This window comes from Xanthomonas sp. NCPPB 2632, from assembly GCF_041228075.2.
In the GTDB taxonomy this organism is placed as follows: Bacteria; Pseudomonadota; Gammaproteobacteria; order Xanthomonadales; family Rhodanobacteraceae; genus Luteibacter.
In genome coordinates this window covers 4265001-4377041 of the sequence record NZ_CM192979.1, presented here as the reverse complement: position 1 = coordinate 4377041, position 112041 = coordinate 4265001, and the positions used below count along the sequence as shown (strand labels likewise).

Sequence of the window (112041 nt, the reverse complement as noted above, 5' to 3'; positions counted from 1 at the left end):
TTCGAGGTCGTGCTGGCGCTGCTGCAGGTCGCCGTCGGTGGCGCGCACGGCCTTCGCCGCGGCCGACACCTGCTCGGCCTGTTTCGCCAGCGCGGCATTGGCGCTGTCACGGGCATTGGCGGTATCGCGCTGTTCCTTCGTCAGGTTGTCGATGTCCTTGCGGACACCTTCCAGCTTCTGCCGGGTTTCCTCCTGCTGCGTCCGTGCCTTCACCTCCTGTGCCGCCAGGGCGGGCGGCGTGGGCGAGAGGGAGGCAACGGCGAGGGCGAGGATGAAGGCGAGGCGGGGACGTGGGCGCATCCGGCGATTATTACCCATCCCGGGGCCGGGTCGCCTGTCCGTGCCGGGAACGCCCCGGACGGCTTCCGTCCCGTCCCGCCGCCGTCGCCGGTCGTCGGCCGTACCGTCGGCCCCCACGGGTCGCGAAAGGCTGGTATGGCCGCGCAGGCGTTGACGGGCGCCATTCGCGCCCAGTGGTCTGCGGGGCGCGCCCGTAAGAATTTCGTTGCATTCGTGTTTGGACGTCCGAACGCTTTGACGCGCCGCGGCAAATGTGACTAAAGTGGGTCGCTCGTCCTCTGCGCATGCGTGAAGAGTCGGCCGTTCCAGGCCGTGGGGCCACGCATGCGCCACCCCAGCACTACCAGGCCACCAGGAGGCGGATGGTGAAGCAAGGCATTCCGCGCCTCTATGACGAGGCGTTCGAACACGACAGCTGCGGCTTCGGTCTCGTCGCGCAGATCGACGGTCATGCCAGCGCCACGCTGGTCGATACGGCGTTCGACGCACTCGCACGACTTTCCCACCGTGGTGGCGTCAATGCCGACGGCATCAGCGGTGACGGCTGCGGCGTGCTCATCCGGCGTCCGGTGGAGTGGCTGCGCGCGCTGGCCGGCGAAGCCGGCATCACGCTGGCCACGCACTTCGCCGCGGGCGTGGTGTTCCTCGATCCGCAGGGCGACGATGCCGCGGCGCGGGTGCTCGAGGCCGAACTGGCCGCCGTGAAACTTTCCGTCGCCGGCTGGCGCGACGTCGCCGTCGACACCGCGGCCTGCGGTCCGCTGGCCGCGTCGTCCATGCCGCGCGTGCGGCAGATCTTCGTCGATGCCCCGGGCGACATGCCGGTCGCGGCGTTCGAGGCCGCGCTGTTCCGCGCACGCCGTCGCACGGAACTGCGCCTTGCCGACGACAGGCAGTTCTACGTGGTCTCGCTGTCCGGTGAGGTCGTCGGTTACAAGGCCATGGCCGCGCCCGGCCGCCTGCGCCAGGTCTATCCGGACCTCGCCCATCCGGCCCTGGTGGCGGACGCGGTGGTCTTCCACCAGCGCTTCTCGACCAACACCTCGCCGCAGTGGCGCCTGGCCCAGCCCTTCCGCCTGCTGGCGCACAACGGCGAGATCAACACCATCCGCGCCAACCGTCGCTGGATGCAGGCACGCACGGCCGTCATGCGCTCCGAGCATGTGGATCTGTCGGACATCGGCCCGCTGGTGCGCCAGAGCGGTTCGGATTCGGAAAGCCTCGACAACGCCCTCGAAGTGCTGCTGATGGGTGGCATGGACCTGCTCACCGCCATGCGCGTGCTGGTGCCGCCGGCCTACGCCGCGCGCGAGGACATCGACGAAGACCTGGCCGCCTTCTATGAGTATTACGCGCTGCACAGCGAGCCCTGGGACGGCCCGGCCGGCCTGGTCATCTGCGACGGCCGCTATGCCGCCTGCACGCTGGACCGCAACGGCCTGCGTCCGGCGCGCTGGGCGCTCTCGGACGACAATCACCTGATCGTGGCCTCCGAAGCCGGCCTGTGGGATGTCCCGTCCGCACGCATCGTGGCCAAGGGCCGCCTGGCGCCGGGCGAGATGATCGCGGTCGATTTCCGCGAGCATCGCCTGCTCCGCGATGCCGACATCGACGCGATCAACCGCCAGCGCGCACCGTTCCGCGACTGGCTGCGCGAAGGCGTCACCTATCTCGAATCCGACCTGATCGATCCAAGCCTGGCCGCCGAGCCCTTGCCTGCCGACGAACTGCGCCGTTACCAGAAGCTCTACGGCCTGTCGCGCGAGGAGTGCGAGTCGGTGCTGAAGGTGCTGGCGGAAACCGAGGCCGAGGCCACCGGTTCGATGGGTGACGACACGCCCATGGCCGTGCTGTCGCGGCAGATCCGCCCGCTGTTCGATCGCTTCCGCCAGGGCTTTGCCCAGGTGACCAACCCGCCGATCGATCCGCTGCGCGAGCGGCTGGTGATGTCGCTGGTCACGCAGATCGGCCAGGAGCGCAACATCTTCGACCTCGGGCCGGAGAACGCCCGGCAGATCCTGCTCAATTCGCCGATCCTGTCGCAGCGCAAGCTGCGCCAGATCCTGGCCAATCCCGAGTACGCGGACACGCCGCGTTTCGACCTCATGTACGGCGCCGACGAAACCCTCGAGCAGGCGCTGGCCCGCCTCTGCGACGAGGCGGAAGCCGCCGTGCGCAAGGGCGTGCGCATCGTGTTCCTGAGCGACCGCTACCCACGTCGCGACCTCCTGCCCATCCACGCGCTGCTGGCCACCGGCGCCGTGCATGCGCGGCTGGTCGACAAGGGCCTGCGCTGCCAGTGCAACATCATGGTCGAGACCGCCACGCCGCGCGATCCCCACCACTTCGCCTGCCTGATCGGTTTCGGTGCCACGGCCATCTATCCGTGGCTGGCCTACCAGAGCCTGTTCGACATGGGCCGCAGCGGGCACATCCGCAACGGCGAGGGCGCACCGCGCGAGATCGGCCGCAACTACCGTCGCGGTATCCGCAAGGGCCTGTTGAAGATCCTCTCGAAGATGGGCATCTCCACCGTGGCGGGCTATCGCGGTGCGCAGCTGTTCGAGATCGTCGGCCTGTCGCCGGAAGTGGTGGCAGCCTGTTTCCCGGGTACGCCATCGCGTATCGGTGGCTCCACCTTCGACGACCTGGAACGCGAGCAACGCCTGCTGGCCGCGGAAGCCTGGGACGAGGCGCACGCGCTGCGTGCCGGCGGCCTGTTCAAGTACGTGCACGGTGGCGAATTCCACATGTACAACCCCGATGTGATCGCCACGCTGCAGGTGGCGGTGCGCACGGGCAACTACGCCGACTACGAAGCGTACGCGCACCATGTGGATACGCGGCCGCCCTCGGCACTGCGCGACCTGCTGGTGCCACGCGTGGGTACGCCGATCCCGCTGGACGAGGTCGAGCCCGAGGAGGACATCCTCCGCCGCTTCGATTCCGCGGGCATGTCGCTGGGTGCCCTGTCGCCGGAAGCGCACGAGGCCCTCGCCATCGCCATGAACCGGCTCGGTGCGCGCAGCAACTCGGGCGAAGGCGGTGAGGATCCCTCGCGCTATGGCACCGAGCGCGCGTCGAAGATCAAGCAGGTGGCTTCGGGTCGTTTCGGCGTCACCCCCAGCTACCTGGTCAACGCCGAGGTGTTGCAGATCAAGATCGCCCAGGGCGCCAAGCCGGGCGAGGGCGGCCAGCTGCCCGGACACAAGGTCGACGCCACCATCGCGCGACTGCGTTACGCCAAGCCGGGCATCGGCCTGATCTCGCCGCCGCCGCACCACGACATCTATTCCATCGAAGACCTGGCGCAGCTGATCCACGACCTCAAGGAAGTGAATCCCAAAGCGTTGATCTCGGTCAAGCTCGTCTCGCACGCCGGCGTGGGCACAGTGGCCGCGGGCGTGGTGAAAGCCGGCGCCGACCTGATCACCGTGTCCGGCCACGATGGCGGCACCGGCGCCAGCCCGCTCACCTCGATCAAGTACGCGGGCACGCCGTGGGAACTGGGCCTGGCGGAAACCCAGCAGACGCTGCGCCTGAACGACCTGCGCGGTCGTGTGCGCCTGCAGACCGACGGTGGCCTGAAAACCGGCCTCGACGTCATCAAGGCGGCCTTGCTCGGGGCGGAAAGTTTCGGCTTCGGCACCGGGCCCATGGTGGCGCTGGGTTGCAAGTACCTGCGCATCTGTCACCTTAACAACTGCGCCACGGGCGTGGCCACGCAGCATCCCGTGTTGCGGCAGAAGCACTTCATCGGCCTGCCCGAGATGGTGATGAACTACTTCCGGTTCATCGCGCAGGATGTTCGCCAGCACCTCGCGCAACTGGGCGTGCGTTCGCTGGCCGAACTGATCGGCCAGAGCGGCCGCCTGGAACAGCGCGAGGGTGTCACCATCGTGCAGGAGCGCCTGGACCTGGCCCCGCTCATCAGCGAGGACGGCCTGGGTACGAAGGTGGACTTCGCCTGCACCTTCGCGCGCAACCCCATGCGCGATCCGGCCACCCTCGCCAGCCGCATCGCCGCGGACACCCGCGAAGCGGTCACCGATGGCCTGGGCGGCAGCTTCACCTATCCCATCGTCAACACCGACCGCGCCATCGGCGCACGTCTTTCCGGCGACGTGGCCCGTCGCTGGGGCGACATGGGCATGAGCGGCAAGCCGGTCAACCTGCACCTGTTCGGCTCCGCCGGGCAGAGCCTGGGTGCCTGGAATGCTTCCGGCGTGCATATCGACCTCACCGGCGAGGCCAACGACGGCGTCGGCAAGGGCATGGCGGGCGGTCGTCTGGTCATCCGTCCGCCGGGGGATTCACCCTTCGCCAGCCAGGATGCCTCGATCATCGGCAACACCTGCCTCTACGGCGCGACCGGCGGTGAGCTTTACGCCGCGGGCCAGGCCGGTGAACGCTTCGCCGTGCGCAACTCCGGCGCGCTGGCCGTCGTCGAGGGTGCGGGCGACCACTGCTGTGAATACATGACCGGCGGCGTGGTGGCGGTGCTGGGTCGCACCGGGCTGAACTTCGGTGCGGGCATGACGGGCGGCTTCGCCTATGTGCTCGACATCGAGCGCAACTTCGTGGATTGCTACAACCACGAACTCGTCGACATCGTGCGTATCTCGCACGAGGGCATGGAACACTACATGCAGCACCTGCGCCAGCTCATCGCCCGGCATGCCGAGCTCACCGACTCCGCCTGGGGCCGTCAGGTGCTGGGCGATTTCCGTGGCCTGCTGCAGCGTTTCTGGCTGGTCAAACCCAAGGCCGCCAGCCTCGACGCGCTGGCGGAAGAACTGCGGAGTGCCGCATGAGCAGCAAGGATTTCCGTTTCCTCGAGATCCCCCGGCAGACACCGCGCACGGTGCCGGTCGCCGTGCGTGTGCTGGGGTATGGCGAAATCTCCGGCGATTTTGCCCCGCCGGAAGCCGCCGCCCAGTCCGAGCGCTGCATCGACTGCGGCAACCCGTACTGCGAGCATGCCTGCCCGGTGCACAACTACATCCCGAACTGGCTGAAGCTGGTCCAGGACGGACGGCTGTTCGAAGCGGCCACGCTGATGCACGAGACCAACCCCTTGCCGGAAATCTGCGGTCGCGTATGCCCGCAGGATCGTCTCTGCGAGGGTGCGTGCACGCTGGAACAGGGCGATTTCGGTGCCGTCACCATCGGCAGCGTCGAACGCTGGGCCACGGATGAAGCCATTCGCCAGGGCTGGCGCCCCGACCTGTCACGGGTGAAGGACACCGGTGCACGGGTGGCTATCGTCGGTGCCGGTCCGGCCGGGCTGTCCTGCGCGGATCGCCTGCGTCGCGCAGGCATCGCCGCCGACGTGTTCGACCGTCAGCACGAGATCGGCGGCCTGCTGACGTTCGGCATCCCGCCGTTCAAGCTCGACAAGGCGATCGTGCGCACGCGGCGCATGGTGCTCGAGGGCATGGGCGTCACCTTCCACCTCGGCGTGGAGATCGGTCGCGACATCGCGTTCGACGATCTGCTCGCCGATTACGATGCCGTGTTCGTCGGCACGGGTGCATACACCTACGTCGACGGCCAGCTCGAAGGCCGCGACCTGGCTGGCGTGCACGATGCCTTGCCCTTCCTCATCGGCAACACCGAGCGGCTGCTGCGCGACGAGGAGCCGTCCGCCGAGTACGACCTCGCCGGCAAGCACGTCGTGGTGCTCGGTGGCGGCGATACCGGCATGGACTGCAACCGCACGGCCATCCGCCTCGGCGCCGCCTCGGTCACCTGCGTGTACCGTCGCGACGAGCCGAGCATGCCCGGCTCGCGCCGCGAAGTCGGCTATTCCCGCGAGGAGGGCGTGCGCTTCCTGTTCCAGCGCCAGCCCATGGCCCTGCTGGGTGAGGACGGCCGCATCACCGCCGTTCGCGTCGTCGAGACCCAACTGGTGGCGGGCCTCGACGGTCGCCCGCGTCCGCAAAACATCGAAGGCAGCGAAACCGACCTGCCGGCCGACGTCGTCATCCAGGCCTTCGGTTTCCAGCCGAGCCCGCCCGACTGGTGCGACGCCTTCGGCATCGAGCGCGATCGCAGCGGACGCATCGCGGTCGGTGGCGAAGGTCGCCTGCCGTTGCAGACCAGCCATCCGCAGGTGTTCGCCGGTGGCGACAACGTGCGCGGCGCCGATCTCGTCGTCCGCGCGGTCTACGACGGCCGCGAAGCCGCCGCCTCCATCGTGCGCATGCTCGCCACCGCAAAACACACGGCCCCCCTCCGCCAGGCCGTGTAGGAGCGCACGATGTGCGCGATGGGGGGTGCGTCGTCGCCGCTTCGTCGGCTTTTCGCGCACATCGTGCGCTCCTACATGGTCATCGTGACCTACGGGGCGCACAATGTGCGCATGTCGTTTCGCGCCCCGACGCTGCCATGTGCCTGATCGCTTTTGCCTGGCGCGCCCATCCGCGGTGGCGGCTGGTGCTGGTCGCCAACCGCGACGAGTTCCATGCTCGGCCGACGGCGCCGCTGGCCGCGTGGGACGAGGCGCCGCAGATCCTCGCCGGGCGTGACCTCGAGGCGGGCGGCACGTGGGCCGGTGTCGCCCCGGATGGTCGGGTCGGCGTGATCACCAACGTGCGCGACTTGACCGCCGACCACAGTGGCCTGTCGCGTGGCCTGCTGGTGGCCGACTACCTCGGCTCCACGCTGCCTGCGCGAACGCACGCCATCGAACTGATGGCCAGTGCGCGGAATTATCGACCGTTCAACCTGCTGACCTTCGACCACGACGACGCGTATTACCTGGGCAACCACCCCGCCGCACGCGCGCAGCCGGTGGAAGCGGGGGTACACGGCCTGAGTAACGCCGACTTCAACGCGCCTTGGCCGAAGACGCGTGCGCTGGTCGAGCGCCTCGGCGCCTGGCTCACGCATGACGGCAGCGGCGATCCGGAGGGGCTTTTCGCGATGTTGGCCGATCGCGGCGTCTGGCCCGACGACGTGCTGCCGGACACGGGTATCGGTATCGAGCGCGAGCGTTTCCTCTCCAGCGCGTTCATCGTCGGGGAACACTACGGCACGCGGGCCAGCACCGTGATCCTCGTCGACAACGAAGGCCGCACGATGATCGTCGAGCGTCGCTTCGGTCCCCACGGCGTATTCGAGGGCGAGACCCGCGTCGACGCCGACTCGTCGCGCTGATCCGCCCTTTCCCCGGCGGAAAGGCTCTTTTGCCCGGCCGGCAATTGATCCCCGCCAGCCGTGCCCCGACGATAAGGTGATCCTTTTCCTGTCCGGAGCCACCCCATGCACATCGATCTCAGCCAGCGCCATGCCATCGTCACCGGCTCCACCGCCGGCATCGGCCTGGCCATCGCCACCGGCCTGGCCGTCGCGGGCGCCGCCGTGGTCGTCACGGGACGCACCCAGGCGCGTGTGGACGACGCCATCGCTGCCGTGAAGAAAGCCGCGCCGAACGCCACCGTCACCGGTGTGGCCGCCGACCTGGGTACGGCCGAAGGGGCGGCGACGCTGACCCGTGCCGTGCCGGACACCGACATCCTGGTGAACAACCTCGGCATCTTCGAGCCGAAGGATTTCTTCGCCATCGACGATGCGGAGTGGACGCGCTTCTTCGAAGTGAACGTGAACTCGGGCGTTCGCCTGTCGCGCCATTACGCCAAGGGCATGGCTGAGCGCGGCTGGGGTCGCGTGCAGTTCATCTCGAGCGAATCGGGCGTGCAGGTGCCGGCGGAGATGGTCCACTACGGCGTGACGAAGACCGCCCAGCTGGGTGTGTCGCGCGGTCTGGCCGAGGTGCTGGCCGGTACCGGTGTCACCGTCAATGCGATCCTTCCCGGGCCGACCCTGTCGGAAGGCGTCAGCGAGTTCTTCGGCAAGATCGCGAAGGAGCAGGGCGTCGCGCTGGAAGCGGTCGAGAAGGACTTCATCCAGACCCATCGTCCCACGTCGCTGATCAAGCGCCTGCTCAGCGTGGAAGAAGTCGCCAACGCCTCGGTCTACCTCGCCTCCGAACAGGCCTCCGGCACCACCGGCGCCGCGATCCGTGTCGATGGCGGCGTCACGCGCTCGATCGTCTGACCCGCGCTCACAGCTGGCACAGCACCCGCGCAAAGGTGCCGTCGTTGCGCTGGTAGTCGGTGCGCGCCCCGTGGAACCGCTCGGTGGTCAACACCACCGAGCCGATCCGGTCCATCCGGAACGACTTCCATCCCTGGGACGCGCCCGACGCACTGTCGCCGCTCACCTGATAGGCGCTGAGCAGGCGATCGCCGGCGTGGTCGTCCCCATACACGTGCGGTTGCACCAGCCGGCGCGTGCCACCGTACTCGATGGCGAGCAAGCGTCGCTCGCGGATGGCCTGGCAGATGAGCGTCGGGTGCGGGATGGTCACGGGCTTTCCGCGCGATCAGGACGCCGCGTCGACATAAAACCAGCGCCCGTCTTCGCGTACGAAACGGCTCGTCTCCTGCATGCGCTCCGCACTGCCGCCGCCCATGCGCAGGCGCGCCACGAACGCGACGACAGCTGTGTCCGCCGACGGATTGTCATGGCGTTTCACTGACAGCCCCAGCCAGGTGGGTCGAGGCGACTGCGTGGACAGTCCGAGATGGGATGGCCGTGTGGATGCGTGCCACGTATCCAGCAGATACGCCTCCAGGCCGAGGACATAGGCGCTGTAGCGAGAGCGCATCAGCGCTTCGGCGGTCGGAGCGACCTCGCCGGCGTGCCAGCGGCCGCAGCAGGCGGCGTAGGAGGATCCGCTGCCGCAGGGACAGGGGCCGGACGCGCCGGCAGTGCCCGAGGAGTCCGTGGCAGCCATGGCGTCAGTCGACCTTGCCCGAGACGATCAGCGGGCCGAGGTCGTAGCCCATCGACACCGCGCGTGCCTTGAGTTCCTCGAACGTCTTCCGGTCCAGCGAGGGCTCGCGCGACAGTATCCAGAGATACTTGCGGCCCGGCTGGCCGATCATCGCCCAGCGGTAGTCGTCGTCCAGCGCAACCACCCAGTAATCGGCCCAGACCAGCGGCACCCACGACAACCATGCGGGGGCGAAACGCACCTGCAACTTGCCCAGCGCGAACGGTTCGGGTCGTCGTGCCACGCCATCGCTGGCGATGGTCTTGCCCTCGGCGGTTACGCAGGCGTTGTGCACGGCTACGGTGCCGTCGGGCTGGGGCGTGTAATGCGCGGTGACATCCTTCTCGCATTTGCGCTGGAACCACATGGGCAGGCGTGCGATCTCGTGCCAGGTGCCGGCGTACCGATCCAGGTCGAGGTGGGAAACGGCCGTGACCGGAGTGCTGGCGAGGGCGCCGGTGGTGGCCATGGAGAGGAGGAGGGCCGTGAGGGCGATGCGCATGGTGTGGATCCGCGGGAACGATCTCCTACCATGCGCACCGGGGCTTGAACCCCGTTTGAACTTGCGGGCCACACGGCACGTATGGCCGCTCACCGCGCCAGCCGGACCACCCTTACGCAGAGGGCGATGGCGTCGGCAGCGAGCCGCACCGTGCGTGGCCCGATGGCGCTGTCCCCCGGGACACACGCCACGCCGTCCACCTCGGCATGGCCCCGTGCCAGGTGCAGCAGGGTCACGTCCTGAACTTCGAGCGTCGCCGGGCCCCGTTCCACATCGACATGGCCCTGTGCATGACCCCGCCGGACCATCAGGTTGAAGTCGCGGGTGGCGCCACCGGCCAGCGCCACCTCGACACGCGACTCGCCCGCGAAGGCGAACGGTACGCAAGGCGTGGTCAACGCGTGCGCGCGCGCGTCGTCAAGGGTCATGGTGAAGCCGTCGCCGTCCAGCAGCACGATGGTGCGGTCGATGCCGGGAAACACCGAGAACGGCGAGGCCGTATCGACCTCCGCGATGCTGGCGCGCCAGAGGAAGTCGTCCATCGTCGCGCCGGCGGGTTCGACGCGGATCTCGCGCGTGACGCCCAGCCCGTTCTTCCACGGCACGGCACGCAACCCGGCAAAACCGATCACGCTCACGCGACGCGCTCGATATCGCGCGCGAACGGGGGCAGGGCCCGCAGCATGCCGGTGCCGTAGCGCTTGGTGACCACGCGGCGATCCAGCAGCACGATGCGGCCGGTGTCGGTTTCCGTGCGGATCAGCCTGCCGCAGTACTGAGTGAGGATGCGCGTGGCATCCGGCACGCTCACCTCGATGAACGGGTTGCGTCCGCGCGATTCCAGCCATTCCGCATAGGTGGCGCCGACCGGGTCGGTAGGCACCGCGAACGGCAGCTGCGTCACCACCACCGTCTCGCACAGCTTGCCGGGCAGGTCCAGGCCTTCGCCGAACGAGGCCAGGCCGAACAGCGTGCTGCCCTTGCCGGCCTCGATGTCTTCGCGATGCTCGGTGATCAGCTGTTGCTTGGACAGCGAACCCTGCGCGCGCACCTTGCGGACGAACTCGATCGGCAGCGTCTGCAGCACGCGGTCGAGCTTGGCCCGCGAGGTGAACAGCACGAGGTTGCCCGCGTCCCAGTCGAGGTTTTGCGCCAGCCAGGCGGAGATCTCGCGGGCGTGTCCTTCGCGATCGTCGGGCAGTGTCTTCATGCTGGGCACGCTCAGGATGGCCTGGCGTTCGAGGTCGAACGGCGAGGGCAGACTGAGCGTCACGGCGTCGTTGGGGAGGCCGACCGCATCGGCAAAACCGCGGAAATTACCGCCGGCGCTGAGCGTCGCGGACGTCATCACCACGGCGGATGCGTTGTCCCACAGCACATTGCGCAGCAGGCCGCCGGCCGATACGGCGGAGGCATGGCAGACCAACTGCTGCTCCGGCGTCATGCTGACCCAGCGCGCCAGTGGCGGACCGGTTTCGCTGTCGTCGGTGGACCAGGCGTACCAGGTCTTCACCTGGCGCTCGAGTCGCTCCAGGGCCACGCCCAGTTCGCGCGACAGGGCTTCCTGGGTTGGGCCGCCCGCTTCCATCTCGACCACCGTACGGCGCACCGTGCGCAACCAGCGCTGGATGTCGCGGGTGATGAGGTGCAGGTGCCCGGCGTGCATCTTCCAGTTTTCCGGAAGCTGGCCCAGCGATGCGCGGAACACCGGCTCGGTCTCGTTCGACGACGGTGTCCACGTCATGCGGATCTCGCGCTCGATCTCCTCCAGGGCGTTCGACATGGCGAGCATCTTCTCGTCGCCGGCCTCCAGCGTGAGGTTGCCGATGCTTTCCTTGTCGGTGAGCGAATAGGCCCCGTGGATCTGGTTCTGCAGGCGGCCGATGCGGCGCACGGCGGTGGCCAGGTGGACATCCGCCGCACCGCGGTCGATGGCCTTGGCGGGCACGTGGTGCGCCTCGTCGAAGATATAGAGGGTGTCTTCCGGCTTGGGCAGGATCACGCCGCCGAAGGTGTCCTCGTCGCGCGGCATGGTGAGGTCGGCGAGGACAAGGTCCTGGTTGGCCACGACGATGTCGGCCTCGCCGATGGCGCGGCGAGCGACGAAGAACGGGCAGACGGCGAAGGCGCCGCACTTGCGCCCCGTGCACCCGCCGGCGCTGGTGGTGATCATGCCGCGCACCAGATCGGACAGAGGCTCGGGGCTGGTGTCGATGTCGCCACTCCACTCGCGCGATTCGAACGCTGCGGCCAGTTTCTCGACCGCCTTGGTGTCGCGCTCCGCCGGGGGGCGTGACCACAGGGCCAGATCGGCGTCGAAATCGAAGCCGGTCTGCGCGGCCGGCTCGGCGCCGGCCATGCGCAGGTTGCGCGGGCACAGGTAACGACCACGGCCCTTGGCCAGGGCGATCTTCGCTTCCACGCCGCACAGGCTGAGGTATTGCGGGATGTCCCGTTGCACCAGCTGTTCCTGCAACGCCACGGTGGCGGTGGCGATCACCAGCTTCTTCTTCTGGGCGCGCGCCACTTCGAGGCCGGCGATGAGATAGGCCATGGACTTGCCGGTGCCCGTGGGCGCTTCGATCACGGCGGCGCCAGCGGGTTCGGCCAGTGCCTTGGCCACCTCGGCGATCATCTTCAGCTGGGCCGAGCGCCCCCGGAAACCCGCAAGGCCGTCCTTCAGCCGCGTGTAGGCGGCGCGGATCGCGGCTTTGGTGTCGTCGGTGAGCATCGATGGGTACAAGGAGAGGTGAGGCAACCGGACAAGGTTACCTCATCGACGTCTCACCCCATGACGCTCAGGCGTGACGGACGATACCGGCAGGCGGTGTGGGCAGGCCGGCCACCAGGCCGGCGACGACGAAGGTGTGTTCTTCCCAGGTGCCGTCCGCCTGCTGCACGTGGATTTCCACCGGCAGGCCCAGGCTGTCGGACATGGCGGGGGCGAGGTCTTCCGCGGCGGCGATGGCCAGCGCCTGGCTGGCGTAGCGCGCCAGCGGCGCGGAAGCTCGGCGGACGACCCAGGGACCCTGCGGGGCCGTGCAATAGGGAATGAAGAGCTGTGCGGAGCTGGAAGCCATGGGACCCTCACTGACGGTTGGGTGGACCAGACGATGGGCCGGTGTGACGGCCACGTATCCAACCTACGCCGGCAGGGCTAAAAATGCCGTTAACCTCGGCGGAAGCAGTGCGCCGCGTGGCTATCGATCAGGCCGGTGGCTTCCATCCAGGCGAACACGATCGTGGGGCCGACGAAAGTGAAGCCGCGCTGCTTCAGCGCCCTTGAGACCTGCGCGGAAAGCGGGCTGTTGGGTGGGACGGCGCCTTCCCAGACCAGGGGGGTGCCGCCCACGAAATCCCAGCAGAAGCGGGAAAAGTCCTCCCCCGCCTGCTGCATGGCCAGGTAGGCCCTGGCATTGCCGATCGCCGCGGCTATTTTCGCCCGCGAGCGGATGATCCCGGGATCGGCGAGCAACCGCTCGATGTCGGCCGGGCCGTAAGTCGCCACGATCTCCGGCACGAACCCTTCGAACGCCCGGCGAAAGCCGTCGCGGCGGGCCAGGATGGTGCGCCAGGACAGGCCGGCCTGGAAACCGTCCAGGACCAGTTTTTCCCAGAGGCGGCGCCCGTCATGCTCGGGCGTGCCCCATTCGCGATCGTGGTAATCGCGCAGCAGCTCATCGGCATCGCCCCAGGCACAGCGGCGAAGGCCCTCGCTCATCCGGCGATGCCCAGGTAATCCAGCTTGCCGATGGGTAGACCCTGGTGGCGGAGAATGTCGTACGCCGTGGTCACGTGGAAAAAGAAGTTGGGCAGGGCGAAGGTCAGCACGTAGCTCTGGCCGGTGAAGGTGTACTCGGTGTCGCGGAAGGTGCGGGCGATGGTGCGCGATGACCCCGCCTCGATGGCGTCGCGGTCGACCGACCCGATCCACGCGGCGGTGGCGTCCAGGCGCTTGCGCAGGTCGGCGACGCTGGCCTCGTTATCCTCGAAGGAGGGTGCCTGGGCCTCGCTCAGCCGGGCCACCGCGAACTTCGCGGTGTCGCTCGCGCGCTGGATCTGCCCGGTGAGTGTGAGCATATCCGGCGCGAGCCGGCCTTCCAGCAGCGCGGACGCATCGGTGGGATGTGCCTCCGCCTTGGCCAGCAGGTCGGAGAGCACGCGAAGGCCACGTGCGAAGACGGGCACCGTGGCGTCGTACAGGGAGATGGACATGGGCATTCCGGGGCGAAGTTATTGCGTCGATCTGGGGCCGCAGGACGTTTCCACAAGGTCTCGCGGCCCACGGCGCCAGGGGCTACCATCGGCCGTCTTACCCCTTCACATCGCGGGTTCCCATGGATGCTCCCACCGCCGCGCCCGACGCCATCGTCGCGATCCGCGGACTGACCAAAGAATACAAAAGCGGCCATCGCGCGCTCAACGGTGTCGACCTCGACATCCGGCGCGGCGAGATCTTCGCGTTGCTGGGCCCGAACGGCGCAGGCAAGACCACCCTGATCAGCATCGTGTGCGGCATCGTCAACGGCACCGGTGGCAGCGTGCTCGTCGATGGGCACGACATCCGCAAGGATTTCCGCGCCGCGCGCAGCCTGATCGGGCTGGTGCCGCAGGAGCTGTCCACGGATTCCTTCGAGACGGTATGGGCCACGGTCAAGTTCAGCCGTGGCCTGTTCGGCAAGGCACCCAACCCCGTGCACCTGGAGCGCATCCTGCGCGACCTGTCGCTGTGGGACAAACGCGATTCCAAGATCATGGCGCTGTCCGGCGGCATGAAGCGGCGCGTGCTCATCGCCAAGGCCCTGGCGCACGAGCCGCGCGTACTGTTCCTGGACGAGCCCACGGCGGGCGTGGATGTCGAGCTGCGCCACGACATGTGGCAGATGGTCCGCCGCCTGCGCGCGTCCGGCGTCACCATCATCCTCACCACGCATTACATCGAGGAAGCCCAGGAGATGGCCGACCGCATCGGCGTCATCAACCGCGGCGAGATCGTCATCGTCGAGGAGAAACAGACGCTGATGCGCAAGATGGGCAAGAAGCAGCTGACGCTCTCGTTGCAGACCCCGCTGGACGCGGTGCCGGATGGCCTGCGTGAGTGGCCGCTGGAACTCGGGGCCGACGGCACGTCGCTGATTTATACCTTCGACACGCAGGGCAACGACACCGGTATCGCGGTGCTGCTGCGCAAGCTGAGCGACCTGGGTATCGACTTCAAGGACCTGCATTCGAGCGAGAGTTCCCTCGAAGATATCTTCGTAAGCCTGGTAAGGGGTGGCGCATGAACTTCCACGCGATCCGCGCCATCTACCGCTTCGAGATGGCCCGTACCTTCCGCACGCTGATGCAGAGCATCGCCTCGCCGGTGCTGTCCACATCGCTGTATTTCGTGGTGTTCGGCGCCGCCATCGGCTCGCGCATGGGCGCCATCGGCGGCGTGAGCTACGGGGCGTTCATCATCCCCGGCCTGATCATGCTGTCGCTTCTCAACGAGAGCATCTCCAACGCGTCGTTCGGCATCTACATGCCCAAGTGGGCCGGCACCATCTACGAGCTGCTGTCGGCCCCGGTGTCGTACGTGGAGGTGGTGATCGGTTACGTCGGCGCGGCGGCGACCAAGTCGGTGATCCTGGGGCTGCTGATCCTGCTGACGGCACGGCTGTTCGTGCCCTACGAGATCCAGCACCCGGTGTGGATGGTGGCCTTCCTGTTGCTGACCGCCGTGACCTTCAGCCTGTTCGGTTTCATCATCGGGCTGTGGGCCGACGATTTCCAGAAGCTGCAGGTGGTGCCGTTGATGGTGATCACGCCGCTGACCTTCCTCGGTGGCAGCTTCTACTCCATCTCGATGCTGCCGCCCGCGTGGCAGACGATCACCATGTTCAATCCGGTGGTCTACCTGGTCAACGGCTTCCGCTGGAGCTTCTACGGCCAGGCCGACGTGAACGTGCTGGTGAGCGTGGGCGCTACGGTGGGCTTCCTGCTGGTCTGCCTCACGGCGGTGTGGTGGATCTTCCGTACCGGGTGGAAGCTCAAGTCGTAAGGTCGGGCCTGGCGGTTTTGCGCATCGAGGAACGCGTCGAAGGCACGATCCGGAAGGAGGATGACGATGCACCGACAGCGGCACCATGAACATCACCGGCTGGACCGGATCGGCTGGTTGCGCGCGGCGGTGCTCGGCGCCAACGACGGCATCCTCTCCACGGCCAGCCTGCTGGTGGGCGTGGCGTCGGCGGCCACGGGGGTCGGCAATGTGATGCTGGCGGGCATCGCCGCCCTGGTGGCCGGTGCCATGTCGATGGCGGCGGGCGAATACGTGTCGGTGCGCTCGCAAGCCGACAGCGAGCATGCGGAGCGCACGCTGGAATCGCGCGAACTGGCGGAAGACCCGGTTGGCGAACACCGTGAGCTCACCGAGATCTACGTGTTGCGCGGGCTCGATCGCACGCTGGCGCGCACCGTGGCGGACCAGCTGATGGCGCACGACGCATTGGGTGCGCACCTGCGCGACGAACTGGGCCTGTCGGAAGCCACCGCAGCGCGCCCCCTCCAGGCGGCGGCCGCGTCCGCGGCAAGCTTTGCCGTGGGCGCCGTGCTGCCTATCGCCGCCGCGGCGCTTGCGCCACGGTCGGCCATGACCGCCGCGGTCGTGGTCGTGTCCCTGTTCGCGTTGGCCGGGCTTGGTGCTACGTCGGCGCGACTGGCGGGTGCCGGCGTGCTCCGTGGCACCCTGCGCATCGTGTTCTGGGGCGCGGCGGCCATGGCGCTGACCGCGGCGGTGGGCAGCCTGTTCGGCGTCAGCCGATGACGCAGCGGTTACGGCCGCCGTTCTTGGCGGTGTAGAGCGCGAGGTCGGCGCGGTCGAACACCGTCTGCGGCGTGTCGCCGGCCTGGAACTGGGCCAGGCCGATGGAAGCGGTGACGCGCACCGGTTGCCGGCTGGCATGGAAGGCCAGGTGCTGGATCTTGCCGCGCAGGCGCTCGCACACCTGGAGTGCTTCGTTCTCGTCGGCGCCGTCGAACAGCACGATGAATTCCTCGCCACCGTAGCGGGCGACGAAATCGCACGGGCGCACGTGCTTCACCAGGGCCTGGCCGATGATGCGCAGCACGGCGTCGCCCGCGGTGTGGCCGTAGGTATCGTTGATGCTCTTGAAGTGGTCGATGTCGATCGCCGCGACGCAAAGCGGCCGGCCGGCCGTCTGCCAGGCGTTGAATGCCACCTCGATGCGTTTTTCGTAAGCCAGCCGGTTGGGCATCCCGATCATGGTGTCGGTCTGCGCCAGCTCGTGCTCGCGCTCGAGGGAGCGCTGCAGGGCGTTGCGTTCGGTTTCCAGTTGCTCGATGCGCTGGCGCATTTTTTCCGCGCGCTCCCGGTACGCGGTCAGCCGGCCGCCTTCGCGGTCGCGGAACTCGCGGAAACACTCGGCGATGGTCTCCAGGCTGTCGCCCACCCGCTCACGCAGCTCGTGGATATCTTCCAGTTCCAGTGCCGCTTCGCCGAGCAGGCGCATCTCGTGCGCTACCGAGGCATCCAGTGCCTGGCCGTTGGCCTCACCGGTGTTCTGGTCGGCCAGCTCGCGCGACATGTACTGGCTCATTTCGTCAAGACGGCCGGTGACATGGCGGAGCACCGCTTGCAGGGCTTCTATCTCGCGTTGCAGGCCGATGCGCTGCTCGTTGACCAGGTCGGCCAGGCGGTCGCCGCAGACGGCCAGGGCCACCAGGTCGCCGGCATCGGCCACGTCGTGGCGCAGGTCGCTGGCGCGATCGGCGAGCTTGGGCAGCACCACGATGCGATCGACCAGGCGGCTCAGCGCCGACTGCACGGACGAACCGTGTTCGCTGCGCGGTGCGCGGACCAGGGCGACCGAGCGTTCCTCGAGGGTGGCCTGGGGATGGTCGCCCAGGTGGTCCAGCGCCTCGCTCAGCCCGTGGACCAGCGGCTCGAGCAGCATCGCGTCCACCGGGCCGTGCAGGGCCGTGGCGACGCGTTCGATATGCGGGTCGACCTGATCGTTGGCCCCATGCGCGGCACGGCCAAGACAACCCACGAGCTGACGTAGCAGAGACTCGGCGGTCCGCCACTGGTTCTCCTCACGGGTCAGTCGGTCGACGGCCTCGTGGTATTTGCTTTCCCATAGCTGGTTGTCCAACGCACGCCCCAACCATCGTGTTATGCCGAATTCGTTCCATCATACGACGGGGGCTACGAATTAGCTCACGTTTCCGCCGTGGCGCGGCGGCGGGCCTGCTCCGGCTTGCCACGGCGTATCGGGCGGTGCAGCCGGGGCGCGACGACCGGGGTGGTCAGCATGGTGCTCACCACGGCCATCAGCAGCAAGGCGGTGAAGGTTTCGCTGGTGATGATGTGCCGGTCGAGCAGCACGTTGACGAAGATGATCATGATCAGCGCCTTGGTCTGCAGCAACCAGCCGACCGTCCACGCATCGCCCCGGGCCCAGCCCAGCAGCCGGCCGGCAATGCCTACCCCGGCCAGCTTGCCGGCGACCGAGGCCACCAGCAGCAACCCGGCGGCGACGAACACGGCGGTGCCGCCCATCTGCCAGTTCGTGCGCAGGCCGGTGGAGAGGAAGTAGATCGGCATGATGACCAGCAGCACGTTGTGTCGCAGGCCGTCGAGTTTTTCGAGGGTGAACCACTCGCGCTCCATGACCGCGCCGGCGAGGAAGGCCCCCACCATGAAATGCAGGCCGCAGGCGTCCGCGCCGTAGCCGCACGCGGCCAGCCAGACCAGGCCGATGATGTAGCGATCCGCTTCCGGCACCCGGGCCATCAGCCGACGCATGGCCAGCGCGGCGATCGCGAAGAGGCCCAGGAACGCGGCCTGGTGCCCGACCCGCTGCCAGTCCAGCAGGATGATGGCCAGCACCGCCCAGATGGCCAGGTCGTCGAGGCTGGCGTAGCGCAGCACGCGCTGCCCCAGCGGTTCGCGCAGGATGCCCATCTTCTCCATCAACAGGATGAGGATGGGCAGCGCCGTCACGGCGCAGGCCATGCCGATGCCCAGCACGAACTGCCACGGGGTGGCCGCCTCGCCCATCCAGCCGTCGCGCCAGGCCAGCATGCCCAGCGCCGCCAGGCAGCCGGTGATCAGGGGTACACCGAGCGCGAACGCGGCCGTGGTGCCGCATTCGCGGCGCTGCTTCCAGACCTCGCGCAGATCGAGCTCGATGCCGGCGATCCACACGAACACCATGACCGCCCACCAGGCGATGCCGTTGAGCGCGGCGATCACCGGCGGCGCGAACACCGTGGCGTAGTAATCCGGAAACATCCGGCCCAGCAAGCCGGGGCCCAGCAGGATGCCGGTGAGGATCTGCACCACCACCAGCGGTGCCCAGTAATCCGTGCGGAAGATGCGCCAGATCAGGTAGGGCACGCCCAGGATGATCGTCATGGCGATCAGGAACAATTCCGTGGTGGTCATCCGCTCTCCCCGAAGTGGGCCAGAGGGTAACCCACGGCGGGCGTGCCGTGTCGACGTGTTTCAGCGCGGCGGTTGCGACAGTTCCCGCGCGTCGAGGTAGCCGTCGCCGTTGCGGTCGAGCTTGTGGAACTGCCGGATCAGGTCGCGCTGGAAGGCGTCCAGCCGGACGGGACGCGCACCCGGACGCATCGGCCCGTCGTTGGCGTCGAGTACGCCATCGCCGTTGATGTCCATGCGCAGGAAACCCTGGCTCATGTAGCGAACGTATTCCGCCTCGTCGATGCGGCCATCGCCGTTGGCGTCCATGCGGCGCAAGTAGTCCGCGGGTGTCCGCGGCAGGTCCTGGGCCGAGGCCGCCAGGGCCAGGAACAGGCCGGCGGCGAAAACGTATGGACGTCGATTCATGACGGGCAGTCTGCGCGATCCGGCCGGGTTTGTCGCCCCGGGGCGGTGGGAGTAACGTCGTGGATCCCGTATCGCCGCCAAGGACTTCCCCATGATCCATGAGAGCATCCTCGATACCATCGGCCGCACGCCCATCGTCCGCCTGCATCGCGTCGGGCCGTCCCATGTATCGCTTTACGCGAAGGTCGAATCGTTCAACCCCGGTGGGTCGGTCAAGGACCGCCTCGCCATCGCCGTGATCCGCGACGCAGAGCAGAAAGGCCTGCTCAAGCCGGGCGACACCGTGGTCGAGGCCACCTCGGGCAACACCGGCGTCGCCCTGGCCATGGTCTGCGCGGCCAGGGGTTACCGCTTCGTCGCCACCATGGCCGACAGCTTCTCGGTCGAGCGACGCAAGCTGATGCGCGCCTACGGCGCCCGCGTCATCCTGACCCCCGCCGCCGAACGCGGTAGCGGCATGGTCCGGCGCGCCGAGGAACTGGCCGCGAAGCACGGCTGGTTCCTGCCACGGCAGTTCCGCAACCCGGCCAATCCCGCCTATCACCGCAGCACCACGGCGGCGGAGATCCTCCAGGACTTCGCCGGCCGCCGTCTCGACGCGTTCGTCACCGGGTGGGGCACGGGCGGCACGCTGACCGGCGTGGGCGAAATGCTCAAGCTCGCCCGCCCCGAGGTCAGCATCGTCACCACGGAGCCCGCCGCGGCGCCCCTGCTGGCCGACAAGCCCTGGTCACCCCACAAGATCCAGGGCTGGACCCCGGACTTCATCCCCGAGGTACTGAACCGTTCCGTCTTCGACCTCAATATCCCGGTGGACGACATCCAGGCACGCGACACGGCCCGTCGCCTCGCGCAGGAAGAAGGTCTTTTCGTCGGGATCTCGGCGGGTGCCACCGTGGCGGCGGCACTCACCCACGCCGAATCCGCCGAGGAGGGCAGCGTCATCCTGGCCATGTTGCCGGACACCGGCGAGCGCTACCTGTCGACGTTCCTGTTCGAAGGCGTGGAAGAGGGTTCCGACGACGCCTGGCTGGAAAGCCTGGCCTGATGTCACGGCCGGCGGCTCGCCGCCTCCACGGCGACACCGCGAAATCATCACGTCGCTGGCGTCATGGTGTGCCCCTCGATAGAAGGAGACACCCCATGACGTTCCTGCGCAGCAAGAGTTTCGGTGAGGAGATGTTCGGCAGGGCCGAGCGTGCGATCGGCTCGGTTACCGGCAGCCGCAAGCACCAGGCGCTCGGCACCGCCCGCCAGTACGCCGGCCGCGCCGGCTCGCTCACCTCCGAGGCCTTGGCCGAAGCGGGTCGCCATGTGCGCCGTCGTCCGTTGGGCATCGTGATCGGCGCGGGCCTCGGCCTCGGCGCCATCGCGGCCGCCTGGTTGATCGCCCGCCATAACGCGCGCGTGCGGCCAGAGGAAGACGAACACGATCCGATGCGGCAGGGCGCTATCGACGCCGGCAACCCTGCGCTGGATGAGTCGGACGAAGATCGTCCGCGGGCCGGGAAGGTGCGGTACTACTGACCGCTGGCTGCTGCTGGCTAGCTGCTGCGGGGAGGAGGCGCCGGGTGGTCACCCTCTGCGCTCGGGCAGCGGCCGCAAGCGGCCGAACTCGCTCAGAGGATGACCACCCGACGCCTCCTTCAGGACTGGGGTGTCCTGTTAGGAGAGCAAGGTCGCCGCTCTGCCCAAGGCGTCGTCGCCAAAGCGCCTCATCATCGCGACAGATCGATCCAGTCGGCAAGCGCGAGGGCCTCTTGCTCGCCTTTTCTGTCGCCCGTACTCAACGCGCGGCACAATTCGCGGAGTGAGGTCGGCATGGCGACCGATTCAAGTGCGGCGAGTCGTTCGCGGTCGTACTTGCTGAGCGGCTTGCCCATGCCTGAAGCATCGAGTGCCTCGGCAGACATCGCCCATGGTACCCAGCCACCCCGCCAGGCCGTGCCTGCTCGCAGGGCGATCTCGACGCCCGCAGGGTCCGGATCGGCCGCGATGTGGACCGGGAGGGGAAGGAGGCCGGAAAGATGGCGCACGGTATCGAGCCACCATTCGGGTACGAAGCCCGGCATCCAGAGCACGATGTAGTGTTCGCCGAGGGATCGCGCGACGGACTCGAAGCTCGTGCGGTTCTCCACGACCAGCCATCCCCTCGCCGATGCCTCCATATGCTTGACGGCTTGCAGTGTGGCGGGACTCAGCGCGATCAGATCATGGATCACGCCGAGGTCAAGCATCCCTGCATCGAGATGCAATCGGACGGGGCCGCGCATCCACAGAGCGGGCGTGTGTTTCGATATGCCGATTGATTCGGGATCGACGAATCGCTCTATCCACTGCCAGTCGGCCGTCGTCATGCCGTGCGTGTCGTCGAGCGCCGCAAGGGCGAAGGTGTTGCGCGTTCCGGTTCGTTCCGCAGAACACCAGGCGTCCAGTCCGGCGACTATCCTGGCACGACGGTCGAGGGTGGCGGTCGCCAGCGAAGACAGGCTCTGATGCAGGGATGCGAGACGCTTGTCCCCTGGTTGGAACGAGAGGGCCGACGCTCTTTTTGCGTGCAGGGTGGCGTGCGTGGGAAGGCCCAGGGCCTCACGTAGCCCGTCGGCGTCCAGCCATATGAGTGTCGCTATGTTCCAATCGGCTCGCGGGCGTGTCTCCTTCAACTCGACCCAGCCGTTCTGTACCAGATATTCGGCTGCATCGAGCGCGGTGACGCGGGCGTTGCCGGCCCTGGCGAACAGCGTCCTGGCCGATAGTTTCGTGCCCTTCCCCTTGAGCCACGCGACAACCAGGGCGCGGTGCTCACCCAATAAGGTCGCTACCGAACGATGGCCATCCGAGCGGCGCCAGCGAACAAGTCTTGCCGGGCTTGCGTACGCAATGCGTATGCCGCTTGGGTCGGCAGTTCCCCAGTCACGGGTCATGCCGGCTTCCATCAGGCCACTTCGCTTCTACGCCGTAGCACGGCCAGCGGTTGCGCCCAGGTCGCACCCGGACGGCGCTTGCTGGTCACCAACGTCAGTTCGGACGGCTGGAACACGTTGATGTTGTGCGTGGCCGGCGTCGTCAGAATGTACTGCGCCCGGGTGGACTTCAGGAACGCGCCCACCTTGTCGATGTTGAAGATATCCAGGTGCGCGAACGGCTCGTCGATGAACACGAAGCCGCCCGGGCGATCCTCGTCGCGCATCAGTGCCACCAGCAACAACAGCGACTTCATCACCTGCTGGCCACCCGACGCTTCGCCGTCGTCCATGCCGATCCAGCCCTTCTTGTCGAACTCGAAGCGCACCTGCAACGCCGCCGAGGCCAGGGCCAGGTCGTCGTTGCTCAGCTCGGGCAGGTCCACGTCCACGCCGATGCCGGCCAGATCGGCCAGCACCTTGAGGTTGCGGGCGTAACGGCGGACGGTGTTGCGTAGCACCTGGATATACGCACCGCGTGCCTCGTGCGTGATGCGTGACGCGCGTTCCAGATGGGCACGGCGTTTGTCCAGGTCGAGCTTCAGGCCCTCGTGGTCCGCCCAGAGTTTTTCGCGTAGCGCGACCACGCTGGGGTCTTCTTCCCAGTGGCCCTCCGCCAGGCGCTGTTCGAGACGTATCACTTCGCGCTCGACAGCCCGGGCCGATTCGTAGCGTTCGCGCAGTGCCGCCAGGGCGGCCCGGCTTCGCTGCGCCAGCGGGATATGCATGCGCTTGGCGCGGAACGCGCGCAGGCGTTCGATCTGCTCGTTGCGCAACTGGTGGTGCTGCCTGCCCGCGTCGGTGAGCTGGCGCTGCACGTCGCGCTGCTCTCGCGCGGCGTTGTCGCGGGCGTTGGATGTTTGCTGGCGCTTGTCGCGGATGGCCTCGTAGTGGGTCTCCGCGGCGGCGTGGCTGTCCGCCGTGCGTTGTACGTCTTCCTGCAGGCGCGGCTGCTGGGTGCGCGCGTCGGCAAACTCGTCGGCGCGGTCGGCCAGCTGGCTGCTGGCGCTGGCGCCGCGCAGGATCCCTTCGGCATCGGCGGCGCGCGCCATGGCGTCCTTGCGCTCGGCGGCGATGTCGCGCAGTCGCGTCTCGATCTCGCGCAGCGACGCTTCGCCATCGCGCAGCTGGCGCTCGCGCGCCCCGCTGCCGAAGTACATGTCGTCCACGCCCAGGTGGCGGCCGCCGCGACGCTCGCGGAAGTAACCCTGCGGCGTGATCCAGTCCTGGTCCTTGCCGCACGTCGCCCCTTCGGCGATGTCTTCCACCCGGCGGATACGGTCCAGGTTGCGCAGCAACCAGTCCGGTGCCGCCGCCGAGAAGTCCACCACCTCGAGCAGGGAGCGCGGGTGTGCCCGTTCGGCGGGTGCGCGATCGGCCACGACGAAATGCTTGTAGCGATGCTGCTCGCCCAGCTTCCACGCGGTTTCGCGATCGCGCGGATCGTCCAGCAGCACCACGTGGCGGTAGCCCGCCAGCACGGCTTCCACCGCCGGCTGCCAACGTGGCTCGCGTATCTCCACGATCTCGCTGAGCATGCTGTGCCGTATGCCGGCTTCGTCCAGCGCACGGCGGAACGAGGCTTCGAACTCGGGCGTGTAACGACGCCCGCTGCGCCACGCGGCCAGCTGGCCAGTCAGCGTTGTCAGCCGCTGGCGCAACACGCCTTCTTCCGCTTGCAGCGTATGGACGGTGCTGCGCGCGTCGCGTGCCACGTCGGCCAGGCGCTCGTGGTCGGCGCCGCCCTGGCTGGCGACCATCTCGCGCAGGCGCGCTTCCTGCTTGATGAGCAGGTCGTTCTGCGCCAGTTCGCCGCGGGCGGCATCCAGCAGCTTGCGCGTCTGCTGGCGTGCGGTGTCCGCCTCGTTCTGTTCCACGCGCAAGGCCTCGCCGGTGACATCGAAATCGCCGAGCTGGCGCGTCAGGTCCGCATCGCGGCGTTCCAGGTCGGTGACGCGACGTTTGCCGCCGATCAGCTGCGGACGCGCCCCCCGGATACCGCCGGCCAGTTCCGCCAGCTCCACCCGGGGCAGGACACTGGCGACCAGGTCGACACGCTCGTTCTTCAGAGCGGTCCATTCCTGGTAGGAGCGGGCACGCGCTTCCGTTTCCTGCAGGCTGGCACCGATGAGGGACAGCTGGTGCTCCAGCCCGTGCTGCTCGCGGTCGGCTTCCACCTGCTCGTTGCGTGCGCGCTGGTAGTCGTCGAGCACGGCCTTGTCGCCGAACACGTCGAACACCAGTTCGAGCAACGCCTTGGGCGGCAGCTGGCAGAGCTTGTCGGTGGCGCCTTGTTCGAGCGTGAGTACCCGGCGGATCGCCTGCGACAGGCCCGCGCCCTCCAGGCGGACGCGGTATTCGCGCAGCCCGAGGAAATCGTTTCGCGCGTCGATCTCTTCGATGCCGACATCGCCACCCAGTACGGCGTACTGCCGGGTCCACTCGCCGCCTTTCTTCTGGATGCGGCAGGCGAGGGTCACCTCGCGGTCCATCAGCGGAAAGAACGGGCGCTCGCCGCTCGGTCCCGGGATATTGCCAACGCGGGCACGCAGCCAGGCGTACGGCATGCCGTTGTGGCGCAGGTAGCTCTTGTAGTCGCGGTTGCCGGCGCAGTCGATGGTCAGCAGCGTGCGCAACGCGTCCAGCAGCGTGGTCTTGCCCGAGCCGTTCGGCCCCACCACCGTGACGATGTTGGTATCCAGCGGCAGGCTGAAACGCTGCCAGTAATCCCAGTGGACGACCTCGAGGCTGCGGAAATCAAACATCGGACGGCTCCTCCGGGTGGATCGTCGCTGTGCCGGCTTCGTCATCGTCCCCGTGGTCGTCCGGCACGGGCGCACGGTTCGCGGCATCGGTGAGCAGGTCGCCCAGCGCGCCGTCGAGGATGCGCCGCGCGGTGCGTTCGTAGTCGAAGGCCAGGTCAAGCAGCGGACCTTCCGCCACATCGCCCTTGCGACGGATGATGAAGCCCAGCCGGTTCAGCGTGCCGAGGTTGAAGCCGACGCGTGTCTTGCCGCCCAGCTTCTCGCCGAAGTCCGCCAATAGCGTGCGTTCGGCGATTACGGGCGAGACGGCCGGATCGCGCGGTATCGGTTTGCCTTCGGCGAACATCTGGCCTTGCGACGCCGCAGCATCGATCGCCTGGCGTTCGATCTGACGCTGCCGCTTGGGCAGCACGATCAGTGCCCAGAGGACGACCAGCAGGGCCACGCCGTCGCGGTCCAGTTGCAGGGTGTTGGATATCCAGCTGTCGCTGCCACCGAACACGGCACGCTCGCTCTTGCGGGCCACGGCCAGCCCGATGTAGGCGGCGTAGGGGTGTTCGCGAAGTTCCAGGCCGACGGCCTCCAGGCGACGGTCGAGTTCCTCGCGGAAGCCGTCGTCCAGCAGCGCCTTGCGCGCCTGTACGTCGTCGCGCGGCAGCCAGCGCTGGGAGAGCAGCCGGGTCACGAGGGTGGCGGTATCGTCATGCATCGGGTGTGTCCTTCGCGGTGTCGCGCGGACGCAGGCGTCCGGCGCTGACCCGCGCGATCTGGGGCAGGTCGGTGTCGATCAGTCGCGGCTCGATCTCGAGCGCCAACGGCAGTCGGGCGAGGTCGGCGGTGCCGCCTTCCAGCGCGGCCGATTCGGGGTCGCCGAGCAGGCCGAGCAACGACAGGCGATAGGCGGAGAGGGCATAGTCGTCGCCGATCAGCGTGTCGGACAACTCGCGCGGTGTGACGATCGCGGCCAGTTCGGCGTGCCATTCGCCGAGGAAACGCAGGTCTTCTTCGTCCATCGCCAGATCGGCGGTGTCCGGCGTTTGTTCCGCACCGGGCAGGGCGGTGGTTTCGGCGGCCAGACGCTCGCGCTCGAGCAGCTCGAACTCGGCGACATCGAGCGCGATCTGGTCGTGGATGAAGGGCGCAGGCAACGGCAACAGCAGCTGGCCATCCTCGAATGACGCCAGCGCGTCGACGTCCTGTGCGCGCAGCCAGCCGACCAGGTCGGAGGAGGACAAGCCCGTGCGGCCCAGGTGCACCCGGTGCTGGTCGATCTTGTTGAGCTCGCGCTGGAACGTGCCGGCCTGGCTGAGCAGGGCGCTCTGGGCGCGGCCCACGGCCTGGGCCAACCGGTGCGCAGCCGGTTCCAGGTCTTCCTTGACGGTGATGCCCGCAACCACCTCGGTGCCTTTCTCCACCCACGTCCACACCGAATCCAGTCGCTCGGCGGCATGGCGGATGCGATGCTCGGAGCCGGACAACACGGCGCGGTCGAAGTCGTCCTTCAGCTCAGTCAGGCGCGAGAGCAGGTGCCCCAGTTCATCGACCGATACGCGGCCCACGGCCTGGCCGGCGGCCAGCTGCGCGGTGAGGTAGCCCAGCCCGTCGTCGTCGTCGTCTTCGAACTCGAGCATCACGGCCAGGGCGGCCAGCGCCTTGCGACCCGGCAGGCCCACGCGATAACGCTGGGTTTCGCCGTCGTAGACCAGCAGCTCGTGGTCCTTCAGGCGCTGCACCACCGTATCGAGCTTGACCGCGTCGACGAACGCCAGGTGATCGCGGATCTCCTGCGGTGTCCACTCGGTGGCATGTGTGCGTCCGCCCAGCGTGCGCAGGACCAGCAGGCGCAACAGCACTTGCGCCTCGCCGCCATGGAACAGCGCCGAAAACGCACGCAGCAGGCCCCGCCCGCGCAGCAGCGGAAACAGGGTGGGGAGGTCCTCGACGACTACGCCGTCGCGGAAAAGATCCTGCAGGCGCTCATCGTGGAGGGGTGTGTCGGCCGGCCCGCCCAAGGTCAGCGACGGGGAATGCCGACGAAGCTGAGGAACTCGCCGCGGGTGCGCGGGTCCTCGCGGAAGCTGCCGAGCATCTGGCTTGTGACCATGGACACGCCGCGCTTGTGGACGCCGCGCGTGGTCATGCACTCGTGGGCGGCATCGATCACCACGCCGACGCCGCGCGGACGCAGCGTGTCGTCGATGCAGTGCGCGATCTGCGCGGTGAGTTTTTCCTGCACCTGGAAACGGCGTGCAAAGCCTTCCACCACGCGGGCCAGCTTGCTGATGCCCACGACACGGTCGGTCGGCACGTAGCCGACATGGGCGCGGCCGATGATCGGAGCCATGTGGTGTTCGCAGTGGCTCTCGAACTCGATATCACGAAGGATGATCATCTCGTCGTAGCCGGCCACTTCCTCGAAGGTGCGGCGCAGGTATTCCGCCGGGTCTTCGTCGTAGCCCTTGAACCAGTCGCCATAGGCCTTGACCACGCGCTTTGGCGTATCGAGCAGGCCTTCGCGCTGCGGGTCTTCGCCCGCCCAAAGGAGCAGGGTGCGCACGGCCTCTTCGGCCTGATCACGGCTGACCGGGCGGGACTTGCTGTCGTCGCTCATCGTGGCGGTTCCTTGGCGGGGCAAACACATAGTGTAGCGATGTTCGGGGCGGCCGGGCTCAGTCGCCGGCCTCTTCCGTCGGCGACTCGGCCTCGTCGATGGCGCCCAGGTCCAGAAGTTTTTGCGATTCTTCCCCGCCCAGCGATTCCACCCCGCGCAGCTTGCGCTCGATGGCCCGCGTGCGGACCCCGGCGTTCTTGATGCTGTTGGTGGCCGAGTCCAGTTGCTTCTGGGTGCGTTCCAGCACGGTGGCGAACTTGCCGAACTCGTTCTTCACCGCTGCCAGCACCTGCCAGACCTCCGAGGAGCGCTTCTGGATGGCCAGGGTGCGGAAGCCCATCTGCAGGCTGTTGAGCAGGGCGGTCAGCGTGGTGGGGCCGGCAATGGTGACGCGATGGTCGCGCTGCAACTGGTCGGACAGGCCCGGCCGACGGATCACCTCGGCGTAGAGGCCCTCGGTCGGCAGGAAGAGGATGGCGAAGTCGGTGGTGTGCGGCGGCGACACGTACTTGGTGTGGATACGCCGGGCCTCTTCGCGCACCCGTACCTCCAGTGCCTTGCCGGCGACCAGGGCGCCTTCCAGGTCCGCGGCATCCTGGGCGTCGAGCAGCCGCTGGTAATCCTCGACGGGGTATTTCGCGTCGATGGGCAGCCAGACCGGGCCGCCGTCGTCGTCGCCGCCGGGCAGGCGGATGGCGTATTCCACGCGCTCGGCGGAGCCGGGCACGGTGGCGACGTTGGAGGCGTATTGCTCGGCCACGAGGATCTGCTCGAGCAGGGCGCCCAGCTGCACCTCGCCGAAGGTGCCGCGGGTCTTCACGTTGGTCAGGACACGCTTGAGGTCGCCCACGCCGGTGGCCAGCGCCTGCATCTCGCCCAGGCCGCGCTGCACGGCCTCCAGGCGTTCGGACACCAGCTGGAACGACTGGCCCAGGCGGGTCTCCAGCGTGGACTGCAGCTTTTCGTCCACGGTGGCGCGCATCTGTTCCAGCTTGGCCGCGTTGTCCTGCTGGATGGCGCCCAGCCGGGTTTCCAGCGTGGTGCGCACGTCGGTCAGGCGCTTCTCGTTGTCGGCGGTGAGCGTGCCGAAACGCTGGTCGAGCAGCTCGCCGAAATGCTTGAGCGTGACGGCGGATTCCTCGCGGGCCTTGCGGGCATCGTCGCCCAGGCCCTGGCGCAGCGATTGCAGGCCGAGATCCGTGCGCTCGGTCAGCTGGTCCAGCCGCTTGCCGAATGCCTCGATGCGCTCGTGCTGGCGCTCGGCGACATGCTGCAGTTGCTCCTGCACATGGCCTCGGAACTGGCCGAAGCTCTCGCCCAGCTCGCCGCGCCCCGCGCGTTGCTCGTCGCGCAGCACGGTTTCGAGTCGGCGCGTGTCGTCGCGCAGTCCGTCCAGGCGGGCGGCGCTGCCATCGTCCTGCCTGCCGCTGCGCGAGACGACGACGAAGAGCAAGGCAAGGCACGCCAGTACGGCGACCAGCAGTACGACAAGGAGAACGGTTTCGAGGGTCATGACGCGAGGTTACCTGTGTTGCGGACATCCCGCGCGCAGGCTAGGGCGGGGCTTTCTCAGATCTCGCGATTGCCGACGATCACCACGTCGGCCGGGCGCTTCGCGAACAGGCCGACGGCCACGACGCCGACGATCTGGTTGAGATCGGCTTCCAGCGCCACCGGATCGGTAATGCGCCAGTGGTGCACGTCGAGGATCCAGTTGCCGTTGTCGGTGACCACGCCATCGCGCCACACCGGCTGGCCGCCGCGGGCGACGATCTCGCGTGCCACATGGCTACGGGCCATGGGGATCACTTCGATGGGCAGCGGGAAGGTGCCCAGCACGTCCACCTGCTTGCTCGCGTCGATGATGCAGACGAACTTGTCGGAGGCGGCGGCGACGATCTTTTCGCGCGTGAGCGCGGCGCCACCGCCCTTGATGAGACGCTTGTGCGGATCGCATTCGTCGGCGCCATCGACATAGAGGTCCAGGCGCCCGGCGGCATTGAGGTCGAGCACGTCGATGCCGAGCTTGCGCAGGCGCGCGCTGGAGGCGTCCGAACTGGATACGGCCGCCTTGATGCGATCACGGTACTGGGCCAGTTCGTCGATGAAGAAGTTGACGGTGGAGCCCGTGCCGACGCCGATGATGCCGCCGCGGAAACCGCCCTCGCCCACGTAGCGGAAGGCGGCGGTTTCGGCGGCGAGACGCTTTTCGTTGTCCTGGCTCATGCGTTTTCCAGCGTGAGGATGAAATCCCAGTCGCCCTTGGCCACCGGCATCACCGAAAGGCGGTTGCCCTTGCGCACCAGCGGCATGTCCGCAAGATCGTCGATCTTCTTCAGTTCGTCCAGCGAGATGGTGCGGGCGAGTTTACGCTCGAACTTGACGTCGACCAGCATCCAGCGCGGTTCTTCCCGCGTGCTCTTCTCGTCGTAGTACTTGGATTTGGCGTTGAACTGGCTCTCGTCCGGGTATGCGGCCGATGCCACCGAAGCGATGCCGACGATGCCGGGAACCTCGGTGTTGGAATGGTAGAAGAAGATCTTGTCGCCGACCTTCATGCCGTCGCGCATGAAGTTGCGCGCCTGGTAGTTGCGTACGCCGTCCCAGGGTTCGACGCCCTTGCGCTTGAGATCGTCGATGGAGAACGTATCCGGCTCGGACTTCATGAGCCAGTACTTCATGCGGCGCCGCCCGTGCAGTCGATCAGGGCCTTGTCCGTCGCTATGTAATCGAGCGGGATATCCCACTCGGCGGTCTCGATGGTGTCCAGCTCCTGGAAATCGTAGGCCACGCCAACCAGCAACGGCTTGGCCGGGCGTGGCTGCCCGCGCAGGAACTCGAAGCTGCGGTCGTAATAGCCGCCACCGAAACCCAGGCGGTTGCCCTTGCGGTCGAAACCCAGCAGCGGCACCAGTACCAGGTCGAGCTTGTTCGCCTCGACGACGTTGCCGGACGCTTTCGGCTCGGGAATGCCCATTTCGTTGGATTCGACGTCTTCACCCGTGGCCCACGGGGCGAAGGTGAGCCGACGCTTGCCGCCCGATTTGGTCACGATGGGCAGGTAGAACGTCTGCCCCCGCTCGGCAAGCGGCGCGATGGCGAGGTTCAACGGAAGCTCGCCACCCGTGGCCCAGTAACCGGCGACGTGGGTGTCGGTGAGGAATTCTGGGAGTTGTTCCAGCGACTGGCGCAGGCCCTGCGCCGCGGCCACGCGCTCGGCCGGCTTCAGCTGGCGTCGGCGCTGGACGAGGTCGGCTCGAAGTTCGCGTCTCTCGGGGAGCTTTGACATGGACGTTCAGCCGGACGGCACGGTCGGAAGGTTGCCGTCGAGCCGCCCCGCCCGGTGCCGCGGGAAGGGCGCTGACCGGCCCTGCGGGCCGACCGGCGAGAATGGAGAGGCGTTCTCCGCGATGCCGCTGCGCACCAAACGACCTTGATCCAAAGGATCAGGTGGGAGAGCTAGGCGGCATCAAGGCTTTCCGCACGAAGGCGGACATGCACAACAGCCACCAAAAGCCGACCCGGGGTCGTATGTAGGAACAAGGCAAATGTAAAGTGCGCTGGCGAACACCGCAGGGAACGCCCGTCGCTATTTTACCGGCGCGTCGAGCAGACCATCAAGCTTTCTGCGCAGTGCGGCCAGGCCGTCGGTCAGCACCTGTTCCTGCGAGCCGTGCTCCTTTCTGAGCGAAAGCAGCTCGTGGGCGATGCTGACGGCCGCCAGTACGGCGATCCGGTCGAAGCCGGGCGCCTTGGCATGGGCCTTCAGCTCGCGCATCTTGCCGTCGAGGAATTGCGCGGCGGCGATCAGGCCGGGGCGTTCTTCCGGGGCGCACGCGATGTGAAACTCGCGATCGAGCAGGCGGAGGGAGACCGGTTCGCTGGCGGTGGCGTTCATAAAAGTGGCCTCAGCCAGTGTTTTCGAGCGCCTTGAGGCGCTGGATCATCGCTTCCACGCGGCTGCGCGCCTGTTCGTTGCGCGCCATCAGCCCCGCACGTTCGTTCGCCAGTTGCTCCTGGCTGTGCCGCAGGCTGCGGTTTTCCTCGGTGAGACGGCGAACGGTATCGACGAGCCGGTCGAGCGTGGCGCTCAGGGCTTCCAGTTCAGTCTTGAAGGCATCCGGGTTCGTCATGCGCGGACTATAACAGGACGTTTTCGCCGTGTCGGCAATCCGTGAAGGCCTTCCACGGAAGCAGGCCGAAGATGGCTGCATTAGACTGCCCGCTCTCGCCCCCAGGAGTAGCCGCCATGTCGGCCAACCAGACCGTCGATCCGGAAGAGATCGCCGAGCTCATCGTCCGCTGCAAGCTGATCCTGTCGGTCAGTGAATTCCATGGTTCCCTCGTGGGTTACATTTGCGCCGGCGGCCGCTTTCCCCACAACGACGTGCTGGCCGCGATCGAGCTCGAGCCCGATCCCGCCCCGTCTGCCGACGAGCAGGCCATGCTCTCCCGGCTGCGCCACCAGACCGAGGAGTGGCTGGCCGATCCGGACCTGACCTTCTCGCCCTGGTTGCCGGATGACGAGTCGCCTACCGCGGAGAGGGCGGATGGCCTGACCGACTGGGTGCAGGGTTTCCTGGGCGGGTTCGGCCTGGGCGGCTCGGTCGAGGCCAACAAAGGCATGAGCGAGGACGCGAAGGAGGTCCTGAAGGACATGGCCGGCATCGCCACGACGGACTTCGAGTTCGACGAAGACGAGGATGTGAACGACGAAAGCCTGACCGAACTGGAAGAGTTCGTCCGTGCCGGCGCCATGTTGCTGCACGCGGAACTCAGTCGCGCCCCCCGAACGGCGAACGACACCCTGCATTGATCGCCGCGGCCGAGTACGCCCGGCGGCGCCGGGAGCTGATGCGCATGACCGGCGAGGATGCCGTGCTGATCCTCGCCGCCGCGCCCGAGCGCATGCGTAATGCCGATGCGCCCTGGCCCTACCGGCAGGATTCCGACTTCCATTACCTGACCGGCTTCGACGAGCCGGATGCCGTGCTGGCCCTGTTGCCCGGCCGTGCGCACGGCGAAACCGTGCTGTTCTGCCGCGAGCGCGATGCCGAGCGCGAGCGCTGGGACGGCGAGCGCATGGGCACGGATCGCGCCGCACGCGAGTTGCGCCTGGACGATGCGTTCCCGATCGACGATATCGACGACATCCTGCCCGGCATGATCGAGGGCCGGGCACGCGTGTACTGCCACTTCGGTCAGGAGCCCGACTTCGACGCCCGCCTGCTGGCATGGATGCGTCGCCTGCGCACCGCACGGGGCGGCGGCGTGGTACCGAAGGACCTCGTGGCACTGAGTCACCTGCTGCACGACATGCGCCTGTTCAAGTCGCGCGACGAACTGGCGCTGATGCGCCGCTCCGCCGAGGTGGCCGGCGCGGCGCACGTCGCCGCCATGGCCATGGCCCGCCCCGGCGTGGCCGAGTACGAGATCGAGGGCGAGATCCTTCGCACCATTCGTGGACGGGGTGCGTTTCCCGCGTTCCCGCCGACCGTGGCCGGTGGCGCCAATGCCTGCGTGATGCACTACCACGCGAACCGGGCCACGTTGCGCGACGGCGACCTGCTATTGATCGACGCCGGCGCCGAGGTGGATTGCTACGCCTCCGACATCACCCGCACGTTCCCCGTCGGCGGGCGTTTCTCGCCGGCGCAGCGGGCGCTCTACGACATTGTGCACGACGCACAGCTGGCCGCCATCGACGCCGTGCGGCCCGGCCGCTCGTTCGCCGAATCGCATGACGCCGCGGTACGCGTGATCGCGCACGGCCTGTGCGCCCTCGATATCCTTCCCGGCGACCCGGCGCGTGCTATCGCCGAAGGCAGCTACAAGCCTTATTTCCCCAGCAAGACCGGTCACTGGCTCGGCCTCGACGTGCACGACGTCGGCGACTACCGCATCGACGGCGATCCGCGCATCCTCGAGGAAGGCATGGTCGTCACCGTCGAGCCCGGCATCTACATCCCGCCGGACGACAAACGGGTCGACGAACGCTGGCGCGGCATCGGCATCCGCATCGAGGACGATGTGGCGGTCACCCGGGGCGCGCCGGAAGTGATGACCGCGATGGTGCCGAAGTCACCGGCCGATCTGGAGCGCTGAGACCCGCGCACACGCGGATCAATGCCCCTCGTGCTTCGGCATCGGATCGCGCTTCCGGCTTGCATCGTCGTCCGAGTGCACCTCGTACCACATCGCATTGAGCACGGCGAAGCTGCAGGCCAGTCCCAGGCCGAGTATCCAGGCGAAATACCACATGGTGTCGTTGCTCCTTCAGTACAGGTTGTGCGACTTGCGCACGTGTTCGAGGGTGACGCGGCCGCGCATCACGCGATAGACCCAGCCGGTGTAAAGCAGGATCAGCGGGATGAACACCACCGTGACACCGAGCATCAGCCACAGCGTGCCGCGGCTGGACGAGGCGTCCCATACGGTGAGGCTGGACACGGGAAACGTGGCCGAGGGCATGAGGAACGGGAACAGCGCGAATCCTGCGGAGAGGATGGTGCCGGCGACCGCGAGCGAGCTGGAAAAGAACCCGGCGAAGCCGCGCCGGCCGACGAAGGCCTGTACGCCCAGCGCGCCGATGAAGGCCAGCACGGGCGCCGCCCAGAATGCCGGGTGCGTTGCGTACCCCGCGAACCAGGTGCCGCCGACGACGACGTGCTTGCCCAGCGGATTGGATACGCTGTTGGCGGGGATGGGTCCCGAAATCGCGAAGCCCGGAATGCCGTAGGCCAGCCATACGCCGGCAAGGATGAACAGCACCACGTAAGCCAGCGATGCGATACGGGCTACCCTGGCGGCGCGCTCGGCGATCACATGGTCGGCCTTCATCGCCGCCCAGCACGCGCCATGGGCCAGCAGCATGCTCAGGCTGACCAGGCCGGACAACAGGGCGAACGGGCGGAACAACTGGAAGAAGCTGCCGTCCCAGGTCATCCGCAGGTCGCCGTCGTAGTGGAAGGGCAGGCCGAGGAACAGGTTGCCGAAGGCGACGCCGCAGACCAGCATCACGATGACGCCGGAGGCGATCAGGCAGCTGTCCCAGACCAGCTGCCAGCGCGGGTCGTCCACCTTCTCGCGGAAGTTGAAGCCCACGGGCCGGATGATGAAGGCCACCAGCAGCACGAACATCGCGACATACATTCCGGAGAACGAGGCCGCGTACAGCAGCGGCCACGCGGCGAACACCGCGCCGCCGCCGAGGATGAACCACACCTGGTTGCCTTCCCACGTGGGTTCGATGGTCTCCAGCAGCACGCTGCGTTCGTGCGGGTCGCGGCCGAGTACGCGGAGCAGGGCGGCCACGCCGAAGTCGAAGCCGTCCATGATGGCGAAGCCGATCAGCAGCACGCCGATCAGGGCCCACCAGATGACGCGAAGGGTGTCGTAGTCGAACATGACGTTGTCCTCAGGCCGTTTGCGCGGTGACGGGGATGGCATCGGCGCGATGCGGCCACATGCCCAGGCCGTCCGGGCCCTTGCGTGCGAACTTCAGCATCAGGTAACCGTCGACGATGGCCAGTGCGGTGTAGAAAAGGGCGAAGCCGCCGATCGAGATCCACACCTGGCCGGCGGTGAGCGACGAGGCGCCCAGCGCGGTGGGCAGCACGCCCTCGATTGCCCAGGGCTGCCGGCCGTATTCCGCGACCACCCAGCCCAGCTCCGCGGCTACCCAGGGCAGCGGCAGACTCCATAGCGCGGCCGTGAGGAACCGGCGCCCGTCCAGGCGGCGCTTGCTGGCGCGCCAGAACGCATAGGCGAACAGCCCGATGAAGTACAGGCCGCAGGCCACCATGATGCGGAACGACCAGAACAGCACCGGCACGTTGGGAATGGTGCTGTCCGCGGCGCGCTGGATGTCGGCGGGGGTGGCCTTGCGCGGGTCGTCCATGAACCGTTTCAGCAGCAGGGCGTAACCCATGTCCTTGTCGTGCGCAGCGAGGATCGCCCGCGCCTGCGCGTCGTCCTTGTTCTCACGCAGTACCAGCATGGCGTCGTAGGCCTTGATGCCTTCGCCGATGCGGACCTTGGCATCTTCCACGAGGTTGCGGATGCCGGGGATGGGCTCGTCGATGGAGCGGGTGCCGATCAGGCCCATCACCCACGGCACCGTGATGGCGGCATGGGTGGTGTGGTTCTTCACGTCGGGCAGGCCGAACAGGGTGAACGACGCGGGCGCCGGTTCGGTTTCCCACATGGCCTCGATGGCGGCCATCTTCATCTTCTGGTTTTCGGAAATGGTGTAGCCGGATTCATCGCCCAGCACCACCACCGAAAGCGACGCGGCGAGGCCGAAGCTGGCCGCCACCGTGATCGAGCGTTTGGCGAACTCTATATTGCGTCCGCGCAGCAGGTACCACGCGCTGATCGACAGGACGAACATCGCGCCCATGGTGTAGCCCGCGCTTACCGTGTGCACGAACTTGGCCTGGGCCACCGGGTTGAAGATCACCTCGGAGAACGAGGTCACCTCCATGCGCATGGTCTGCGCGTTGAAGGCGGCGCCCACAGGGTTCTGCATCCAGGCGTTGGCGATCAGGATCCACAGCGCGGAGAGGCTGGTCGCCAGGGCCAGGAACCAGGTCACCAGCATGTGCTTGACCGGCGAGATGCGATCCCACCCGAAGAAGAACAGCCCGACCAGCGTGCCCTCCAGGAAGAACGCCATCATGCCTTCGATCGCCAGCGGCGCGCCGAAGATGTCGCCGACGTAATGCGAGTAGTAGGCCCAGTTGGTGCCGAACTGGAACTCCATGGTGACGCCGGTGGCCACGCCCATGGCGAAATTGATGCCGAACAGCACGCCCCAGAACTGGGTCATGCGTTTCCATACCTCGCGGCGCGTCATCACGTACACGCTCTCCATGATCGCGAGCATGAAGGCGAGCCCGAGCGTGAGGGGCACGAAGAGGAAGTGATACAGCGCTGTCAGCGCAAACTGGAAGCGCGACAGGCCGACGACATCGGGGTCGACGATCATGGGTGGGGTTCCTGGGTGGAGGCGGAGACGGGTGAGAAGGCACGGCCGACGCCGGCGGGCGACACGTCCGCGCGTGGCAGCGGCCGGATGGCCACGTACCAGATGAGCATCAGCAGGGCCAGCTTGGCGACGATGATGACCGCGAGCTCGAGCACGAGGCGCTTCAGCGGCCGGTCGCGCCAGCGACGACGGAGGGGTGGGCGGTCGACAACCACGGTTGCGACTCCTGGGTTCGTAGATAACTGGGGGCATCGTATGCCCGCGCCGCGTGCGGCGATGGATGGCCGATTGTCGCAACGGACTGATCGCGTATGCTTCCTTCACGCCCCGCGGGAAACCCGATCCGGTATGTCACAGACCCCCATGCGCTATGGCTCGGTGGACGTCGTCCGCGGGCTCACGGTCGCCGCCATGCTGCTGGTCAACGATCCCGGCGACTGGGGCCATGTCTGGTGGCCGCTGGAGCACGCCGCGTGGAACGGGTTCACGCCGACCGACCTCGTGTTTCCCCTATTCCTCTTCATCGTTGGCGTGTCGATCGCGCTGGCGATCGTGCCGCGGATCGAGGCTGGCGCGGCCAAGCCGCCGATCCGGCGTGCGGCGATACGCCGCGCGCTGCGCATCGTCGGTCTGGGCCTGTTGCTGAACGTTGTCGCCTGGTTCGCCATTCCCGAGGCACACCTGCGCCTGCCGGGCGTGCTGCAGCGTATCGGCCTGTGTTTCGCCATGGCCGCGCTGCTGGCCATACACGTGCGCGGTGCCGCGCGCGATCTTGTCGGCGTGGCGTTGCTGGTGCTCTACGGGGCCGTGCTGCTCGTCGGCGGCATGGCGCCGTGGACGAACGCGGCCAGCCGGCTCGACAGCGCCGTGTTCGGGTCGTTCGTCTACGTCGTGGATGCCGCCAGCGGCCGTGGACACGATCCGGAAGGTCTTCTGGCGACCCTGCCGGCGCTGGCTACTACGCTGATCGGCATGCGTGCCGGCACATGGCTGCGCCAGGGCGCGTGGCGTCACCTGCTCGGCGCGGCGGTGGCGTGCGCGCTGGCCGGCTGGGCCCTGCAGGGGGTGTGGCCGTGGAACAAGAACCTGTGGACGCCTAGCTACGTGCTCTGGGCCGCGGGCTGGTCGTTCGCGATCCTCGCGCTCATGCACGTCCTGGTGGACGTGCGCGGCTGGCGGGTGCCCGGCAGGGCCTTCGGAGTGAACGCCATCGCCGCCTATGCCGGGTCCGGTCTCATGGTGTACCTGCTGATCGCGCTGGGCATCACCGCACCGCTGTACCGCGTGGCCTTCGCGGAGTGGATGACGCCGCTGTTCGGCCCTTATGTGCCATCGGCGGCGTGGGGTGTGGTGTTCGTCGCGCTGTGGTGGCTGATCGTCCGCGGCATGGACCGCCGCGGGATCTACCTGAAGGTGTGACGCTCAGAGCAGGGCGAAGGCGTCCCGGGTCATGTTTTCCGGCTCGCCGTCGCGGCAGACCACGTCGTCTTCGATGCGGATGCCGCCGTACGGGCGGAACGCGTCCACCTTTGCCCAGTCGATGTCGCCGGCGAACGGCTTGTGCTTCAGTTCGGCCAGCAGCATGTCGATGAAGTAGATGCCCGGTTCGATGGTCACCACCATGCCCGCTTCCAGTTGGCGTGTCAGGCGCAGGTAGGGGTGGCCTTCCGGCTTGGCGATGGTGCCGCCGGTTTCCGCCGCCTGGAAGCCGCCCACGTCGTGCACCTGCATGCCGATGCCGTGGCCCAGTCCGTGCGGGAAAAACGCGGACGACACGCCGGACTCGACCGCGCTCTCGGGACTCATGCGGATGAAGCCATGATCGCGCAGCACGCCGGCCAGGGCATGGTGCGCGTGCACGTGCAACTCGGGGTAGCTCTGGCCCGGGCGCACGCGCGCGACGAACGACTGCTGGGCGGCGTCTACCGAGTCGATCAGTGCCTGGAACTGACCGGCGTCACGACTGGCATAGGTGCGCGTGATGTCGCTGGCGTAACCCGAGGCGCCGGCGCCGGCGTCGATCAGGAACGAGCGGCTCTCGGCCGGCGCGTGGCGATCGAAGTTCGTGTAGTGCAGCACCGCGCCGTGCTCGTTGAGGCCGACGATGCTGGCATAGGGCAGCTCGGCGTCGAGCTGGCCCACCGCCGCCAGGTAGGCCTGGTGGATGCCGAGCTCGCTGGTGCCCTCACGGAAGGCATGCTCCGCCGCACGGTGCCCGCGCGTGCCGCGACGGCTAGCCTCGCGCATCAGTTCCAGCTCGTAGGGTGTCTTGTACGCGCGGTGATAGTGCAGGTGGTCGATGACCGCCGACGGATTGTTGGCGCACACCTGGTCGAGCCCGCAGTCGCGGTCGCCGATGATGGCGCTGCGGGCCGGCGAGGGAAGTTCCGCGATCGCATCGGCGGGCTTGCGCACCACCACGATGTCGAAATGGTCCACCCAGTAGCCCTGCGGCGCCTCGGGCACCACATGCCAGTAGTCGCGCGGCTGCAGGAACACCAGCCTGGGCTTCTCGCCGGGGGTGTACACCAGCCAGCTGCCCGGCGCGTCCAGCAACGGCAACCAGTGCTTGAAGTGCGGATTGACCACGAACGGGTAGTCCAGGTCGTCGAGGAACTTCGTGATCGGCCGGCCTGCCGGCACCACCAGGTGCTCGAAGTCGCCGCGCGCCAGCGCGGTGTCGGTGCGCTCGCGCAAGGTGGCGAGGTGCTGGGGATACAGGGCGGCCAGCGCGTCGTTCATCGTGATCTCCGGGGAAGGGAAGGGGGGTGAATCGGTGCCGTCATGCGCGCGCGAAAACCACGGCGTAGTCGCTGGCCAGGTCACCCAGGCGGTGGCGAAGCAGCGTGGCGGCATGGTCGTTACCGCTGCCGGTCAGCGCGTGCAGGTGGGTACCGTAGAGCGTGATGGCGAAGTGCCCCACCGCGAAATCGTGGGTGGGGGACTGCCACTGGGTCAGCGGGGTCCAGTTCGCGCAGGCGGGACAGGCCACATAGGCCGAGTCGGGCGATTCGCACCAGATGGCCAGGGCTTCCTCGAGGGCTTCGCTGCCCTCGTCGCCAGGGGCCAGGGGCTGGCCGCATTCCGGACAGCGGATGCGGAAGCTGCCGTCGTACGGGCAGAAGATGCCGTTCTCGCGGCCGCCGTCCACCAGCATGGCGCCGCCGGTGTCGTCGTCGCACCAGCGGTGCGCGCTGGCATGCAGGCCGATGGCGCGTACCCCGCTGCCGGCGAGAAAACTGCCTTCGAGCGCGGGAAAAGAAGGATCGGTCCCTTGGGTGGGCAGCGCGCCGATGCTGCCGTCGCCGACCAGGCGGCGATACAGTGCCATGGCGGCCGCCGCGGCGTCGTCGCGTTCGAGTTCGGTATCGACCAGGATGGTGGTGGCATCGCTCATGAGCCGCGATGGTGACCCCCCACGCGGTGCGTCGTAAAGCATGGACAAAGGTTTCCGTTCAGTCCGCCGGGGGGCCGATCCATTCATCGATGGCACGCACGTCGTCGTCGCTGGCGGCCACGATGCGGTAACCGGACCAGAATTGGCCCGCCACCGCGGCCGGTTCGTGCCATTGCTCCTGGATGCCGATCTCCACGCGGTGTTCCGCCTGTCGGGTACCCGGCAGCATGAAGGTCACCTGGTGCACCGCACCGCTGCGGGGTGCGTGTGGCCCCAGCAGCATCAGCCCCGTGGCCGACAGGTTGCCCAGCTGGCCGAGCACGCGCTCGGTCATCACATCCACGATGGGCATGGGCGAGTTGGCATGCTTGCGCTGGGCGCGTCGCTGTTCGACGTCACGGTTCATGCGCTGCCCGCCATGCGTCGGGAGTCGCCGCTGTCACGGCGCAGGTTGCGGGCGATGGCGTGCCACGCGCGATCGATGAGGGACACGCGTTGCTCCTTCCACTCCCTCGCCTCGTGCGTGGCGATCAGGCGCGCGAGCCGGGTGAGGTCGATATCTTCGGTGCGGCCGCCGCGCGGCGTGACGAAAAGGCAGCGTCCGGTGGCCGGCGAGAACCAGGCGAGCTTGCGCCGCAACTCGGTGCCGTCGGGCTGGGTGAACGCGAACCAGGTGCCGAAGCGCAAGGTGGCGAAGCCGTCATGGATGTGTTGCGCGGCCTCGTCCAGTGCGGTCGGCTCCACCGGCGCGAGGACATCGCCGTGGGCGGTGCCTTCGCCCAGGCGTGGGCGACGCTCGAGGCGCAGGGCGACATCGGTGGGAGTGGGGTCCGCATCGGCCGTATCGTGCCCCGCGGGCTCGAACAAGCCGCCGGCCACCTGCGCGGCTTCCGCCGAATGCATGCCCAGGTGTTCCAGGCCGCGCTCCACCTCGGCGCGCAGCTTCTGCACGTCCGCGATGGGCCGGCGGCCCAGCAACTGGTCGGTGACGCCCAGGCAATGCAGGAACGCCTCGCCGTTTTCGCCGCCGCGCAGGATGTGCAGGGCGAGCACGTCGGCCCAGGTGCGCTCCAGCAGGATGCGCAGCACGCCGCGCGGCGTGGCGCCCTGCACCGTGCGCTCGTCCATGATCTGTGTGGCACGCCGCCGCGCCCGCTCCAGGCGGTCGCGCCCTTCCATCGCCTCGATCTGGCGGCGCTCGGCGACATGCGCCTTGCGCGCGAGATGGGCGATCTGCTGCTCGATATCGGCGCGCCACGCGGGATCGATCACCTGCGCGTGGCTGGCCTCGACCACCAGCCGTTCCAGCCGGTCGACCAGCGCGGCATCCGGCTCGCCTTCGGCGGGGTCCAGCCACTGGTGAGCCGCTTCGCTGACGGTGTCGAGCAGGCGACGGGCCGGATGCTCGGGCTGGTCGAAGAAGCCGCGATCGTTCACGGCTGCGCGCAGCATGGGCCACTGCAGTCCGCCCAGCACCGCACGGGCCGGGCTGGCCGCGGCCACCTGCTGGCCCAGGTTCTCGAACAGCAGGGCGGTCAGCTCCACGGTGTCGCCCTGCTCGGACGACAGCTCCGCCGGCGGCGAACCCGAGGGCCGGGTGCGGTCCATCTGGGCCAGCAGCTCGTCGCGCAGGGCCTGCGCGCTGCGAATCTCGCGCTGCGCGGCACCGGTGACGTCGCTGACATGGCCCTGCAGGGCCATCAGCGCCGTCTGCAATTCGTCGTCCGAGGCGATGCGGCCCGCGGCGAAGCCGGCCCCGTGGCCGGTCTGCAGACGGGTGGTCAGCAGGTTGCGCAGGCTTTCCAGTACGCCGATGTGACCATCGACGGACGTCAGGGGGATCGCCTCGCCACCGACGCCGGGTACCGGTACATCGCGCGGCCGCGATCGACGTTCCACGGCGGGCGGCGTGGCCACGCGCACGTGGGGATACACGCGAAACCCGGGCAGGATGCCGCGCGTGCGGTAATGCTCGTTGAGCGCGCCATAGAACGATTCGCTCTGCGCCAGCACGCGCGCATCCACCGACTGGAACAGGATCAGGCGATGCGCCGTGGTCAGCGGCAGGGGTCGGACCGCCGCGTTCAGTGCAGCCGCCAGCGCCCGCGGGCTGGCGGGCAGGGCCTCGCCTTCCAGCGGCGGCGTGCCGGCCAGGACGGCCAGCCGGTAGCCCAGTTCGAACAGGCTGCTGGCGCTGCGCGCCTCACCGCGCGAGGCCATGCTGGCCAGTGCGCCGTCGATTTCCTGGTCGTCGGGGTCGACCAGGCTGAGCGTCGCGGTCAAGGAGTCGGCACGCGTCGGCGCGGTGGCGGTCACCTCGCCCAGGCGGCGGAACCCGTCGGCCAGGTGCGCGGCGAACCGGTTGCGAAAGGCGGCACCCTCGCGTTCGAGAATGCTGCGGCTTTCGAAACACGCCTGCTGCTCGAGATGGTTGCGGCTGCTTTCGGCCACGGCGAACAGGCGCCGGTCGAAATCGCGCAGCGATTCCCTCAGCGGCGCGTCCAGCCACGTCAGGCACAGCGAAAGCCCCTGCTGCGCCTCGCATTCGGCGCGTGGCGAAAGGGCGACGGGATACGGTCCCGTCCTGCCGTGTGGCGGGGGAGTGCCTGCGTTCATGGATAAGGTCCTCCTCGACCTTCAGCGCAAGTTTAGGTTGGTGAAGGAGGAGGCGCCAGCGGAACCGTTGCGTGCTTTCGGCGTAGGGCGGAAGAACTAGGCAGATTTGGCGCCGTCGGGCACGCGGGCACTTCAGCCCATGAAGGCTTCGATCACGTCGTTGAGGAAACGCTGGCCGAGTGCGGTGGTTCGAAGGGCCGCCGGATCGTCCACCAGCCAGCCGCGCGCGCGGGCATGCGCCAGTCCGGCGGCGATGCGGGCGTCGTCCAGCCCCGTGCGCTCGGCGAAGTCCGTCATCGGTACGCCATCGATCAGGCGCAGGGCGTTGAGCATGTACTCGAAGGGCAGGTCGTCCGCGGTGACGTAGCTGTTGCCACCGATGCGTGCCGGCTGGCCAGCGGCAGCGAGGTACGCTGCGGGCAGGCGGGTCTTCCAGCGCCGACGCACGCCACCGGCGTCGCTGATCTTGCCGTGCGCACCGGCACCGATGCCCAGGTAGTCGCCGAACCGCCAGTAGTTGAGGTTGTGCGCGCAGCGACGTCCCGGCCGGGCATACGCTGACACCTCGTATTGCCCGAACCCCGCGTCGGCCAGGCGCACCTCGCAGGCTTCCTGGATCGTCCACGCCGCGTCGTCGTCGGGCAGCGGGGGCGGGTTGGCGGCAAAGGCCGTGTTCGGTTCGAGGGTGAGCTGGTAATGCGAGATATGCGTCGGCGCCAGCGCCACGGCCTGGTCGACATCGGCCAGCGCGCCGGCCAGGTCCTGCTCCGGCAGCGCGTACATCAGGTCGATATTGATGTTGTCCAGCCCGGCATCCTGGGCACTGCGCACGGCCTTCACCGCCTCGCCCGCGGAATGGATGCGGCCCAGCCGGTGCAACTTGGCGTTGTCGAAGCTCTGTACGCCAAAGGAGATGCGGTTGATGCCAGCGGCGAGGTAACCGTCGAAGCGGCCGTGTTCCACCGTGCCGGGGTTGGTCTCCAGGGTGACCTCCGCGCCGGTGGCGAAGGGCAGGCGCGCCTTCGCCCCGTCGAGGAAGCGGCCGACCAGCTCGGGCGAGAACAGGCTAGGGGTGCCGCCGCCGAAGAACACCGTGCCGACGGTGCGCCCGTGCAGGGCCTCGCCCATGTCGCGCAGGTCGGCGTCGAGGTCGGCCAGCAGGGCGTCCACGTACTCCCCGTACGCCGGTGTCCCCCGCACGCCATGCGAGTTGAAATCGCAGTAAGGGCACTTGCGTACGCACCACGGCATATGGACGTACAACGACAGCGGCGGGGGGGTAAGGATCATGCCAGTTCGGCGAAACGCGCCTTGAGCACGTCCAGGGCCTGGCCACGGTGGCTGAGGCGGTTCTTCAGGGCGAAGTCCAGTTCCGCCGCGCTCACGTCGTGGCCGTCGGGGAGGAACAGCGGGTCGTAACCGAAGCCGCCGTCGCCGCGCGGCGCCTCGAGGATGCGTCCGTGCCAGCGGCCTTCCGCGATCAGCGGGGCCGGATCGTCCGCGTGGCGAAGCACCACCAGCACGGCGATGAAATACGCCGTGCGCCGTGCGGCTGGCACGCCGTCCAGTTCGCGCAGCAGCTTCGCGTTGTTGGCCGCGCTGTCGCCGTGGGTGCCCGCATAGCGCGCGGCATAGAGCCCGGGCGCGCCGTTCAGGGCGTCCACGCAGATGCCGGAGTCGTCGGCCAGCGCGGGCAGGCCGGTGTGGTGCGCGGCATGCCGTGCCTTGAGCAGGGCGTTCTCGACGAAGGTCAGGCCGGTTTCGTCGGCGTCGGTGACGCCCAGCCGGGTCTGCGGTACCAGCTCCACGCCGCTGCCGGCGAGCAGCTGTTCCAGTTCGACCAGCTTGCCGGCGTTACCGGAGGCGAGCACGAGGCGCATGGTTCAGAGCCCCCCTTCGGCGAATTCCGGCGCGTAGTCCACGCGTCCGCGATAGCCGGCCAGGCCGTCGACGGTCAGCGGCAGCACCTGGAAGGCGTTGCCGCTGTCGTAGGCGTCGTTGAGACCGTGGGCCGACGCCTTGGCGAAGCCGAAGGCCGTGTAGTACGCCGGCGATCCCAGCACGAACACGGCCCGGGCATCCTGCACGAAGCAGGCGCCGATGCCTTCCTCGACCAGGGCATGGCCGATGCCCTGGCGCTGGTGATCGGGATGCACGGCCACGGGCGACAGGGCCAGCGACTTGCCGTCGTCGCCTTCCTCGACGGTGACAGGGGAAAACAGCACGTGGCCGAGCACGGTGTCGTCCTCGTCGACGGCCACCAGCGACACCGTGGCACGACCCGCCTCGACGAGCCGGCGCACCCGGGTCGCCTCGGTGTCGCGCCCGAACGCCGCGGCGTGGATGCCCACGATGGCATCCAGGTCCGCGGCGGTGGCGGCGCGCACCTCGGTCATGGCGTGGACTCCAGCGCCGCGCGCTGCGCGGCCACCAGCTCCTGGATGCCCTTGGCGGCCAGATCGAGCATGAGGTTCATCTCGTCGCGGCGGAAGGCATGGCCCTCGGCCGTGCCCTGCACCTCGATAAAGCCACCGCCGTCGTTCATCACCACGTTCATGTCGGTGTCGCAGTTGGAGTCCTCGGCATAATCGAGGTCGAGCACGGGCACGCCGTTGTAGACGCCCACCGAGACCGCGGCGATGGCGCCGAGGATCGGGTTGCGCTTGATCGCGTTGCGCCGGGTAAGCGTGGACACGGCATCGACCAGGGCCACGTAGGCGCCGGTGATGGCCGCGGTGCGGGTGCCGCCGTCGGCCTGGATCACGTCGCAGTCCAGCGTGATGACCCGCTCGCCGAGGGCGGCGCGATCGACGCAGGCGCGCAGCGAGCGGCCGATCAGCCGCTGGATCTCCATGGTGCGGCCACCCTGGCCGCCGCGTGCGGCTTCGCGCTGGTTACGGTCGGTGGTGGCGCGGGGCAGCATGCCGTATTCGGCGGTGACCCAGCCCTCGCCCTTGCCGCGCAGCCACGGTGGTACGCGTTCCTCGACCGAGGCGGTGCAGAGCACCTTGGTGTCGCCGAAGGACACCAGAACGGAGCCCTCGGCGTGGCGGGTGTAGTGGCGCTCGATGGTGACGGCGCGCAGCTGGTCGGCGGCGCGGCCGCTGGGACGGGAAAGGGTCATGGAAAGCCTGATTTGGGCGCGGGCGGTGGGTCAGTTTACCATTGCGCCTTTCCTCCACGCGCAAGCGAGCCCCCCATGATCCGCAGCATGACCGCCTACGCCTCCGCCGAGCGCGCGGGCCCGTCCGGCACGCTCACCTGCGAGCTGCGTACCGTGAACCACCGCTACCTGGAGATCAGCCCGCGGCTGCCCGAGGACATGCGCGGCTTCGAAAGCGCCCTGCGCGAGCGGATCGGTGCCCGGCTGTCCCGCGGCAAGGTGGATATCACCGTGCGCCTGCGCGCCGAGCCCGGCGCCGCCGAAGGCCCCCGGGTCAACGGGGCCATGCTGGCGCGCCTGTCCGAGCTGGCCCTGGACTTCGAGCAGCGCTTCCCGCGCATGACCATCGAGTTCACGGAACTGCTTCGTTTCCCCGGCGTGCTGCAACAGCCCGAGGCTGATGCCGATGCGCTGCAGGTCGCCCTGTTGGATGTTCTGGAGCAGGCCCTGGTGGCGCTCAACGACACCCGGGCCCGCGAGGGGGAGAAGCTGGGCGAGATGCTGAAGGAGCGCCTGGACGGCATCGAGCGGATCGTGGCCGACGTGCGCGTGTGGCTGCCCGAGATCCAGGCCGCGCTGCGCGCCCGCCTGGAAGGACGCCTGGCCGATATCCGTCAGCCGGTAGAGCCGGGCCGCCTCGAGCAGGAGCTGGTGCTGCAGATCACCCGCGTGGACGTGGACGAGGAACTGGATCGCCTGACCACGCACATCGGCGAAGCGCGTCGCGTGCTGGCGCTGAAGGAACCGGTGGGGCGTCGCCTCGACTTCCTGATGCAGGAATTCAACCGCGAGGCGAACACGCTGGGCTCGAAGTCGGTGGATTCGCGTACGACCAATGCGGCGGTGGAGTTGAAGGTGCTGATCGAGCAGATGCGCGAGCAGGTGCAGAATATCGAGTGATGTCTCAGGCGATCTGTACCTGTTTTTTGGAAGTTACAAGCTACTTTCGGCTCATTCTCACGTCCACGGCTGTCTTTGGATGTCTCCCGAAAAGTCATGAATCTCGTGTGCCCTAGGGAAGCCCTGATTTAATCCCCCGCTTGCGTCAAAATAGTCGAAAGTCCCAGGAATCCCTCGCGATGAAGCAGCGATCCTTTGCCTCCATGAGTTTCGAATCGAAGAAGAAGCCGACGCGGCGGGAGAAATTTCTCGGCGAGATGGACAAGGTCGTGCCCTGGGACGCGCTGCTGGCGTTGATCCTCGTCAGTTATCCGACAGCGGGCCGGCGTGGCCGACCGCCGATGCCGGCGGCCACGATGCTGCGCATCCACTTCATGCAGCAGTGGTACGCGTTGAGCGATCCGGCCATGGAGGATGCGTTGTATGAGATCGAGTCGATGCGGCGCTTTGCCGGGCTGGAATTGAACGACGATGCGATTCCGGACGAGACGACGATTCTGAAGTTCCGTCGCTTTCTGGAGCAGCACGGTCTGGCGGCGAAGATACTCGACGCGGTCAACGCCCACCTGGGGCAGCAGGGCCTGCTGCTTCGCCAGGGCACGATCGTGGATGCCACGATCATCCATGCGCCTTCGTCGAGGAAGAACCGTGACAAGAAGCGCGATCAGGACATGCATCAGACAAAGAAAGGCAACGAGTGGTTCTTTGGTATGAAGGCGCATATCGGTGTGGATGTGGAATCGGGCCTGGTGCACACGGTTACCACCACGCCGGCGAACGTGAGTGACGTCACGGAAACGGACAAGTTGCTGCACGGCGAAGAACGAACCGTTTATGCCGATGCGGGCTACCGGGGAGCAGAAAAGCGTGTAGCGAAGCGGGGGCTTATGTGGCACATCGCAGCGCAGCGCGGGAGAGTCAAGGCGATGCCTGAAGGTGCATGGAAAGAAGCCACCAAGCATGTCGAATACCTCAAGGCCGCGATACGAGCCAAGGTCGAACACCCGTTCCGGGTGATCAAGCGACAGTTCGGCTATCAGAAGACACGGTTCAAGGGGCTGGCCAAAAACACGGCGCAGGTATTGACGTTGTTTGCGCTGTCAAATCTGTGGATGGTGCGACGAACCTTGCTCCTGTCCGCAGGGGAGGTGCGTCTGTGACGCCGAACACAGGCGTTGATCAGGGCTCAGGCTGAACCAGCGACAGGGAAAACAGTACTTCCGCTCCTTCTTTGCCCGGCATCAACTGATGTGCATGCCGTTGCGTATAGACGTCCGTTTTATGCTTCATAGATCAGAGTATCCCTAGCGAATGCAGTCGGTGGAACTTCATGCGGCCCAGCGCTACGTCGCGTTGAAGGCGCTCCAAAAAAGTTCGCCATTCCTCATGGTTTGCGGGTTTCTCACCCTCATCGGGCGTCAGATAGAACTGCTTGCGATATCGCCGCATCCATCCCAAGTTTTTCGCGTCAAAGTTTTGAACCGGCTTGGCCATGATTCCCTTTTCGCCTGCGGGGCGTATAACTCTTCGAACGATGTGAAACTTGCTGCATGCTGTCAATGTAAATATTCGCGTAGCCCATCCATGGGCTCTGCTCGGTGCGGCCTCCATTCTGCGCATCGAATCGTATATGTGTCGCGGCGGCGATAGGTAGGGTCTAACAAATATCATAGCAAAATGCAATTATTAGAAATTGTAGGATATTTGATGATTGGCGAAATCAGACGGTATGCGCATTTGAGCAGCTTGGGATAGTCGCTGGACGCCCGGAGCGACAAGCTAAGTGCCTTTGTTTGTACCGAGACCCAGGCCGATCGTTGGCTCCAGCACCAAAGAAGGAACTCATGCAAGATCAAGCGGCTATGGATGTGGCGATAGCTATGAACGCGGAACTCGATTATTCACTGAGCGTAACCGGCGTGGTTGATCGCCAACTCTATTTTAGGCTCGTCGAGGCGTGCAGATACGATTCGGCCTCAACCGTCGGATGGGCTCAAGCGAGGCTAGGAACCCTTCTCGACCGAGTAGTTAGAGGCGAGTCATTGAGTCTGTTTGACCTAGCCACTGAAGGTCAGATCGATGTTGGTAGTGAAGGTCAGCTTAGAGCATGGCTTGCTTCAAATTCGCTTTGGCTAAGCCACTAAGTAGATATCAGCTTGGCCTTCTATGGACCGCCCGGTGCAGACCCATGCCAGCGACCAGCGCGACCACGAATGTTGCGGTAGGCCACGGCTGTATCGCGAGATCGGCCAACGCAGGCCCCGGACACAAACCGATCAGGCCCCAGCCCACGCCGAAAAGCGCCGCGCCGGCCAGCAGAGCGCGATCGACCTTGCGCGACACCGGCACATGAAATCGATCGGCCAGCCATGGGCGTTCACGTCGACGCCGAACCTGCCAGGCGAGCGCCGCGGGCAGCAGGGCGGATGCCATCACGATGGCGAGCGACGGGTCCCATGCACCGGCCACGTCGAGGAAGGCCAGCACGCGTTGCGGGTTGACCATGTCCGACAAGGTCAGGCCGACGCCGAACAGCAGGCCTGCGAGGATGCTGACGAGCCGGCTCATCGCAGTCGCTCCAGTCCGTGGCGCATCATGTAGACCGTGGCGGCCGCCGTTAGCATGAAAACGCATGTTGCCCAGAGCGAGCGAGGCGAAAGGCGAGACAGTCCACACACGCCATGCCCACTCGTGCAGCCGGCGCCGAGACGTGTGCCATACCCCACCAGAAGCCCGCCGACGATCAGCGTCGGCCATCCGCGTGCCAGATCCAGTGCGGGCCGGTGCAGGAGGGGATGCGTCAGGCCGGCGGCGATCACGCTGGCGGTAAGGAAGAGCGCAGCCGCCACCCGGTCGTTGCCTGGCGCCCAGCCCGGTATGGCGGCGAGCATGCCGGAGATACCCATGACCCGCCCTTGGGCGAGCAGCACGATGCCGGCGGCTATGCCGATGGCTGCGCCACCCAGCGCCGGCCAGTACCACGCCAGTGGCGCAAGCGAGGCGGCCGTCACAGCAGATCCAGCGGCGTGCGAAGGTAACGCACGCCGTTGGCATCCGGCTCGGGAAAATGGCCGGCCCGCATGTTGACCTGGATCGACGGCAGAAGGAGTCGCGGCATCGTCAGCGTGGCGTCCCTGGCCTCACGCATGCGCACGAAGGCGTCCTCGTCCACGCCCTCGTGGGCATGCACGTTGCCGGTGCGCTCGGCGCCGATGCTGCTTTCCCACGCGTAATGATCGCGGCCTGGTGCCTTGTAGTCGTGGCACATGAATACGCGCGTGGCATCGGGGAGCGACATCAGCCGCCGGATCGATCGGTAGAGCGTTCGGGCGTTTCCGCCCGGAAAATCGCAGCGTGCCGTGCCGTAGTCCGGCATGAACAACGTGTCGCCCGCGAAGACGGCGTCGCCGATGACGTATGCCATGCATGCCGGCGTATGTCCGGGCACATGCAGCGTCATGGCGTGCAGCGCGCCGATCGTGAAGGTTTCGCCGTCGTCGAAGAGGTGATCGAACTGGCGGCCGTCCCGCGCGAACCGCTCATCTTCATTGAACACCTCTCCGAAGGTGTGCTGGACGGCCGTGATCTGCGCACCGATCGCCAGGTGCCCACCGGTCTGTCGCTGGAGCCACGGCGCGGCAGTCAGGTGATCGGCGTGCGCGTGGGTTTCGAGAATCCACGCCACTTGCAGGTCATGCTCGACCACGTGTCGCACCAGGGCTTCGGCATGCGTCGTCGCCGTGCGGCCGCTCGGCGCATCGAAATCCAGCACGCTGTCGATGATGGCGCAGGCGCGACTCGTCGGGTCCTGGACGACATGGCTGACGGTGAACGTGGCCTCGTCGAAAAACGACGTGACCTGCGGGCGCTGCGCTGGATCGTCCGCTGCGGCGGTGGCTATCGCCGCAGCGCCCTGCAGGTTCGGATCGACGTACATCTCGGGGGTCATGAGGCAGTATCTCGCAGAATGCGGATAAAGAATTACATCAATACATAAAGTATGCAATTATAACTTCGCAATGGATCGCGCCGGCGGCTGCGAGCCGTTGCGCCACCTTCCACGGGAGACCTCGCTTGGATACCGCATCGCCGACCGCTCACCCTGTGCGCCTGCACACGCAAGCGCCCGATTTCCGTGCCCGCACCACCCATGGGGAGGTGACGCTGTCGGCCTATCGCGGGCGCTGGCTGGTCCTGTTTTCGCATCCGGCCGACTTCACGCCGGTTTGCACCAGCGAGTTCATGGCCTTCGCCGAAGCGGAGCCGGCTTTCGAGCGCCTCGACTGCGCGCTGCTGGCGTTGTCGATCGATGGCCTTTACTCCCACCTGGCCTGGATTCGCGACATCAGGGAACGCTGGGGCGTGACCATCAACTTCCCGATCATCGAAGATCCCTCGATGGCGATCGCCCTGGGTTACGGCATGTTGTCCCAGGACGCCACCGACAGCGCGACGGCGCGCATGACCTATGTGATCGATCCCGACGGAATCGTCCGGGCCATGAGCTGGTATCCCGTGGAGGTGGGGCGGTCCGTGGCCGAACTGCTTCGCCTGGTCGAGTCGCTGCAAATGGCCCGCCGCCATGAGGTCGCCACGCCCGAGGGGTGGCAGCCCGGGGCGCCGGTGCTCCAGCGCGTCCCCACCGATGCGGTGAGCGCCGCGGCCATTGCGCCGGGCGAGGGCGAGGCGTGGTACTTCCGTTTCAGGCCCTGCCCGTGATGCCCGAGGCAAATCTGGAGGCCATGAAGGCCGCCGTGCCCGAGGTGGCGGACCTGCTGCGATTGCTCGGTACGCCCACGCGCTTGCTTCTGCTGTGTCACATCGCCCAGGGCGAATGTGCGGTGGGCCAGATCGAACGCGACCTGGGCATTCGTCAGCCGGGGCTGTCGCAGCAGCTGGCCGAGCTACGCCAGAACCAGCTCGTCGTTACACGCAGGCAATCGCGCTCCATCTACTACTCGGTGGCCGACGAACGGGTGCGCGCCCTGTTGGAAGCGTTGCATGCCATTTTCTGCGGCGATGGGCTTCCCGCTGCCGCGGCGCCGTCCCGGCTAGCCGACGCGCCGGCTGCCGGCGACCGTGCTCGCTTCGCCCGCATGCTGTGCCGATAGCGGAACCGCCTTGACGAGGCCGCGAAGCGAATTGCCCAGGTAGATCGAGCCGGCGCTTGCCAGGTCGTCGATAGTGAGAACGGCCTCCCGGCATTGCCCGGCCGCGATCAGCGCCGCACGCAGCCGGCCGGGCAGGGCGCCGGTGTGCAGCGCCGGCGTCAGCAGTCCCTGCCCATCGTCGATGAAGAAGTTGGTGTACGAGCCCTCGCACACCTCGCCGCGTTCGTTGAGCAGGATGGCCTCGTCAGCGCCATGGGCTTTCGCCTCGGCAAGCGCGTCGTCGTAGGTTTCGCGCCAACCCGTTTTGTAATCACGCAGAGGGTCGTCGCTGCGCAGGCGCCGGGTGGCGATGACGAAGCGCATGACCTCGGGCGTCGGTGGCATGGCGGTGCTTTCGGCGATGGCGCTGCCATCATCGTGCAGGACCAGCCGTACCTTGCGGGTCGTCACCCCGGCGTCGGCGGTCGCCTTGCGCAGTGCGGCCGTCACGGCGGACAGGTCGAAGGTGAGCCCCAGTGCCCGCGCCCCGTCGCGCATCCGTCGCAGGTGCCCGTGCAGCCGTGGCCATGTCCCGGCCTGGTAGGGCAGCGTTTCCAGCAGTGTGATCGGGCGTCGCCCGGTCTCGTAGAGACGTGCCTTCAACAGGCACTCGTCGTATTCCTGGTCGGCGTCTGAATCGCTGACCACCGCCCCGCCCACGCCCAGTTCGCCCACGCCGTCGGTCACGGTCAAGGTGCGGATCGCCACGCTGAAGCGGGCCGCGCCGTCGGGCGCGAAATGGCCGATGGCGCCGCAATACACGCCGCGCGCCGACGCTTCCAGGTCGCGGATGATCTGCATCGCGCGGATCTTCGGTGCACCGGTGATCGAGCCGCACGGAAACAGCGCGGCCAGCGTGCTCGCGATAGGGCTGCCGGACGGCAGTGTCGCCTGCACTGTGGAGGTCATCTGGTGGACGGTTGGGTAGGTTTCCACCGTGAAAAGCTCGGGCACCGTCACCGTGCCGGGCACGGCCAGTCGCCCCAGGTCGTTGCGGATCAGGTCCACGATCATGAGGTTTTCGGTGCGGTTCTTCAGGCTGTTTCGCAATGCCTCGCGCTGGGCACGATCGGTGACGTCGTCCGCACCACGCGGCACGGTGCCCTTCATGGGGCGTGTCGTCATGGTGCCTTCGGCGTCGAGGGCAAAGAACAGTTCCGGGGAAAAACTCAGCAGATGCCGCTCGCCGTCGTCGACGAACGCGCCGTGCGCGCCCCCGGACGCATGGCGAAGCTGTCCGTAGAGCGCGCGGGGATTGCCGGTCACGCGAAAATGCGCGCGCATGCTCAGGTTCACCTGATAGGCGTCGCCCCGGCGGATCGCCTTCATGACCGCATCGAAGCGGGTCCTGTAAGCGTCCCTGTGCCATTCGAACATCAACGGCGAGGCGTAGACGCGATGCCGCGGCCAGAGCGCTTCGATGGCATCGCCCTGGAGGATCGTCGGCGGCTCGTCGTATTGGCCGAACCAGATCAGCGGCACCTGCCGCTCGGCGGGCAGCCGGTCGCCGAGATGCGGTTCCAGGACATAGCCCAGTTCGTAGCTGAAATAACCGGCCAGGTGATGGCCCTCGGCCAGCGCGCGCTGCATGGCCGCGAGGGTGTCGGGCACGTCGGCCGGCTGTCGTGCCACGAACGTGCGCGACGGGCGTGAGAAGACTTCCGCCCATCCGTCGCGCGCGTTGTCGAGTATTACCTGGCCACGGCTATCGTTCACATCGGGCAGCATACTGTTTCCCGCTGCCCCATCACATGGAAGGACCAATCGATGCACGAGGTGGCCAGGTTGTCCCTGTCGCGACACCCCGGTGCGCTGCCGGATGCGTTCGTCGTGCCGTTCGATCCGTCCGAGTCCGATCTGGCGCTGTTCGCGGCCCACGGCATCGCCTGTCCGCCCGCCATCGAGCGCAGCGTGCCCAAGCGGCGCGCGGAGTACCTGGCCGGCAGGCGCGTCGCACTGGCCGCCCTGGCGGCGGCGGGTGTCCACGTCGGCGATCTGGGTACGTCCGCGTCGCGGGCGCCGTGCTGGCCGGAGGGCTTCATCGGCAGCATCACGCATGCGTCCCGCACGGCGGCCGCGGTGGCCTTGCCGGTGGGGCCGCTTCGCGGCGTGGGGCTCGATCTGGAAGACGTGGTATCCGACAGCGCCATCGAGGCGATCCTCGTCTCGGTGGTCACCGCGGCGGAGGTGGCCGCCCTGGTCGATCTGGTCGTGCATACCGATCGGGCCACGGCACTGACGGCCGCCTTTTCGGCCAAGGAGAGCTTCTTCAAGGCCACGGCGGCGACAGTAGGGCGGATCTTCGACTTCTCCGCACTGACGCTGCGACGTGCCTCGCACGACGAGGGCATCATCGAGGCGGACGTGGCCGAAGACCTGGCGCCGTCGCTGCCGCGCGGCACGTCGGTGCGGCTCGGCTTCAGTGTGCTCGAGCATCGTTCGGTCGTGACCACCTGCGCGTGGCGGCCATAGCGCCTCCTTCACTGACGGCGGGCGGGCAGGGCTTGAGCTGCCGGCCGGGGACAGGGACACTCGGCGGCTACCCGAAGCCGCAAGGTCGTGCACGATGAGCGATACCTCCTTCTACCCCGTCGGCACGCCCGGCCAGCCCTGGACCGCGGCGGACGTCGCCACCTGGCGTGCCCGCCAGGTCAGCCGGCGCAGCTACGCCGACGATGTCCTGCAGGCGATCGAACCGCTGCGCCAGCGCTTCGAGGTCAGCGAGTACGGTGCGCTCGACTATGCGGAAGGCCATTATCCGCTGCTGGCGATCCGCAGCCGCGACTGGAACGACGCCTTGCCCGTGCTGTTGGTGACCGGCGGCGTGCACGGCTACGAAACCAGCGGTGTCGAAGGCGCCCTGCAATTCGTCCGCGAACACGGCGCCGACTACGCCGGCCGGGCCAACCTGCTGGTCGTGCCCTGCGTCAGCCCCTGGGCCTACGAGCGCATCCTGCGCTGGAATCCCGACGCGATCGACCCCAACCGCAACTTCCGCCGGGACAGCCCGGCGGCGGAGTCGGCAGCGCTGGTCCGGTTGCTGGCACCGCTGGCAGACAAGGTACTGGTCCATATCGACCTGCATGAGACCACCGATTCGGACGAATCGGAGTTTCGTCCCGCCCTGGCGGCGCGCGACGGCACCGCTTACGCGCCCGGCGAGATTCCCGATGGGTTCTACCTGGTCGACAGCGCGGCCAACCCGCAGCCGGCCTTCCAGAAGGCGATGATCGACGCGGTGGCGAAGGTCACCCATATCGCCCCGGCGGATGAGCGGGGCGAGATCATCGGCTCGCCCGTCGTCGCCCCTGGCGTCATCGAATACGATGTGAAGGCGCTCGGGCTGTGCGCCGGTATCACCCATGCCCGCTATGTCACCACCACGGAGGTCTACCCGGACAGCCCGCGCGCCACGCCCCAGCAGTGCAACGATGCGCAGGTGGCGGCGGTGCGGGCCGGTTTCGCTTACGCGCTGGCCCAGGGGTGACGGCGCTCCCGCTGGCCGGGTCCGCGAGCGGCCTGGCCGGCGGCTGTAGGAGAGTCCGGACCCGCGTCGGGCCCTCGGCCTGGTCCGGTCGAAGCCCTCGCGAAAGCCGGGACACGGCATAATTTCGCTACAATCGCGTTTTGCCCCACGGCACGCGCCCCGGTCCACGCCGGCCAGCGCCCGTTGCCGGCTCACGGAGAGGCCATGAACCCCCCACGAGACACCCGCGGATGATCGAAGGCACCCTGTTCGTGGTGGCCGCTCCCTCGGGCGCAGGCAAGTCGACACTGGTCAACGCCCTGCTGGAGCGCGAGCCGGACATCTCCCTGTCGATCTCGCACACCACGCGCCCCCCGCGCGTGGGCGAGCAATACGGCCGTCATTACTTCTTCGTCGAGCGCGCCGACTTCGAGCGCGAGATCGCCGACGGCATCTTCCTTGAGCATGCGGAGGTCCACGGCAACCTGTACGGCACCTCGCGCATCGTCGTGGAGGAAAAACTCGCCGATGGCGCCGATGTCCTGCTCGAGATCGACTGGCAGGGCGCGCGGCAGGTTCGCCAGGGCAAGCCCGATTGCGTCAGCGTGTTCATTCTGCCGCCCTCGCGGGTGGAGCTGGAACGCCGCCTGCGCGGCCGCGGTTCGGACGCGCCGGAAGTGATCGAGCGCCGCCTGTTCAACTCGCGCGAGGAAATCGCCCACGCGCACGAGTTCGACTACATCATCGTCAACGACCGTTTCGAGGACGCCCTGGCGGACCTCCAGTCGATCGTCCGCGCCGTACGCCAGCGCGCGCCCGTGGTGGCGCGCCGCCACGAAACGCTGATCCAGGAGTTGCTGGCCCCATGACCGACGACGCCATCGTCCGCATCCGCGGACTGACCACCGTGCTCAACGGCAAGACGATTTTCGACTCGCTCGACCTGGATATCCCGCGTGGCAAGGTCACCGCGATCATGGGCCCCAGCGGCACCGGCAAGACCACCCTGCTCAAGCACATCACCGGGCAGATGCGCGGCGACGCCGGCACGGTGGAGGTCGACGGCCAGAACGTCCCCGCGCTGTCGCGTGAGAAGCTGTTCGGCCTGCGCGAGCGGATCGGCTACCTCTTCCAGAATTCCGCCCTGCTGACCGATTACGACGTGTTCGAGAACGTCGCCTTCCCGCTGCGCCAGCACACCGACCTGCCGGAAGAACTCATCCGCAACATCGTGCTGAACAAGCTCGAGGCGGTCGGCCTGCGTGGCGCGGCGAAGCTGGAGCCCACGGAGCTGTCCGGCGGCATGGCCAGGCGCGTGGCGCTGGCCCGCGCCATCGTCTTCGACCCGGCCCTGATCCTGTACGACGAACCCTTCGTCGGACTGGATCCCATCGCACTCAACCAGGTGCTGCTGCTGATCCGCACGCTCAACGAAACCCTTGGCATCACCAGCGTGCTGGTGGCCCACGAACTGGCCGCGGTGCAGAAGGTGGCCGACCACGTCTATCTCATCGCCAACGGCAAGGTCGTGGCCCAGGGCGCCCCGGCCACCCTCGCCACCGACGGCTCGCCGTGGACGGCGCAGTTCTTCGGCGGGCGGATCGACGGCCCGGTTCCCTTCCAGTATCCCGCAGGCGATTACGCCACCGCGCTCGGTTTCCCCGGAGGCAAGGCATGACCACCCGGGACGACAACGTCGTCATCCGCAGCCTCGCCCAGATCGGCGCGAGTGGCCTGTTCCTGCTTACCGTGCTGGCGGCCATCCCGCGCAGCTTCCGCTACTTCCGCGAGACGCTCCGGCAGATATGGTTCGTCGGCGCCATGAGCCTCACCATCGTCATGACCTGCGGCCTGTTCGTGGGCATGGTGCTCGGCCTGCAGCTGTACGACGTACTGTCGATCTTCGGCGGCACGTCGGCTACGGGTACCGTGGTGGCCATCGCCATCTACCGCGAGCTCGGCCCGGTGGTCACCGCGCTGCTGTTCGCCGGTCGCGCGGGCACCTCGGTCACGGCGGAAATCGGCCTGATGCGCGCCACCGACCAGCTCGATGCCATGGAAATGATGGCGGTCGATCCCATCGCCTACGTGGTGGCGCCGCGCTTCCTCGCCGGGGTCATCGCGCTGCCGCTGCTCGGTGTCGTGTTCTGCGCCATGGGCGTGTTCGGCGGCCACCTGGTCGGCGTCACCTGGCTGGGCATCGACAACGGCACGTTCTGGTCGAACATGACCGCCTCCGTCGACGTCCACAAGGACATCATCAACGGCGTCCTGCTCAAGTCCTTCGCCTTCGGCATCGTGGTCTCCCTGATCGCGGTGTTCCAGGGCTACACCACGCCGCCCACCAGCGAGGGCGTCGCCTATGCGACGACCCGCACGGTGGTCGCTTCGTCCATCGCCATCCTGGCGCTGGACTTCGTCCTCACCTCGTTCCTGATCTGAGGCACCGGAGACCCGCCATGACTTTCCCTTCCCTTCTTTCCCCTTCGAGGATCGTGCCGTGACCCAGAGACGTTCCTATGCCGTCGGCACCGGTCTGTTCATCGTGCTCGGTTTTGCCGCGCTGGCCTACCTGGCCACGCAGACCACCTCGGTGGCCAACTCGCACCGCGGTTCCAGCTACGAGGTCTCCACCCGCTTCTCCAACATCGGCCAGCTGAAGGCGCGTGCGCCGGTCAAGGTCGCCGGTGTCCGGGTCGGCTCGGTCGAGTCGATCGACCTGGTTCCGGGCAAGGAAGAAGCCAAGGTCACCCTGGCCATCGACGACAACCGGAAGGACATCCCCGACGATTCCGTCGCGACGATCTACACCAGCGGCCTCCTGGGCGACCAGTACGTGGGCCTGCAGTACGGCCAGTCGAAGACCCCGCTGAAGGCCGGCGGCGAGCTCGCCTTCACCCGTCCGGCCCAGCAGCTGGAAGAAATGCTCGGCAAGTTCTTTGGTGGTGGCAGCGCCCCGGATCGCCTGGGCGGCACCTTCCACGTCACCGGCAACTTCACCAACATCGGCGGCCTGCAGCCGGGCGCGGCGGTCAAGCTGGCCGGCGTGCCGATCGGCAGCGTGTCGTCGGTGGTGGTCAAGCCGGGTGCCACGGAAGCCACCGTGACCCTTGCGATCGACAAGCGTTACTCCCAGATACCGGATGACTCGGCCGCGGCGGTGTTCACAAGCGGTTTGATCGGTAGCCAGTATGTTGCGATCCAGCCGGGCGGCTCGCCGGAATACCTCGCGGAGGGCGACGAGCTGGTGCTCACGCAATCCGCGCTGCAGCTGGAAGACCTGATCGGCAAGTTCCTCGTGAACGGCTCGCCGAGCGACAACAAGAACGGTGCCCCGCAGGGTGGCGCCAACCCCGATAACGCCGGCAAGAAGTAAGCCGGTCCAGGAGACATCGCATGCTGCGTCAGATTTCCCTCGCCATCGCCCTTGCCCTCGGCAGCGTCATGGCAGCACCCGTGCTCGCCCAGGACGCCGCGCCGGCCTCCGCCGGCCAGCAGCAGGGCCCGGAGCAGATCGTCCAGACCATCTCCGACGACCTGGGCAAGGCCATCGAAGGCCACCAGGCCGAGCTCAAGAACGATCACGAGAAACTGATCGCGGTGATCGACGATACGTTCCTGCCGCACTTCGATATCGACTACGCGTCGATCCTGGTGCTGGGCCAGAACGCCTCGAAGGCCACCCCCGAGCAGCGCGAGCGGTTCGCCAAGGCGTTCTACAACTCGATCACCCATCGTTACGCCGAGGGCCTGCTCAACTACACGCGCGGCAAGGTGAAGGTGCTGCCGTTCTCCGGCGACCTCAACAACAAGCGCACCGTGGTCCGCACCCAGGTCATGCTCGACGACGGCAAGTCGGTCTCGGTCGACTACGCGTTCCGCAAGTCGAAGTCGGGTGACTGGAAGGCTTACGACGTGATCATCGAGGGCATCTCGTACATCACCAACTACCGCAACCAGGTGGATGCCGAGATCAAGAAGGAAGGCCTCGACAAGCTGACCACCGACCTCGAGACCAAGGGTGCGGGCGCCATCGACGACATGAAGAAAGACACGGGCGGCGCCGGCAAGTGAGCCAGGCGTCGTTCTCGCTGGCGACGCCTTCGCCGGACACCCTCGCGGTGTCCGGCGATCTCACGTTCGCCACGGCGGCCGCGGCCCTCGACGGCGCTCGCGCCGAACTGGATCGCGGCAACCAGACCGTGCTGGACCTGGGCGGCGTTTCGCACGCCGACAGTGCCGGCCTCGCCACGGTGCTGGCCTTGCTGGCCCATGGCAGGACGAAGGGCAGGGCGATCTCGGTCGCCCGCGTTCCGGAAGGACTGCACGCGCTGGCGACGGTGTCGGGCGTGGACGCGTTGCTCTAGGTCTGTTCGTCGGTGATGGTTTGATCCAGGCCCTGCGGGGCCTTTTTCATGGGCGCGATTTGGCGGGCCGGTAACGCCTCCGAGCGCTGAGGTTCCCGATAGGTGCGTGTGTATGTAGGAGCGCACGCACGTGCGCGAACCCTCAATACCCCCAGGGCGAACGATGCCATGCCTGCCCTCGTGCCAGCGTTTCCGTGCGCCGAACGAAGATCGTGCACGCGCGTGCGCTCCTACCCCCGAGCCCCCGAGCCCGACGCCCGACGCCCGAGCCCGACGCCCGAAAACCGCCACCCCAAAACCAAAAAAGGGCCCCGAAGGGCCCTTTCGATCAATCGGGCTTCTGCCCGTTCGACCGTTCCCACTTGTGTTGTTCGTCCAGGAGCTGCTCCGGGTCGAAATCCTTGTTGCTGTCGCTCAGGCCCTGCATCTGCTCGATCGCTTCGGCCGGCGGGTTGCCGTCGTAGATCTGGTAGAGGCGCTGCTGGCGATAGGCGTCGCGCAGGAACACGTACGGATCGTAGGCCGAGGCGAGGAAGCTCTCGGCATCGATCGCGCGGGCGCGGACCGTGATGAGGTACAGGACCGACGGCGCGTAGTACTGGCCGCTGTGGAAGTCGTGGTTGCGGCTCAGGTAGCTCAGCGGGTCGAAGAAGTAGCTGTCTACCGGCAGGCGCCAGACGTCGCGCACCGTGGTCGGGCCGATCAGCGGCATGACCAGGTAGTCGCCCTCGGGCACACCCCAGCGGGCCAGGGTGACGCCGAAGTCGCTGTCGTACAGCGGCATGCCGAGCATGCTGGCCGGATCCTTGAAGCCGAGGACGCCGATGGTCAGGTTGACCACGAAACGGCCCGTGGTCACGGCCGCCTGGCCGGGACGGAACTGGAGCAGCTGGTTGCCGATGGTGATCGGCAGGCGGATATTGGTGTAGAAGTCACTGACCGCCGTACGGACGGGCGGGTTGGTGATCTTCCGGTAACCTACCGCCACAGGGCGGATGATCGCCTTGTCCAGCTTGTCGTTGAAGGCGTAGACCTTCCGGTTGAAGTTTTCGTTCGGGTCGTCGGTGCGGGGCGGTGCGATATGACACGCGGCAAGCAAAGCCAGCGACGCGAGGCCGACGGCACGACGGACGATCCGGAAAAAGGGCATGGGGCGCATCGGAGTGGCTTCGGGGGTGGGGCGATAGGATAGTGTACCGCCTGGTTTTATTATTTGCACTACACCCGCCCTTCCTGGTCAGAACCCCACATGATACCCGTCCCCTCATTGCCAGCCAATGGGCCGGACCGCTAAACTGCCCGGTCAGAAGTATCTTTATTGTCAAGGATTTGAAATGGCCCGAATTACCGTCGAAGACTGCCTTGAGGTAGTCGACAACCGCTTTGAGCTCGTGCTCATGGCGACCAAGCGCGCGCGCCAGCTGTCCAAGGGTGCCGAGCCCACCATCGATCCCGACAACGACAAGCCGACCGTGCTCGCCCTGCGCGAAATCGCCGACCGCCGCGTCAACGACGAGATGATCGACGAAATCGACCGCGCCGCTCGCGAGCGTGCCGAGCGCGAAGCCCTCGAGTGGGCCGCCACGGAAGTGGACGACGACCTCTCCAAGGGCGGGGATGACTGATGATGCCGGGTCGCTGTCGGCCCTGCATTTATCCGAACGTTGCGCGCCCTGACGCGCGGCCGCTGATGCCGCGCGCGGGAGGCTGTGCCGGCTGACGGCACAGGGGCCTCCCATGGAAGTCATTCCCGCCAAGAAACTGACCGACGTGCTGGACGACGGCCCCGTGCCGCCCTACGTCCAGGCCCTCGAAGAACGGGTAGGCACCTACCTGCCGCACGATCAGGTGCTGCGCATCCGGCGCGCCTTCCTCATCGGTGCCGCCGCGCACGAGGGGCAGACGCGTAAATCCGGCGAGCCCTACATCACGCACCCGGTGGCGGTGGCCCACGTGCTGGCCGAACTGGGCCTGGATGCCGAAACCATCATCGCGGCCATCCTGCACGACACCCTGGAAGACACCCGGCTGGCGCGGGACGAACTGGCGGGCGAGTTCGGCGAGACCGTGGCGGAGCTGGTCGACGGCGTCACCAAGCTCGACAAGATGCGTTTTTCCAGCCGCCAGGAAGCCGATGCGGAAAGCTTCCGCAAGATGCTCCTGGCCATGGCGCGCGACCTGCGCGTCATCCTGATCAAGCTCTCCGACCGCCTGCACAACATGCGTACGCTGGGGGCGAAAGACGGCCCCTCGCGTCGTCGCATCGCCCGCGAAACGCTGGAGATCTACGCGCCCATCGCGCAGCGCCTGGGCATGAACAAGTTCAAGGCCGAGCTGCAGGATCTCGGTTTCAAGGCGCTGTATCCGGACCGCCACCGCATCATCGGCGAGCGTATCCGCGCCGCCATCGGCAACCGCCGCGAGGCCATGGCCAAGATCGAGATGGCGCTCGAAGGGCGCCTGGCCGCCGAGAAGATTCCCGGCCGCGCCGTCAGCCGGATCAAGTCGGCGTGGAGCATCTATTCGAAGATGCGCGGCGACCATAAATCGTTCGCGCAGCTGATGGATGTCTACGGCTTCCGCGTGATCACCGACAACGCCATGCACTGCTACATGGCGCTCGGCGCCGTGCATGGCCTGTACAAACCGGTGGACGGCCGCTTCAAGGATTTCATCGCCATCCCCAAGGGCAACGGCTACCAGTCGCTGCACACCGTGCTGCTGGGTCCGTTCGGCGCCCCGATCGAGATCCAGATCCGCACCTCGGAGATGGAATCGGTGGCCGAGCGCGGCGTGGCCGCGCACTGGGCGTACAAGAGCGATTCCGGCCCGTCCAACAGCGCGCAGGCCCGCGCCCGGGAGTGGTTGTCCGCGCTCGCCGATAGCCAGGCCAATACACCGTCGGCCTCGGAATTCCTCGAAAACGTCAAGATCGACCTGTTCCCGGACGAGGTCTACCTGTTCACGCCGCGCGGCGAGATCTTCTCGCTGCCGCGCAACGCCACGGCGCTGGATTTCGCCTACGCCGTGCATACCGACGTGGGCGATCACGCCGTCGCGGCCCGCGTGGACAAGAAGCTGGTGCCGCTGCGCACGCGGCTGGTCTCGGGCCAGCAGGTGGAGATCATCACCGCCCCCTCCGCGGTGCCGAACCCCGCGTGGCTCGAGGCGGTGGTGACGGGCAAGGCGCGCACCGCCATCCGCCAGTACCTCAAGCACCTGCAGCACGAGGATGCCGTGGACTTCGGCCATCGCATGCTCGACCGTGCGCTCGACGCCCGTGGCATGAGCCTGGACGCCGTGCCGGCCGCCACGCTGGATCGCTTCCTCGAAGACGCGAAGCTGAAGCGCCTGGAAGAACTGCTTTCCGAGATCGCGCTGGGCAACCGTTTCGCCGACCAGGTCGCCGTGCAGCTGCTCGGCCTGCTGGGTCCGGGTGCCGGCGGTCCGCAGGCACCGTCCGAGCAGCAGCACAGCGCGGAAAAGATCCGCATCAGCGGCGCCGAGCGCGGCGTGCTCAGCTTCGGCAACTGTTGCCATCCGTTGCCGGGCGACGAGATCATCGGCTTCCTGTCCTCGGGCAAGGGCATCGTGGTGCACCGGGTGGAGTGCCCGAACGTGCCGGAGTTCCGCAAGACGCCCGAGCGCATCGTGGCCATCGAGTGGGATCGCGACGTAGCCGGCGACTACCGCGCCGAATTGCGCATCGAGGTGCTCAACCGGCCCGGCGTGCTCGCCACCGTGGCCGCCGCCATCGCCGACGCCGGCTCCAACATCGAGAACGTCGAATACATCGAGCGTGACAGCACCGCCGCCACGCTGCTGTTCGCCATCGAGGTCAACGGCCGCAAACACCTCGCCGATGTCATGCGCCGCGTCCGCCGCACCGGTGTCGTCAGCGGCGTCTACCGCCACCCCCTCTGACCCCGCCCGTGCCGCCCCCCATTGCCGTGGGTAGGAGCGCACGATGTGCGCGAAAAGCCAACAAAGCGATGACGAGGCAACCCCTCAGGGCAACGCGAGCGCCGTTCGCGCACATCGTGCGCTCCTACAGGGCGAGTGGTCGCTAGCGGCGCTTCCGCGGCATGGATAGACTGGCGGTCGATCCCCTACGGACCCTCCCCATGACCCGCAGCACCATCGCTACCGACAAGGCGCCGTCCGCCATCGGCCCGTATTCGCAGGCTGTTCGTGCCGGCAACACGGTGTATTTCTCGGGCCAGATCCCGCTCGATCCGGCCACTGGCAACCTTGTGGATGGCGACATCACCGCGCAGACGCGCCGCGTGTTCGACAACCTCGTCGCAGTGGCCGAGGCGGCGGGCGGCACGCTGGCGGACATCGTCCGTGTGGGCATCTACGTGACCGACCTGGGCAACTTCGCCGCCGTGAACGCGGTGATGGCCGAATACTTCCAGCAGCCGTACCCGGCGCGTTCCACCATCGAGGTCTCGGCACTGCCCAAGGCCGCGCAGGTCGAGGTCGACGCGATCCTCGTCCTGCCGTAAGGCCCGCGCCGTTCCCGTGGCCCGACGCGCGACACCCCCGTCCGCCGCCATTCCGGCAGCGGACCCCGGGCGTGCGCCGCTGACCTCGCTGGGTGGCGTGGGTCCGGCCCTGGCCGAGACCCTGCGCAAGCTGGGTCTTCGCGAGGTGCAGGACCTCTGGTTCCACCTGCCGTTGCGCTACGAGGATCGCACCACCGTCGTGCCCATCGGCGACCTGCGCCCGGGCGATCGTGCGCAGGTCGAGGGCGTGGTCGAACACGTCGAGCGCGGTTTTCGCTTCCGGCCACAGCTCAAGGTGATCATCGGCGACGAGTCCGGACGTCCTCTGCTGCTGCGCTTCTTCCACTTCCGCAAGTCGCAGGTAGACCAGTTGCCCAAGGGCGCGCGACTGCTGTGCTTCGGCGAAGTGCGACAGGGCCCGCAGGGCCTGGAAATCGTCCACCCGCAATACCAGCGCATCGAGGCGGATGAAGCCGTATTGATGGACGAACGGCTCACGCCGGTCTATCCCACCACGGAGGGCCTGGGTCCGCGACGCCTCGCCAGCGTCATCGGCCGCGCGTTGGCGCACCTGCCCACCGACGATCGCCTCGAACTCATCCCTGACGACATCGGTCGCCCGGCGGGGCTCACATCACTGCGCGATGCGCTGGCCTACGTGCACCGACCGCCGACGGACGTCGACCTCCGCCAGCTGGAGCAGGGCCAACACCCGGCGCAGCAGCGGCTGGCGTTCGAGGAACTGCTGACCCAGCACCTCACCCTGCGGCGCATGCGCGCGGCGGTGAAAGAGCGTAAGGCACCGGCGTTGAAAAGCGCCGGCACGTTGAAGGATCGCCTGCTGGCCGCGCTGCCGTTCGCGCTCACCGGCGCGCAGGCGCGCGTGTCGAAGGAAGTGGCACGCGACCTGTCGCGCGCGCATCCGATGCTGCGCCTGGTGCAGGGCGACGTGGGCAGCGGCAAGACCGTGGTGGCCGCGCTGGCCGCTGTCGCCGCGGTGGAAAGCGGCTATCAGGTCGCCCTGATGGCGCCGACCGAACTGCTGGCCGAGCAGCACCTGCGAAACTTCCGCGCCTGGCTCGAGCCGCTCGGCCTGGAGGTGGAATGGCTGGCCGGCAAGGTGCAGGGCAAGGCGCGCAAGAACGCCCTGGCCCGCGCGGCGGATGGCCAGGCGCATGTCGTCGTCGGCACGCACGCGCTGATGCAGGAAGGCGTGGCGTTCCACAAGCTGGGGCTGGTCATCGTCGACGAGCAGCACCGCTTCGGTGTGCACCAGCGCCTCGCCTTGCGCGACAAAGGCGCCGACGGCGCACTCATCCCACACCAGCTGGTTCTGACCGCCACGCCCATCCCGCGTACGCTGGCCATGAGCGCGTACGCCGATCTGGATGTGTCCTCGATCGACGAGCTGCCCCCCGGTCGTACGCCGGTGCAGACCGTGGCTATCTCCAACGAACGTCGTTACGAGGTCATGGAGCGCATCCACGCCGCGTGCATGCAGGGGCGGCAGGTGTACTGGGTGTGCACGCTGATCGAGGAATCCGAACAGCTCAACGCGCAGGCCGCCGAGGTCGCGCACGCGGAACTGACCACGGGCCTGCCGGACCTCGCCGTGGGACTGATCCACGGGCGCATGAAGCCGAAGGAAAAACAGGCGGTGATGGATGCGTTCAAGGCCGGCGAACTGGCCGTGCTGGTCGCCACCACCGTGATCGAGGTGGGCGTGGACGTGCCCAACGCCAGCCTCATGGTCATCGAAAACAGCGAACGCCTGGGCCTGGCGCAGCTGCACCAGTTGCGCGGGCGCGTCGGCCGCGGCGCGATCGCGTCCAACTGCGTGCTGCTGTACCAGACGCCCCTGTCGCGGCTGGCGCGCGAACGCCTGCAGGTGATGCGCGAGACCAACGACGGCTTCCGCATCGCCGAGAAAGACCTTGAACTGCGCGGTCCGGGTGAAGTGCTGGGCACTCGGCAGACCGGGCAGTTGCAGTTCCGCATCGCCGACCTGACGCGCGACGGCCATCTCATGCCCGAGGTGCAGCGCGTGGCCGAGGCGATGATGGCCCAGCATCCCGCACGCTGCGAGCGTCTCATCGCGCGCTGGGTGGGCGATGCCGCACGCTATGTGGACGCCTGAAACCGCATGCTAGAGTCGTAGCTTCCTTCGATGGGGGCATGCGAATGAATGTGATCCGGGCCGCCGTGGTGTCCACGGCCCTTCTCCTGCTCGCCACGCTGGCGCCCCATGCGCACGCTGCCCCGGTCGTCAGCGGCGAGGCCCGCTTCACCGTCCTTACCCCGCGTGTCATCCGCATGGAATACGCGCCGTCGAGGTCGTTCGAGGATCGTCCGTCGCTGGTGTTCGCCACGCGCGGCAACGGCGAAGACGTGCCCGCCACCGTATCCCACGACGACGGCTGGCTGGTCATCCGCACGGCCCTGCTCACGCTGCGCTACAAGGAAGGCTCGGGCCCCTTCACGGCCGACAACCTCAGCATCGCCTCGAAGCAGCTGAAGCCTGCCGTGGCATGGCATCCGGGGCTGAAGGAAACGCACAACCTCGGCGGCACGGCGCGCACGCTGGACCAGGTGGACGGCGATCGCCATGCGTCCGACAACACGCCGCTGGATCTTGGCGACGGCCTGCTGTCGCGCGATGGCTGGCACCTGGTCGACGACACCGGCAGCTTCGTCTTCGGCAACGAGGCGTTGCCCTGGGTGCATCGTCGCGAGTGCGCCACCTGCACCGACTGGACCTTCTTCGGTTACGGCCACGACTACGTGGCGGCGCTGGGCGACTTTACGCGGGTCGCCGGGCACGAGCCGCTGCCGCCGCGCTACGCCTTCGGCTACTGGTGGTCGCGCTACTGGAACTACAGCGACAGCGAGGTGCGCGAGGTTGCCGCCGACTTCGCGCGCTACGGCATCCCGCTGGACGTGCTGGTCATCGACATGGACTGGCACACCACGCCCGGCCTGTCGTCCAGCGGCACGCAACGCGACGTTGCCGGACAGACGCCGGGCTGGACGGGATTCTCGTGGAACCGCAGCCTGTTCCCCGACCCGCAGCGCCTGCTGCACTGGCTGGGCGAGCAGGGCCTGAGGGTCACCCTGAACCTGCATCCCGCCTCGGGTGTGTTGCCGCACGAGGACGCCTACGCCGCCTTCATGGCGCGGATGAAGGCCGACCCCGCTCATCCACTGCCGTTCGAGGCGGCCGATGCCGCCTACATGTCGGCCCTGTTCGACACCGTGCTCGACCCGCTGCACCGCATGGGCGTGAGCTTCTGGTGGCTGGACTGGCAGCAATGGCGCGAATCCAAGGCCATGCCGGGCCTGAGCAACACGTGGTGGCTCAACCATGTGTTCTTCACCCGCATGCAGCAGACCGACAGCAAGCGCGCCTTGATCTATCACCGCTGGGGCGGCCTCGGTAACCATCGTTACCAGGTGGGTTTCTCGGGCGACTCGATCATCTCGTGGGCATCGCTGGCGTTCCAGCCCCGGTTCACCGCGACGGCGTCGAACGTGCTGTACGGCTACTGGAGCCACGACCTCGGCGGTCACACCTTCCGCGACGAAAGCGATCCGGCCACGCGACGGATCGACCCGCAGCTCTACGTGCGCTGGATGCAGTTCGGTGCCTATAGCCCGATCATGCGCACGCACACCACCAAGAACCCGAACCTGCGCAAGGAGCCCTGGCGGTTCGCGCCGGCCGAGTTCGATGCCCTGCGCGAGTCGGTGCTGACGCGTTACCGCTTGCTGCCCTATACCTACACCATGGCCCGCAAGGCGTACGACACGGGTGTCTCGCTGGTGCGGCCGCTGTACTACGCGTGGCCCGACGACGACCGTGCCTACCGCAGCGACGGCGAATACCTGTTCGGCGACGACCTGCTGGTCGATCCGGTCACGGCGGCGGCCGGTGCGGACGGCTTCGCGGTCCGGGACACCTGGCTGCCGCGCGGCGCCTGGTTCGATACCGTGCAGGGCCGTTCGCTACAGGGCGAGCGCACCGTGCAGGGGCGCTACCGCCTGGACGAAACGCCCGTGTTCGCGCGCGCCGGCGCCATCGTGCCCACCAGCACCGATCCCACGGTGAGCGTGTCCCACGACACCGGCGGGCGCACGTTGCGCGTGTATCCGGGTGGCCAGGCCACGGCCGAGCTGTACGAAGACGCCGGCGAAGACGAGGCCTATCGCGGCAGCGCCTTCGCGCGCACGGCGCTGGCAACGGAGAAGCGGCCCCACGGCGTGCGCCTGCGTATCGCTGCGCGCGACGGCAGCTATCCGGGCATGCCCGCGTCGCGTCGCTGGTCGGTCGATTTCGTCGCGGTGGCCATGCCCTCGCGCGTCACCGTCGACGGCGTGACGCTCACCCGCGCCGACGATGGCGCGCCGGGCACGTGGCGGCTCCGTGGCCGCGACCTCACGTTGCACGTGGTGCTGCCCGAGCACGCGGCGGCACAGCCGCAGGTGGTCGAGGTGATCTGGCCCGCGGATGCGCCGGATGTGGACGGGCTGGTCGGCCAGATGCGCGACGTGCGCGAGGCCGTCGCCTGGCTGAAAGGCCACTGGGTCGACTTTGGCGGCCTCCCCGATGAGCTCTCCGCCGCGGCGCAGGCCGACCTGCTGATCGACTACCACCCCGACCGGTTCGCGGCGGAAGTGGCGGCCTTCCGCGGGCGGCTGGCGAACATGGACGCCACCCTGGAGGCCGCCCATGTAGCGGTCGACCTGCGCGCGGGTTTCCGCAGTCGGCTGGGTCGCTAGGCGGCCGCAAGAGGCGCGCCAAGGCGCCGGCGCACGTCGGCCGCGATCCGGGCGGTTTCCCGTAGCGGCGTCTGCCGGGCAGGTGTGTCGGCGTCCAGGTCGTGCAACAGGCCGGCCTGCCGCAGCTCTGCATGGAAGCGGGCCAGCTTCGCGTCCAGCGGCGCGGAAGTGAACGTGTGCACGGGGGCGCCCGTGGCGCAGGCTTCCGAGAGCATGTTCACCGAGTCCGGCGTGACCACCAGGCGATCCGCCCAGGCCAGGATGCCGGGGTAGGGGTTGGCGCCGTCGTGGTCGCCGGTCCAGACCAGCCCGGGCAGGTCGGCAAACGCCTCGCGGAGGGTCGGCAGCAGCGCGTCGGGGGTGCGCCGTGAGGCCGCCACCAGCACGCTGCCGCCATCCCGCGCGTGGCGTGCGCGCACGGCGGCCAGGAACGCGTCCACGGCGGTGCGTTCGAAGGGCGCGCCACGCCGGTGTCCGCCCAGCAGCACGCCCAGGCGCGGGCCCGGCAGATCGGCCAGCCAGGGAAAGGCATCACGCCCGTCGGCCAGCCAGGCATCGTCGATAGGATGCAGCGATCCCAGCGGCGTGAGCACGTTGTTCCCCGTCAGGCCATCGTGTGCGGGGGCGATCACCAGGTCCCAGTGGCGCGGGTCCAGGCGCGGGTCGAGCACCTGCACGGCGCGCGTGCCGCCCTGCGACCACTGGCGAACCTGCCGTGTCGCCCAGGCGGCGGCACGGCCGCAGCCGATGACCAGGGACGGCCAGGGCGGCCGCAGCTGGTGCTCGTGGCGACCGAGTGCCAACCGGCCGACCGGCAGCAGGCGTGGCGCGGCCCATGACCACGGTGCGCGCAGTTCGATGACGATCTCGCGGATGGAGGGAGTGAGTGCTTCGGCCAGCGCCAGGGCCTGTCGCCGGTTGCCCGCCGCCCCATCGGTGATCACCCAGCAGGGGCCGCGCTCGGCGATTGGTATCGTTTTTTGCACACTTCGTTCCTTGTCCGACCGGTCCACACGGGGCGCCGGGGCGCTTACACTGTCGGAATGCCAGAGTTTGGCGTCTCGTCACTGTACAAGGATATCCATGAGCGCTCCGCTGTCCGATGCATCGCTGGACCAGTTGTTCCTCACCGCCCGCACCTACAACGCGTGGCTGCCCAGGGAAGTGACCGACGAACAGATCCACCGGTTGTACGAACTGGCGAAGTTCGGCCCCACCGCGGCCAACTCCTCGCCCATGCGCGTCATGTTCATCAAGTCCGCCGACGCCAAGGCGCGCCTGAAGCCCTACCTGGCCGAGTCCAACGCCGAGAAATCGATGCAGGCCCCGGTCACCGCCATCGTCGCCACCGATTTCGCGTTCTACGACCATTTGCCCAAGCTGTTCCCGCATGCGGATGCCCGCAGCTGGTTCGTCGGCAAGGAAGACATGATCCAGTCCTCGGGCATGCGCAACGGCTCGCTGCAGGGGGCCTACCTCATCATGGCCGCCCGTGCCCTGGGCCTGGACTGCGGCCCCATGTCCGGGTTCGACCAGGCGGGCGTGGATGCCGAGTTCTTCGCGGGCACCACCGTCAAGTCCAATTTCCTGGTGAACATCGGCTACGGCGATGCCAGCCAGCACCTGTTCGACCGCCTGCCGCGGCTCAGCTTCGAGGAAGCCGCGCAGATCGCGTGACACCCCTTTTCCCGCGGTGACCTTTTGTTCCCGCCGTCCTAGTCGTACCCACACTGCTGGAGAACCACCCATGCGCATGCTCCGTTACGTCGCCCTCGCCGGCCTGCTCGCCACCGCCGGCACCGCCGTCGCCGCCCCGGTCACCTACAAGCTCGACCCGACCCACACCATGGTCCTGTTCAGCTGGAACCACTTCGGCTTCTCCAACCCGACCGCCAACCTCGGCCAGGTCGACGGCACGCTGGTGTACGACGAGGCCGCTCCCACCAAGTCCACCGTGGAAGTGACCCTGCCGCTCTCCGGCCTGGACACGTTCGTGCCCAAGCTCGACGAGCACCTGAAGTCGGCCGACTTCCTCGACGCCGCCAAGTACCCGAACATCACCTTCAAGAGCACCAAGGTGGTGTCCGCCGGCAAGGACAAGCTGAAGGTCACGGGCGACCTCACCGCGCACGGCGTGACCAAGCCGGTCACGCTCGACGTCACGCTGAACAAGGTCGGCCCGCACCCGATGATGAAGGTGCAGTCGGTCGGCTTCGACGCCACCGCCACCATCAAGCGCTCCGACTTCGGCGTCGGCGCCTATGTGCCCAACGTGTCGGACGAGATCAAGATCCGCATCACGACCGAAGGCCACGACGCCTCCGCCGAGAAGAAGTAAGCCCCGCGGGCCTTGCGGTCCGTGAAAGACCCGCGCCGGCGACGGCGCGGGTTTTCTTTTTTGTTACCATCGCAGACCCCGGTTCCACCGTTTCGCCCGGAGTTCCCCCATGCGACCCAATCCTGCGGCCGCGCCGCTCATCCCGGCGAATGCCGAAAACCGCTATGAAGTGACGCGCGCCGACCTGCCGCTGTCCTGTCCCATGCCGGGCATGTACCTGTGGAACTCGCATCCGCGCGTCTACCTGGCGATCGAGGACGAGGGTGGCACCTCGAAGTGCATGTATTGCGGCGCCAACTACGTCCTGAAGGATTGAACGCGCCCATGCGGGCACGTTTCGTGCTTCGCCTGCGTCACCACTCTCAACGGACCCACCCATGGCCACCGTCGCCCCGCTCCGGACGATGACCGTCGTGCAGCTGATCCCCTCGCTCCATTCGGGCGGGGCGGAGCGCTCGACGCTCGAAATCGCCCGTGCCCTGGTGGCGGCGGGACATCGCTCGGTGGTGGTGTCGGCCGGCGGCCGTCTGGTCGCCCAGCTGGAGGCCGAGGGCAGCGAGCACGTCACGCTCCCGATCGGACGCAAGTCCCTGGCCACCCTGTTCACCGTCGGCGCCCTGCGCCGCGTGCTGCGCCGGGTGCAGCCGGACATCGTCCATGCGCGGTCGCGACTGCCGGCCTGGATCGGCTGGTGGGCGATGCGCGGCGTGAAGCCCCGTCCGCACTTCGTCACCACGGTGCACGGGCTCAACAGCCCGAGCCGCTACAGCGCCGTGCTGCTGCGCGGCGAACGGGTCATCGTGGTCTCGCAGACCCTGCGCGACTACGTGCTGCGCCACTACCCGAACGATATCGACACCGCCCGCATCTCGGTCATCCCGCGCGGCATCGACACCGAGGCGTTTCCGTACGGCTACCGCCCCGACGACAGCTGGCAGCGCGCGTTCCATGACGAATACCCCCAGTTGGCCGGCGCGCCGCTGCTGACCCTGCCCGGTCGCGGCACGCGCCTGAAGGGACATGCGGATGCGATCGAACTGGTGGCCGACCTCCAGCAGCGCGCCATCGACGTGCGCCTGCTCCTGCTGGGCGCGGACGAGCCGGGGCGCGAGGCCTACGTGGCCGAACTGCGCCAGCTGATCCATGCGCGTGGGCTCGACGACCGTGTGGTCATTTCGCCCGCGCGTGCCGACGTGCGCGATGTCTACGCGCTGTCCGCCCTGGTGCTGCAACTGTCGGTGCGCCCCGAGTCGTTCGGCCGCACCGTGGTCGAGGCGCTGGCCCTGTGCCGCCCGGTCCTGGGTTATGCACACGGGGGCGTAGGCGAGTTGCTGGCCGAACTCTATCCGGCCGGTCGCGTGCCGCCCGGCGATCGCGAGCGCCTGGTCGAGCGCGCCGCGGAACTCCTGCGCTTCGCCCCGCCCATCCCGCCGCCGCGAAGCTATCGCCTGATCGACATGCAGTCGGCCACGCTGGCGCTGTACGCGGAAGTGGTCGAAGGCGCGCCGGTCGCGTGAGCGCGTCACGGCCCGGCGCCCTGCTGAAAGCGGGACTGGCGTCGCCGCTGTTGCCCGTGTGGCTGATTCCCGCGCTGCTGCCCTTCGGCCGCAGCGCGGAGCTGGGTGTGTTCCTCGCCCTGGTCGGCACGATCCTGCTGCTGGTGCGCGAACCGCAGGCCCTGCGGCACCACCCCGGCGCATGGCTTTTCCTCTGGCTGTTCGCGGCCTATGCGGGCGCGGCGCTGGTCTCGGCGATCGATGCCGTGGCGCCTGGCAAGACCTGGGGCACCGTGGCCGGCATCCTGCGCTTCGCGCCACTGGGCATCTACACCTGCTTCGCCATGCGTCGGCCGGGCAAGGTGCGCGCCCTGTGGTTCGCCACGGCCGTCGTCGTGGCGGTGTGGGTCGTCGATGCCTGGGTGCAGGCGATCACCGGTTATGGCCTGGCCGGGGCGTCGCATCCCGAGCGGCTGTCCGGCATCTTCGGCGCCTACAACCTCAAGCTCGGCCCCGCAGTGTCCGCCCTGGCGCCCTTCCTGTTGTGGGCCGCGCGCGAACGCTGGGGCCGTCGTGGCCTGCTGGCCGCTTTCCTGCTGGCGATGGGGCCGGTGCTGTTGTCCGGGTCGCGTGCTTCCTGGCTCTGCTACGCGCTGGTGGCGTTGGCCTTCCTCTGGCGCGAAGCCGGCAGCTTCCGTCGGTTCGCGGTGGCCTGCCTCGGCATGGGCGTGGTCGTCGCCCTGGTGGGTGCCCTGGCCTGGCAGGTATCGCCTCGCTTCCGTGACCGCATGGCGCACACGTTGCCGGCCCTGACAGGTACCGAGGCTGGGGTGGACACCGCGCTGACCGGTCGCCTGGATATCTGGACCACCTCGCTGCGTCTCTACGCAGCCCACCCGATCAACGGCGTCGGCGTGCGCGGCTTCCGCGTCGCCTATCCGTCCGTCGCCACGCCCGGCGATCATTTCCTGACCACCGAGAAATGCGGCGAAGGCGAGGGCGCCTGTCATCCGCACCAGGTGCTGCTGGAAGCCGCGACGGAAACCGGCACCCTCGGCCTGCTGGCCTGGCTGGCTGCCACCGTGCTGGCTGTATGCACCTGGTGGCGCGCCGGCCCGGTGGCGCGTGCGCGGGCCTTTCCGGCCACCGTCGCGCTGTTCGCGATCTTCTTCCCGCTCAACACGCACATGGCCTTCTATTCGGCGTGGTGGGGGCTGCTCACGGCCTGGCTGTTCGCGGTGTGGTGCGCGGCGCTGTTCGCCGACCTGCCCGATGCGACCGACGAGGTGCCTCGCCGTGGCGCGTGAGCCGCTGTCCGTGGTAGTCACTTCGTTCGACAACGCCGCGACCATCGGCGCCTGCCTGGCTTCCGTGCGTTTCGCCGACGACATCCTGCTGCTGGACTCCGGCTCCACCGACGCCACCGTCGACATCGCCCGCTCGCACGGGGCACGTGTGCACGTGCAGCCGTTCGCGGGCTACAGCGCGCAGAAGCAGGCGGCCATCGACCTGGCCGCGCATCGCTGGGTGCTCCTGCTCGACTCCGACGAAGCCCTGCCGGCGCTGGCCGCCGAGCGTATCCAGGCCGCCCTGGTCGCGCCGGACGTGGCCGGCTTCGAACTGCTTCGCCGCGAATGGGTGTTCTGGCGCTGGCAGCCCGACCGCGCGCGCCTGAATCACTATGTGCGCCTGTTCGATCGTACGCGCGCCGCGATGAGCGGCCACGAGGTGCACGAGAGCGTGCGTGTCGACGGGCCGGTGCGGCGCCTGGACGCCATCATCGACCACTACGGCGAGCGCGACATCGGCGGCCGCGTGGACAAGGCCAATCGGTATTCGTCGTTGCAGGTACGCGACCGGCTGACCCGCCAGCCACGGTTCCTGCGCCTGCGCATGGTGGTGTACCCGAGCATCGCGTTCGCGCGGTACTACGTCTGGCGGGGCCACTGGCGCGGCGGCTGGGCCGGCTTCGTCGCGGCCCGTGTGCACGCGTTCTACGCGTTCCTGAAGTACGCCAAGCTGTACGAACGACGCATGTCAGGCAGCCAGCGGCATGGCCACGGCGCGTTCGAAACCGAACGCCGCGACGATTAGCTCGCAGGCCTCGCGTCGCAGGGCCTCACGACGGCGGAACTCGCTGCGCCGCTTGCTCTCCACCTCGGTCTCGCAACGCACCGGCTCGTGTGGCGCCATGGCGTAGAAGCCGTCGGCGGTTTCCGTGCCGCCGGACTCGCGCCAGAAACCGTTGTAGTCGGCCTTGACCTTGTCGGCGATGCCGGCGAACACATGCGACTCGTTGGAGATGCCCAGCACGCGTTCCACCTCGAACGCCTCGGCCAGCGCGCGGATCAGCGAGAGCAGCAGGTTCTTCGGACGCAGGCCGTGGCATTGGCGGGTCAACTCGCGCACGGCTTCCAGCCCGGCGTGGTTGGGCGCACCCTGCAGGCAGCCGATCGCGATGGCCTTGCCGTCGTCCATGAACGAGAATGCGGCGTAGGACAGCTGCATGCCCTGATGGTCCACCAGCGACAGGGTCATCTCGCCTTCCCGCGCGCGGCGGTAGGGTGCCTTCAGTACCAGCGACAGCGGCTCGCCGTTGCGCAGGATGACCTTGCCCAGCAGCACCGTGCGCTCGCGGTAGAGCATATGGAAGAGCGGACGCGGGAAACGCGCCAGCGCGAACTCGTAGTGCCCGCGCAACACGTCCATGCGCTTCTGCCACGACCACGCCTTGTGGATGTAGCGGTGCTGGTATCGCTCGGTGAGGATGGTGTCGATCGACGACACGCCCGCCATCGGCGGTGTTTCCAGGAAAGCCAGCCATGCGTCGTGTCGGCGCCAGCGCGTGAGGCTGCGCCCCAGGTAGTTGATCACGGCATTCACGACGTGCGAGCGCTTGCGGTGCCAGGCACCGCGGCCACGTAAGGAACGCGCGAAGCGGAAGATCGACTGCATGGGGAAAAGGTCCGTCTCCGAAGGGTACGACGGACGTTTTACGCGCGTGTTTTTTCGCGAGGCTTTCGTTCTATATGACGAAAGCCGAGGACTGCGTAGGCGTTATCACTTACGAAAGCCCGGCGAAAGTCTCAGTAGATTTTTGCGGCGCCCGGCGGTCGCGTCTTGAATCGCTTGTGTACCCAGAGGTACTGCTCGGGTGCTTCGCGTGCCATCTGTTCGATCTGCGCGTTGACGCGCGCCGTGTCGCTCGCCGCGTCCTGGCTGGGGAAGTCGTCCAGCGGCGCGCCCAGGCGCATGACGTAACCGGCATCGTCCGGCAGGCGGCGGTGATAGAACGGAATGACCAGCGCGTTGGATAGCCGGGCCAGGTGATGCGTCGCGGTGATCGTGGCGGCGGGGACGCCGAAGAAGGGCACGAACACGTTGTCCTTGCTGCGCATGTCCTGGTCGGGGGCGTACCACAGGGTGCCGCCCGCCTTGAGATAGCGCACGCTGCCGCGGATGTCGTCCTTGTCGAACATGGCCTCCGCATAGCGCAGGCGCGCGCGCAGCACCGCGAACTCGAACACCTCCGAGTCCATCCGCCGGTACATGCCGGCGATGCGGATACGCGAGGAGACCAGGCGGGCGCTCAGCTCCAGGTGCGAGAAATGCCCGCCCACCAGCAGGACCCCGCGACCGGCGGCGCGGGCCGCCTCGAGGTGTTCCAGGCCCTCCACGGTCACCGGTACGCGGGCGATGGCGCGGTCCGAGCCCATCCAGCCCAGGGCGAACTCGGCCAGCATCATGCCCACGTCGCACAGGTTGGCGCGGACCAGGGCCTTCTGCGCGTCGGCGTCCAGTTCGGGGAAGCACAGCGCGATGTTGGTCGCGGCGATGCGCCGGCGTTCCGGGTTCAGGTGCAGGGCGAGCCGGCCGGCCATGCGCCCCAGCCGCATCAGCCAGCGGAAGGGCAGGTGGGCGATCAGCCAGATGACGCCCACCCCGGCCCACGCCGGCCATTGACGGGGCGAGAGCAGGTGACGCGTTAGGGTGGGGCGGGGCATACCAGGCATGTCCGCCCATTGTAACGAATGGGCGCGGCTATACTGACCGGCCACGTGCCAACCAGGGATTCGCGTGCTGCTGCGTGTGCTCTACAACTTCGCGATGTACCTGTTCACCCCGCTGGTGATGCTGCGCCTGATGGCGCGGGGCATGCGCTACGGCGACTACCACGTGCGCTGGCGCGAGCGCTTCGGTCGCTTCCCCGAGCCCAGGCTGGCAGGCTGCCTCTGGGTGCACGCCGTGTCCGTGGGTGAGGTGAATGCCGCCGAGCCGCTGGTCAAGGCGTTGATGGCGTCCTATCCGCACGCCCCCATGCTGGTCACCACGGTCACCCCCACGGGCTCCGAGCGCGTGCGCCAGCTGTTCGGCGACACCGTGCACAGCGTCTACCTGCCTTACGACCTGCCCTTCGCGGTGAAGCGCTTCCTGCGCAGCACCCGGCCGCGGCTGGCCGTCATCGTCGAGACGGAAATCTGGCCCAACCTGTATTTCGCCTGCCGCAAGCACGGCATCCCGCTGCTGATCGCCAATGCCCGGCTGTCCGAGCGCTCGCTGCGCGGCTATGCGCGCATGAGTTCGCTGGTGCGTCGGGCCCTTCGCTGCGTCAGCCATATCGCCGCGCAATCGCGCACGGATGCCGCGCGTTACCGGCTGCTGGGCGCGGAGCCCAGCCAGCTCACCGTGTGCGGCAACCTCAAGTTCGACATGCCGGTGCCGGATTCGGCCCTGCAGGCCGGGCTGGCCATGCGTGAAGCCTGGGGCACGGGGCGCCCGGTGTGGATCGCCGCCAGCACGCACGAAGGCGAGGAAATGTGCGTGCTCCAGGCCCACCTGGCCGTGATGCGACGCCTGCCGGATGCCCTGCTGCTGATCGCGCCCCGTCATCCGGAGCGGTTCAAGGCCGTGGAGTCCTCGGTGCGCAGCCTCGGCTTCCAGGTCGGCACGCGCAGTGGCGACGGCGTTCCCGGGCATACCACGCAGTGTTTCGTCATCGATTCGATGGGTGAACTGCTGCGATTCTTCGCCGCCGCGGATGTCGCCTTCGTCGGCGGTAGCCTGGTGTCCATCGGCGGGCACAACGTGCTGGAACCGGCGGCGTTGAACAAGCCCGTGCTGGTCGGGCCGTATACCTTCAACTTCGAGGAAATCACCCAGGCGCTGCTCGACGAAGGCGGCGGCCAGCGGGTCAAGGATGGCGATGCGCTGGGTGGGCAGGTGCTGTCGCTGTTGCGCGACCACGAGCGGCGCGAGCACATGGGAGACCGCGCCCGCTATGTCTTCGATAGCGAGCGCGGTTCGGTGGGCAAGGTGATGGACCTGGTCGACACGCTCCTTCAGGAGTAAGCGCGGCCGGGCGGTGACGTGTCAGCTGGCACGGCAGGTCACTTTAAATTTCAATCGCGCTGCGGCGAGGCATCCATGGCGGAGTTGCAGGCGAAACGCGCTTCGACGTTGGCATCGCCGTTTGGCTTTGGCGTGGTCGCCACGCTCATGAAGCGCACGCGGCGGTTGTTGTCCAGACAGGTCTGGAACACCTTCTCGCGCGCAGCGAGATAGGCCAGGCGCTTGTTGCCCGAGGCTTCGATGAGGCCCTTCGTTCCATCGAGACCCGTGCCCATGGTGAGGCTGGCCAGAGGCGTGGGTTCTGCACCGGTGAGCGCCGGCTCTTCCGGTGTGTCGATACGGCAGTTGGCGTAGGCGTTGCCGCGCACGCCGCCTTCCCGGGTATCCACGTACCTGCGCTTGAAGCCGTCGTGGTATTCCGAGAGGTAACCACCTCGCACGTCGCAGTTTTTCAGCGTGGCCGCCCACAGTGCTTCATACGTCGGCCTGAACGCATTCCGCACGCCTTTGGTCCTCACGTCGTATTCGAACGCGATGGCACTTCGCTGCTCGACGATGTGGGCGTCGCGGCCCGGGGCAGGCGATCTCGCGTCCGCAAACGCAGAGGAGGCCGCCAGGAGCGCGGCGGCAGAGAACAGGCTGGTTCGGATCATGATCGTCCTTGGTCGTGGCTTGCCCGGTTGGGCCTGGCCATGATCTATGCCTCGCCCGCGGCCGGCTGTAAGCCGAACACGCTTTTTCATGTAAGCGGTGCCCTGTAAAGCAAAAAAACGGGCCCGCGAGGGCCCGTTCTTACGTGTATGCAACCTGGGTTGAAGCCGACCCGTAGGAGCGCACGATGTGCGCGACATCCTTTCGCGATAACCCCGGAGCTGGCGCGCCAGCTCCGGGGTTCGGCCTCAACACATGTCGCGCACGTGCGTGCGCTCCTACTGCAATAGCGCGTTGATCGCTTCGAGGTCCTTGACGTCCACCGTGCCGGCAGTCTGCTTCAGCAGCAGCTTGTCGAGGATGAACTGATGACGGGACTGCGAATAGTCGCTGAGCGCGGAGGTCAGGTTCTGCTGGGCGATCAGCACGTCGACGATGGTGCGCGTGCCGACCTCGAAGCCGGCCTGCGTGGCGTCACGGGCGCTTTCCGACGACTCGACCGCCGCCTTGGTAGCCTCGACCTTGCTGATGCCGGCGACTACGGAGCGGTAGTAGTTGAGCGTGTCGCGAACCACCTGGCGGCGGGAGCTTTCCAGGGAGTCCTGGGCAGAATCGCGCTGGTAGATCGACTGGCGTACGCGCGACTGGGTGGCTCCGCCGGAGAAGATCGGCACGCTGAGGGTCAGGCCGACGGTGGTGCCGCCACGGCCGTTACTGCTGGAATTGCTGGACGAAAGCGTCCCCGCATTCTGCGTCCAGGCGGTGCTCTTGCTGTAGCCGGCGGTGGCGTCCAGCGTGGGCAGGTGTGCGGCGCGGGCAGAGGAAATGCTGTGTTCCGCCGACTCCACGTTGTACTGCGACGCCAGGATGGTCGGATTGCTCTTGACCGCCTCGGCTACCCAGGCCTTCGGATCGTTGGGCGTGGGCGGGTCCATCGGCAGTTGCTCACGCAGCTTCTTCAGGTTGTCGGACGGCTTGCCCGTGATCTGGGTCAGGGCCTCGCGCGAGTCGGCCAGCGTGTTCTCGGCGGTGATCACCGAGGCCACGGCGGTATCGTGCTGCGCCTTGGCATCCTGCACATCGGTGATGGCGGACAGACCGACGTCGAAACGCTGCTGCGCCTGCTCCAACTGGCGGGCGAGCGCTTGCTCGTTGGCCTTGGCGAAGGTCAGTGCGTCGTCGTTGGTCAGCACCTGGAAGTAAGCAGTAGCCACGCGTGTCGACAGCTGCTGGAGGGCAGCTTCATAGGTGGCGTCCTGCGCTTCGGAAGACGACTTCGAGGCCTTCAGGTCCGCGTAGCGGCTGAAATCGACCACGCTCTGAGAGACCGAGAGGCTCGAGCTGCGCGTGCGGGTGTGACCGATATCGTTGCTGACGACAGTGCCGTCGTTCAGGACGAGGGGATCTCTGCCGTTCGGTTCCGCCTGGCTCAGCTGCAGCTGTGCACTGACCTGCGGAAGCAGCAGCGCACGGCTCTGCACGACGGTCTCGCCCGTGGCGAGCCGGTTGGAATCGGCCTGCGACAGCACCGGGTCGTTGGCCCGGGCCTGGCGATAGGCGTCGAGCAGGTCTTCGGCGTGGCTCGCGAAAGGCATCGCGGCCAGTGCCAGCGCGACGGTGAGCAGCTTCAAGCGCATGGTTTCGCCTCGTGGGTAATGGAAAATCTGGGGGTCAGAGCACGAAGCGCTTCACCGGCGCGGCATGCGCCAGGTAGGGAAGGTCCGTTTCGAACAGCGACTCTTCACGGAAGCGGCCCTCGCCCTCATGGGTGAGGAGCACCGCCGTCTGCGCGGGGGAGTTGCCGTGTACGACGAACATGCGCCCGCCCGGCTTCAGCCAGCGCACGAATTTCTCGGGGACCGAATGCACCGCGCCCGTGACCACGACGGCATCGAAAACGCCTGCCGGGGTGTAGCCGTTGACCGCTTCGGCCGTTTCGACCGTGGCATTGGTGACCAGCGCGGCGGCCAGGCGCTCGCGCGCGGCGTCCACGAAGTCGGCGTGCATGTCGATGCTGGTGACCTTGCCGGCCAGACGGGCCAGGCAGGCGGTGAGGAAGCCGGAGCCGGTACCGATCTCCAGCACCTCGTCGGTCTTCTTCAGTTCCAGGGCCTGCAGCACGCGGCCTTCCACGACTGGCTTCATCATGACCTCGCCATGGCCCAGGGGCAGGGTGAGGTCGGCAAAAGCCACGTTGCGGTGGGCGGCGGCGACGAAATCCTCGCGGCGGACGCCCTTGAGCGTCTCCAGGACGTCGGCGTCGAGCACTTCCCAGGGGCGCACCTGGTTCTCGACCATGTTCTGCCGTGCCTGTTCGAAATTCATCGCCATGGTGTCGGGTCCCGTACAAAAAGCTGAAAAAGGTTCGAAAGGATAAGCGCTTAGCGCCCGTTTTCCCAATGGATCAAAGGCTGCGGCTACGGTGGTGTCCCGACTAAGTGCCGGAAGTCACCGGACGGGGCTGACGGAAGTCACCCCGATGGGCGCCTTCGCTCGCTCCTGCCTGAACAGCCGCTACCGCAAGCCCCTGAACGCCTTGGGTTTAGCCCGAAGGCGACCCCATTTCATTCCGAGCCACGAAGGACAGCTTTCCGTCGTCTCCACCCATGTCGGCACGCGCCGCAGGAAAAGTGGAAATAACTGAACCGCTGCGTATAATAAAGTCATATTTTCAGTTTGTGAAGGTGCAGCCATGAACGCCAGCCCGAAAATGAAGCCGCAGGGCCCTGGTCGTCCCAAGGACATGGAAAAGCGCGCGGCCATTCTCGACGCGGCCAAGGCGCTCTTCACGCAGGGTGGCTTCGCCGGCACGAGCATGGACGCGGTGGCGGCGTCGGCGGGTGTGTCCAAGCTGACCGTGTACAGCCACTTCGGCGACAAGGACAACCTGTTCCGTGAAGTGATCCGTGCGCACGTGCAGGAACGCCTCCCGGACGACCTGTTCGATTTCAGCCAGGGCGCGGATATCCGCGTCACCCTCACCAATATCGCCAGCCGGCACGCGGCGATGGAAACCAACACCGAGACCGTCGGCACGTTCCGGGCAATCCTGTCGGATTGCCAATCGGGCGGCAACCCGCGCTTCGGGCGGCTGGTCTGGGAAGAAGGTCCGGCACGCATGCACAAGCTGGTGCAGCGGTTGTTCGAGGGCGCCGTGGCGCGCGGCCAGCTGGAGATCCCCGATGTATCGCGGGCCAGCACGCAGTTCCTCGCGCTCCTTAAGGGCGACCTGCTGATCCGTCGCCTGTTCGGTTGCGAGGACTGCGCGGTGCAGTTTGCCGAGGAGGTCAATGCCAATGCATTGGCGGCCGTGGAAATGTTCCTCAACGCCTACCAGTCGCGCGCGGCGAAGGTATAACGCGCGACGGTGCATTCTGCAGCTAAGTCCACGTAATGCGGACGATTCTCACCCCGCTCATTCTTCACCCGGCTTTCCCAGCAACGTCCCTACCGTCGTGGACCTACCCACTCTCCCAGGAGACCAGGCCATGGCCACGACGAAGCCGTTCATCAGCGATATCGAGAACATCCGCAAGCGCGCCCGCGAGCACATCGACGATGGTGCCGTGACGGCGGGATACCGCGCCGATCGCGAAACGGTGATCAAGCTGCTGAACGAAGCGCTCGCTACTGAGATCGTCTGCGTGCTGCGCTACAAGTATCACTACTACATGGCGCCGGGTATCCATTCCCAGAGCGTGAAGTCGGAGTTCCTGGAGCACGCGCGCGAGGAGCAGGAGCACGCCGACCGCATCGCCGAGCGCATTACCCAGCTGGACGGCACGCCCAATTTCAATCCGGAAGGCTTGCTCTCGCGCAGCCACGCGGATTACGTGGAAGGCACCACGCTGGTGGAGATGATCAAGGAAGACCTGGTGGCCGAGCGCATCGCCATCGACAGCTATCGCGAGATCGTGCAGTACATCGGTGACGACGACCCGACCACGCGTCGCATCATGGAAGACATCCTGGCCCAGGAAGAAGAGCACGCCGAGGATATGGCTACCCTGCTGGAGAACCTGGGTGCGAAGGGCGAGCCGGTGCAGGCCTGGGAGCCGTCCCAGTCGTCCTCGCACTGATCCGGTCCTCTCCCGGCATCGATTGGGTAAGCTAGGCGCTCACGTTCGCGACGATAAGGAAAGACATCATGAATGCGACCGCCACTCCCTCGCCCTCCCGGCGACGGCGCCATCCGATCGGCCTGCTGGTCGCCACCCTGGTGGCGATCCTGGTTCTTCTCACGTTGTTCTTCATGTGGTGGTGGGACAAGGAGCCGGAGCAGTTCGATCCGGTCGCGGTCACCACCGCCCACATGAAGGACATCGGTCGGCCCATGGCCACCGGCGCGGTGACCACGTACACGCTGATCCGGTCGGTCGACACGCTGATGACCAAGCGTGGCGGCTACCTCAGCAACGACAAACTGCCGCCCGGCGTGTTCATGGACAACATGCCCAACTGGGAATTCGGCTCGCTGACCGCGTCGCGCGATCTCTCGCGTGCGCTGCGCAACGACCTGAGCCGCTCGCAGACGCAATCCACGGAAGACAAAGCCCTGGGCGAGGCCGATCCGCTGCTCAACAGCCCCAACGATCGCTGGCTGCTGCCCAGTTCGGAATCGCAGTACGGCAAGGCCGTGGACGACCTGGAAAACTACCTGGGCCGCCTGAGCGACGCCGAGGATGCGAACGCGCATTTCTATGCTCGCGCCGATAACCTGGCCGACTACCTGCAGACGGTCTCGGGGCGTCTCGGTTCGCTGTCGCAGCGGTTGTCCGCCGCCGCAGGCCAGTTGAAAGTGGATGCGGCGCCCAACGCCGACGTCGGTGGCACGGCCGGTCCTGCCAAGGCGGTGTACGTCAAGACGCCCTGGAACAAGATCGACGACAACTTATACGAGGCACGCGGCTACACCTGGGCACTGCTGGAGCAGCTCAAGGCGATCCGCCACGATTTCGCGCCCATCCTGCGCAGCAAGAACGCCGACGCCAGCCTCGAACAGGTGATTCGCGAGCTGGAAGAATCCCAGAAAGCCCTGGGCAGCCCCGTGGTGCTCAACGGCGCGCCGTTCGGCTTCTTCGCCAACCACTCGCTGGTGATGGCCAACTACATCTCCCGCGCCAACGCCGCCATCATCGACCTGCGCACCCTGCTAGGCCGCGGCTAACCCGCCTAAACCCATGTAGGAGCGCACGATGTGCGCGAAAAACAACGTGCGATAACGTCGATCACGCGAAACGTAAACCATCGGTGGAACGTTTATCGCCCACATCGTGGGCTCCTACATGGCGTGCGTGTGTAGGAGCCCACGATGTGGGCGATAAACGCGCCTGTAGGAGCGCACGATGTGCGCGATAGCCGCGATAGCCGCCTAGGCGAGCTTAATGATCGGCCTTATACCGCGCCATGCCAGCCACGATTTCCGCCTTGGCTTCATCCGCGCCGACCCAGCCCTCGACCTTGACCCACTTGCCCTTCTCCAGGTCCTTGTAGTGCTCGAAGAAGTGGCCGATGCGCTCCAGCCAGTGGCCGGACACCTTGTCGATATCCTTGATGTGCCCGTAACCGGCGAACACCTTCTCCACCGGAACCACCACCAGCTTCTCGTCGGCGCCTGCCTCGTCGCTCATCTTCAGCATGCCGACCGGATGGCAGCGGATGACCGAGCCGGGAACCAGCGACAGCGGCAGGATCACCAGCGCGTCCAGCGGATCGCCGTCGCCACCGAGCGTGCCCGGCACGTAGCCGTAGTTGCAGGGGTAGCGCATGGGCGTGGAGAGGATGCGGTCGACGAAGATCGCGCCGCTTTCCTTGTCCACTTCGTACTTGACCGGCTCGGCATCCTTGGGGATTTCGATGATGACGTTGATTTCGTCCGGTACGTTCTTGCCGGCGGGAACGAGATGCAGACCCATGGGATTCCTTGACGAGTAGTAGGGGGGGAAGCGGCCGAATAGGATACGGGCTAGCCGCCCGCGCCGCAAAAGCGGCGCCAGGCGGCCCCGGCAGCTACTTCAGGTGGTCCCAGAGATAGGTGTAGGCCAGCGCGTTCATGAAGGCGGACTGCTTGTTGTCCGCCGCCGCGCCATGGCCGCCCTCGAGGTTTTCATACAGCGAGGCATCCAGGCCCATGGCCTGCATGCGGGCGGCCATCTTGCGCGCGTGCACCGGGCCCACGCGGTCGTCGCGCGTGGAGGTGGTGAACAGCACGGCCGGATAGTGGGTGCCCTTGTGCAGGTTGTGGTACGGCGAGAACGTCTGGATGTACTTCCATTCCTCCGGCTTGTCCGGGTCGCCGAATTCGGCCATCCACGAGGCGCCTGCCGACATGTGCGTATAGCGCTTCATGTCGAGCAGGGCGACCTGGCTGACCACGGCACCGTAGAGCTGCGGGTAGCGGGTCAGCATGTTGCCGGCCAGCAGGCCGCCGTTGCTGCCGCCCATCATGCCCATGTGCTTCGGGCTGGTGATCTTGCGGTCGATCAGGTCCTGCGACACCGCGGCGAAGTCCTCGTAGGCACGCGGGCGGTTGGCCTTGAGGGCCGCCTGGTGCCAGCGCGGGCCGTACTCGCCGCCGCCACGGATGTTGGCGATGACATACACGCCGCCCTTTTCTAGCCAGGCGCGCCCGACGCCGCCGGAATACGCCGGTTGCAGCGGGATCTCGAAGCCGCCATAGCCGTAGACCAGGGTCGGGTTGTTGCCGTCGGCTTTCAGATCTTTTGGGGCGATCTCGAAGTAGGGCACCTTGGTGCCGTCCTTGGAGGTGGCGAAATGCTGGCTGACCGCGAACTTCGACGCGTCGAAGAATGCCGGGCTGTGCTTGATGGCCGAGCGTTCGCCCTGGCCGAGCACGCCGTAGTACAGCGTGGTGGGCTGGAGGAAGCCGGACACGGTGAGGAAGTACTCGTCCGAATCGTCGGCATCGATCCCACCGGCGTCCATCGTGCTCAGCGGCGGCGCGCCGCCCAGCGATTCGCTCGTCCAGGGGCCTTTCGCATTCGGGGTCAGGATCTGGATCTGGCTGACCACGTCGCGCATCACGTTGAGGATCAGGTGATGGCGCGTCCACGAATGACCCGACAGCGAGCTGTGCTCGTCGGGTGTGAACAGCACGGTGAACTCGCGCTTGCCGGCCATGAAGTCGTCGAACTTCGTGGCCACCAGCGAACCGGAGGGGTAGGTGGTGCCGCCTACGGTCCACGCCGTGCGCGGCTCGACCAGCAGCCACTCGCGTTCCACGTCCGTCTCGGCGTCGTTGGGCACGTCGATCTTGACCAGCTTGCCGTCCTTGCCGCGCAGGAAGGTCTCGGTGTTGTAGAACTCCAGCGCCCGCTGCACGAAATCGCGCTGGAAACCGGGCGTGAGGTCACGATAGGCCGATATCGACATGTCCTTGGCGGTGCCTTCGTACACGGTGGTGGCTGACGACAGCGGCGTGCCGCGCTTCCATTCCTTCACGATGCGCGGGTAGCTGGACTCGGTCAGCGAGCCCGGGCCGAAGTCGGTGGCGACGAACAGGTGGTCGTCGTCGATCCAGGCGACCTGGGTCTTGGCCTCGGGCAGGGTGAATCCATCCTTGACGAAGCTGCGTGTGGTGAGGTCGAACTCGCGGATCACGTCGGCATCGGCGCCGGCGCGCGATAGCGAGACCAGGCAGCGGCGGTTGGCCGGCCGCAGGCACTGCGCGCCGTGCCACACCCAGTTTTCCTTTTCGGACGCGGACAGCGCGTCCAGGTCGATCACGGTTTCCCAGGCCGGGTTGTCCTTGCGGTATTCCGCCAGCGTGGTGCGCCGCCACAGCCCCTTGGGGTGGGCCTTGTCGCGCCAGAAGTTGTAGAAGTGGTCGCCGATCTTCGAGACCATCGGAATGCGGGCTTCGGAGTCGAGCACTTCGAGCAGGCGCGCATCCAGCGAGGTAAAGGCCTCGCTTTTGGCGTATTTCGCCACGGTCTCGGCGTTGCGCTCCTTGACCCATGCGAGCGGCTTGGCGCCGTCGATGTCGTCGAGCCAGAGGTTTTCGTCGTCGCCGGCGGCCGGGGCGGCCTGGCCGGAAGGGGTCTTGGGGGCATCGTGGGCTTGGGTCATGCCCATGAAGGTAAGGGCGATGGCCAGCGCAATCCAGCGTCGTTGCATGGGATCGTATCCGTGAGGCAGAACGGGCCCCGACCTTAGCGCACGCCGAGGGGCCCGCCACCCATGACTTTCGGGCTAGAGGGCCTGGGTGGCCCTCGCCCCTCGATCACAACAACGGAATCAGCAGCAAGGCCACGATATTGATGATCTTGATCAGCGGGTTGACCGCCGGCCCTGCCGTGTCCTTATAAGGGTCGCCCACCGTGTCCCCGGTGACCGCCGCCTTGTGGGCCTCGGAGCCCTTGCCGCCGAAGTGGCCGTCCTCGATGTACTTCTTGGCGTTGTCCCAGGCGCCGCCCCCGGTCGTCATGGAGATGGCCACGAACAGGCCGGTGACGATGGTGCCGATCAGCACGCCGCCCAGCGCCTGGGCCCCAGCCTCCGGTCCGCCCAGCCACTTGAAGCCGAAGATCACCACCACGGGTACCAGCACCGGCAGCAGCGAGGGCACCAGCATCTCGCGGATCGCCGAGCGCGTCAGCATGTCCACGGCCCGCGAGTAATCCGGGCGCGTGGTGCCCTCCATGATCCCGGCGATCTCGCGGAACTGCCGGCGCACTTCCTCCACCACGGCACCGGCCGCGCGGCCCACCGCTTCCATCGCCATGGCCGCAAAAAGATACGGGATCAGGCCACCGATCAGCAGGCCGATGATCACGTAGTGGTTGGACAGGTCGAAGCGCACCTCCGTGCCGCCGAAGTGCAGGTTGAGGTTGTGCGTGTAGTCGGCGAACAGCACCAGGGCGGCCAGGCCGGCCGAACCGATCGCGTAGCCCTTGGTCACGGCCTTGGTGGTGTTGCCCACGGCGTCCAGCGGGTCGGTGACGCCGCGCACGTCCGCCGGCAGTTCGGCCATCTCGGCGATGCCGCCGGCGTTGTCGGTGATCGGGCCGTACGCATCCAGCGCCACCACCATGCCGGTCATGCTGAGCATGGCGGTGGCCGCGATGGCGATGCCGTAGAGGCCGGCCAGTGTGTGCGCACCCCAGATCGCCGCGCATACTGCCAGTACGGGTAGCGCGGTGGACTTCATCGACACGCCCAGCCCCGCGATGATGTTGGTCGCGTGACCGGTGGTGGACGATTGCGCCACGTGCCGCACGGGCCCGTACTCGGTGGCGGTGTAGTACTCGGTGATGACCACGATGGCGCCGGTGAGCACCAGCCCGATGATCGTGCAGCCGAACAGCCGGGTCGGCCCGAACGACGAATCCGCCATCATCGACTGCGTGATCGGCCAGAACGCGATGGCCGCGAGCAACGCCGAGACGAACACGCCGGCGTACAGCGCATTCATGATCTTGCCGCCGCGGTTCTTGACGAAGAACGTGCCGATCACCGACGCCACGATCGACGCACCGCCCAGCACCAGCGGATAGAGCACGCCGGACGGCCCGACCTCGGTGGCCATGACGCCACCCAGCAGCATCGTGGCGATCAGCGTCACCGCGTAGGTCTCGAAGAGATCCGCCGCCATGCCCGCGCAGTCGCCGACGTTGTCGCCCACGTTATCCGCGATCACCGCCGGGTTGCGCGGGTCGTCCTCGGGAATGCCGGCTTCCACCTTGCCGACCAGATCCGCACCCACGTCGGCACCCTTGGTGAAGATGCCGCCACCCAGCCGCGCGAAGATGGAGATCAGCGAGGAGCCGAAGGCAAAGCCGACCAGTGCATGCAGCGCATGCGTACGCTCGTAACCCATGTGCAGCAGCACGCCGTAATAGCCGGCCACGCCGAGCAGGCCCAGGCCGACCACCAGCATGCCGGTGACCGCGCCACCACGGAAGGCCACCGCCAGGGCAGAAGAAAGGCCGCTACGGGCGGCCTCGGCGGTGCGGACGTTGGCGCGAACCGACACGTTCATGCCGATGTAGCCGGTCGCTCCCGAGAGCAAGGCACCGAGTGCGAAACCTACCGCGGTGCCCCAGTCGAGGAAGAGGCCGATAAGAAGGAAGAGGACGATGCCGACGGCACCGATGGTGGCGTACTGGCGATTGAGGTAGGCGCGGGCGCCTTCCTGGATCGCCGCGGCGATCTCCTGCATGCGAGCGTTGCCGGGCGACTGAGCCAATACCCATCTGACCGAGAATGCGCCATACACAATCGCAACGAGCGCGCATGCCAGCGCGATCCACAAAGCGTACTGCTGCAGCATCGTAGCCTCCCCATGGTGGGAGCCCGGCAGGGCCCGGTCCGAGTATAGGCACCGTATGTGGTGGAAGGTGTTGTGCGCTGCGCAAGGGGTGGGATGCGCTTTTTTGGCGTGGCCATGGCAAGCGCGCTGATCGGACAACACGACACTTGTGTAGTCCCTTGCCGTCAGCTTGTGTAGGGGAAAGACTACAACGAATGGTATAGACGCCGTGCCAGCCTTTGGCGCGCCTCGGGTCGCGTCGGCATCATGGTTTCCGCAGGGTCAAGCTAACGGCTCTAAGTCGTGTTGACCGACGCAAAATCGGCCATTTACATTCCCCGCCCTGAGCGCTCGCTCACGGCCAGGGGAAAAATGCGATGACAGGGTCCAACCAGGGGAGGGCGCCGTTCGTGTGCTCGTGGGCGCGTATGGCGCTCGGGATGTCGATGGTTCTCGCGCTGGCGCTGCCCTTCGCAGCGGGTGCGCAGACCACGGTCAAGCCCGAAGACGAGTACAAGAAGCTCATCAAGGTCAACGAGGATATCCAGCCGCTGGGTGACACGCCCTTCGGCGAGAAGATCAGCCTCTACGACGGCTCCCTGTCCTTCGCCCAGACCGACGTGTCGTTGACCGGCACGGGGCCGGCGCTGAGCCTGGGCCGCAGCTTCAGCTTCCACGGTGTTGAGGATCGCCCCGACCTGCAGGCGCGTGCCTTCGGCGACTGGGACATGGACCTGCCGCAGATCTTTACGGTCACGGCCCAGCAGAACAATGTACCGGGCTGGCGCGTCGCGGCGACCAATCACGGCGCCATCTGCTCCAGTTTCGGTCCACCGCCCAGCGTGGCCGCGCCGAACGGTGATTCCATGCGCGCCGACTGGGAGCCGCCGACCTGGTGGCAGGGCTACCAGTTGCGCATCCCGGGCCAGGCGAGCCAGGACTTATTGTCCCGTTCGGCGGCCAATACGACCACGCCCGGCGTGGCGGGGCTGGCCTATCCCATCGTGACCCGTGGCAACTGGGCGGTGGGTTGCCTGGCGCATGCCGCGAACGATACCGCGATCGAGGGCTTTCTCGCGGTCTCGCCGGATGGCACGAAGTACTGGCTCGATCACATCGCCTATCGCTACATGCCGTCGCTGACCCGGCCGCTCGGGTCGAGTCCCACGGCCGCGCGCTCGGGCTTCCATACGTTCGCCACGGCAGAAGACCTGCTGCTGCGCCGCGAAGGCCGGATGCTGGTGACGCGCATCGAAGACCGGTTCGGTAACTCGGTGACCTACACCTACAGTGGTGACGATGTCACGGACATCGCCGCGTCGGATGGTCGCCATGTCACGTTGACCTACGAGACGGACGCCAGCACGGGAGGAAGCAGCCACCGGGTGAGCACGATCACCGTGCAGGGCGGTGCCGCGGGTAACCGCACCTGGACGTACAGCTACGTCAAGTCCACTGCGAATCTGGTCTACACCCTGACCTCGGTGAAGCAGCCGGACGGTAGCAGCTGGGGCTATGACCTCGATCGGTTCAACGGCGCGTGGGTGGACACGCGCGAGTCCGGCGGCACCTGTGCGACGGCAGGCGTGCCGAGCAACATGGGTACCCCCTTCAACGCGACACTCACGCACCCCTCGGGGCTCGTCGCGAGCTATACGGTCACGCCGCTGAAGCGTGGCCGCTCCTATGTGCCGCAGCAATGTATGGCCGGCCCCAACATGGCCGCCACCCCGGACGGCATAAGCACATGGGCAACGGTGCCGAACGTCTCGTACGGCATGGCGATCACGCAGCGCACGCTCTCGGGCACCGGTCTTCCTACCAACGGGCTCTCCTGGACCTACAGCTACTCGCCCGCAAACGAAAGCTGGTCCAAGGATTGCACCTCGACCGCGTGCGCCACCCAGGTGTCCACGGATGTCAGCTACCCCGACGGGCACCTTGAGCGGAGCACGTTCTCCAATCGCTACGACTGGACCGAGAGCCAGCTGCTGAAGGAAGACGTCTACGACAGTGGTGCCTCGTCCGCGATACGCCGCTCGACCGCCTACGCGTACGTCAATCCGACGCCGGCCCAGGATGCCCGGTCCGGAGCCTATGCCCACCCTTGGGGCTATGCGCCGCAGCAGCGCGTCAACACGGCGCAGTTGCAGGAGCAGCTACCCAAGGCCACGCAGCAGATCACGATGGACCCTTCGGCCAGCACCACGCCGGACGTTTATACCTGGAACGCCACCGCGTTCGACGCGTTCGCACGTCCCCAGGACGTCACCCGGTCCAACAACTTCGGCTACAGCGTCAGTGATCGCTCCACCTACACGGACAACACTGCGCTCTGGGTGATCGGCCTGCCGGCGCAGTCGATCAACCTGAGCACGGGCGAGACGGTCAGCCAGATGCTCTACGACAGCGGCACCGCCACGCCGACCGAGCGCGACCGGTTCGGGGTGAAGGTGATGGGCTACACCTTCAGTGCGCAGGGTCAGTTGGCCAGCTTCACCGACGGCAACGGCAAGACCACCACACTGGGCAACTACGCCCGTGGCATTCCCACCAGCATCGGCTACCCGGATGGCACGAGCCAGGCGGTGACGGTCGATGGCCTGGGTCAGATCGCGGCGATCACCGATCAGGCGGGCGCGACCACGAGCTACGGTTACGACGCGATCGGTCGCATCGCACGTATCGACTATCCCTCGGGCGACAGCACCGCGTGGGCACCCAAGACTTACAGCTACATCTTCTCCCCCGATGCCCGCGGCATGGGTGGCAATCACTGGGTGCGTACCGCGACGCAGGGCAACCTCAACCAACGGACGGATTTTGACGTCCTGCTTCGCCCGGTGATCGCGACGCAGTCGGATGCCGGCAGCGGACTGGCCACCTCCTCGCGCACCGACTACGACTGGGCGGGTCGAAAAACCTTCGAATCCTATGCGGTCTCCGGGACACCGGATCGCGCCAGCATGGATACCGGAAGGGCAACGGCTTACGACGTCCTGGGTCGACCCGTGACCAGCATCCAGGCCTCGGAGCAGGGCAACCTCGTTTCCACCATGGCGTATGTCACGGGCGGTGCGAGGCGTGTGGCGGACGCTAATCAGAACCTCACCGTTTCGCACTTCCAGGCTTTCGACACTCCGAGCATGGATGCGGTCGTGCAGGTTGACGCGCCGGAGGGCGTCTCACAGGTCATCAGTCGAGACCTTTATGGCAACGTGCTTTCGCTCACGCAGGGCGGTGTCACGCGCACGATGACCTACGACGCCCAGCACCGGCTGTGTCGCTCATGGGAGCCGGAAACGGGCAGCACCATGACGGCCTACGACGGCGCCGACAACGTGGTGTGGAGCGCGGCCGGCCAGTCGTTCAACGGCACCGGGTGCGGCTATGACCAGGTCGCCACGGCGGCTCGCACCACCAACGCCTATGACGCGATGAACCGCGTCACTTCGGTCGCCTATCCGAATGGTACGCTGGCCACGAGCTTTACCTACGATGCGCTGGGCCGGCCCGCGACGTCGACGTCGGCCACCTCGTCCAGCAATGCCAACAGCACCGGCACCGTAGGCTGGTCCTACGGTCGCAACAAGCTCGGCCTGCTCACCGCCGAAGCGCTGTCGGTAGACGGCTGGTCCTGGACGCTGGGCTACGGGTATGACGCCAATGGCCACCTGTCCAGCGTTCAGTATCCCGATGGCAATACGGTGGCGATGTCACCGAATGCGCTGGGGCAACCGACGACGGCGGGTTCGTTCGTCAGCGGCGCGACGTATTTCCCGGACGGTGCCGTGCAGGCCTACACGCTGGGCAACGGCGCGCTGTATTCGGCCAGCAAGAATGCGCGGCAGTTGCTGTCCAACTTCAGCTTCGGCACGTCCGCCAAGATCGCGGTCAGCGAAGACTTCGGCTACGACAAGGTGGGCAACATCCTGTCGATTACCGACCAGTCGGGTTCGGCGCAGCGCACCCGTGCGATGACCTACGACGGCCTGAGCCGCTTGGTGTCGGCCACCGCCTCCAACCTGTGGGGCAGCGAGACCTACACCTACGACACGCTGAACAACCTGCGCAGCCTGACCAACAGCAATGGCAGCAACACCTACAACTACAACGCCAACAACCTGCTGAGCACGATCAGCAACAACGGCGCCACGGTGCACAGCTTCACCTACGACACCCAGGGCAACACCACGGCCAAGGACAGCCAGGCGATGACCTTCGACCTGGCCAATCGGCTGCTCTCGGTCAACGGCAAAGGCGACTACCTGTATGACGCCACCGGTCACCGGGTGAAGGCGGTCACGGCGTCCGGCACGACCTATTACGCCTACAGCAGCAGCGGTCAGCTGATGTGGGAGTACGACAACGGCAGCACCAATGGCACCAGCTATGTCTACCTGGGCAAAACCCTTGTCGCCAGTCGGAAGGCTACGACGTCAGTCGTGATGGGCAACATTGATGGGGTGACGACGGGGGCGAATGCCACCATCACCGGCTGGGCGTGCGCCAGTGGTCTAGCGGCATCGATCGATGTGCATCTGTATGTGAGTTCTCCGGGTGAAGCAGCCACCATGGTCGGCGGGTTCACGGCGAATCAACTCAGCGAGGCGGCCGTGCAGACGGCGTGCCACTCGAGCGGGACGAAGCATCGCTTTAGCATCCCGCTGACAGAGGCCCAGCGTGTTCAGTATGCCGGTAAGGCCATCTATGTGTACGGCATCTCGCTCACGGGCGGCTACAACAATGCCCTGGCCCAGTCCGGAAGCTTCGTTGTCCCGCCATCCACGCTGGCGCCTTCCTCGCCCTCCTCGGTGACGGCCACGCCTGCCAGTGACCTGTCGAACATCGCGGTCAGCTGGCCAGCCACCACCAATACGACGAGCTACAAGGCGGAGTACTCCATAAACAATGGTGGTTGGTCGTTGCTTTATAACGGCACGGCGCCCAATACGTCGTGGGGTGCCCCGGGTGACGGCGTCTACCAGTTCCGCGCCTCGGCATGCAACGCCAATGGATGCAGCTCGCCCACCACATCAAACGCGGTCACCATTGCCCATATTCCGCCGGCCCCGGCCAGTATCAGCGTGCCCGCCAACTCGACGGGCGCCGTGGCGTTGAGCTGGCCCGCGACGACCTATGCCACCTCATACCAAGTGGACCACAGCAGTGATGGCAACTGGACGAATGTATGGTCTGGGACTAATACCTCCACGACCGTGTCCGAAGGTGCGTCGAGCAACTGGTGGTATCGGGTGCGTGCGTGCAATGCGAACGGTTGTGGCGGCTACGCGACCAGCGGTGCGGTAAGCGTGATGCGGACACCGGGGACCCCGACCATCACCGGTGGTGGCACGAGTAACACGGGCGCCTACACCATCAGCTGGTCCGCTGTAAGTGATGGAACTAGTTACAACCTTGGCGAGTCGGTCAACGGGGGTGGCTTCCAACGTGTCCAATGGAACGCGGCAACCAGTTGGTCCGTTTCAGGTCGTGGCAATGGAACTTACGCCTATCAGGTTCAGGGGTGTAACGATCTGTCGTGTGGACCCTGGAGCAATGTGACCACCGTAACGGTATCCCTCGTGCCATCGGCACCGGCGGCGCCGACTTTCACTACGACCTACCACGGCCCGACCAAGCCCACGGTGCTGGTCAAGTGGACGGCGCAGGCATCCGCTACGCGCTACGAGCTCATGGAGAACAACACCCTGGTCTACAACGACTCGGGGCTGTCCTACAGCTCGCTGCAGCAACCCGGCGTCACGCTGACTTACAAAGTGCGCGCGTGTAACGCCGTGGGCTGCTCCGCCTACAGCCCGTCCAACAGTGTGAGCCCGTGATGACCCGGCACAGGAGCGTGATGATGGAAACTTCCGCGATGTCGATCGTTCGTCGTTGCTTGCGGCCGGGGTCGGCATGGCTGACAGCCTTGTTGCTTTTTATGGCGATGGTTTGCGCGAGCATGGGCGTTGCCCATGCGGCGGAGACGATTACCTACTACTACACCAGTCCACAGGGGACTGTGCTGGCGAAGGCGGATGCGTCGGGGAACATCATTAGCAGTGCGGATTACCGGCCCTACGGTACACAGGCGCTGGGTACGCCGGAGCAGGGACCGGGATATACAGGTCATGTGAACGATGTGGATTCTGGTTTCGTCTATATGCAGGCTAGGTACTACGATACTAGCGTCGGACGTTTTCTGAGCGCTGATCCAGCGGCTAGCCGTCCAGCGGACACATTCTCGTTTAATCGCTTTGTATACGCTAATGATAACCCGGCAATAAACATCGACCCCGATGGGAAGGACTGTACAACTTCCAATGGAATGACACGTTGTGTTACTCAATCTTACGACGTAGCTTTTCGAGCCCAGCCCGGATTCGTAGATTTTAAGTCTACGAGTGAAAATTATCACTTCTACAGCGTGCCGCTGATAGCGCTAGGAGTGTCTGTGTCGTCTGCTCGGGCTCAATTGGTTGAATTCCCAACCCCTGGCTTCTCAAAAGGAGCATCCGCGAGTGGTACGCGTAATGATGCAACGCCGGTACTTGGTGGGTTATTGTCTCGCTACATCAGCCCTGTTATGTCATTCACTGTTACGAATATGGTCGACCATCAGCCAGCAGTGGTAAATGTAACTCAAGAAGGACACCCCCTTGCTTCCGGCATCGTGGTTCGGGAAGCGGTGCCTCTTGCATCGGGTAGCTCGCTGGTCAATACCTGGGGAGAGGGAACGTCAACGTTGCAGGCGCCGGGTTCTCTTACTGGACCTATAATTAACTCTATTTGGGAAGAGGAAGGGCCAAAGGACTACAAGATACCGTTCTCAGATTAAGAACTTATGAGGTAAAGCTATGGTTCTGCAGAGTGGAAAAAAGGTCGTAACTGCGTTCCTTTTGGCGCCGTTGATCCCTGCGTGTGTTTTAATGCTTATCTCTCTCGTAGGAAGTCCCCTCGAGGGGCTCTGGGCCCTTCTTCTAGTGGCACCGGCGTCATATGCTGTGGCTCTAATTCCCGGACTGCCTCTATATTTTCTATTTCGTCGCCTATCGTGGATCTCGGCCTTTGGATGCGTGCTCATCGGGCTGCTGTGTAGCGTTGTAGCATCCATTTTTTTTATGCGAACGTCGATTGAACAAGCACTTGCATCCAGCTCCAGGGCAAACTGGTCGCCTTTTTTATCTTTTAGCGCTGTTGCAGGCATTCTTGGGTGTGCCGCTGGTTACGCGTTTTGGAGAATTTCAATTTCCAGATTTTCTCAATCTGACATGTCTAAACTTTTTGGGGAGAGAAAACTCTGAGCATTCGCTTCAATTGATCTACTTTTCGGGAGTAGGTGTCCAGTAGATTACTGCAGCTAGCGTGTCGCTTTGCTGGTCAGACGACTTGCGATCAAAAGGCACGTTGTGGGCGGCATGGTGATGATGATTGGCGCTTTCGGCGGCACATTTCTGGCGTTAGCTTTTTGGCCCGATCGCTGAATATTGGATAATGCAATCGCGCTCGCGTACGTTGCAGTGGGTCAATGACTCGCCTCCAGCCGCCGGAAGGGAAGTGATGAAAGAAGCAACGATGGTTATTGGTACAGCAGCCTTTATTCTTGCTGTCTGCTGTCTGCTGTCTGCTGTCTGCTGTCTGCTGTCTGCTGTCTGCTATCTCGTCGGCATGGCACGCCTCGCCTCGCTACTGCGCACGGAGACGCGCCTTGAGGGCGTCGGCATCGACGGTGCAAATGCGCAGATGAAGCTTCTCGGGGTTGTCTTCCTGAGGCGAAATCTCGAATCCAATTTTGCAAGTCGTCATTGGATGTTGCTAACGCTGGCGCGGTGGTCTGGAGGCGTCGGCTTACTTTTATTTCTTCTCATTTCTGCCAGCATCATGCTTGGCTGTGCGGGTTCATCGATACGCGAGACATCGTTCTCAATGCCAAACGCGCTCGCTATTTGCCCGACGCCCAGTTTTTAACTCCCACGCAGCGTGCGGTACTGGAAGTAGCGAAGCCCCGTAGAGGCGACGTCCCCCCAAATTTGAGTAGCGCCCCGGTTTCGAGTTCAATCCCCCACAAGAAGGAGATTGGACGTGAAGAAGCGTTTTTCCGAAGAGCAGATCATTGGCTTCCTGCGCGAGGCCGCGGCAGGCATGCCGGTCAAGGACCTATGTCGCATGCACGGCTTCAGTGAAGCCTCTTACTACCTGTGGCGAAGCAAGTTCGGCGGCATGAGCGTGCCCGAGGCCAAGCGGCTGAAGGACCTGGAGTCGGAGAACGGACGCCTTAAAAAGCTGCTTGCCGAGCAACTTCTGGAGAACGAGGTCATCAAGGAAGCTCTGCGAAAAAAGTGGTGAGCGCACCGGACCGGCGCGAGCTGGTGCGCTATCTGATGGGCCAGGAACTGAGTGAGCGCCGGTCGCTGGCGATCGCCGGCATGAGCGCAAGTGCTTACCGCTACGAGCCGCGGCCCGACGCCAATGTCGAGCTGCGCGAGATGAACTGCGCGATGGCCAATCGCCGTAAACGCTACGGCGTCGGCATGATCTACCTGAAACTCCGCCAGGCCGGTCAGATGGTCAACTACAAGCGAGTTGAGCGCCTGTACCAGGAGGCGAACCTGCAGGTGCGCCGTCGCAAAAGGAAAAAGGTGCCTCCGACCGACAGGCAGCCACTGCTCCGGCCCGCGGCCGCAAATGAGGTCTGGTCCATCGATTTCGTCTTCGATCGCACCGCCGAAGGGCGCGTATTGAAGTGCCTGACGATCGTCGATGACGCCACGCATGAGGCAGTCGCCATCGAGATCGAGCGGGCGATCTCAGGCATCGGCGTAACGCGCGTCATGGACCGCCTGGCCGTCACTCGGGGCCTGCCGAAAATCATTCGCAGCGACAACGGAAAGGAGTTCTGTGGCAAGGCCATGGTCGCATGGGCACACGAGCGCGGCGTGCAGCTGCGCCTGATCGAGCCTGGCAAGCCGAATCAGAACGCCTACATCGAATCATTCAACGGAAGGCTTCGCGATGAATGTCTCAACGAACACTGGTTTCCCAGCCTGCTGCATGCCCGAACCGAGATCGAAAACTGGCGACGGGAATACAACGAAGAGCGACCGAAGAAGGCACTCGGCGGGCTGACTCCCGCCGCTTACGCGAAACAGTTACATTAACCCCGGACTCAAATCGGACCGCTACTGAAGGCGGGGGGACGTCGAGATCATATCCTGGCCATGGAGTAACGTCGTGAACTCAGGCGAAATCGGCTTTTATGTTGGGGCTGTTCCTGGCTTGACTTTAGTTTTCCGCAACATGCTTGCTCTTCGGCGAAGAATTAACGAAGCTGAAGAAATTGCCAGCGCAGAAGGTGATTTTTTGGACTTCAATTACTCCGCATCATCAATGAAGAGTGATTTTATGTTCCGTCCTGAGACGTTCATCAAGGCCAGCGATAGAGCTGGAATACGCCATGCGAAAGAGCACTTGTTGCTGATCAGGCGGCTTGCGATTAAAAGGCACGTAATTGGAGGCATAGTGGTGATGATTGGCGCTATTGCCGGCACATTTGTGGCGTCAGGTTTTTGGCCCGATCGCTGAATATTTGATAATGCAATTGCGCTTGCGTACGTTGCAGCTGGTCAACAACTCTTCGCTGGCCGCAGGACGGAACTGATGAAGGAAGCAACGACGGTACTGGGTGAAGCAGCCTTTATTCTCGCTGTCTGCTATCTGGTCAGCATGGCACGCCTGGCCTCACTGCTGCGCACGGAGACGCGCCTTGAGGGCGTCGGCATCGATGGTGCAAATGCACAGTTGAAGCTTTTCCGGGTTGTGTTCCTGGGGCGAGATCTCGACCCCGATTTTGCAATTCGTCATCGGATGTTGCTGAAGCTGGCGCAGTGGTCTGGAGGCGTCGGCTTGCTTTTAGTTCTTCTCATTTCCACCAGCATCATGCTTGGCTATGCGGGTTGATTGCCATGCGAAACATCGTTCTAAATGCCAAGCGCGCTCGCTATTTGCTTGAAGCCCAGTTTTTGACTTCCACGCAGCGTGCAGTACTAGAAGGAGCGGCATCCAGTAGAGGCGGTGGGCTCTCTTTTAGTATCTCGGACGATCTGGCGGAAGAATTTAGGGAAGCGTTCAACGACAGACTGATGGAGGTCGGGTTCGATGACGAGTACGAGCCGAATGAGGAAGGTAGGATCCTCGAAGATCTCATCGATCAATTTTTCGTCGGAGCCATGGACCGGTAAGACACCCTGAAGCCTGTAGGCCCACTTGCGCCAAAAACTTGAGTGGCAACCTGCTTCAGGTTCAACTCCCTCTCCATGAGGGAGTTGAACCGCCGCGCGTCCGAAGCGCGTCGTCAGGCGAGCAAGATGGTGCTACGTCTACACCAACACCCAACCCTCACCGATGCCAATACCCACGATGCGGCGGCGGAGGCGGCCGGTGGTAGTACGCCGGATGCGCATAGTAATGATGGCGGTACGGGGGCGGCGGCGGACGATGCCCGCGCCAGCCATGATCGCGATACCCATAGCGGTGGTCGTCATAGCGGCGATCGTGCCACCCATGGTTACGGTACTCGCCATGGCGTCCGCGACCATGGTCGTCGTAGTGATCGTGAGCGAACACTGCCGACGTGGACAACAGGGCAAGGGCGACAAGGGCACTGCGAATCATCGTTTTCATAGCCGGTCTCCAGGACGATCGTCACACCGCGGGTCACCGCGGCCGATCGACGATTCGGATGCTAGGAAGACGACGCTGAACGCAAAGTCCTACGCTTGGAAAGGTTGGCGAAAGCGTTCATTGACGCGACAGCTAATGAACCCGCCGGTTCAGGAAATCGACCCCGGCCGGAACTCCAACGTCAGTTCCGACGCGCGTTCCGGCAGGAACAGTGCCGTACGTCGTTCAGGTGCACGGGCGAGCACCTTGCCGCCGCGGACGACCAGCAGCCGGGCCGCCTTGAGCCGGATCGCCTCGTAAGCGTCGCCCGCCTGCAGCAGCACCATGTCGGCACGATGGCCCACGGCGATGCCGTAGCCGTCCCACCCGATCACCTTCGCCGCGTTGGTCGTCACCGCGTCGAAGCACTGCGCCACGCCGCGCGTCGAGGTCATCTGCGCGACGTGCAGTCCCATGTGCGCCACCTCCAGCATGTCGCCGGAGCCCATGCCGTACCAGGGGTCCATCACGCAGTCGTGGCCGAAGGCGACATTGACGCCGGCCTCCAGCAACTCCGGCACACGAGTCATGCCACGCCGCCGGGGGTATGTGTCGTGGCGGCCTTGCAGCGTGATGTTGATCAACGGGTTGGCGATGGCGTGCACGCCGGCCTCGGCAATCAGGGGCAGCAGCTTGGATACGTAGTAGTTGTCCATCGAATGCATCGACGTGAGATGCGAGCCGGTGACGCGGCCCTGCAGCCCGGTGCGGATCGTTTCCGCCGCCAGGGTCTCGATGTGCCGCGACATGGGATCGTCCGACTCGTCGCAATGCATGTCCACGCGCAGGCCGCGCTCGGCGGCCAACTCGCACAACCAGCGGATGGACGCTGCGCCGTCGGCCATGGTCCGCTCGAAATGGGGGATACCGCCCACCACCGCCACGCCCTTGTCCAGCGCGCGTACCAGGTTCTGTTTCGCGTTCGGTGACCGAAGCAGGCCGTCTTGCGGAAAGGCCACCAGTTCTAGGTGCAGCCACGGCGCCACGCGCCGCTTCACTTCCAGCAAGGCGTCGGTGGCGAGCAGGCGGTCGTCGCAGATATCCACATGGCTGCGGATGGCCAGCAGGCCCTGCGCCACCGCCATGTCGCAGTAGGCCATGGCGCGGTCCACCAGCGCCTGCTGGGTCAGGTCGGGCTTGAGCTCGCCCCACAGCGCGATACCCTCGAGCAGGGTGCCCGACGCGTTCAGTCGCGGCAGGCCCAGCGACAGCGTGGCGTCCATGTGGAAATGCGCATCGACGAAGGGCGGGCTGGCCAGGCGCCCGCCGGCGTCGATTTCCTCGCGGCCGCTGGCGGCCAGGCCGGGCTCGATGGCCACGAAACGGCCATCGTCGATGCCGATATCGACATCCCGGCGGCCGTCGGGCAGCGTGGCGTGGCGGATGATCAGGTCCATGGGGTGGCTCCGTGGCGATGGCGGTCATCATAACGGGCGAGGGCCTTCACACGGCTGCACGGGCCTTTTGGCACGATAACCCTCCCCATGAAGATCTCCGACAAACTCGCCATCCTCGCCGACGCCGCGAAGTACGACGCTTCGTGCTCGTCCAGCGGCGGCAAGGGCCGCAACTCGCTGAAAAGCGGCGGGATCGGCTCGACGGAAGGCATGGGGATCTGCCACGCGTATGCCCCGGACGGCCGCTGTATCTCGTTGCTGAAGATACTGATGACCAACTTCTGCGTGTACGACTGCGTGTATTGCGTCAACCGGCGCAGCAGCAACGTGCAGCGCGCGCGTTTTACGGTGGAGGAGGTGGTCAACCTCACCCTGGAGTTCTACCGGCGCAACTACATCGAGGGGCTGTTCCTCTCCTCGGGCATCATCCAGTCCCCCGACTACACGATGGAGCAGCTGGTGCGGGTCGCGCGCACGCTGCGCAGCGAACACAAGTTCGGCGGCTACATCCACCTGAAGACCATTCCCGATGCCTCGCCCGAGTTGATCGATGCCGCCGGCCGCTGGGCCGACCGCCTCAGCATCAACGTGGAGATGCCGACCGAGGGTGGCCTGAAAGCGCTGGCGCCGGAAAAGCACCTGGGCGACATCCGCAGCGCTATGGGCCGCCTGCGGCTGTCCATTGACGAGGCCAAGGCCGAGAAGAAGGCGCCGCGATTCGCGCCCGCCGGGCAGAGCACTCAGATGATTGTGGGCGCCGACGATGCGAGCGACCGTGACGTGCTCTCGGCCAGCACCAACCTGTACACGAATTACCGGTTGCGCCGCGTTTACTACTCGGCATTCAGCCCCATCCCGGATGCCTCGAAGATCCTGCCGCTGAAGCCGCCGCCGCTGGTGCGCGAGCATCGCCTCTACCAGGCCGACTGGCTGATGCGTTTCTACGGCTTCGGCGCGGACGAGATTGCTCCGCCGGGCGACGACGGCATGCTCTCGCTGGACGTCGACCCGAAGCTCGCCTGGGCGCTGCGCCATCGCGAAACCTTCCCCGTGGACGTGAACCGCGCGCCCCGCGAGACGCTGCTGCGCGTGCCGGGCCTGGGTGTGAAGACGGTCGACAAGATGATCGCGATGCGCGGGCATCGGCGTATCCGCTACGACGACCTGATCCGCCTGCGCGTGCCGGTGAAGAAGGTGGCCCCCTTCGTCGAGACGGTGGACCATCGTCCGCGCGGCGACCACGAAAGCGGCGTGCTGCGGCGCGACCTGCGCGAGCCGTCGCAACCGGACCTGTTCGGCTGACCATGTGGTCCGTGACGCTGGACGATCCGTCGGATTTCGACGCGTGGCGGGCGAAGGCGCGCGCGTTGCTGCTGGCTGACGTGGATCCGTCTGCCGTGGACTGGCAGGTAGGCGCGACCGGTGGTCTGTTCGGCGGTGACGATCGCCTGCCGCCGCCGGTGCGCACCGGCGTGCCCGCGGTACCGCGCGACTTCCTAAACCTGGCCCATGCGGTGCTCGCGCATACCGATGCGCGCCGCCACGCCACGCTGTATCGGATGCTCTGGCGACTGGCGCACGGCGAAAAGGCCTTGCTGCGCATCGCCACGGACGAGGACGTGGCCTGGGCGCATGTCTGCGTGAAGCAGGTCAGCCGCGACATGCACAAGATGAAGGCGTTCGTGCGGTTCCGCGAGGTGCGCCACGGCGACGACACCGTGTACGTGGCCTGGTTCGAGCCGTCGTTCGACATCGTGACGCGCGTGGCACCGTTCTTCGTGCGCCGGTTCACGGGCATGCACTGGTCGCTGCTGACGCCCTTACGCACCGCGCACTGGAATGGCGAAACGCTTTCCTTCGGCCCGGGCGCTAGCCGCGCGGACGCACCGTCCGACGATGCCCTCGAAGACCTCTGGCGCACGTATTACGCCAGCATCTTCAATCCCGCCCGGCTGAAAGTGGACGCGATGCGTCGCGAGATGCCGGTGAAGTACTGGAAGAACCTGCCGGAAGCGCGGCTCATCCCCGAACTGGTGCGCGACGCGTTGCCGAGGATGCAGGCCATGGTGGACAAGCAGCCGACGATCCCGAAGAAAAAGATCACCCCCTTGCAGAAGGCGACCGCGGCCGCGCCCGAGGGAAGCCTCACGGCGTTACGCGCGCAGGCTCGCGAGTGCCGCGCGTGCGACCTGTGGAAGCCGGCCACGCAGACGGTGTTCGGCGAGGGTCCGGCGCACGCGCGCATCGTGGTGATCGGCGAGCAGCCGGGCGACCAGGAAGACCTGGCGGGCAAGCCGTTCGTCGGCCCGGCGGGAAAGCTGTTCGATCGTGCGCTGGGCGAGGCCGGCGTGGAGCGCGATCTGCTCTATGTCACCAATACGGTGAAGCATTTCAGGTTCGAGCCACGCGGCAAGGTGCGCCTGCACAAGCGCGCCAACGTGGAGCAACAAGCGGCATGCCGGCCCTGGCTGGCGGCCGAGATCGACCGTATCCAGCCGGACGCCCTGGTGTGCCTGGGCGCGATGGCGGCGCAGTCGGTGTTCGGCGCGTCGTTCCGCCTGATGGCGCAACGCGGGGAGTGGATCGACCTGCCCGACGGGCGGAAAGCCATGGCCACCGTGCATCCGTCGTACCTGCTGCGCCTGCCGGATGCGGACGCGCGGGAGGCGGGGTATGCGGATTTCGTGCGGGATCTGGGGTTGATGAGGGAGGTGTTGGGGTGAGGCGAGGCTGATCGCCGACATCGTCGGCTCCTACATGGGGCGGGTGGTCGCGGATGGATCGCCGACATCGTCGGCTCCTACATTGGGCACGTGGTCGCGGGGCACATGGTTGCCGGCGGTTGTAGGAGCCGACGATGTCGGCGATGCCGGCCCCTCATCGCCGATGCAACCCGTCGGCGATGCCGGCCCCTCATCGCCGATGCAACCCGTCATCGACCCCGGGCCTCATTGATCCCGGCCCCCTCATGCCATCTTGAACTTCCGCAGCTTCTTCGGCACCGACGTATTCCGCAGGGTCACGTACATCGGCAAACCATCCTCGCCATACGGCGGCGGTACCTCGCCCTGGATCAACGGCGCCAGGTAACGGCGCGCCGCGGCGGTGATGCCGAAGCCATCCTTCGACATGAAATTCCGCGGCATCTTCTTCTCGTGGTTGGCGATCTTGTCCAGCGGCGCCGCCTCGATCTTCCACTTGTAGGGCTCGTCGGACACCCGCACGATCACCGGCATCACGGCGTTGAGGCCTTCGGCGGCGAATTCCACGGCCTTCTTGCCCACCGCGTAGGCTTGCTCCACGTCGGTTTTCGAGGCGATGTGCCGGGCCGACCGCTGCAGGTAATCGGGCAGGGCCCAGTGGTACTTGTAGCCCAGCTTCTCGCGCACCAGCGCGGCCAGCACCGGCGCGGCGCCGCCCAGCTGCGCGTGGCCGAAGGCGTCGCGCGCGCCGGACTCGGCCAGGAAGGTGCCTTCCTTGTTCTTTACGCCCTCCGAGACGACCACCGTGCAGTAGCCCACCTTTTCCACGGTGGCCTGCACCTTGGCCAGGAAGGTTTCCGGGTCGAACACGTTTTCCGGGAAGAGGATGATGTGCGGCGCGTCGTTCGGGCCGGACCCGGCCAGGCCGGCGGCCGCGGCGATCCAGCCGGCGTGCCGGCCCATCACCTCGATGATGAACACCTTGGTCGAGGTGTCGGCCATGGAGGCCACGTCCAGGCTGGCCTCGCGCACGGCGATGGCGGTGTACTTGGCCACGGAGCCGAAGCCGGGGCAGGTGTCGGTCACCACCAGGTCGTTGTCGATGGTTTTCGGCACGCCGATGCAGTTGACCTCGTAGCCCAGCGCCTGGCCGATCTTCGAGACCTTGTTCGCCGTGTCGGCCGAATCGTTGCCGCCGTTATAAAGGAAGGTGCGAATGTCGTGCGCCTTGAACACCTCGATCAGGCGCTCGTATTCGGCACGATTCTCTTCCAGCGACTTCAGCTTGTAGCGGCAGGAGCCGAAGGCGCCGCCCGGGGTGTGCTTCAGCCCGGCGATGTTGGCCTTGGCCTCGCGGGTGGTATCGATCAGTTCCTCGCGCAGCGCGCCCAGGATGCCGTTGCGCGCCGCGTAGACGGGGATGCCCTTGTCCCGGGCGGTCTCGATGACGCCGGCGGCGGTGGCGTTGATGACGGCGGAGACGCCGCCCGACTGGGCGTAGAGGATTTTGCCGGCGGCCATGCTGCGGTTTCCTTGGGCGTGAACGGAACGCCGAGGGTAGCGCGATGGACGTCGTCCCCGCTTGAAGGCGCCAGGTCTGCCCGGGCTGCCCTACACCTGCGGCATGTCGTCCGTTTGACGGCGCGGCGCCCCTGCCGTTACCTTGAGATCCATTTTCTTGTGTCCGGTGGCGGGGTTACCCGCGCGCCGACGAACGGAGCATCAATGCGACTCGTGCTATTCGGCGCCCCCGGTTCCGGGAAAGGTACCCAGGCCACCCGCCTCAAGGAACGCCTCGGTGTTCCCCACATCTCCACCGGCGACCTGCTGCGTGGCGAGATCAAGGCCGGCACGGAACTCGGATTGAAAGCCAAGGGCCTGATGGACGCCGGACACCTGCTTCCCGACGACATCATGCTCGGCATCATCGAGCACCGCCTTGGCGAGCCGGATGCCCGGCCCGGCTTCATCCTCGACGGCTATCCGCGCAACCTGGCCCAGGCCGACGCGCTGGATACCGTGCTGGCCCGCATCGGCCAGCCGCTGGATGTGGTGGTCAAGCTGGAGGTGCCCGACGCCGCCATCGTCGACCGCTGCGAGGTTCGCTTCGAGAAGGAAGGCCGCCCGGATGACAACCCGGACACGGTGAAGAAGCGCCTGGGAATCTACGCCGACCAGACTGCTCCCGTGGCCGACTTCTACAAGCAGCGCGGCAAGCTGAAGGTGGTCGACGGCGTGGGCGAGCTCGACGAAGTCACCCAGCGCGTGCTGGACGTCCTGCCCGGTGGCGTCAAGGCCGCCAGCGCCTGATCCACTCCAGGCCCGCCCTCCTGGCGGGCCTTCCGACGAGCCCCCTATGCGCGTCCATATCCTCGGTATCTGCGGCACCTTCATGGGCGGCGTCGCCGCGCTCGCGCGTGAGCTCGGCCTGACCGTCGAGGGATCCGACGCCAATGTCTACCCGCCGATGAGCACGCAGCTGGAAGCGCTCGGCATCGGCCTGATGCAGGGTTACCAGGCGGCGCACCTGCAGCCCGCGCCCGACCTGGTCGTGGTCGGCAACGCCATGACCCGCGGCAATCCGGCGGTGGAATACATGCTGGACGCGGGCCTGCGTTACATCTCGGGCCCCCAGTGGCTGGGCGAGACCCTGCTCGGCGGCCGCGAGGTGCTGGCGGTGGCCGGGACGCACGGCAAGACCACCACCACCAGCCTGCTGGCCCACCTGCTGGAAGTCGCCGGCCAGTCGCCAGGCTTCCTGATCGGCGGCGTGCCGGGCAACTTCGACGTGTCCGCGCGCCGCGGCACGGGCAAGCCCTTCGTCATCGAAGCCGACGAATACGATTCGGCCTTCTTCGACAAGCGCTCCAAGTTCGTCCACTACCGGCCGCGCATCGCCATCCTCAACAACCTGGAATACGACCACGCGGACATCTTCCCCGACGTGGCCGCCATCCAGCGGCAGTTCCACCATCTGGTCCGTACCGTGCCGTCCAACGGTCGCCTGATCGTCAACGCCGAGGACGCCTACCTGGCGGAAGTGCTGGCGATGGGCGCATGGACCCCGGTGGAGACCTTCGGCATCGACGCGGGCCACTGGCGTGCCGAGCTGCTGTCGGCGGATGGGTCGCACTTCCGCGTGCGCCGTGGCGACGACGTACTGGGCGAGGTGCGCTGGGGCTCGCTGGGACGACACAACGTCATGAATGCGCTGGCGGCCCTGGCGGCCGCCAGCGCGGCCGGAGCCGATCCCGTGGCGCTGCTGCCGGCGTTCGCCGGTTTCGCCAGCGCCCGGCGTCGCATGGAGCGGATCGGCCAGGCACGCGACATCACCGTCTACGACGATTTCGCCCACCATCCCACGGCCATCGCCACCACGCTGGCGGGACTGCGGGCCAGCGTCGGCACGGCGCGCATCGTGGTCGCGCTGGAGCCGCGTTCCAACTCGATGCGGCTGGGTGCACACGCCGATGCGCTGGCGCCGTCACTGGCCGATGCCGACCGCGTGGTGTTCCTGCACCGGCCCGAGCTCCCGTGGGACGCGGGCAAGGTGGTCGATGCGCTCGACGGTCGCGGCGCCACGGTGCCGGGCGTGGATGCGCTGATCGATGCCCTCGTGGCGGACGCGCGGCCCGGCGACCAGGTGATCTTCATGTCCAACGGCGGCTTCGAGGGTGCGCCCCGGCGCTTCTTCAACGCGCTGGACGCAAGGTAGACTCGACGGCATGGCCGCTACCACGCCCGCGCACGACCTGCCGCTGTTCCCGCTGTCGAACGTCCTGTTCCCAGGCGGCCAGTTGCAGCTGCGCATCTTCGAGCCACGCTATGTCGACTTGGTGCGCGAATGCGCGCGCACCGGCCGCGCCTTCGGCGTCTGCCTGATCCTCGACGGCCGCGAGGCGGGGCAGCCCGCCGTGCCCGCCGCGGTCGGCACCCTGGCCACCATCACCGATTTCCACTCCCGCGAGGACGGCCTGCTCGGCATCGTCGCGGAAGGCGGCCAGCGCTTCCGGGTCACCCGCACGCGCATACGGGCGGACGGGCAGATGCGCGGCGACCTCGCGCCCTGGGGCGACGAACCGTTGCTGCCGCTGCCGGCGGAGTTCGGCCTGCTCGGCACCATCCTGGAACGCCTGGCCGAACAGATGCAGCCGCCATGGCGGCACGAGATCGGCACACGGGGCGACGACGCCAGCTGGGTCGGTTTCAGGCTGTCCGAATTGCTGCCGCTGGATGCCAACGAGTGCCAGCACATGCTCGAACTGGACGATCCGCTGCAGCGCCTTGCCGAGTTGCGTGACATCCTGCCGCGTTTCCAGCGCGCCTGAGTGCTATGGCCATGACATCGCTCAAGGGCAAGACCTTGTTCATCACCGGTGCCTCGCGCGGCATCGGCCTGGCGATCGCCCTCCGCGCCGCGCGTGACGGAGCCAACATCGTCATAGCGGCCAAGAGCGGCGTGGCCAACCCGAAGCTGCCCGGCACCATCCATACGGCCGCCGCCGCGATCGAGGCCGAGGGCGGCGTGGCCCTGCCGCTGAAGGTGGATGTCCGCGAGGAAGCGGAAGTCCGCATGGCGGCGGCCACGGCGGCCGAACGCTTCGGCGGCATCGACATCGTGGTCAACAATGCCAGCGCCATCTGGATGAAGGGCGTGTCCGACACGCCGATGAAGCGCTTCGACCTCATGCACCAGGTCAACACGCGCGGCACCTTCCTGGTCACCCAGGCCTGCCTGCCGTACCTGAAGGACGCCGCCAACCCGCATGTGCTGATGCTGTCGCCGCCGCCCACCCTCGATCCGGCCTGGTATGCGCCGCATACCGCCTACACCATCGCCAAGATGGGCATGAGCCTGTGCGTGCTGGGCATGGCGCCGGAGTTCGCGCCGCTGGGCATCGCGGTGAACGCGCTGTGGCCGCGGACGGTGATCGCCACCGCCGCCATCGCCATGATCGAGGGCGTGCGCACGGAACACTGCCGCACCCCGGCCATCGTCGCGGACGCCGCGCACGCCATCCTCACCCGCCCCGCGCGCGACTACACCGGGCATTTCGCCATCGACGAGAACATCCTGCGCGAGCAGGGCGTCACCGACTTCGAGCGTTACGCCGTGTCGCCGGGCCAGCCCTTGTTGCCGGACCTGTTCCTCTAGGCAGCCGGTGCGCGGTTTCCTGCGGAGCACAGGCTTGCGCGGCGGCGTAGACCGGCCCTGCCAGTCTCGCTAGGATGCATGTTCCACGGATCGATGTCGGACCGCAGAGCGTACCGTGCGATTCCATCCGTTCCAGTATGGGTTCCGGCGCTGCGGCCGGGTCCGGGAGTTCGTTTCATGTCGTCGCATCCTGTCGATTCCTCCGATCTCATCGGCCTCGGCAAGCGTTACTGGCTGTCCGTCTACCGTCCCCGCGACGTGGTGCTCGACCACGGCAAGGGTGCCCGCGTCTGGGATACGGAAGGCCGTGATTACCTCGACTTCGGCGCCGGCATCGCCGTCAACGCCCTCGGCCACCAGGATCCCGATCTCGTCGCCGCGCTGACCACCCAGGCCGGCAAGCTGTGGCATGCGAGCAACGTGTTCTGGACCGAGCCGCCGCTGCGCCTCGCCGAGGAACTGATCGCCCACGCGCCCTTCGCCGAGCGCGTGTTCCTGTGCAATTCGGGCACCGAGGCCAACGAGGCCGCGATCAAGCTGGTACGCAAGTGGGCCACCTCCAGGGGGCGGCCGCCGGAAGAGCGTGTCATCGTCACCTTCAAGGGCTCGTTCCACGGGCGCACCCTGGCCTCAGTGACGGCCACGGCCCAGCCGAAGTACCAGGAAGGCTACGAGCCACTGCCCGGCGGCTTCCGTTATGTCGCCTTCAACGACGTGCCCGCGCTGGAAGAAGCGTTCGCCCAGGGTGGCGTGTCGGCGGTCATGCTGGAGCCGGTGCAGGGCGAGGGCGGTGTGATGCCGGCCGAGCCGGGCTTCCTGAAGGCCGTGCGCGAACTCTGCGACAAGCACGACGCCTTGCTGGTGCTGGATGAAATCCAGTCGGGCATGGGCCGCACGGGCACGTTGTTCGCCCACGCGCACGACCACGTCACTCCGGACATCGTCACGCTGGCCAAGGCCCTGGGTGCCGGCTTCCCGATCGGCGCCATGCTGGCCGGGCCGAAGGTCGCCGACATCATGCAGTTCGGCGCGCACGGCACCACCTTCGGCGGCAACCCCATGGCTGCGGCCGTGGCACGCGTGGCGCTGCGCAAGCTGGCCTCGCCCGCCGTGCTGCTGAACGTGGAACGCCAGGGCAACGACATCCGCGCGGGGCTGAACAAGCTCAACCACGATCTTCAGCTGTTCGCGGAGATCCGCGGTCGCGGGCTGATGCTGGGTGCGGTGCTGGCCGAGGCCTACAAGGGCCGGGCCGGTGAAATCCTCGACCTGGCGGCCGCCCATGGCCTGCTGATCCTGCAAGCCGGGCCGGACGTGCTGCGCATCGTGCCGCCGTTGACCCTTACCGACGAGGAAACCGCCGAAGGCCTGCAGCGCCTCGGCGAGGCACTGCGGGCCTTCGCGACGATGTCGCAGGTGGCCTGATCCATAGAGCGCCGCGGCGGCGTTACAGCGAGGCGAACACCTCGCCCGCCGCGGCCACGGTGGCTGCGATCACATCGTCGTCGTGTGCGCTCGATATGAAGCCGGCTTCGAAGGCCGAGGGCGCCAGGTACACGCCACGCTCCAGCATGCCGTGGAAGAACCGGTTGAAGGCGTCCACATCCGCCGTGGTGGCCTGGGTATAGCTCTCCACCGTCTCGCCGGTGAAGAACAGCCCGAACATGCCACCCACGCGATTGACGCTGAACGGCATGCCGGCACGTCCGGCGGCGGCGAGTATGCCGTCGGTGAGCTTCACCGTGCGGGCGGCCAATGCCTCGTGGAACCCCGGCGCCTGGATCAGTTCCAGCATGGCCAGGCCGGCGGCCATGGCCACGGGATTGCCCGACAGCGTGCCCGCCTGGTAGATCGGGCCGGCGGGCGCGATCTGCTTCATCAGGTCGCGGCGGCCGCCGTAGGCACCCACCGGCATGCCACCCCCGATGATCTTGCCGAAGCAGGTCAGGTCCGGGGTGATCCCGTAATGGGCCTGCGCGCCGCCCAGCGCCACGCGGAAACCGGTCATCACCTCGTCGAAGATCAGCAGCACGCCGTGCTCCGTGCACAGGTCGCGCAAGGCCTGCAGGTAGCCTTCCTTCGGCGGGATGCAGTTCATGTTGCCGGCCACGGGCTCGATGATCAGGCCGGCGATCTCCTTGCCTTCCTGGGTGAACAACAGGCGTGCGGCGTCGATGTCGTTATAGGGCAGGGTAAGCGTCAGGTCGGCGGCGGCCTTGGGCACGCCGGGCGAGGTGGGTACGCCGAAGGTCAGTGCGCCGGAGCCGGCCTTCACCAGGAAGCTGTCGCCGTGGCCGTGGTAGCAGCCTTCGAACTTCACGATCTTGGAGCGGCCGGTGGCGCCGCGGGCGAGGCGAATCGCCGACATCGTGGCTTCGGTGCCCGAGTTGACCATCCGCACCATGTCGATCGACGGCACCAGCGAGACGATGGTTTCCGCCATCGTGACCTCGGCGGGGCAGGGCGTGCCGAACGACAGCCCGTTCTTCACCGCCCGCTCGACCGCCTCGCGTACGGCGGGGTGGTTATGACCGACCACCATCGGGCCCCAGGAGCCGACGTAGTCGATGTAGCGCTTGCCCTCCACGTCCCACAGGAAGGCCCCATCCGCCCGCGCGGTGAAGAACGGCTCGCCGCCGACCGACTTGAAGGCGCGCACCGGCGAGTTCACGCCACCGGGCAGCAGGGCGCGGGCGCGGGCGAAGAGTTCCTGGTTGCTGGTCATCGAAGGATTCCGGGGTGTGGGTCGAACAGCCCGGCGAACTGGCGCGCGGCTGTCTGGATGTCGTC

General features: G+C 66.8%; 107 protein-coding genes, 1 other RNA gene and 1 pseudogene (2 of these 109 running past the window's edge). 53 read left to right on the top strand and 56 right to left on the bottom strand.

Translation table 11 applies throughout. The features are described from left to right. Window positions 1-300 carry the beginning of a murein hydrolase activator EnvC family protein gene (locus AB8808_RS18940; RefSeq protein WP_369931070.1) on the bottom strand. The gene continues 873 nt to the left of window position 1, outside the view, so only the first 300 of its 1173 coding nucleotides appear in the window; the start codon lies at window positions 298-300; the stop codon falls past the left edge of the window. A gap of 362 nt (window positions 301-662) precedes the next feature. Here AB8808_RS18940 and gltB point away from each other — a divergent pair, with 362 nt between their 5' ends. The 4 genes from gltB to AB8808_RS18920 all read left to right on the top strand — a co-directional run bounded on the left by gltB (window position 663) and on the right by AB8808_RS18920 (window position 8361). Next, window positions 663-5114 (top strand): glutamate synthase large subunit, encoded by a 4452-nt coding sequence (gene gltB / locus AB8808_RS18935; RefSeq protein WP_369931069.1) that lies wholly within the window; start codon window positions 663-665, stop codon window positions 5112-5114. Continuing rightward, window positions 5111-6553 carry a glutamate synthase subunit beta gene (locus tag AB8808_RS18930; protein WP_369931068.1) on the top strand — a complete coding sequence of 481 codons (1443 nt, stop codon included), beginning with the start codon at window positions 5111-5113 and terminating at the stop codon, window positions 6551-6553. Before gltB ends, AB8808_RS18930 begins: the two co-directional genes overlap by 4 nt. Before the next feature lie 137 nt (window positions 6554-6690). Beyond that, window positions 6691-7461 (top strand): NRDE family protein, encoded by a 771-nt coding sequence (locus AB8808_RS18925; RefSeq protein WP_369931067.1) that lies wholly within the window; start codon window positions 6691-6693, stop codon window positions 7459-7461. Window positions 7462-7566: 105 nt separating this feature from the next. Next, window positions 7567-8361, top strand: a complete 795-nt coding sequence (locus AB8808_RS18920; protein ID WP_369931066.1) for an SDR family NAD(P)-dependent oxidoreductase — start codon at window positions 7567-7569, stop codon at window positions 8359-8361. A gap of 7 nt (window positions 8362-8368) precedes the next feature. Here the strand turns inward: AB8808_RS18920 and AB8808_RS18915 are convergent, their stop codons facing one another. The 8 genes from AB8808_RS18915 to AB8808_RS18880 all read right to left on the bottom strand — a co-directional run bounded on the left by AB8808_RS18915 (window position 8369) and on the right by AB8808_RS18880 (window position 13859). Further along, window positions 8369-8674, bottom strand: a complete 306-nt coding sequence (locus AB8808_RS18915) for a hypothetical protein (RefSeq protein WP_369931065.1) — start codon at window positions 8672-8674, stop codon at window positions 8369-8371. A gap of 15 nt (window positions 8675-8689) precedes the next feature. Then, window positions 8690-9103 (bottom strand): YchJ family protein, encoded by a 414-nt coding sequence (locus tag AB8808_RS18910; protein ID WP_369931064.1) that lies wholly within the window; start codon window positions 9101-9103, stop codon window positions 8690-8692. Window positions 9104-9107: 4 nt separating this feature from the next. After that, on the bottom strand, window positions 9108-9644 hold the full coding sequence (locus AB8808_RS18905; RefSeq protein ID WP_369931063.1) for a lipocalin family protein: 537 nt from the start codon (window positions 9642-9644) through the stop codon (window positions 9108-9110). An 89-nt stretch (window positions 9645-9733) separates the two neighbouring features. Next, on the bottom strand, window positions 9734-10282 hold the full coding sequence (locus AB8808_RS18900; protein ID WP_369931061.1) for a HutD/Ves family protein: 549 nt from the start codon (window positions 10280-10282) through the stop codon (window positions 9734-9736). Next, window positions 10279-12375: an ATP-dependent DNA helicase DinG gene (gene dinG, locus AB8808_RS18895; protein ID WP_369931060.1), complete on the bottom strand. Its 2097-nt coding sequence runs from the start codon at window positions 12373-12375 to the stop codon at window positions 10279-10281. The genes AB8808_RS18900 and dinG overlap by 4 nt, the downstream gene beginning before the upstream one ends. A 67-nt stretch (window positions 12376-12442) precedes the next feature. Continuing rightward, window positions 12443-12724 (bottom strand): DUF2188 domain-containing protein, encoded by a 282-nt coding sequence (locus tag AB8808_RS18890; RefSeq protein ID WP_036139400.1) that lies wholly within the window; start codon window positions 12722-12724, stop codon window positions 12443-12445. 89 nt (window positions 12725-12813) lie between these two features. Continuing rightward, window positions 12814-13365, bottom strand: coding sequence for a DNA-3-methyladenine glycosylase I (locus AB8808_RS18885; RefSeq protein ID WP_369931059.1), 552 nt, complete (start codon window positions 13363-13365; stop codon window positions 12814-12816). Beyond that, window positions 13362-13859: a DUF1993 domain-containing protein gene (locus tag AB8808_RS18880; protein WP_369931058.1), complete on the bottom strand. Its 498-nt coding sequence runs from the start codon at window positions 13857-13859 to the stop codon at window positions 13362-13364. Before AB8808_RS18880 ends, AB8808_RS18885 begins: the two co-directional genes overlap by 4 nt. A 122-nt stretch (window positions 13860-13981) precedes the next feature. On the opposite strand from AB8808_RS18880, the gene AB8808_RS18875 reads away from it, so the two are divergent. The 3 genes from AB8808_RS18875 to AB8808_RS18865 all read left to right on the top strand — a co-directional run bounded on the left by AB8808_RS18875 (window position 13982) and on the right by AB8808_RS18865 (window position 16452). Next, a complete protein-coding gene (locus tag AB8808_RS18875) occupies window positions 13982-14929 on the top strand; it encodes an ABC transporter ATP-binding protein (protein ID WP_369931057.1) in 948 nt (315 codons plus the stop codon). Further along, window positions 14926-15687 (top strand): ABC transporter permease, encoded by a 762-nt coding sequence (locus AB8808_RS18870; RefSeq protein ID WP_036139409.1) that lies wholly within the window; start codon window positions 14926-14928, stop codon window positions 15685-15687. The genes AB8808_RS18875 and AB8808_RS18870 overlap by 4 nt, the downstream gene beginning before the upstream one ends. Window positions 15688-15753: 66 nt before the next feature. Beyond that, entirely contained in the window at window positions 15754-16452 is a 699-nt protein-coding gene (locus AB8808_RS18865) for a VIT1/CCC1 transporter family protein (RefSeq protein WP_369931056.1), read from the top strand. On the opposite strand, the gene AB8808_RS18860 is transcribed toward AB8808_RS18865, so the two are convergent. The 3 genes from AB8808_RS18860 to AB8808_RS18850 all read right to left on the bottom strand — a co-directional run bounded on the left by AB8808_RS18860 (window position 16442) and on the right by AB8808_RS18850 (window position 19500). Next, window positions 16442-17800 carry a GGDEF domain-containing protein gene (locus tag AB8808_RS18860; protein ID WP_369931055.1) on the bottom strand — a complete coding sequence of 453 codons (1359 nt, stop codon included), beginning with the start codon at window positions 17798-17800 and terminating at the stop codon, window positions 16442-16444. The two genes, AB8808_RS18865 and AB8808_RS18860, sit on opposite strands and share 11 nt — an antisense overlap. 65 nt (window positions 17801-17865) lie before the next feature. Then, on the bottom strand, window positions 17866-19095 hold the full coding sequence (locus tag AB8808_RS18855; protein WP_369931054.1) for a cation:proton antiporter: 1230 nt from the start codon (window positions 19093-19095) through the stop codon (window positions 17866-17868). Between the two features lie 60 nt (window positions 19096-19155). Beyond that, the gene (locus tag AB8808_RS18850; protein WP_354516068.1) at window positions 19156-19500 is read right to left on the bottom strand and encodes an EF-hand domain-containing protein; all 345 of its coding nucleotides are present in this window, start codon (window positions 19498-19500) and stop codon (window positions 19156-19158) included. Between the two features lie 91 nt (window positions 19501-19591). Between AB8808_RS18850 and cysK the strand changes: the two genes are divergently transcribed. Both cysK and AB8808_RS18840 read left to right on the top strand, forming a co-directional pair. Beyond that, window positions 19592-20548 carry a cysteine synthase A gene (cysK, locus tag AB8808_RS18845; RefSeq protein ID WP_369931053.1) on the top strand — a complete coding sequence of 319 codons (957 nt, stop codon included), beginning with the start codon at window positions 19592-19594 and terminating at the stop codon, window positions 20546-20548. A gap of 95 nt (window positions 20549-20643) precedes the next feature. Continuing rightward, complete coding sequence (locus AB8808_RS18840; RefSeq protein WP_369931052.1) at window positions 20644-21027, top strand: hypothetical protein; 384 nt, start codon at window positions 20644-20646, stop codon at window positions 21025-21027. A 191-nt stretch (window positions 21028-21218) separates the two neighbouring features. On the opposite strand, the gene AB8808_RS18835 is transcribed toward AB8808_RS18840, so the two are convergent. From AB8808_RS18835 to AB8808_RS18780, 12 genes are all read right to left on the bottom strand, one after another. After that, entirely contained in the window at window positions 21219-22424 is a 1206-nt protein-coding gene (locus AB8808_RS18835; RefSeq protein WP_369931051.1) for a toprim domain-containing protein, read from the bottom strand. An 11-nt stretch (window positions 22425-22435) separates the two neighbouring features. Beyond that, window positions 22436-25228, bottom strand: coding sequence for an AAA family ATPase (locus AB8808_RS18830; RefSeq protein ID WP_369931049.1), 2793 nt, complete (start codon window positions 25226-25228; stop codon window positions 22436-22438). Beyond that, window positions 25221-25937 carry a hypothetical protein gene (locus AB8808_RS18825; protein ID WP_369931047.1) on the bottom strand — a complete coding sequence of 239 codons (717 nt, stop codon included), beginning with the start codon at window positions 25935-25937 and terminating at the stop codon, window positions 25221-25223. The genes AB8808_RS18830 and AB8808_RS18825 overlap by 8 nt, the downstream gene beginning before the upstream one ends. Then, complete coding sequence (locus AB8808_RS18820; RefSeq protein WP_369931046.1) at window positions 25930-27240, bottom strand: hypothetical protein; 1311 nt, start codon at window positions 27238-27240, stop codon at window positions 25930-25932. The genes AB8808_RS18825 and AB8808_RS18820 overlap by 8 nt, the downstream gene beginning before the upstream one ends. A 2-nt stretch (window positions 27241-27242) precedes the next feature. After that, window positions 27243-27839, bottom strand: a complete 597-nt coding sequence (gene folE / locus AB8808_RS18815) for a GTP cyclohydrolase I FolE (RefSeq protein ID WP_036139429.1) — start codon at window positions 27837-27839, stop codon at window positions 27243-27245. A 58-nt stretch (window positions 27840-27897) separates the two neighbouring features. Beyond that, complete coding sequence (locus tag AB8808_RS18810; protein ID WP_369931045.1) at window positions 27898-29352, bottom strand: DNA recombination protein RmuC; 1455 nt, start codon at window positions 29350-29352, stop codon at window positions 27898-27900. Window positions 29353-29408: 56 nt separating this feature from the next. Next, the gene (gene rpiA, locus AB8808_RS18805; protein WP_036139431.1) at window positions 29409-30065 is read right to left on the bottom strand and encodes a ribose-5-phosphate isomerase RpiA; all 657 of its coding nucleotides are present in this window, start codon (window positions 30063-30065) and stop codon (window positions 29409-29411) included. Then, window positions 30062-30520: an EVE domain-containing protein gene (locus tag AB8808_RS18800; protein ID WP_369931044.1), complete on the bottom strand. Its 459-nt coding sequence runs from the start codon at window positions 30518-30520 to the stop codon at window positions 30062-30064. The genes rpiA and AB8808_RS18800 overlap by 4 nt, the downstream gene beginning before the upstream one ends. Continuing rightward, the gene (locus AB8808_RS18795) at window positions 30517-31128 is read right to left on the bottom strand and encodes a 5-formyltetrahydrofolate cyclo-ligase (protein WP_369931043.1); all 612 of its coding nucleotides are present in this window, start codon (window positions 31126-31128) and stop codon (window positions 30517-30519) included. Before AB8808_RS18795 ends, AB8808_RS18800 begins: the two co-directional genes overlap by 4 nt. 109 nt (window positions 31129-31237) lie before the next feature. After that, window positions 31238-31421: non-coding RNA, 6S RNA (ssrS, locus tag AB8808_RS18790), on the bottom strand. Window positions 31422-31428: 7 nt separating this feature from the next. Beyond that, entirely contained in the window at window positions 31429-31737 is a 309-nt protein-coding gene (locus AB8808_RS18785) for a cell division protein ZapA (RefSeq protein WP_036139439.1), read from the bottom strand. Window positions 31738-31747: 10 nt separating this feature from the next. Continuing rightward, window positions 31748-31972 carry a TIGR02449 family protein gene (locus tag AB8808_RS18780; RefSeq protein ID WP_036116258.1) on the bottom strand — a complete coding sequence of 75 codons (225 nt, stop codon included), beginning with the start codon at window positions 31970-31972 and terminating at the stop codon, window positions 31748-31750. A 116-nt stretch (window positions 31973-32088) separates the two neighbouring features. Between AB8808_RS18780 and AB8808_RS18775 the strand changes: the two genes are divergently transcribed. Together AB8808_RS18775 and AB8808_RS18770 are read left to right on the top strand one after the other, a co-directional pair. Then, on the top strand, window positions 32089-32655 hold the full coding sequence (locus AB8808_RS18775) for a UPF0149 family protein (protein WP_369931042.1): 567 nt from the start codon (window positions 32089-32091) through the stop codon (window positions 32653-32655). Between the two features lie 38 nt (window positions 32656-32693). Continuing rightward, window positions 32694-33944 carry an aminopeptidase P N-terminal domain-containing protein gene (locus AB8808_RS18770; RefSeq protein WP_506193277.1) on the top strand — a complete coding sequence of 417 codons (1251 nt, stop codon included), beginning with the start codon at window positions 32694-32696 and terminating at the stop codon, window positions 33942-33944. Window positions 33945-33962: 18 nt separating this feature from the next. Here AB8808_RS18770 and cydX read toward each other — a convergent pair whose 3' ends face one another. From cydX to cydP, 4 genes are read right to left on the bottom strand one after another with little or no spacing between them, the layout of a single operon-like run. Further along, entirely contained in the window at window positions 33963-34100 is a 138-nt protein-coding gene (cydX, locus tag AB8808_RS18765; protein ID WP_285402941.1) for a cytochrome bd-I oxidase subunit CydX, read from the bottom strand. Between the two features lie 15 nt (window positions 34101-34115). Further along, on the bottom strand, window positions 34116-35246 hold the full coding sequence (cydB, locus tag AB8808_RS18760; protein ID WP_369931040.1) for a cytochrome d ubiquinol oxidase subunit II: 1131 nt from the start codon (window positions 35244-35246) through the stop codon (window positions 34116-34118). Between the two features lie 10 nt (window positions 35247-35256). Next, window positions 35257-36825 carry a cytochrome ubiquinol oxidase subunit I gene (locus AB8808_RS18755; protein ID WP_506193276.1) on the bottom strand — a complete coding sequence of 523 codons (1569 nt, stop codon included), beginning with the start codon at window positions 36823-36825 and terminating at the stop codon, window positions 35257-35259. After that, a complete protein-coding gene (cydP, locus tag AB8808_RS18750; protein WP_036139451.1) occupies window positions 36825-37043 on the bottom strand; it encodes a cytochrome oxidase putative small subunit CydP in 219 nt (72 codons plus the stop codon). Before cydP ends, AB8808_RS18755 begins: the two co-directional genes overlap by 1 nt. A 133-nt stretch (window positions 37044-37176) precedes the next feature. Here cydP and AB8808_RS18745 point away from each other — a divergent pair, with 133 nt between their 5' ends. Then, window positions 37177-38247, top strand: a complete 1071-nt coding sequence (locus tag AB8808_RS18745) for an acyltransferase family protein (protein ID WP_369931038.1) — start codon at window positions 37177-37179, stop codon at window positions 38245-38247. Window positions 38248-38250: 3 nt separating this feature from the next. Here the strand turns inward: AB8808_RS18745 and pepQ are convergent, their stop codons facing one another. From pepQ to rph, 8 genes are all read right to left on the bottom strand, one after another. Then, the gene (gene pepQ, locus AB8808_RS18740) at window positions 38251-39570 is read right to left on the bottom strand and encodes a Xaa-Pro dipeptidase (RefSeq protein ID WP_369931037.1); all 1320 of its coding nucleotides are present in this window, start codon (window positions 39568-39570) and stop codon (window positions 38251-38253) included. Window positions 39571-39610: 40 nt separating this feature from the next. Further along, entirely contained in the window at window positions 39611-40225 is a 615-nt protein-coding gene (locus AB8808_RS18735; protein ID WP_369931036.1) for a hypothetical protein, read from the bottom strand. Window positions 40226-40283: 58 nt separating this feature from the next. After that, complete coding sequence (locus tag AB8808_RS18730; protein WP_369931035.1) at window positions 40284-40631, bottom strand: PilZ domain-containing protein; 348 nt, start codon at window positions 40629-40631, stop codon at window positions 40284-40286. Continuing rightward, window positions 40628-42841 (bottom strand): DUF1631 family protein, encoded by a 2214-nt coding sequence (locus AB8808_RS18725; RefSeq protein ID WP_369931034.1) that lies wholly within the window; start codon window positions 42839-42841, stop codon window positions 40628-40630. Before AB8808_RS18725 ends, AB8808_RS18730 begins: the two co-directional genes overlap by 4 nt. 132 nt (window positions 42842-42973) lie before the next feature. Continuing rightward, window positions 42974-44131, bottom strand: a complete 1158-nt coding sequence (gene hemW / locus AB8808_RS18720) for a radical SAM family heme chaperone HemW (RefSeq protein WP_369931033.1) — start codon at window positions 44129-44131, stop codon at window positions 42974-42976. Beyond that, window positions 44128-44721: an RdgB/HAM1 family non-canonical purine NTP pyrophosphatase gene (rdgB, locus tag AB8808_RS18715; protein WP_369931032.1), complete on the bottom strand. Its 594-nt coding sequence runs from the start codon at window positions 44719-44721 to the stop codon at window positions 44128-44130. The genes hemW and rdgB overlap by 4 nt, the downstream gene beginning before the upstream one ends. 3 nt (window positions 44722-44724) lie before the next feature. Further along, window positions 44725-45237, bottom strand: coding sequence for a GNAT family N-acetyltransferase (locus AB8808_RS18710; protein WP_369931031.1), 513 nt, complete (start codon window positions 45235-45237; stop codon window positions 44725-44727). Next, window positions 45234-45965, bottom strand: coding sequence for a ribonuclease PH (gene rph / locus AB8808_RS18705; RefSeq protein WP_369931030.1), 732 nt, complete (start codon window positions 45963-45965; stop codon window positions 45234-45236). Before rph ends, AB8808_RS18710 begins: the two co-directional genes overlap by 4 nt. A gap of 75 nt (window positions 45966-46040) precedes the next feature. Between rph and AB8808_RS18700 the strand changes: the two genes are divergently transcribed. Further along, complete coding sequence (locus tag AB8808_RS18700) at window positions 46041-46904, top strand: YicC/YloC family endoribonuclease (protein WP_369931029.1); 864 nt, start codon at window positions 46041-46043, stop codon at window positions 46902-46904. A gap of 179 nt (window positions 46905-47083) precedes the next feature. Further along, window positions 47084-48064, top strand: a complete 981-nt coding sequence (locus AB8808_RS18695; RefSeq protein WP_369925597.1) for an IS5 family transposase — start codon at window positions 47084-47086, stop codon at window positions 48062-48064. A gap of 133 nt (window positions 48065-48197) precedes the next feature. Here the strand turns inward: AB8808_RS18695 and AB8808_RS18690 are convergent, their stop codons facing one another. The 4 genes from AB8808_RS18690 to AB8808_RS18675 all read right to left on the bottom strand — a co-directional run bounded on the left by AB8808_RS18690 (window position 48198) and on the right by AB8808_RS18675 (window position 50853). Further along, window positions 48198-48398, bottom strand: a complete 201-nt coding sequence (locus tag AB8808_RS18690; protein ID WP_369931028.1) for a hypothetical protein — start codon at window positions 48396-48398, stop codon at window positions 48198-48200. 657 nt (window positions 48399-49055) lie between these two features. Beyond that, complete coding sequence (locus AB8808_RS18685) at window positions 49056-49472, bottom strand: DUF6691 family protein (protein WP_285402973.1); 417 nt, start codon at window positions 49470-49472, stop codon at window positions 49056-49058. Next, window positions 49469-49891 (bottom strand): YeeE/YedE family protein, encoded by a 423-nt coding sequence (locus AB8808_RS18680; RefSeq protein WP_369931290.1) that lies wholly within the window; start codon window positions 49889-49891, stop codon window positions 49469-49471. Before AB8808_RS18680 ends, AB8808_RS18685 begins: the two co-directional genes overlap by 4 nt. A gap of 20 nt (window positions 49892-49911) precedes the next feature. Beyond that, window positions 49912-50853, bottom strand: coding sequence for an MBL fold metallo-hydrolase (locus tag AB8808_RS18675; RefSeq protein WP_369931027.1), 942 nt, complete (start codon window positions 50851-50853; stop codon window positions 49912-49914). 125 nt (window positions 50854-50978) lie between these two features. Between AB8808_RS18675 and AB8808_RS18670 the strand changes: the two genes are divergently transcribed. Together AB8808_RS18670 and AB8808_RS18665 are read left to right on the top strand one after the other, a co-directional pair. Beyond that, window positions 50979-51623: a peroxiredoxin gene (locus tag AB8808_RS18670; RefSeq protein ID WP_369931026.1), complete on the top strand. Its 645-nt coding sequence runs from the start codon at window positions 50979-50981 to the stop codon at window positions 51621-51623. A gap of 23 nt (window positions 51624-51646) precedes the next feature. Next, window positions 51647-51925, top strand: a pseudogene (locus tag AB8808_RS18665) (metalloregulator ArsR/SmtB family transcription factor); the annotation flags it as partial. A 30-nt stretch (window positions 51926-51955) separates the two neighbouring features. Here the strand turns inward: AB8808_RS18665 and AB8808_RS18660 are convergent. Continuing rightward, complete coding sequence (locus AB8808_RS18660; RefSeq protein ID WP_369931024.1) at window positions 51956-53782, bottom strand: aminodeoxychorismate synthase component I; 1827 nt, start codon at window positions 53780-53782, stop codon at window positions 51956-51958. 39 nt (window positions 53783-53821) lie between these two features. Between AB8808_RS18660 and AB8808_RS18655 the strand changes: the two genes are divergently transcribed. From AB8808_RS18655 to AB8808_RS18620, 8 genes are all read left to right on the top strand, one after another. Next, complete coding sequence (locus tag AB8808_RS18655) at window positions 53822-54526, top strand: 4'-phosphopantetheinyl transferase family protein (RefSeq protein WP_369931023.1); 705 nt, start codon at window positions 53822-53824, stop codon at window positions 54524-54526. A gap of 94 nt (window positions 54527-54620) precedes the next feature. Continuing rightward, window positions 54621-55541: a M14 family metallopeptidase gene (locus AB8808_RS18650; RefSeq protein ID WP_369931022.1), complete on the top strand. Its 921-nt coding sequence runs from the start codon at window positions 54621-54623 to the stop codon at window positions 55539-55541. Window positions 55542-55771: 230 nt separating this feature from the next. Then, window positions 55772-56389 carry a guanylate kinase gene (gene gmk, locus AB8808_RS18645; protein WP_369931021.1) on the top strand — a complete coding sequence of 206 codons (618 nt, stop codon included), beginning with the start codon at window positions 55772-55774 and terminating at the stop codon, window positions 56387-56389. Further along, window positions 56386-57198, top strand: coding sequence for an ABC transporter ATP-binding protein (locus AB8808_RS18640; protein ID WP_369931020.1), 813 nt, complete (start codon window positions 56386-56388; stop codon window positions 57196-57198). Before gmk ends, AB8808_RS18640 begins: the two co-directional genes overlap by 4 nt. After that, entirely contained in the window at window positions 57195-57962 is a 768-nt protein-coding gene (gene mlaE / locus AB8808_RS18635) for a lipid asymmetry maintenance ABC transporter permease subunit MlaE (protein WP_036139495.1), read from the top strand. Before AB8808_RS18640 ends, mlaE begins: the two co-directional genes overlap by 4 nt. Before the next feature lie 58 nt (window positions 57963-58020). Then, entirely contained in the window at window positions 58021-58896 is an 876-nt protein-coding gene (mlaD, locus tag AB8808_RS18630) for an outer membrane lipid asymmetry maintenance protein MlaD (RefSeq protein WP_369931019.1), read from the top strand. A gap of 20 nt (window positions 58897-58916) precedes the next feature. Then, window positions 58917-59594 carry an MlaC/ttg2D family ABC transporter substrate-binding protein gene (locus tag AB8808_RS18625; RefSeq protein ID WP_369931018.1) on the top strand — a complete coding sequence of 226 codons (678 nt, stop codon included), beginning with the start codon at window positions 58917-58919 and terminating at the stop codon, window positions 59592-59594. Continuing rightward, on the top strand, window positions 59591-59887 hold the full coding sequence (locus AB8808_RS18620; protein ID WP_369931017.1) for an STAS domain-containing protein: 297 nt from the start codon (window positions 59591-59593) through the stop codon (window positions 59885-59887). The genes AB8808_RS18625 and AB8808_RS18620 overlap by 4 nt, the downstream gene beginning before the upstream one ends. Before the next feature lie 328 nt (window positions 59888-60215). Here AB8808_RS18620 and AB8808_RS18615 read toward each other — a convergent pair whose 3' ends face one another. Then, entirely contained in the window at window positions 60216-61037 is an 822-nt protein-coding gene (locus AB8808_RS18615) for an MlaA family lipoprotein (RefSeq protein WP_369931016.1), read from the bottom strand. A 184-nt stretch (window positions 61038-61221) separates the two neighbouring features. Here AB8808_RS18615 and rpoZ point away from each other — a divergent pair, with 184 nt between their 5' ends. The 5 genes from rpoZ (at window position 61222) to AB8808_RS18590 (ending at window position 69171) form a co-directional block, all read left to right on the top strand. Further along, the gene (rpoZ, locus tag AB8808_RS18610; RefSeq protein WP_036139505.1) at window positions 61222-61512 is read left to right on the top strand and encodes a DNA-directed RNA polymerase subunit omega; all 291 of its coding nucleotides are present in this window, start codon (window positions 61222-61224) and stop codon (window positions 61510-61512) included. Window positions 61513-61624: 112 nt separating this feature from the next. Further along, window positions 61625-63811: a RelA/SpoT family protein gene (locus tag AB8808_RS18605; RefSeq protein WP_369931015.1), complete on the top strand. Its 2187-nt coding sequence runs from the start codon at window positions 61625-61627 to the stop codon at window positions 63809-63811. A gap of 200 nt (window positions 63812-64011) precedes the next feature. Beyond that, window positions 64012-64395, top strand: a complete 384-nt coding sequence (locus tag AB8808_RS18600; RefSeq protein ID WP_369931014.1) for a RidA family protein — start codon at window positions 64012-64014, stop codon at window positions 64393-64395. Window positions 64396-64411: 16 nt separating this feature from the next. Next, window positions 64412-66532: an ATP-dependent DNA helicase RecG gene (gene recG / locus AB8808_RS18595; RefSeq protein WP_369931013.1), complete on the top strand. Its 2121-nt coding sequence runs from the start codon at window positions 64412-64414 to the stop codon at window positions 66530-66532. Between the two features lie 44 nt (window positions 66533-66576). Next, window positions 66577-69171, top strand: a complete 2595-nt coding sequence (locus AB8808_RS18590; RefSeq protein ID WP_369931012.1) for a TIM-barrel domain-containing protein — start codon at window positions 66577-66579, stop codon at window positions 69169-69171. Here the strand turns inward: AB8808_RS18590 and AB8808_RS18585 are convergent. After that, on the bottom strand, window positions 69168-70157 hold the full coding sequence (locus AB8808_RS18585; RefSeq protein ID WP_369931010.1) for a mitochondrial fission ELM1 family protein: 990 nt from the start codon (window positions 70155-70157) through the stop codon (window positions 69168-69170). The genes AB8808_RS18590 and AB8808_RS18585 overlap by 4 nt on opposite strands. 97 nt (window positions 70158-70254) lie before the next feature. Here AB8808_RS18585 and AB8808_RS18580 point away from each other — a divergent pair, with 97 nt between their 5' ends. The 6 genes from AB8808_RS18580 (at window position 70255) to AB8808_RS18555 (ending at window position 75099) form a co-directional block, all read left to right on the top strand. Then, entirely contained in the window at window positions 70255-70848 is a 594-nt protein-coding gene (locus AB8808_RS18580) for a malonic semialdehyde reductase (RefSeq protein WP_369931008.1), read from the top strand. Window positions 70849-70918: 70 nt separating this feature from the next. Continuing rightward, window positions 70919-71509, top strand: a complete 591-nt coding sequence (locus tag AB8808_RS18575) for a YceI family protein (RefSeq protein ID WP_036139514.1) — start codon at window positions 70919-70921, stop codon at window positions 71507-71509. A gap of 109 nt (window positions 71510-71618) precedes the next feature. After that, window positions 71619-71825, top strand: coding sequence for a zinc-finger domain-containing protein (locus tag AB8808_RS18570; RefSeq protein WP_036139517.1), 207 nt, complete (start codon window positions 71619-71621; stop codon window positions 71823-71825). Between the two features lie 61 nt (window positions 71826-71886). Beyond that, on the top strand, window positions 71887-73026 hold the full coding sequence (locus AB8808_RS18565) for a glycosyltransferase (protein ID WP_369931007.1): 1140 nt from the start codon (window positions 71887-71889) through the stop codon (window positions 73024-73026). Further along, entirely contained in the window at window positions 73023-74312 is a 1290-nt protein-coding gene (locus AB8808_RS18560; RefSeq protein ID WP_354516022.1) for an O-antigen ligase family protein, read from the top strand. The genes AB8808_RS18565 and AB8808_RS18560 overlap by 4 nt, the downstream gene beginning before the upstream one ends. Further along, window positions 74302-75099: a glycosyltransferase family 2 protein gene (locus tag AB8808_RS18555; protein ID WP_369931005.1), complete on the top strand. Its 798-nt coding sequence runs from the start codon at window positions 74302-74304 to the stop codon at window positions 75097-75099. The genes AB8808_RS18560 and AB8808_RS18555 overlap by 11 nt, the downstream gene beginning before the upstream one ends. On the opposite strand, the gene AB8808_RS18550 is transcribed toward AB8808_RS18555, so the two are convergent. Further along, window positions 75043-75960 carry a VirK/YbjX family protein gene (locus tag AB8808_RS18550; protein WP_369931004.1) on the bottom strand — a complete coding sequence of 306 codons (918 nt, stop codon included), beginning with the start codon at window positions 75958-75960 and terminating at the stop codon, window positions 75043-75045. The two genes, AB8808_RS18555 and AB8808_RS18550, sit on opposite strands and share 57 nt — an antisense overlap. Window positions 75961-76091: 131 nt before the next feature. Beyond that, on the bottom strand, window positions 76092-77009 hold the full coding sequence (lpxL, locus tag AB8808_RS18545; RefSeq protein ID WP_369931003.1) for an LpxL/LpxP family Kdo(2)-lipid IV(A) lauroyl/palmitoleoyl acyltransferase: 918 nt from the start codon (window positions 77007-77009) through the stop codon (window positions 76092-76094). A gap of 79 nt (window positions 77010-77088) precedes the next feature. Between lpxL and waaA the strand changes: the two genes are divergently transcribed. Further along, the gene (waaA, locus tag AB8808_RS18540) at window positions 77089-78354 is read left to right on the top strand and encodes a lipid IV(A) 3-deoxy-D-manno-octulosonic acid transferase (RefSeq protein WP_369931289.1); all 1266 of its coding nucleotides are present in this window, start codon (window positions 77089-77091) and stop codon (window positions 78352-78354) included. A gap of 50 nt (window positions 78355-78404) precedes the next feature. Here waaA and AB8808_RS18535 read toward each other — a convergent pair whose 3' ends face one another. The 3 genes from AB8808_RS18535 to AB8808_RS18525 all read right to left on the bottom strand — a co-directional run bounded on the left by AB8808_RS18535 (window position 78405) and on the right by AB8808_RS18525 (window position 81336). Continuing rightward, window positions 78405-79007: a hypothetical protein gene (locus AB8808_RS18535; RefSeq protein WP_369931002.1), complete on the bottom strand. Its 603-nt coding sequence runs from the start codon at window positions 79005-79007 to the stop codon at window positions 78405-78407. Between the two features lie 276 nt (window positions 79008-79283). Then, window positions 79284-80642, bottom strand: a complete 1359-nt coding sequence (locus AB8808_RS18530) for a TolC family outer membrane protein (protein WP_369931001.1) — start codon at window positions 80640-80642, stop codon at window positions 79284-79286. 34 nt (window positions 80643-80676) lie between these two features. Then, complete coding sequence (locus tag AB8808_RS18525) at window positions 80677-81336, bottom strand: protein-L-isoaspartate O-methyltransferase family protein (RefSeq protein ID WP_369931000.1); 660 nt, start codon at window positions 81334-81336, stop codon at window positions 80677-80679. Between the two features lie 361 nt (window positions 81337-81697). Between AB8808_RS18525 and AB8808_RS18520 the strand changes: the two genes are divergently transcribed. The 3 genes from AB8808_RS18520 to AB8808_RS18510 all read left to right on the top strand — a co-directional run bounded on the left by AB8808_RS18520 (window position 81698) and on the right by AB8808_RS18510 (window position 84172). Next, window positions 81698-82363 carry a TetR/AcrR family transcriptional regulator gene (locus AB8808_RS18520; protein ID WP_369930998.1) on the top strand — a complete coding sequence of 222 codons (666 nt, stop codon included), beginning with the start codon at window positions 81698-81700 and terminating at the stop codon, window positions 82361-82363. Between the two features lie 130 nt (window positions 82364-82493). Continuing rightward, complete coding sequence (locus tag AB8808_RS18515) at window positions 82494-83084, top strand: ferritin-like domain-containing protein (RefSeq protein WP_036139540.1); 591 nt, start codon at window positions 82494-82496, stop codon at window positions 83082-83084. A 68-nt stretch (window positions 83085-83152) separates the two neighbouring features. After that, window positions 83153-84172 carry a DUF2333 family protein gene (locus AB8808_RS18510; protein WP_369930997.1) on the top strand — a complete coding sequence of 340 codons (1020 nt, stop codon included), beginning with the start codon at window positions 83153-83155 and terminating at the stop codon, window positions 84170-84172. Window positions 84173-84386: 214 nt separating this feature from the next. On the opposite strand, the gene ppa is transcribed toward AB8808_RS18510, so the two are convergent. From ppa to AB8808_RS18495, 3 genes are all read right to left on the bottom strand, one after another. Further along, the gene (gene ppa, locus AB8808_RS18505) at window positions 84387-84920 is read right to left on the bottom strand and encodes an inorganic diphosphatase (RefSeq protein WP_369930996.1); all 534 of its coding nucleotides are present in this window, start codon (window positions 84918-84920) and stop codon (window positions 84387-84389) included. Between the two features lie 94 nt (window positions 84921-85014). After that, window positions 85015-87099, bottom strand: a complete 2085-nt coding sequence (locus AB8808_RS18500; RefSeq protein WP_369931288.1) for a prolyl oligopeptidase family serine peptidase — start codon at window positions 87097-87099, stop codon at window positions 85015-85017. Window positions 87100-87247: 148 nt separating this feature from the next. Continuing rightward, entirely contained in the window at window positions 87248-89296 is a 2049-nt protein-coding gene (locus AB8808_RS18495; RefSeq protein WP_369930995.1) for a sodium-translocating pyrophosphatase, read from the bottom strand. A gap of 419 nt (window positions 89297-89715) precedes the next feature. On the opposite strand from AB8808_RS18495, the gene AB8808_RS18490 reads away from it, so the two are divergent. The 7 genes from AB8808_RS18490 (at window position 89716) to AB8808_RS18460 (ending at window position 99516) form a co-directional block, all read left to right on the top strand. Next, a complete protein-coding gene (locus AB8808_RS18490) occupies window positions 89716-95118 on the top strand; it encodes a hypothetical protein (protein ID WP_369930994.1) in 5403 nt (1800 codons plus the stop codon). A gap of 23 nt (window positions 95119-95141) precedes the next feature. Next, a complete protein-coding gene (locus AB8808_RS18485; RefSeq protein WP_506193234.1) occupies window positions 95142-96116 on the top strand; it encodes an RHS repeat-associated core domain-containing protein in 975 nt (324 codons plus the stop codon). Between the two features lie 722 nt (window positions 96117-96838). After that, on the top strand, window positions 96839-97246 hold the full coding sequence (locus AB8808_RS18480) for a hypothetical protein (protein WP_369930992.1): 408 nt from the start codon (window positions 96839-96841) through the stop codon (window positions 97244-97246). 114 nt (window positions 97247-97360) lie between these two features. Continuing rightward, window positions 97361-98436 (top strand): IS3 family transposase gene (locus AB8808_RS18475; RefSeq protein WP_506193233.1). Its coding sequence is split into 2 segments (ribosomal slippage): window positions 97361-97619 and window positions 97619-98436, totalling 1077 coding nucleotides; the frame shifts between segments, so codons are not numbered across the junction. A 73-nt stretch (window positions 98437-98509) separates the two neighbouring features. Then, complete coding sequence (locus AB8808_RS18470; protein WP_369930990.1) at window positions 98510-98860, top strand: hypothetical protein; 351 nt, start codon at window positions 98510-98512, stop codon at window positions 98858-98860. A 75-nt stretch (window positions 98861-98935) separates the two neighbouring features. Further along, entirely contained in the window at window positions 98936-99235 is a 300-nt protein-coding gene (locus AB8808_RS18465; protein ID WP_369930989.1) for a hypothetical protein, read from the top strand. 5 nt (window positions 99236-99240) lie between these two features. Beyond that, a complete protein-coding gene (locus AB8808_RS18460; RefSeq protein WP_369930988.1) occupies window positions 99241-99516 on the top strand; it encodes a hypothetical protein in 276 nt (91 codons plus the stop codon). 157 nt (window positions 99517-99673) lie between these two features. Here the strand turns inward: AB8808_RS18460 and AB8808_RS18455 are convergent, their stop codons facing one another. Both AB8808_RS18455 and AB8808_RS18450 read right to left on the bottom strand, forming a co-directional pair. Beyond that, a complete protein-coding gene (locus AB8808_RS18455; protein ID WP_369930987.1) occupies window positions 99674-99958 on the bottom strand; it encodes a hypothetical protein in 285 nt (94 codons plus the stop codon). 149 nt (window positions 99959-100107) lie between these two features. Next, window positions 100108-101394 carry an amidohydrolase family protein gene (locus AB8808_RS18450; protein ID WP_369930986.1) on the bottom strand — a complete coding sequence of 429 codons (1287 nt, stop codon included), beginning with the start codon at window positions 101392-101394 and terminating at the stop codon, window positions 100108-100110. A gap of 87 nt (window positions 101395-101481) precedes the next feature. Here AB8808_RS18450 and AB8808_RS18445 point away from each other — a divergent pair, with 87 nt between their 5' ends. After that, a complete protein-coding gene (locus AB8808_RS18445) occupies window positions 101482-102696 on the top strand; it encodes a putative DNA modification/repair radical SAM protein (RefSeq protein WP_036139561.1) in 1215 nt (404 codons plus the stop codon). A gap of 2 nt (window positions 102697-102698) precedes the next feature. Continuing rightward, on the top strand, window positions 102699-104117 hold the full coding sequence (locus AB8808_RS18440; protein ID WP_369930985.1) for a UdgX family uracil-DNA binding protein: 1419 nt from the start codon (window positions 102699-102701) through the stop codon (window positions 104115-104117). A gap of 243 nt (window positions 104118-104360) precedes the next feature. Here the strand turns inward: AB8808_RS18440 and AB8808_RS18435 are convergent, their stop codons facing one another. After that, window positions 104361-105617, bottom strand: coding sequence for a 6-phosphofructokinase (locus tag AB8808_RS18435; protein WP_369930984.1), 1257 nt, complete (start codon window positions 105615-105617; stop codon window positions 104361-104363). A 204-nt stretch (window positions 105618-105821) separates the two neighbouring features. Between AB8808_RS18435 and AB8808_RS18430 the strand changes: the two genes are divergently transcribed. The 5 genes from AB8808_RS18430 (at window position 105822) to AB8808_RS18410 (ending at window position 110676) form a co-directional block, all read left to right on the top strand. Next, on the top strand, window positions 105822-106406 hold the full coding sequence (locus AB8808_RS18430) for an adenylate kinase (protein WP_036139569.1): 585 nt from the start codon (window positions 105822-105824) through the stop codon (window positions 106404-106406). A gap of 46 nt (window positions 106407-106452) precedes the next feature. Further along, window positions 106453-107811, top strand: a complete 1359-nt coding sequence (gene mpl / locus AB8808_RS18425) for a UDP-N-acetylmuramate:L-alanyl-gamma-D-glutamyl-meso-diaminopimelate ligase (RefSeq protein WP_354515976.1) — start codon at window positions 106453-106455, stop codon at window positions 107809-107811. A 10-nt stretch (window positions 107812-107821) separates the two neighbouring features. Next, a complete protein-coding gene (locus AB8808_RS18420) occupies window positions 107822-108424 on the top strand; it encodes an LON peptidase substrate-binding domain-containing protein (RefSeq protein ID WP_354515974.1) in 603 nt (200 codons plus the stop codon). 11 nt (window positions 108425-108435) lie between these two features. After that, window positions 108436-109251, top strand: coding sequence for an SDR family oxidoreductase (locus AB8808_RS18415; RefSeq protein WP_369930983.1), 816 nt, complete (start codon window positions 108436-108438; stop codon window positions 109249-109251). 177 nt (window positions 109252-109428) lie between these two features. Then, window positions 109429-110676 (top strand): acetylornithine/succinylornithine family transaminase, encoded by a 1248-nt coding sequence (locus tag AB8808_RS18410; protein WP_369930982.1) that lies wholly within the window; start codon window positions 109429-109431, stop codon window positions 110674-110676. 22 nt (window positions 110677-110698) lie between these two features. Here AB8808_RS18410 and hemL read toward each other — a convergent pair whose 3' ends face one another. Together hemL and thiE are read right to left on the bottom strand one after the other, a co-directional pair. Continuing rightward, entirely contained in the window at window positions 110699-111976 is a 1278-nt protein-coding gene (hemL, locus tag AB8808_RS18405) for a glutamate-1-semialdehyde 2,1-aminomutase (protein ID WP_369930981.1), read from the bottom strand. Next, window positions 111973-112041 carry the 3' end of a thiamine phosphate synthase gene (gene thiE / locus AB8808_RS18400; RefSeq protein ID WP_369930980.1) on the bottom strand. Its footprint extends 579 nt past the window's final position, so 69 of the gene's 648 nt are visible here — the last part of the coding sequence; the start codon falls outside the window, past its right edge; the stop codon is at window positions 111973-111975. Before thiE ends, hemL begins: the two co-directional genes overlap by 4 nt.

What these genes read in the sequence shown, in the direction of transcription:
- AB8808_RS18690 (WP_369931028.1), bottom strand. Translation starts at nt 48,398, where the DNA reads ATGGCCAAGCCGGTTCAAAACTTTGACGCGAAAAACTTGGGATGGATG.
- AB8808_RS18865 (WP_369931056.1), top strand. Translation starts at nt 15,754, where the DNA reads ATGCACCGACAGCGGCACCATGAACATCACCGGCTGGACCGGATCGGC.
- AB8808_RS18510 (WP_369930997.1), top strand. Translation starts at nt 83,153, where the DNA reads ATGAATGCGACCGCCACTCCCTCGCCCTCCCGGCGACGGCGCCATCCG.
- AB8808_RS18455 (WP_369930987.1), bottom strand. Translation starts at nt 99,958, where the DNA reads ATGAAAACGATGATTCGCAGTGCCCTTGTCGCCCTTGCCCTGTTGTCC.
- AB8808_RS18450 (WP_369930986.1), bottom strand. Translation starts at nt 101,394, where the DNA reads ATGGACCTGATCATCCGCCACGCCACGCTGCCCGACGGCCGCCGGGAT.
- AB8808_RS18695 (WP_369925597.1), top strand. Translation starts at nt 47,084, where the DNA reads ATGAAGCAGCGATCCTTTGCCTCCATGAGTTTCGAATCGAAGAAGAAG.
- AB8808_RS18835 (WP_369931051.1), bottom strand. Translation starts at nt 22,424, where the DNA reads ATGACCCGTGACTGGGGAACTGCCGACCCAAGCGGCATACGCATTGCG.
- AB8808_RS18735 (WP_369931036.1), bottom strand. Translation starts at nt 40,225, where the DNA reads ATGAGCGATGCCACCACCATCCTGGTCGATACCGAACTCGAACGCGAC.
- AB8808_RS18430 (WP_036139569.1), top strand. Translation starts at nt 105,822, where the DNA reads ATGCGACTCGTGCTATTCGGCGCCCCCGGTTCCGGGAAAGGTACCCAG.
- AB8808_RS18710 (WP_369931031.1), bottom strand. Translation starts at nt 45,237, where the DNA reads ATGACCGAGGTGCGCGCCGCCACCGCCGCGGACCTGGATGCCATCGTG.
- AB8808_RS18530 (WP_369931001.1), bottom strand. Translation starts at nt 80,642, where the DNA reads ATGCGCTTGAAGCTGCTCACCGTCGCGCTGGCACTGGCCGCGATGCCT.
- AB8808_RS18570 (WP_036139517.1), top strand. Translation starts at nt 71,619, where the DNA reads ATGCGACCCAATCCTGCGGCCGCGCCGCTCATCCCGGCGAATGCCGAA.
- AB8808_RS18625 (WP_369931018.1), top strand. Translation starts at nt 58,917, where the DNA reads ATGCTGCGTCAGATTTCCCTCGCCATCGCCCTTGCCCTCGGCAGCGTC.
- AB8808_RS18655 (WP_369931023.1), top strand. Translation starts at nt 53,822, where the DNA reads ATGCACGAGGTGGCCAGGTTGTCCCTGTCGCGACACCCCGGTGCGCTG.
- AB8808_RS18440 (WP_369930985.1), top strand. Translation starts at nt 102,699, where the DNA reads ATGTGGTCCGTGACGCTGGACGATCCGTCGGATTTCGACGCGTGGCGG.
- mpl (WP_354515976.1), top strand. Translation starts at nt 106,453, where the DNA reads ATGCGCGTCCATATCCTCGGTATCTGCGGCACCTTCATGGGCGGCGTC.
- AB8808_RS18410 (WP_369930982.1), top strand. Translation starts at nt 109,429, where the DNA reads ATGTCGTCGCATCCTGTCGATTCCTCCGATCTCATCGGCCTCGGCAAG.
- AB8808_RS18480 (WP_369930992.1), top strand. Translation starts at nt 96,839, where the DNA reads ATGAAAGAAGCAACGATGGTTATTGGTACAGCAGCCTTTATTCTTGCT.
- AB8808_RS18615 (WP_369931016.1), bottom strand. Translation starts at nt 61,037, where the DNA reads ATGCCCTTTTTCCGGATCGTCCGTCGTGCCGTCGGCCTCGCGTCGCTG.
- AB8808_RS18870 (WP_036139409.1), top strand. Translation starts at nt 14,926, where the DNA reads ATGAACTTCCACGCGATCCGCGCCATCTACCGCTTCGAGATGGCCCGT.
- AB8808_RS18830 (WP_369931049.1), bottom strand. Translation starts at nt 25,228, where the DNA reads ATGTTTGATTTCCGCAGCCTCGAGGTCGTCCACTGGGATTACTGGCAG.
- AB8808_RS18500 (WP_369931288.1), bottom strand. Translation starts at nt 87,099, where the DNA reads ATGGGCATGACCCAAGCCCACGATGCCCCCAAGACCCCTTCCGGCCAG.
- AB8808_RS18650 (WP_369931022.1), top strand. Translation starts at nt 54,621, where the DNA reads ATGAGCGATACCTCCTTCTACCCCGTCGGCACGCCCGGCCAGCCCTGG.
- AB8808_RS18875 (WP_369931057.1), top strand. Translation starts at nt 13,982, where the DNA reads ATGGATGCTCCCACCGCCGCGCCCGACGCCATCGTCGCGATCCGCGGA.
- AB8808_RS18490 (WP_369930994.1), top strand. Translation starts at nt 89,716, where the DNA reads ATGTCGATGGTTCTCGCGCTGGCGCTGCCCTTCGCAGCGGGTGCGCAG.
- AB8808_RS18910 (WP_369931064.1), bottom strand. Translation starts at nt 9,103, where the DNA reads ATGGCTGCCACGGACTCCTCGGGCACTGCCGGCGCGTCCGGCCCCTGT.
- AB8808_RS18465 (WP_369930989.1), top strand. Translation starts at nt 98,936, where the DNA reads ATGAAGGAAGCAACGACGGTACTGGGTGAAGCAGCCTTTATTCTCGCT.
- cydB (WP_369931040.1), bottom strand. Translation starts at nt 35,246, where the DNA reads ATGTTCGACTACGACACCCTTCGCGTCATCTGGTGGGCCCTGATCGGC.
- AB8808_RS18495 (WP_369930995.1), bottom strand. Translation starts at nt 89,296, where the DNA reads ATGCTGCAGCAGTACGCTTTGTGGATCGCGCTGGCATGCGCGCTCGTT.
- AB8808_RS18885 (WP_369931059.1), bottom strand. Translation starts at nt 13,365, where the DNA reads ATGAGCGAGGGCCTTCGCCGCTGTGCCTGGGGCGATGCCGATGAGCTG.
- folE (WP_036139429.1), bottom strand. Translation starts at nt 27,839, where the DNA reads ATGAGCGACGACAGCAAGTCCCGCCCGGTCAGCCGTGATCAGGCCGAA.
- AB8808_RS18930 (WP_369931068.1), top strand. Translation starts at nt 5,111, where the DNA reads ATGAGCAGCAAGGATTTCCGTTTCCTCGAGATCCCCCGGCAGACACCG.
- AB8808_RS18685 (WP_285402973.1), bottom strand. Translation starts at nt 49,472, where the DNA reads ATGAGCCGGCTCGTCAGCATCCTCGCAGGCCTGCTGTTCGGCGTCGGC.
- AB8808_RS18730 (WP_369931035.1), bottom strand. Translation starts at nt 40,631, where the DNA reads ATGAACCGTGACGTCGAACAGCGACGCGCCCAGCGCAAGCATGCCAAC.
- pepQ (WP_369931037.1), bottom strand. Translation starts at nt 39,570, where the DNA reads ATGAACGACGCGCTGGCCGCCCTGTATCCCCAGCACCTCGCCACCTTG.
- rdgB (WP_369931032.1), bottom strand. Translation starts at nt 44,721, where the DNA reads ATGCGCCTCGTGCTCGCCTCCGGTAACGCCGGCAAGCTGGTCGAACTG.
- AB8808_RS18640 (WP_369931020.1), top strand. Translation starts at nt 56,386, where the DNA reads ATGACCGACGACGCCATCGTCCGCATCCGCGGACTGACCACCGTGCTC.
- AB8808_RS18795 (WP_369931043.1), bottom strand. Translation starts at nt 31,128, where the DNA reads ATGTCAAAGCTCCCCGAGAGACGCGAACTTCGAGCCGACCTCGTCCAG.
- AB8808_RS18920 (WP_369931066.1), top strand. Translation starts at nt 7,567, where the DNA reads ATGCACATCGATCTCAGCCAGCGCCATGCCATCGTCACCGGCTCCACC.
- AB8808_RS18520 (WP_369930998.1), top strand. Translation starts at nt 81,698, where the DNA reads ATGAACGCCAGCCCGAAAATGAAGCCGCAGGGCCCTGGTCGTCCCAAG.
- AB8808_RS18825 (WP_369931047.1), bottom strand. Translation starts at nt 25,937, where the DNA reads ATGCATGACGATACCGCCACCCTCGTGACCCGGCTGCTCTCCCAGCGC.
- AB8808_RS18575 (WP_036139514.1), top strand. Translation starts at nt 70,919, where the DNA reads ATGCGCATGCTCCGTTACGTCGCCCTCGCCGGCCTGCTCGCCACCGCC.
- AB8808_RS18660 (WP_369931024.1), bottom strand. Translation starts at nt 53,782, where the DNA reads ATGCTGCCCGATGTGAACGATAGCCGTGGCCAGGTAATACTCGACAAC.
- AB8808_RS18535 (WP_369931002.1), bottom strand. Translation starts at nt 79,007, where the DNA reads ATGATCCGAACCAGCCTGTTCTCTGCCGCCGCGCTCCTGGCGGCCTCC.
- AB8808_RS18605 (WP_369931015.1), top strand. Translation starts at nt 61,625, where the DNA reads ATGGAAGTCATTCCCGCCAAGAAACTGACCGACGTGCTGGACGACGGC.
- cydX (WP_285402941.1), bottom strand. Translation starts at nt 34,100, where the DNA reads ATGTGGTATTTCGCCTGGATACTCGGCCTGGGACTGGCCTGCAGCTTC.
- AB8808_RS18435 (WP_369930984.1), bottom strand. Translation starts at nt 105,617, where the DNA reads ATGGCCGCCGGCAAAATCCTCTACGCCCAGTCGGGCGGCGTCTCCGCC.
- AB8808_RS18855 (WP_369931054.1), bottom strand. Translation starts at nt 19,095, where the DNA reads ATGACCACCACGGAATTGTTCCTGATCGCCATGACGATCATCCTGGGC.
- hemW (WP_369931033.1), bottom strand. Translation starts at nt 44,131, where the DNA reads ATGATCCTTACCCCCCCGCCGCTGTCGTTGTACGTCCATATGCCGTGG.
- AB8808_RS18590 (WP_369931012.1), top strand. Translation starts at nt 66,577, where the DNA reads ATGAATGTGATCCGGGCCGCCGTGGTGTCCACGGCCCTTCTCCTGCTC.
- gltB (WP_369931069.1), top strand. Translation starts at nt 663, where the DNA reads ATGGTGAAGCAAGGCATTCCGCGCCTCTATGACGAGGCGTTCGAACAC.
- AB8808_RS18460 (WP_369930988.1), top strand. Translation starts at nt 99,241, where the DNA reads ATGCGAAACATCGTTCTAAATGCCAAGCGCGCTCGCTATTTGCTTGAA.
- dinG (WP_369931060.1), bottom strand. Translation starts at nt 12,375, where the DNA reads ATGCTCACCGACGACACCAAAGCCGCGATCCGCGCCGCCTACACGCGG.
- AB8808_RS18550 (WP_369931004.1), bottom strand. Translation starts at nt 75,960, where the DNA reads ATGCAGTCGATCTTCCGCTTCGCGCGTTCCTTACGTGGCCGCGGTGCC.
- AB8808_RS18415 (WP_369930983.1), top strand. Translation starts at nt 108,436, where the DNA reads ATGACATCGCTCAAGGGCAAGACCTTGTTCATCACCGGTGCCTCGCGC.
- AB8808_RS18770 (WP_506193277.1), top strand. Translation starts at nt 32,694, where the DNA reads ATGCGCATGACCGGCGAGGATGCCGTGCTGATCCTCGCCGCCGCGCCC.
- AB8808_RS18890 (WP_036139400.1), bottom strand. Translation starts at nt 12,724, where the DNA reads ATGGCTTCCAGCTCCGCACAGCTCTTCATTCCCTATTGCACGGCCCCG.
- AB8808_RS18700 (WP_369931029.1), top strand. Translation starts at nt 46,041, where the DNA reads ATGATCCGCAGCATGACCGCCTACGCCTCCGCCGAGCGCGCGGGCCCG.
- AB8808_RS18515 (WP_036139540.1), top strand. Translation starts at nt 82,494, where the DNA reads ATGGCCACGACGAAGCCGTTCATCAGCGATATCGAGAACATCCGCAAG.
- AB8808_RS18925 (WP_369931067.1), top strand. Translation starts at nt 6,691, where the DNA reads ATGTGCCTGATCGCTTTTGCCTGGCGCGCCCATCCGCGGTGGCGGCTG.
- AB8808_RS18785 (WP_036139439.1), bottom strand. Translation starts at nt 31,737, where the DNA reads ATGAACGCCACCGCCAGCGAACCGGTCTCCCTCCGCCTGCTCGATCGC.
- AB8808_RS18525 (WP_369931000.1), bottom strand. Translation starts at nt 81,336, where the DNA reads ATGGCGATGAATTTCGAACAGGCACGGCAGAACATGGTCGAGAACCAG.
- rph (WP_369931030.1), bottom strand. Translation starts at nt 45,965, where the DNA reads ATGACCCTTTCCCGTCCCAGCGGCCGCGCCGCCGACCAGCTGCGCGCC.
- gmk (WP_369931021.1), top strand. Translation starts at nt 55,772, where the DNA reads ATGATCGAAGGCACCCTGTTCGTGGTGGCCGCTCCCTCGGGCGCAGGC.
- AB8808_RS18905 (WP_369931063.1), bottom strand. Translation starts at nt 9,644, where the DNA reads ATGCGCATCGCCCTCACGGCCCTCCTCCTCTCCATGGCCACCACCGGC.
- ppa (WP_369930996.1), bottom strand. Translation starts at nt 84,920, where the DNA reads ATGGGTCTGCATCTCGTTCCCGCCGGCAAGAACGTACCGGACGAAATC.
- AB8808_RS18600 (WP_369931014.1), top strand. Translation starts at nt 64,012, where the DNA reads ATGACCCGCAGCACCATCGCTACCGACAAGGCGCCGTCCGCCATCGGC.
- AB8808_RS18675 (WP_369931027.1), bottom strand. Translation starts at nt 50,853, where the DNA reads ATGACCCCCGAGATGTACGTCGATCCGAACCTGCAGGGCGCTGCGGCG.
- AB8808_RS18880 (WP_369931058.1), bottom strand. Translation starts at nt 13,859, where the DNA reads ATGTCCATCTCCCTGTACGACGCCACGGTGCCCGTCTTCGCACGTGGC.
- cysK (WP_369931053.1), top strand. Translation starts at nt 19,592, where the DNA reads ATGATCCATGAGAGCATCCTCGATACCATCGGCCGCACGCCCATCGTC.
- lpxL (WP_369931003.1), bottom strand. Translation starts at nt 77,009, where the DNA reads ATGCCCCGCCCCACCCTAACGCGTCACCTGCTCTCGCCCCGTCAATGG.
- AB8808_RS18565 (WP_369931007.1), top strand. Translation starts at nt 71,887, where the DNA reads ATGGCCACCGTCGCCCCGCTCCGGACGATGACCGTCGTGCAGCTGATC.
- AB8808_RS18580 (WP_369931008.1), top strand. Translation starts at nt 70,255, where the DNA reads ATGAGCGCTCCGCTGTCCGATGCATCGCTGGACCAGTTGTTCCTCACC.
- AB8808_RS18725 (WP_369931034.1), bottom strand. Translation starts at nt 42,841, where the DNA reads ATGAACGCAGGCACTCCCCCGCCACACGGCAGGACGGGACCGTATCCC.
- AB8808_RS18775 (WP_369931042.1), top strand. Translation starts at nt 32,089, where the DNA reads ATGTCGGCCAACCAGACCGTCGATCCGGAAGAGATCGCCGAGCTCATC.
- AB8808_RS18850 (WP_354516068.1), bottom strand. Translation starts at nt 19,500, where the DNA reads ATGAATCGACGTCCATACGTTTTCGCCGCCGGCCTGTTCCTGGCCCTG.
- AB8808_RS18420 (WP_354515974.1), top strand. Translation starts at nt 107,822, where the DNA reads ATGGCCGCTACCACGCCCGCGCACGACCTGCCGCTGTTCCCGCTGTCG.
- AB8808_RS18780 (WP_036116258.1), bottom strand. Translation starts at nt 31,972, where the DNA reads ATGACGAACCCGGATGCCTTCAAGACTGAACTGGAAGCCCTGAGCGCC.
- hemL (WP_369930981.1), bottom strand. Translation starts at nt 111,976, where the DNA reads ATGACCAGCAACCAGGAACTCTTCGCCCGCGCCCGCGCCCTGCTGCCC.
- rpiA (WP_036139431.1), bottom strand. Translation starts at nt 30,065, where the DNA reads ATGAGCCAGGACAACGAAAAGCGTCTCGCCGCCGAAACCGCCGCCTTC.
- AB8808_RS18445 (WP_036139561.1), top strand. Translation starts at nt 101,482, where the DNA reads ATGAAGATCTCCGACAAACTCGCCATCCTCGCCGACGCCGCGAAGTAC.
- AB8808_RS18800 (WP_369931044.1), bottom strand. Translation starts at nt 30,520, where the DNA reads ATGAAGTACTGGCTCATGAAGTCCGAGCCGGATACGTTCTCCATCGAC.
- AB8808_RS18745 (WP_369931038.1), top strand. Translation starts at nt 37,177, where the DNA reads ATGTCACAGACCCCCATGCGCTATGGCTCGGTGGACGTCGTCCGCGGG.
- AB8808_RS18840 (WP_369931052.1), top strand. Translation starts at nt 20,644, where the DNA reads ATGACGTTCCTGCGCAGCAAGAGTTTCGGTGAGGAGATGTTCGGCAGG.
- AB8808_RS18810 (WP_369931045.1), bottom strand. Translation starts at nt 29,352, where the DNA reads ATGACCCTCGAAACCGTTCTCCTTGTCGTACTGCTGGTCGCCGTACTG.
- AB8808_RS18485 (WP_506193234.1), top strand. Translation starts at nt 95,142, where the DNA reads ATGGAAACTTCCGCGATGTCGATCGTTCGTCGTTGCTTGCGGCCGGGG.
- mlaE (WP_036139495.1), top strand. Translation starts at nt 57,195, where the DNA reads ATGACCACCCGGGACGACAACGTCGTCATCCGCAGCCTCGCCCAGATC.
- rpoZ (WP_036139505.1), top strand. Translation starts at nt 61,222, where the DNA reads ATGGCCCGAATTACCGTCGAAGACTGCCTTGAGGTAGTCGACAACCGC.